At 34.9% G+C, this 89332-nt stretch carries 71 protein-coding genes, 16 tRNA genes, 1 rRNA gene and 5 pseudogenes (1 of these 93 cut by a window edge); 13 read left to right on the forward strand and 80 right to left on the reverse strand.

From position 1 onward, the window contains the following. A protein-coding gene (locus tag ACK4M9_RS01650; RefSeq protein WP_409847162.1) for a DUF4085 family protein crosses the window boundary here: on the forward strand, positions 1 to 1015 show its 3' portion. Its footprint begins 182 nt before the window's first position; only the last 1015 of its 1197 coding nucleotides appear in the window; its start codon lies off the left edge, out of view; the stop codon is at positions 1013 to 1015. A gap of 214 nt (positions 1016 to 1229) precedes the next feature. Here the strand turns inward: ACK4M9_RS01650 and ACK4M9_RS01655 are convergent, their stop codons facing one another. The 16 genes and pseudogenes from ACK4M9_RS01655 to ACK4M9_RS01730 all read right to left on the reverse strand — a co-directional run bounded on the left by ACK4M9_RS01655 (position 1230) and on the right by ACK4M9_RS01730 (position 14951). Then, complete coding sequence (locus tag ACK4M9_RS01655) at positions 1230 to 1361, reverse strand: hypothetical protein (protein ID WP_409847165.1); 132 nt, start codon at positions 1359 to 1361, stop codon at positions 1230 to 1232. A 24-nt stretch (positions 1362 to 1385) separates the two neighbouring features. Further along, on the reverse strand, positions 1386 to 1931 hold the full coding sequence (locus tag ACK4M9_RS01660) for a hypothetical protein (RefSeq protein WP_409847167.1): 546 nt from the start codon (positions 1929 to 1931) through the stop codon (positions 1386 to 1388). Positions 1932 to 2200: 269 nt separating this feature from the next. Next, entirely contained in the window at positions 2201 to 3178 is a 978-nt protein-coding gene (locus ACK4M9_RS01665; RefSeq protein ID WP_409847169.1) for a siderophore ABC transporter substrate-binding protein, read from the reverse strand. Positions 3179 to 3308: 130 nt separating this feature from the next. Beyond that, positions 3309 to 4064 carry an iron ABC transporter ATP-binding protein gene (locus ACK4M9_RS01670; protein WP_409847172.1) on the reverse strand — a complete coding sequence of 252 codons (756 nt, stop codon included), beginning with the start codon at positions 4062 to 4064 and terminating at the stop codon, positions 3309 to 3311. Next, positions 4058 to 5011, reverse strand: coding sequence for an iron chelate uptake ABC transporter family permease subunit (locus ACK4M9_RS01675; protein ID WP_409847175.1), 954 nt, complete (start codon positions 5009 to 5011; stop codon positions 4058 to 4060). Before ACK4M9_RS01675 ends, ACK4M9_RS01670 begins: the two co-directional genes overlap by 7 nt. Continuing rightward, on the reverse strand, positions 5004 to 5954 hold the full coding sequence (locus tag ACK4M9_RS01680) for an ABC transporter permease (RefSeq protein WP_409847177.1): 951 nt from the start codon (positions 5952 to 5954) through the stop codon (positions 5004 to 5006). Before ACK4M9_RS01680 ends, ACK4M9_RS01675 begins: the two co-directional genes overlap by 8 nt. 333 nt (positions 5955 to 6287) lie before the next feature. After that, positions 6288 to 6728: a MarR family winged helix-turn-helix transcriptional regulator gene (locus ACK4M9_RS01685; RefSeq protein ID WP_409847179.1), complete on the reverse strand. Its 441-nt coding sequence runs from the start codon at positions 6726 to 6728 to the stop codon at positions 6288 to 6290. Between the two features lie 261 nt (positions 6729 to 6989). Beyond that, positions 6990 to 8252 (reverse strand): ATP-binding protein, encoded by a 1263-nt coding sequence (locus ACK4M9_RS01690; RefSeq protein WP_409847182.1) that lies wholly within the window; start codon positions 8250 to 8252, stop codon positions 6990 to 6992. A 459-nt stretch (positions 8253 to 8711) separates the two neighbouring features. Continuing rightward, a complete protein-coding gene (locus tag ACK4M9_RS01695; protein WP_409847184.1) occupies positions 8712 to 9641 on the reverse strand; it encodes a Gmad2 immunoglobulin-like domain-containing protein in 930 nt (309 codons plus the stop codon). 60 nt (positions 9642 to 9701) lie between these two features. Continuing rightward, positions 9702 to 9920: an ATP-binding protein gene (locus ACK4M9_RS01700; RefSeq protein ID WP_409847371.1), complete on the reverse strand. Its 219-nt coding sequence runs from the start codon at positions 9918 to 9920 to the stop codon at positions 9702 to 9704. Further along, positions 9850 to 10230: a response regulator transcription factor gene (locus ACK4M9_RS01705; protein WP_409847186.1), complete on the reverse strand. Its 381-nt coding sequence runs from the start codon at positions 10228 to 10230 to the stop codon at positions 9850 to 9852. The genes ACK4M9_RS01700 and ACK4M9_RS01705 overlap by 71 nt, the downstream gene beginning before the upstream one ends. A 107-nt stretch (positions 10231 to 10337) precedes the next feature. Beyond that, positions 10338 to 11504: a sporulation protein YhbH gene (gene yhbH, locus ACK4M9_RS01710; RefSeq protein WP_409847188.1), complete on the reverse strand. Its 1167-nt coding sequence runs from the start codon at positions 11502 to 11504 to the stop codon at positions 10338 to 10340. A gap of 539 nt (positions 11505 to 12043) precedes the next feature. Then, on the reverse strand, positions 12044 to 12631 hold the full coding sequence (gene lepB, locus ACK4M9_RS01715) for a signal peptidase I (RefSeq protein WP_409847191.1): 588 nt from the start codon (positions 12629 to 12631) through the stop codon (positions 12044 to 12046). A gap of 204 nt (positions 12632 to 12835) precedes the next feature. After that, positions 12836 to 13255 carry a universal stress protein gene (locus ACK4M9_RS01720; RefSeq protein ID WP_409847194.1) on the reverse strand — a complete coding sequence of 140 codons (420 nt, stop codon included), beginning with the start codon at positions 13253 to 13255 and terminating at the stop codon, positions 12836 to 12838. 258 nt (positions 13256 to 13513) lie between these two features. Then, positions 13514 to 14557, reverse strand: a pseudogene (locus ACK4M9_RS01725) (protein prkA); the annotation flags it as partial. A 232-nt stretch (positions 14558 to 14789) separates the two neighbouring features. Next, positions 14790 to 14951 (reverse strand): hypothetical protein, encoded by a 162-nt coding sequence (locus ACK4M9_RS01730; protein WP_409847196.1) that lies wholly within the window; start codon positions 14949 to 14951, stop codon positions 14790 to 14792. A gap of 156 nt (positions 14952 to 15107) precedes the next feature. Here ACK4M9_RS01730 and ACK4M9_RS01735 point away from each other — a divergent pair, with 156 nt between their 5' ends. Next, the gene (locus ACK4M9_RS01735; protein WP_409847199.1) at positions 15108 to 16691 is read left to right on the forward strand and encodes a recombinase family protein; all 1584 of its coding nucleotides are present in this window, start codon (positions 15108 to 15110) and stop codon (positions 16689 to 16691) included. Between the two features lie 762 nt (positions 16692 to 17453). On the opposite strand, the gene ACK4M9_RS01740 is transcribed toward ACK4M9_RS01735, so the two are convergent. The 6 genes from ACK4M9_RS01740 to ACK4M9_RS01765 all read right to left on the reverse strand — a co-directional run bounded on the left by ACK4M9_RS01740 (position 17454) and on the right by ACK4M9_RS01765 (position 22667). Beyond that, positions 17454 to 17675 (reverse strand): hypothetical protein, encoded by a 222-nt coding sequence (locus ACK4M9_RS01740; RefSeq protein ID WP_409847201.1) that lies wholly within the window; start codon positions 17673 to 17675, stop codon positions 17454 to 17456. A 130-nt stretch (positions 17676 to 17805) separates the two neighbouring features. Beyond that, positions 17806 to 18999, reverse strand: a complete 1194-nt coding sequence (locus ACK4M9_RS01745; RefSeq protein ID WP_409847374.1) for an ABC transporter permease — start codon at positions 18997 to 18999, stop codon at positions 17806 to 17808. Continuing rightward, positions 18986 to 19690, reverse strand: a complete 705-nt coding sequence (locus ACK4M9_RS01750; protein WP_409847203.1) for an ABC transporter ATP-binding protein — start codon at positions 19688 to 19690, stop codon at positions 18986 to 18988. The genes ACK4M9_RS01745 and ACK4M9_RS01750 overlap by 14 nt, the downstream gene beginning before the upstream one ends. Further along, entirely contained in the window at positions 19683 to 20879 is a 1197-nt protein-coding gene (locus tag ACK4M9_RS01755; RefSeq protein ID WP_409847205.1) for an efflux RND transporter periplasmic adaptor subunit, read from the reverse strand. Before ACK4M9_RS01755 ends, ACK4M9_RS01750 begins: the two co-directional genes overlap by 8 nt. Before the next feature lie 165 nt (positions 20880 to 21044). Further along, positions 21045 to 21713, reverse strand: a complete 669-nt coding sequence (yknW, locus tag ACK4M9_RS01760) for a YknW family membrane protein (RefSeq protein ID WP_409847207.1) — start codon at positions 21711 to 21713, stop codon at positions 21045 to 21047. Positions 21714 to 21965: 252 nt separating this feature from the next. Further along, complete coding sequence (locus ACK4M9_RS01765) at positions 21966 to 22667, reverse strand: hypothetical protein (protein WP_409847209.1); 702 nt, start codon at positions 22665 to 22667, stop codon at positions 21966 to 21968. Between the two features lie 485 nt (positions 22668 to 23152). On the opposite strand from ACK4M9_RS01765, the pseudogene ACK4M9_RS01770 reads away from it, so the two are divergent. Beyond that, positions 23153 to 23512: pseudogene (locus ACK4M9_RS01770) on the forward strand (IS66 family transposase); the annotation flags it as partial. Between the two features lie 67 nt (positions 23513 to 23579). On the opposite strand, the gene ACK4M9_RS01775 reads toward ACK4M9_RS01770, so the two are convergent. The 9 genes and pseudogenes from ACK4M9_RS01775 to ACK4M9_RS01815 form a co-directional block, all read right to left on the reverse strand. Next, positions 23580 to 24461, reverse strand: a complete 882-nt coding sequence (locus tag ACK4M9_RS01775; RefSeq protein ID WP_409847212.1) for a hypothetical protein — start codon at positions 24459 to 24461, stop codon at positions 23580 to 23582. Positions 24462 to 24599: 138 nt separating this feature from the next. Further along, the gene (locus ACK4M9_RS01780) at positions 24600 to 24971 is read right to left on the reverse strand and encodes a hypothetical protein (RefSeq protein WP_409847215.1); all 372 of its coding nucleotides are present in this window, start codon (positions 24969 to 24971) and stop codon (positions 24600 to 24602) included. Positions 24972 to 25030: 59 nt separating this feature from the next. Continuing rightward, on the reverse strand, positions 25031 to 26554 hold the full coding sequence (locus tag ACK4M9_RS01785) for a beta-barrel domain-containing protein (protein ID WP_409847218.1): 1524 nt from the start codon (positions 26552 to 26554) through the stop codon (positions 25031 to 25033). Next, the gene (locus tag ACK4M9_RS01790) at positions 26551 to 27018 is read right to left on the reverse strand and encodes an AraC family transcriptional regulator (protein WP_409847220.1); all 468 of its coding nucleotides are present in this window, start codon (positions 27016 to 27018) and stop codon (positions 26551 to 26553) included. Before ACK4M9_RS01790 ends, ACK4M9_RS01785 begins: the two co-directional genes overlap by 4 nt. Continuing rightward, entirely contained in the window at positions 27011 to 29260 is a 2250-nt protein-coding gene (locus tag ACK4M9_RS01795; RefSeq protein WP_409847223.1) for a peptidase domain-containing ABC transporter, read from the reverse strand. The genes ACK4M9_RS01790 and ACK4M9_RS01795 overlap by 8 nt, the downstream gene beginning before the upstream one ends. Positions 29261 to 29510: 250 nt before the next feature. Next, positions 29511 to 30155: a response regulator gene (locus ACK4M9_RS01800; protein ID WP_409847226.1), complete on the reverse strand. Its 645-nt coding sequence runs from the start codon at positions 30153 to 30155 to the stop codon at positions 29511 to 29513. 12 nt (positions 30156 to 30167) lie between these two features. Next, complete coding sequence (locus ACK4M9_RS01805; RefSeq protein WP_409847229.1) at positions 30168 to 31646, reverse strand: sensor histidine kinase; 1479 nt, start codon at positions 31644 to 31646, stop codon at positions 30168 to 30170. A gap of 3 nt (positions 31647 to 31649) precedes the next feature. Then, complete coding sequence (locus ACK4M9_RS01810) at positions 31650 to 32642, reverse strand: YqiA/YcfP family alpha/beta fold hydrolase (protein WP_409847232.1); 993 nt, start codon at positions 32640 to 32642, stop codon at positions 31650 to 31652. 512 nt (positions 32643 to 33154) lie between these two features. Next, positions 33155 to 34027 (reverse strand): annotated as a pseudogene (locus ACK4M9_RS01815) (protein prkA); the annotation flags it as partial. Positions 34028 to 34183: 156 nt separating this feature from the next. Here ACK4M9_RS01815 and ACK4M9_RS01820 point away from each other — a divergent pair. Continuing rightward, positions 34184 to 36115 (forward strand): transglycosylase domain-containing protein, encoded by a 1932-nt coding sequence (locus ACK4M9_RS01820; protein ID WP_409847377.1) that lies wholly within the window; start codon positions 34184 to 34186, stop codon positions 36113 to 36115. 69 nt (positions 36116 to 36184) lie between these two features. Here ACK4M9_RS01820 and ACK4M9_RS01825 read toward each other — a convergent pair whose 3' ends face one another. The 15 genes from ACK4M9_RS01825 to ACK4M9_RS01895 form a co-directional block, all read right to left on the reverse strand. Then, a complete protein-coding gene (locus ACK4M9_RS01825; RefSeq protein ID WP_409847235.1) occupies positions 36185 to 36742 on the reverse strand; it encodes a DUF5366 family protein in 558 nt (185 codons plus the stop codon). A 456-nt stretch (positions 36743 to 37198) separates the two neighbouring features. After that, positions 37199 to 37672, reverse strand: a complete 474-nt coding sequence (trmL, locus tag ACK4M9_RS01830; RefSeq protein ID WP_409847237.1) for a tRNA (uridine(34)/cytosine(34)/5-carboxymethylaminomethyluridine(34)-2'-O)-methyltransferase TrmL — start codon at positions 37670 to 37672, stop codon at positions 37199 to 37201. Between the two features lie 74 nt (positions 37673 to 37746). Beyond that, complete coding sequence (locus ACK4M9_RS01835) at positions 37747 to 38637, reverse strand: amidase domain-containing protein (protein ID WP_409847239.1); 891 nt, start codon at positions 38635 to 38637, stop codon at positions 37747 to 37749. A gap of 194 nt (positions 38638 to 38831) precedes the next feature. Further along, complete coding sequence (locus tag ACK4M9_RS01840) at positions 38832 to 40478, reverse strand: AMP-binding protein (RefSeq protein WP_409847380.1); 1647 nt, start codon at positions 40476 to 40478, stop codon at positions 38832 to 38834. A gap of 311 nt (positions 40479 to 40789) precedes the next feature. Beyond that, positions 40790 to 41578 (reverse strand): ABC transporter ATP-binding protein, encoded by a 789-nt coding sequence (locus ACK4M9_RS01845; protein ID WP_409847241.1) that lies wholly within the window; start codon positions 41576 to 41578, stop codon positions 40790 to 40792. A gap of 100 nt (positions 41579 to 41678) precedes the next feature. Then, positions 41679 to 42953, reverse strand: a complete 1275-nt coding sequence (locus ACK4M9_RS01850; protein ID WP_409847243.1) for an ABC transporter substrate-binding protein — start codon at positions 42951 to 42953, stop codon at positions 41679 to 41681. A gap of 72 nt (positions 42954 to 43025) precedes the next feature. Further along, positions 43026 to 44084 carry a branched-chain amino acid ABC transporter permease gene (locus ACK4M9_RS01855; protein WP_409847245.1) on the reverse strand — a complete coding sequence of 353 codons (1059 nt, stop codon included), beginning with the start codon at positions 44082 to 44084 and terminating at the stop codon, positions 43026 to 43028. 4 nt (positions 44085 to 44088) lie between these two features. Then, positions 44089 to 44973: a branched-chain amino acid ABC transporter permease gene (locus ACK4M9_RS01860; RefSeq protein ID WP_409847247.1), complete on the reverse strand. Its 885-nt coding sequence runs from the start codon at positions 44971 to 44973 to the stop codon at positions 44089 to 44091. Positions 44974 to 44977: 4 nt separating this feature from the next. After that, positions 44978 to 46870, reverse strand: a complete 1893-nt coding sequence (locus tag ACK4M9_RS01865; protein WP_409847250.1) for an AMP-binding protein — start codon at positions 46868 to 46870, stop codon at positions 44978 to 44980. A 20-nt stretch (positions 46871 to 46890) separates the two neighbouring features. Then, a complete protein-coding gene (locus ACK4M9_RS01870) occupies positions 46891 to 47661 on the reverse strand; it encodes an ABC transporter ATP-binding protein (protein ID WP_409847253.1) in 771 nt (256 codons plus the stop codon). A gap of 351 nt (positions 47662 to 48012) precedes the next feature. After that, complete coding sequence (locus ACK4M9_RS01875; protein WP_409847256.1) at positions 48013 to 48543, reverse strand: methylated-DNA--[protein]-cysteine S-methyltransferase; 531 nt, start codon at positions 48541 to 48543, stop codon at positions 48013 to 48015. 72 nt (positions 48544 to 48615) lie between these two features. Further along, positions 48616 to 49749, reverse strand: a complete 1134-nt coding sequence (gene queG / locus ACK4M9_RS01880; protein ID WP_409847260.1) for a tRNA epoxyqueuosine(34) reductase QueG — start codon at positions 49747 to 49749, stop codon at positions 48616 to 48618. 393 nt (positions 49750 to 50142) lie between these two features. Further along, positions 50143 to 50862 carry a helix-turn-helix domain-containing protein gene (locus ACK4M9_RS01885; protein WP_409847263.1) on the reverse strand — a complete coding sequence of 240 codons (720 nt, stop codon included), beginning with the start codon at positions 50860 to 50862 and terminating at the stop codon, positions 50143 to 50145. A gap of 45 nt (positions 50863 to 50907) precedes the next feature. After that, positions 50908 to 52119 carry a PocR ligand-binding domain-containing protein gene (locus tag ACK4M9_RS01890; RefSeq protein WP_409847266.1) on the reverse strand — a complete coding sequence of 404 codons (1212 nt, stop codon included), beginning with the start codon at positions 52117 to 52119 and terminating at the stop codon, positions 50908 to 50910. A gap of 246 nt (positions 52120 to 52365) precedes the next feature. Continuing rightward, the gene (locus tag ACK4M9_RS01895) at positions 52366 to 52983 is read right to left on the reverse strand and encodes a TetR/AcrR family transcriptional regulator (RefSeq protein ID WP_409847269.1); all 618 of its coding nucleotides are present in this window, start codon (positions 52981 to 52983) and stop codon (positions 52366 to 52368) included. A gap of 288 nt (positions 52984 to 53271) precedes the next feature. Here ACK4M9_RS01895 and ACK4M9_RS01900 point away from each other — a divergent pair, with 288 nt between their 5' ends. After that, complete coding sequence (locus tag ACK4M9_RS01900; RefSeq protein ID WP_409847272.1) at positions 53272 to 54753, forward strand: methyl-accepting chemotaxis protein; 1482 nt, start codon at positions 53272 to 53274, stop codon at positions 54751 to 54753. A gap of 75 nt (positions 54754 to 54828) precedes the next feature. On the opposite strand, the gene ACK4M9_RS01905 is transcribed toward ACK4M9_RS01900, so the two are convergent. Both ACK4M9_RS01905 and ACK4M9_RS01910 read right to left on the reverse strand, forming a co-directional pair. Further along, positions 54829 to 60069, reverse strand: coding sequence for an alpha-amylase family glycosyl hydrolase (locus ACK4M9_RS01905; RefSeq protein WP_409847275.1), 5241 nt, complete (start codon positions 60067 to 60069; stop codon positions 54829 to 54831). 318 nt (positions 60070 to 60387) lie between these two features. Next, positions 60388 to 60672, reverse strand: a complete 285-nt coding sequence (locus ACK4M9_RS01910) for a late competence development ComFB family protein (protein ID WP_409847277.1) — start codon at positions 60670 to 60672, stop codon at positions 60388 to 60390. Positions 60673 to 61011: 339 nt separating this feature from the next. Between ACK4M9_RS01910 and hprK the strand changes: the two genes are divergently transcribed. Next, positions 61012 to 61947, forward strand: coding sequence for an HPr(Ser) kinase/phosphatase (gene hprK, locus ACK4M9_RS01915; protein ID WP_409847280.1), 936 nt, complete (start codon positions 61012 to 61014; stop codon positions 61945 to 61947). 303 nt (positions 61948 to 62250) lie between these two features. Here the strand turns inward: hprK and ACK4M9_RS01920 are convergent, their stop codons facing one another. The 6 genes from ACK4M9_RS01920 to ACK4M9_RS01945 form a co-directional block, all read right to left on the reverse strand. Next, positions 62251 to 62703, reverse strand: a complete 453-nt coding sequence (locus ACK4M9_RS01920) for a hypothetical protein (RefSeq protein ID WP_409847283.1) — start codon at positions 62701 to 62703, stop codon at positions 62251 to 62253. 357 nt (positions 62704 to 63060) lie between these two features. Continuing rightward, a complete protein-coding gene (locus ACK4M9_RS01925; RefSeq protein ID WP_409847286.1) occupies positions 63061 to 64044 on the reverse strand; it encodes a MerR family transcriptional regulator in 984 nt (327 codons plus the stop codon). 159 nt (positions 64045 to 64203) lie between these two features. Next, the gene (locus tag ACK4M9_RS01930; protein WP_409847288.1) at positions 64204 to 65049 is read right to left on the reverse strand and encodes a DUF6544 family protein; all 846 of its coding nucleotides are present in this window, start codon (positions 65047 to 65049) and stop codon (positions 64204 to 64206) included. 20 nt (positions 65050 to 65069) lie between these two features. Next, complete coding sequence (locus tag ACK4M9_RS01935; protein WP_409847291.1) at positions 65070 to 65768, reverse strand: SAM-dependent methyltransferase; 699 nt, start codon at positions 65766 to 65768, stop codon at positions 65070 to 65072. A gap of 56 nt (positions 65769 to 65824) precedes the next feature. After that, positions 65825 to 65959, reverse strand: coding sequence for a hypothetical protein (locus ACK4M9_RS01940; protein ID WP_409847295.1), 135 nt, complete (start codon positions 65957 to 65959; stop codon positions 65825 to 65827). Between the two features lie 326 nt (positions 65960 to 66285). After that, positions 66286 to 66678 carry a globin domain-containing protein gene (locus tag ACK4M9_RS01945; protein WP_409847297.1) on the reverse strand — a complete coding sequence of 131 codons (393 nt, stop codon included), beginning with the start codon at positions 66676 to 66678 and terminating at the stop codon, positions 66286 to 66288. Between the two features lie 274 nt (positions 66679 to 66952). On the opposite strand from ACK4M9_RS01945, the gene ACK4M9_RS01950 reads away from it, so the two are divergent. Next, the gene (locus ACK4M9_RS01950; protein WP_409847300.1) at positions 66953 to 67657 is read left to right on the forward strand and encodes a DUF421 domain-containing protein; all 705 of its coding nucleotides are present in this window, start codon (positions 66953 to 66955) and stop codon (positions 67655 to 67657) included. A gap of 238 nt (positions 67658 to 67895) precedes the next feature. Here the strand turns inward: ACK4M9_RS01950 and ACK4M9_RS22735 are convergent, their stop codons facing one another. Then, the gene (locus ACK4M9_RS22735) at positions 67896 to 68063 is read right to left on the reverse strand and encodes a hypothetical protein (RefSeq protein WP_486303940.1); all 168 of its coding nucleotides are present in this window, start codon (positions 68061 to 68063) and stop codon (positions 67896 to 67898) included. A 42-nt stretch (positions 68064 to 68105) separates the two neighbouring features. On the opposite strand from ACK4M9_RS22735, the pseudogene ACK4M9_RS01955 reads away from it, so the two are divergent. Continuing rightward, positions 68106 to 68384 (forward strand): annotated as a pseudogene (locus ACK4M9_RS01955) (ATP-binding protein); the annotation flags it as partial. Between the two features lie 376 nt (positions 68385 to 68760). Here the strand turns inward: ACK4M9_RS01955 and ACK4M9_RS01960 are convergent. The 7 genes from ACK4M9_RS01960 to ACK4M9_RS01990 form a co-directional block, all read right to left on the reverse strand. Then, positions 68761 to 72570, reverse strand: a complete 3810-nt coding sequence (locus tag ACK4M9_RS01960) for a hypothetical protein (protein WP_409847302.1) — start codon at positions 72568 to 72570, stop codon at positions 68761 to 68763. A 92-nt stretch (positions 72571 to 72662) separates the two neighbouring features. Beyond that, positions 72663 to 72986, reverse strand: coding sequence for a hypothetical protein (locus ACK4M9_RS01965; protein ID WP_409847305.1), 324 nt, complete (start codon positions 72984 to 72986; stop codon positions 72663 to 72665). Between the two features lie 312 nt (positions 72987 to 73298). Next, on the reverse strand, positions 73299 to 75716 hold the full coding sequence (locus ACK4M9_RS01970; protein WP_409847307.1) for a pPIWI_RE module domain-containing protein: 2418 nt from the start codon (positions 75714 to 75716) through the stop codon (positions 73299 to 73301). Next, positions 75713 to 78778, reverse strand: a complete 3066-nt coding sequence (locus ACK4M9_RS01975) for a pPIWI_RE_Z domain-containing protein (RefSeq protein ID WP_409847310.1) — start codon at positions 78776 to 78778, stop codon at positions 75713 to 75715. The genes ACK4M9_RS01970 and ACK4M9_RS01975 overlap by 4 nt, the downstream gene beginning before the upstream one ends. Then, complete coding sequence (locus ACK4M9_RS01980) at positions 78775 to 79848, reverse strand: restriction endonuclease-related protein (RefSeq protein WP_409847312.1); 1074 nt, start codon at positions 79846 to 79848, stop codon at positions 78775 to 78777. The genes ACK4M9_RS01975 and ACK4M9_RS01980 overlap by 4 nt, the downstream gene beginning before the upstream one ends. A 77-nt stretch (positions 79849 to 79925) precedes the next feature. Then, entirely contained in the window at positions 79926 to 80927 is a 1002-nt protein-coding gene (locus ACK4M9_RS01985; RefSeq protein ID WP_409847315.1) for a helix-turn-helix transcriptional regulator, read from the reverse strand. Positions 80928 to 81120: 193 nt separating this feature from the next. Then, a complete protein-coding gene (locus ACK4M9_RS01990; RefSeq protein ID WP_409847318.1) occupies positions 81121 to 81390 on the reverse strand; it encodes a UvrD-helicase domain-containing protein in 270 nt (89 codons plus the stop codon). A 41-nt stretch (positions 81391 to 81431) separates the two neighbouring features. Between ACK4M9_RS01990 and ACK4M9_RS01995 the strand changes: the two genes are divergently transcribed. Then, positions 81432 to 81605 (forward strand): hypothetical protein, encoded by a 174-nt coding sequence (locus tag ACK4M9_RS01995; RefSeq protein ID WP_409847321.1) that lies wholly within the window; start codon positions 81432 to 81434, stop codon positions 81603 to 81605. Positions 81606 to 82251: 646 nt separating this feature from the next. Here the strand turns inward: ACK4M9_RS01995 and ACK4M9_RS02000 are convergent. Continuing rightward, positions 82252 to 85149 carry a DEAD/DEAH box helicase gene (locus ACK4M9_RS02000; RefSeq protein WP_409847324.1) on the reverse strand — a complete coding sequence of 966 codons (2898 nt, stop codon included), beginning with the start codon at positions 85147 to 85149 and terminating at the stop codon, positions 82252 to 82254. A gap of 393 nt (positions 85150 to 85542) precedes the next feature. Here ACK4M9_RS02000 and ACK4M9_RS02005 point away from each other — a divergent pair, with 393 nt between their 5' ends. The 4 genes and pseudogenes from ACK4M9_RS02005 to ACK4M9_RS02020 all read left to right on the forward strand — a co-directional run bounded on the left by ACK4M9_RS02005 (position 85543) and on the right by ACK4M9_RS02020 (position 87284). Continuing rightward, positions 85543 to 85707, forward strand: coding sequence for a DNA-binding protein (locus ACK4M9_RS02005; RefSeq protein ID WP_409847327.1), 165 nt, complete (start codon positions 85543 to 85545; stop codon positions 85705 to 85707). A 101-nt stretch (positions 85708 to 85808) separates the two neighbouring features. Next, positions 85809 to 86101 (forward strand): annotated as a pseudogene (locus tag ACK4M9_RS02010) (DUF771 domain-containing protein). 74 nt (positions 86102 to 86175) lie between these two features. Next, a complete protein-coding gene (locus ACK4M9_RS02015) occupies positions 86176 to 86601 on the forward strand; it encodes an Arm DNA-binding domain-containing protein (RefSeq protein WP_409847328.1) in 426 nt (141 codons plus the stop codon). 188 nt (positions 86602 to 86789) lie between these two features. Further along, the gene (locus ACK4M9_RS02020; protein ID WP_409847383.1) at positions 86790 to 87284 is read left to right on the forward strand and encodes a site-specific integrase; all 495 of its coding nucleotides are present in this window, start codon (positions 86790 to 86792) and stop codon (positions 87282 to 87284) included. Positions 87285 to 87429: 145 nt separating this feature from the next. Here the strand turns inward: ACK4M9_RS02020 and ACK4M9_RS02025 are convergent. The 17 genes from ACK4M9_RS02025 to rrf all read right to left on the reverse strand — a co-directional run bounded on the left by ACK4M9_RS02025 (position 87430) and on the right by rrf (position 89327). After that, positions 87430 to 87513: transfer RNA gene (locus ACK4M9_RS02025), tRNA-Leu, on the reverse strand. Between the two features lie 136 nt (positions 87514 to 87649). Further along, a tRNA-Leu gene (locus tag ACK4M9_RS02030) sits at positions 87650 to 87738 on the reverse strand. 27 nt (positions 87739 to 87765) lie between these two features. After that, positions 87766 to 87840: transfer RNA gene (locus ACK4M9_RS02035), tRNA-Cys, on the reverse strand. Between the two features lie 12 nt (positions 87841 to 87852). Next, a tRNA-Gly gene (locus ACK4M9_RS02040) sits at positions 87853 to 87927 on the reverse strand. An 8-nt stretch (positions 87928 to 87935) separates the two neighbouring features. Further along, positions 87936 to 88010 (reverse strand) — tRNA-Gln (locus tag ACK4M9_RS02045). 20 nt (positions 88011 to 88030) lie between these two features. Then, positions 88031 to 88106 (reverse strand) — tRNA-His (locus ACK4M9_RS02050). Positions 88107 to 88119: 13 nt separating this feature from the next. After that, positions 88120 to 88193, reverse strand: a tRNA-Trp gene (locus ACK4M9_RS02055). An 11-nt stretch (positions 88194 to 88204) separates the two neighbouring features. Next, positions 88205 to 88288, reverse strand: a tRNA-Tyr gene (locus tag ACK4M9_RS02060). 98 nt (positions 88289 to 88386) lie between these two features. Further along, a tRNA-Thr gene (locus ACK4M9_RS02065) sits at positions 88387 to 88462 on the reverse strand. 5 nt (positions 88463 to 88467) lie between these two features. Further along, positions 88468 to 88543, reverse strand: a tRNA-Phe gene (locus tag ACK4M9_RS02070). A gap of 18 nt (positions 88544 to 88561) precedes the next feature. After that, positions 88562 to 88637 (reverse strand) — tRNA-Asp (locus ACK4M9_RS02075). A 118-nt stretch (positions 88638 to 88755) separates the two neighbouring features. Next, positions 88756 to 88832 (reverse strand) — tRNA-Met (locus ACK4M9_RS02080). A gap of 9 nt (positions 88833 to 88841) precedes the next feature. Further along, positions 88842 to 88917: transfer RNA gene (locus tag ACK4M9_RS02085), tRNA-Val, on the reverse strand. A gap of 20 nt (positions 88918 to 88937) precedes the next feature. Then, a tRNA-Glu gene (locus ACK4M9_RS02090) sits at positions 88938 to 89012 on the reverse strand. A gap of 14 nt (positions 89013 to 89026) precedes the next feature. Then, positions 89027 to 89120, reverse strand: a tRNA-Ser gene (locus ACK4M9_RS02095). A 4-nt stretch (positions 89121 to 89124) separates the two neighbouring features. Then, positions 89125 to 89199: transfer RNA gene (locus ACK4M9_RS02100), tRNA-Asn, on the reverse strand. A 12-nt stretch (positions 89200 to 89211) separates the two neighbouring features. Continuing rightward, a 5S ribosomal RNA gene (gene rrf, locus ACK4M9_RS02105) occupies positions 89212 to 89327 on the reverse strand. Positions 89328 to 89332: the final 5 nt, after the last annotated feature.

The following is an 89332-nucleotide window of genomic DNA, read 5'->3' on the forward strand; positions in this document are numbered from 1 at the left end:
ATGTCGTTTCATTCCATATCTTGAAAACGGCACTTTAAATCAACCGACACTTCCGAAAACAGTAAGAGAAGATTATTTACGATGGATGCGGGAAGCAGACAAGGAATTTGAACAAATCTTGGATGCAGCCTATGAATGTAAAAAACAAGCTGTTCCTTTTTTATCAACTGCAGCTCAAAATATTTTTGCCGAAAGTTTGCATGATTCAACGATTCAGCGAATTGAACGTGAGGGTGACACGCTTCTACTCTACATTAATACAGTTGGTGGCTTTTCCTCAATATCACTGATTCATTTCATTTTTAAAGGTGTTACATCTGAAGAAACGGATGTGCCATTACAAGTTGGACAATGGTTTATTTATGATGAGTTACAAAAAAACGATGATGGCTTTGCATATCGTGTATTATATGAATGTCCAGAAAGCCAGTGGACAATTACCATGAGGGAGTTAGATGCCCAATATTACTATCGCCCAAAGGAATATACGAGATTAAGAGATAAAGATAAGCTTGGAGCTATGTCGATTACTGAATACATTGCAGAGCTAAATTCAGAAAACCGATATTGGTTCATTACACCACATGTAGAGAGTCCCATACAATCATTAGCAGATGGTTTCGTCATAGAAAACGGGTCGATTGAATTTGGACAAAATGAAATGATTGTTACTTTAGGGCATGAGCGTTTTTCGTATGATTTAAGTGAATGCAATCCAATTGAGTTTATCTACACAAACGTTTATGAAGATCCGTATGCACATCTTAATCAACCTATACCAGCAGAAAATATCGAAGCCGCCGCCTTGAGTCAAGATTTAGAAGTACAAGTACGAGCATGGAACACAATGTATGCGAATCCTAGTGAGCTGGCGGAGATAATTAATCGCGTATTATGGAAAATAGAAATTACGGATGCAAACGAAATGATGTTAAACGTTTATGCCAATCATTTTTATAAAAAAGAGATTTTGACAGACATAGTAAAAGAAAAGTATCAGTCGTTGATCGATTAACTGTACTTTTCTTACTAGAAAACGGTGAAGTTGAAGAAAATTTTTTATAATAGGTCATCGATGAAGCAAATAGTCAAATTTACGATCATAACGGTACGAAAAGTGCTTCTTTTTAGCGATACAAGAGCAGCTAAGGCTTGAAAACCTAACGCAGCTCTTGTATTTATAAAGGTTAAACCTTAACCAAATATATTAATAAGCTTTTTCTTTCACTTCATTTTTTAAGAACCCAAACTACGACTATACCAATTCCAAATAAAACAACAGCAATATGTAAATACCAGTAATCAATAAACAACTCCCATTGGAGTTGTTGTATTTCTTTAAGTCTTTTAAAATAATCCATCGCGTAACTCCTTTATATTCTTCCTTAAAATGATCCATCAACATTTTTTTCGATTTTTTTAATTGTATCTCCAAAATATTTGTACTTTACTTTATCTTCAAAAACTAATCGCCCTTCAACATACACTTTACAACATAAGCTATAGAAGCCCCCAAGTTTTACTTTAAGTGGGTAATACTGTCCGTTCAGATTTATATCAGATTTGAGTATATGGTACGGTTTAAGCCATGAATACCAGCTTGATCGTTTATTATGATCGACGAGTGTATCATTAAGAAATAACTTTTCCTCATTGTAGTTATTGACGATCTTCATTTCTCCACCTTTATACTTAATATTCCACGTATGTTCAAACTCTTGTAATACCGAATCTACTTCGCTATTATTCCCATGATTTTTCCCCATAAATTTATTAACTAAATATTGGAGAGCAAAAATAATCACAAAGATGGTAATTAAAAAAATTAAAGGATTTTCAAAAATCGTCCCTTCAGTTAAATGACCAAAATTATATCCGATGGTAAAAAAAACACCAAAAATGAAGAGAAATTTTAATATACTTTTTGACATCACAATTCTCCTTTATAATGAACGTTAGTTTACATTAATAGTTTATCACTGATATTCTTATCATTTTCGACACCTCGTTTCTTAATAATCATTTAATCGTTAAGCTATACCACTCATATTTAAATTATCTTTACCTTAATACGGTTTTGGTTAGATTTAAGTTTCATTGTTAACAATAAAAACGGGGACAAGGGAAACAGTAATCTGTCCCCCTTGTCCCTATATAACTTTTTCATATACTATATTTTTTCACCTTATTTAGAAGGTACTCATTGTATCGCTTCTTCAATAGCCTTAATCATTTCTGGAATAGAAATTAGTCCTGCACCAGAAATATACCAAAACTCAGGATCAAGATAAACAATGTTTCCATTCTGAAAAGCTTTTGTTTTTTGTACCAATTCATTTTCGATCGTTTCTTTTGCCGCAGCCTCACCGCCTACTACTGCATTACGATCTACAACAAATAAATAGTCTGGATCTGTTTCAAGAATGTACTCAAATGAAACATTCATACCATGTGTAGAAACTTCAATGTTTTCATCTGCAGCAGCAAAACCAAATGTTTCGTGTAAAACACCAAAGCGCGAACCCGGTCCGTATGCACTTATGTTTCCTTCATTTGCTAATACAACTAATGCATTCCCCGCAGCCGAAGTCTTCTCTTGTAATGCAGCAATTGCATCATTAATCGTAACTAATTCAGAGGCTACTAAGTCTTCCTTAGAAAAAATTTGTCCAAGAACTTCTAAGTTACTAGAAAAAGATTTCATAAAATCGGCATTATCTACAGCCATAAATAACGTAGGTCCTAATTTTGCAAACTCCTCATATAAATCCATTTGTCTTCCTGAAATAATAATTAAGTCTGGATTGATTTCAGCAATTTTCTCAAAATCTGGTTCTTTTAAACTACCTACATTTTCATACTTTTCATCTTCATATTTTGAAAGATACTGAGGAATAGTTCCTTTTGGTAAAGCAGTAATTTCAACACCTAATTTATCTAGAGAATCCAATACACCAAAGTCAAAAACAATAACTTTTTCAGGATTAATAGAAACGGTTACTTCACCTAAACGATGCTCAAAAGTTAGTTCACCAGGTTGTTCAATAACTACCTCATCAGCAGTTTCTGGCTCTTTAACTGGTTCGACTGACTCATTTCCACTCGTTTGTTGTCCTCCGCAAGCGGCTAAAACAAAAGTTACTAGTAATGCTAAGAGTAATAATAAGCTATTTTTCATTGACGATTTCTCCTTGTTATAGAAATTAATATATTGTAAAAGTTATTTTTGAGCGCTTCAATAAATAGGTGATCAGACTATTTATATAACAATCAAAAATGACGAGTTACCTAGTAGTTACTATAAAACCTTAGAAATAAACACAAATGCGATTTTGATTGATGTTTTCGATATGTATATCCATATCATAAATTTCTTTTAACACTTGTTGATTGATAATCTCAGGTGTCGTTCCCTTTTTCACAATCTTTCCATCTTTTAGGGCTATGATGTGATCCGAATAACATGAAGCAAAGTTAATATCATGGATAACGATAATGACTGTTTTTCCAAGTTCATCTACTAATCTACGGAGCACCTGCATGATTTGAACCGAATGCTTCATATCTAAATTATTTAGTGGTTCATCTAGTAGGACATATTCAGTGTCTTGAGCAATAACCATCGCAATAAAGGCTCGTTGACGTTGGCCACCACTTAGTTGATCTAGAAATTTATTCTGCATGTCACCAAGTTCCATATAATTAATCGCTTGGTTGACATGCTCCCAATCTTCTTTCGTCAAATTCCCCTTAGAGTATGGGAATCGACCGAAGGATACTAAATCTTTTACAGTTAATCGTATATTCAAATGGTTGGACTGCTTAAGTATGGAGATTTTCTTTGCTAAATCTTCACTTTTACATTCACTTAATTCTTTATCATCAATGTTAATCAGACCACAGTCTTTAGCAATTAAACGACTAATCATTGACAGCAGTGTACTTTTCCCCGCTCCATTTGGTCCAATAAACGAAGTAATTGTTCCTTTTTCAATTTTTACAGAAACATCCTCTACGACATTTTTATTTCCGTATTTTTTTGAAACGCCTTTTACAACTACCATGATTTATTCCCCCTTAATAGTAAGTAGATAAAGTACACACCACCAATAAAGTTAATTATTACGCTAATAGGTACTGAAAATAAAAAAACTCTTTCTACTAAAAACTGACCACTAACTAAAGCTAAAACACTGATAAGCACCGCACCCGTAATAATGTATGAATGCTTGTGAGTTTTAATGAATTCGTAGGCTACATTGGCTACTAATAACCCTAGAAATAAAATTGGGCCAACAAGAGCTGTTGAAATTGAGACCAAAATTGCTACGACGATTAAAAGTCTTTTCACTACATGATCATAAGCGACTCCTAAATTAACCGCGTGATCTCTTCCGAGCGAAAGCACATCTAAGTACTTCAAATACTTCCAAAAATAAATCGTTACAAGTATAAATAAAATGATGGCAACAGTTAAAATGTCCGTGTTCACATTATTAAAACTCGCAAACATTCGGTCTTGTACGATAAGAAATTCGTTCGGATCAATTAGTACTTGCATAAATGTAGAAATACTTGAAAACAATGTGCCGAGTACAATCCCGACAAGAAGCAAGAAATAAATATTTCTACCTTGGCTAAATAATAGTTTATAAAATAGCCCTGCAAAAACGATCATAATACCTGAAGATAATAAAAAATTTACCTCTTTATTGATAACTAATAAACTTGTAGAACCAAAAACAAAAATTAAAAACGTTTGAATTAAAAGATACAGAGAATCAAAACCAATAATACTAGGTGTTAAGATTCTATTATTCGTTATTGTTTGAAAAACAACCGTCGCAAATGCGATCGCCGCACCTGTAATGACAATAGCTAGAATTTTTGAAGCCCTTCTAGGTAATATATATCCTAAATTACTGTTGAAATTGAGATTATAAAAAATAAATAATGTTGTGAAAACAAGTGACAAAACTAATAGTATAGTTAATTTCGCTTTATTACTCATAGGCTTTTCTCCTCATCAATAAGTAAAGGAAAATTGCACTTCCGATTACCCCAACGGTTGTTCCAATTGGGATTTCGTAAGGATAAATAATTATCCTCCCTAAAATATCGCAAATGAGGACAAATACTGCACCAATTAACGCCGTGTGTGGCAAGTTCCTCTTTAAATTATCTCCATTGTAAATACTAACAATATTAGGAATAATCAACCCTAAAAATGGGATCATTCCAATTGTAAGTAGCACAACTGAGGTAACTGCTGCAACAATAATTAATCCTATATTTACGACCCTTTTATAATTAAGTCCGAGATTTACTGAGAACTCTTCACCCATCCCAGCAACTGTGAAACGATTTGCGTATAAATAGGCAATAATCATAAGCGGAATACTTATGTATAAAAGCTCGTAACGTCCTTTAATAATTAAAGAAAAGTTTCCTTGTAACCAAGAGGACATATTTTGAATTAAGTCATTTCTATAAGCAAAAAATGTAGTAATTGAACCTATAATACTACCAAACATTAGTCCTACTAAAGGGATAAAAATGACATCCTTATGCTTGATATTTTCTAAGATCTTCATAAAAATTAATGTACCTAATAAAGCAAATATAAAAGCTACTAGCATCTTCACAAATGGACTAGCAGTAGCAAAAAGCATTAGAGAAACCAAAACCCCAAGTCTAGCAGAATCAAGTGTTCCAGCTGTTGTTGGTGAAACGAACTTGTTTCTAGTTAACTGCTGCATAATCAACCCGCTAATACTCATTCCCACTCCAGCAAGGATAATACTAACTAATCGTGGTAACCGACTCACCCACATGATTTGTTTCTGTTCTTCCGTTAAATTAAAAATATCTAGCGGACTTATTCCTTTTACCCCAATAAATAACGAGGTTATAGACAATAAAATTAAAGCCAGAAATAACCATCTTATTTTCATTTATCTTCCCTGCCCTCTGTGTTGCCTATTTAAAATGAAAATCATTATCAATTATATGTAAAAAAAAAGAAAAACCTAGGGGGGATTTCAACTTTTAATCCTCTAACTGATAATGATTATCTTTTACACTTTTATAGTATATTACCTAGTGAGAATTATTGTCAATAAGTTTTAAGAAAAAATACTTGTTTAAACAAGTATTTTTTCTTCGTTAAATTCTTTGATTTTTCTTATTTTTATTTTTGTAACTGTATTTTTACTAGTTATAACAAGTATTTTCGAAACGAATAAACACCTAGCTTCGCAGTGTTTAGCTAGGTGCTTCCTTTATAGTCAACTTAAATTTTTGTTTATTTTATCTAATACTCGTAAAAACACTTTCATATCTTCAGGCTCAATCCCTTCGGATATATCATTAATTGTTTTTATTGCCTGTTCAATCAAGCCTATCTGCATTTTTTTTCCTTTTGCTGATAAAAAAATTAAATTTGTTCTTTTATCAACAGGGTGGGGAACTCTTGTTACTAATTCATTTTTTAATAAGTTATTAATAAGCCTTGAGACACTTGCTTCATCTCTTCCAGTTAAAGTAGCAAGTTTATTTTGTGTCAGACCATCCTCTTCCCACAATCGAATCATAATTGAGTATTGTTCATTGGTAACAGGGAAATTCTTCTCCTTAAAGTTTAAATTCAAGCGATTGCTGACTAACCTTGCCGTATCCGTTATCTGATACCCTATGGAATTTGATAAAATATAGTTATTATAGTCCATATAATGCCTCGATCCTCAATAATTTATAATCTAATTATACATGATTTAAAAGGAACTATTGTAGAAATTGTAAATAATCTCATGTAGTAAAAGACTTAATTTTTTCTTCAAAATAAAAGTATTATCAGTCCCATTTAGCCAGGGGAACGAAAAGTACCAAGGCAAAAAATATAGAGATGAAAGTGATTGGTATCGTGAAAAGCTTACACAATTTCTTGATGAGAATTTATTCAAAAAAATATTAAGGCAACAACGGTTTTCTTAGTCCGTTGTTGCCTTGTTTACGCTCTCTGGGATTGAAATAGTAAATATAGTTCTTTCATTAATTTTACTTTCTACCTTTATTTTTCCCTTCATTGCTTTCACAATACTGAAAGCGACCATTGTTCCTAAACCAGTACCCTTTTCTTTATTCGTAAAAAATGGCACTCCTAAACTGGCAATTTGCTCAGGGGTCATTCCAATACCAGTATCAATTAATTCAATATGGATTTTGTTATTATCTTTGTATAATTTAAACTCTAATGATCCCCCATTTGGCATGGCTTCTATTGCATTTTTTGACAAGTTAATTAAGCATTGATGGAGCTGTCTTTTGTTTCCTAAAATATAGACCTCATTTAGTAATATTTTCTTTTTAATCGTTACATTTTGCATTAATGCATAAGGCTGCATCACATTGGCGACATAACTAACCTCATCATTGACATTTAATTGTTTGAGTTCAACATTCTCATGAGGTTTTGCAAAGGTAAGGTAATCTGTAATAATTGATGCAGCACGGTCTAACTCCTGAAGGGACAAGTCTATATAGTTATTCTTCTTCTCTTCATCAATACTAGGGCTTCTAAGCAGTTGGATAAACCCCCGCGTTACAGTTAACGGATTGCGAACTTCATGAGAGATACTTGCAGCCATTTCACTAAGGCTTTTTAATTTTTCGTTTTGGTATAATTGCTTTTTCATTGTGTTCATCGTAATTAAGAACTCTAGAAAATAAACCGTTACCCCCATTGTTAATGCCTGTGCGATAACAAAGTAAGATAATAAGACAATTGGTCCGTGAAGAATAAACCCAAAAATTGTATGGCAAATGACTAAACTAACAATCGCAACTAGTCCAAGCAAAGTCATAGTACTAATAATCTTTGATTTGAGAGAATACAGTTGGTATTTGGGGACTAGTAAAAATACTAGAATGATCAATAGCAAAGAACTATCGACGAAGGCAATATAAAAACCTGCGCCACCTATATAAAAACGGTAAGCCAATATTACTAAATAAAGCGAAATTGCAATTTTCCTCCCACCATAAAGGGCTCCTAAAACAAATGGGATATATCTTAAGTCAAATATGTGCCCTTCATAATTTGTAATAGGAAAGTTCATACACATATAGATTGAAATACTAAAAACGGTTGCTAGAATAATGTTTTTGTGCTTATTACTAGCATCAATGTAAAATATTTGGAAGAGTAAGATCGGTAATAGAACGAAAAGTATATTAATAAGGAGGTTTTCCATGATTAGCACCTGATTTCCTTGTAACTACTCCAACTATATCACATAATCTCTATATGACATGAATATCTATTAGTAGTGTAAGATTTTGAATAAAAAAAATCCTTACTGCTAGTATTCTACTGTCAGTAAGGATTTTCCTTTTTTAAAACTAATGTTCCCTCTTCCTTCTTAAAGAAACTCTTCAACGCTCGGTACACGTCGCTTTTTTCTTTTAAAATATAATGGCGGAAACGTTCGTCGCTGATGTTTTTGTAGGCGTTCATGAGTGTACTGTGGCGGTTGTATTGGTATAGTTAGCCCGGATGTACCTGTGTGAATTTCATAACAAATATTTAATGATATCCATTCATTTTTGTCTTATTGTTCAAATTCATCTACCTCACCATACTAATTTATCAACTACTGTCTGCATCATTTTATGTCATTTAAATCCTAGGAAAACATGAGCTTTCGGTAGATTTAATTGATAACATTTACAGGAATTTTTAATTCATTAATTCTAGAACCGTCTTTGGCACTTTCTTCAAAGAGGATCACTCTACCTGAATAATTAGCAAATTCATCAAGTTCAATGATTATCTCAAATTCTCCCCATCCAGGAGCACCTTCAGTAGCTGTTGTGAACCCTTCATCCAAAATAAAGTGTCCATCTTCAAATTCATATAATAAAGTCCCTTCATAAACTCGGGCTAATCCTCTCACAACTATTTGGTCTTTCACTTCAGAATTTGGATATGGTTCAAAAATTCGGAAAGCAACATTTTGCAAAACAATTTCACGCGAATCTTTTTCTTCAACCCATAGATAACTTTCCGGGTCGTTTGCTATGATTGGTTCACCGGTATAAAGATGTCCAAGCAATGTTTCACCAACTCTCCCTTCCACTAAAATTTGAGTTCTATCAAATCCGAATTGCTGTAGTATCATGGCAATCTGTTCAGCAAACATTAATTCACCGCTTGAACCAAGGTTAATTCCTTGAATCTCCTTCGAAAAACTTACATTGGCAATTCCATCAAGTTCTTCAACATATTCGACAATTACATTTGTATTAACTAATCCTGTTAATTCTTCATGTTCAGGTCCGTCGATCCAAGCTTCTAAAGCAGCTTTGGCTAGATGATCTTTATTTCTTACGAATACATCTTTATTAATACGATAAGTAGCTGTTAAGTCATTGTCAGAGAAGTAAAGTACAACTGTATGTGTTTCATTCATTTCCTCTGGTGTGGGAGATAAATTAGTTTCATCAGCAGGTTGAACATCTTGTTCAATATCACCTTCTTGATCATCCACTGGTTGATTGGTTGTATCATCTTGAGCACAAGCGGTAAAAATCACAAAACTAGCTATCATGATCACCATAAGAATAAATACTTTTTTTATCATTGTATCCTCCTTGTAAATTTTATTTTTTTAGTTATAGCTTAATACTGTTATTGTCGCTTACTATAGATTACTTTTAATATACTCATCTTCAGGTGAAATTCCGATTCCTTTGTCACAAACACTAACCTTGGTTTGCTCTTTTTCGCTCTTTATATTAATTTTCACGGATTGTTCTTTGGAAGAATAGCGAATCGCATTGGATACTAGGTTATCCAGTCCATGCAAACATAAGTCTTGCCAATAATTCTCGTTGACCGAACGGTTTAACAATATAATCATCTGCACCAAGTTCTAAGCCAATTATCTTATCTAAGGTTTCACCTTTGGCAGTAATCATAATTATGGGAACATTTAATTCTTTACGTATTTGTTTGCAAAGTTCTAAACCATCTTTTTTTGGTAATGTCCAATCTAATAAAATCAGATCATATCCATTTGATGTATAAGATATCCAGCCCGCTTCTCCATCATATGCTACATCTACATGATACCCCTCTCGTTCTAAGAAGAAAGCGATATTCTTAGCAAAATCTGTTCGTCCTCGACAAGTAAAAAATTCTTCATTCTCTATTCCACCTCTTGTTTCCATTATGCCTAATGGATTGATTAGGTTTAAACATCGTAAATTAGGGCATAAATTTGGTAAAAAAAATCCTCGCCACAATTCATTGAACTGATAACGAGGATTTCTCTTTATTATACCAACGTCCCTTCCTCCTTCTTAAAGAAGCTCTTCAACGCTCGATACACGTCGCTTTTTTCTTTTAAGATATAGTGGCGGAAACGTTCGTCGCTGATGTTTTTGTAGGCGTTCATGAGTGTACTGTGGCGGTTGTATTGGTTCACCTCACCATACCCAAACATGCTGGACACTTCCATTAGCTCGTTAACGAGCTTTAGGCAGCGGGCGTTATCGGAGGTTAGGTTGTCGCCATCGGAAAAGTGGAATGGGTAGATGTTGTAACGGGATGGTTCATATTTTGCATTGATTAGCTCTAGTGCTTTTCGGTAGGCGCTTGAACATATCGTTCCGCCGCTTTCGCCTTTTGAGAAGAAATCTTCTTCGCTAACGACTTTTGCTTCTGTGTGGTGGGCAATAAATTCAATGTCGACAGTCTCGTATTTTGTTCGAAGGAAGCGGGCCATCCAGAAGAAGAATGATCGAGCCATATACTTTTCCCATTTACCCATCGATCCTGAAGTGTCCATCATTGCTAATACGACTGCTTTTGACTCTGGTTTGACGATTTCGCTCCATGTTTTAAAGCGTAAGTCATCGTTATGAATTGGTGCGATTTGCGGCTTCCCTACCATCGCATTTCGTTTTAAGGCTGTCAGGATCGTGCGCTTTTTATCAACATTTCCCATAAGTCCTTTTTTTCGAATATCGTTAAACTCAATATCCTCAACGATGATATTATCTTGTTCTTTTTGCTTAAGGTTAGGAAGCTCTAATTCTCCAAAAAGCATGTTTTCAAGTTCAAGGATTGATACTTCAGCTTCGTAATAGTCTTCCCCTGCCTTATCACCTGCGCCTTGACCTTTCCCAGGTCCTTGTTGATCGGCATTTCCATCTCGTGCGACTACATCACCAACCTCACTATCGCCGTTCCCTTGACCAACGTGCTTGTTTTTATCGTAATTGTATTTAATTTTATATTCATCTAGAGACCTGATCGGGATTTTTATAACGTCACGGCCGTTGGACATAATAATATTTTCTTCACTGACAAGGTCTGGCAAATTGCTTTTAATTGCATCTTGGACTTTTTCTTGATGTCTCTGTTGATCCTGATAGCCCTTACGGTGGAGGGTCCAATTTTCTTGAGAGACAACATAATTTTTGTCGTTACTGCCTTTCATCCGTAATCCCCTCCTCTTATTGTTTTATTCGTTTTCCACAAAAACAGTTACAAGAAGAAATTTCCAGTAATAGTTAATAAACATTGTTTTTTGAGTGAATTTCATAATTACCTTTATCGAGCTATATCATTCTAAATGTAGTTGCCAATGGTTTCTACGAAATTACATTTAGAACTTAATAGCGAAAATAATGAGTTATGAAATTCAATAAAAAATATTTTTAATTTTAATCACTTTTTTGAATTTACTCGCATATAAATAATTCGACGAATATGTGATGTGAGATCTTCTACCCTAACTGAAGAGAAAAATATTTTATTTACTCTATCCTATGCATAGAGTAGTTAGAGTTGACAAAAAATTCTTACATTTTAGCAATTTCGTTTTTGGACATGCTTCTTACAAAGAGAAAAATAAAGATAGCAAAAAAACGGAAAATTTGGACTGACCTTTAATCAAAAAAAAACTAAGGCTTCCGCTAGTCTAGCAGAAGCCTTAGTTTTTTTATAAGTAGTAAAGACCACACAATAACAGTCAACTCATTTGAGTTTACGAAAAGCTCTAATCGGCCAATAAGCAATGTCTGCTTTACCAACAATCTTCTCCAAGGGGATAAAGCCAATTTGGCGACTATCAATACTGTTAGGACGATTATCACCTAAAACAAAAATATGACCTTCAGGTACATGCGTTTCACCTGTTAACCATTCTAAAGTAAAATCATCCGTATATGGGCGTCGTTTATATTTTGCTTTAATGTCATTTAAATAAGTTTCTTCAATTAACTCTCCATTAATATAAAGATTGTCTTCTTTAAACTCAATTGTATCTCCTGGAAGACCAATAATTCTTTTTATATAATCTGTTGTCTCAGTTGCGTGAAAAACAATCATGTCAAACCGCTGTGGTAAACCGACGTCATAACCTATTTTATTAATAATGACTCTTTCACGATCGGCAATGGTAGGCATCATTGAAGACCCATAAACAATGTAATTCGTAAACAGAAATGCTCGGATAGCTACGACTAAAACTAGCACTACCACTAGGGTTTTCACCCAACTTATCACTTCTTTTTTAATTCGTTGCTTTCTTTCATTATTATCAATCTGTGTGTTAACTTCCAATTGGGTCACCCCCCACTTTGTAATTATTCTAATTTAAATTTAGCATCATATTTTTAAGCAAACAAACAATATGCTCATTTTTTCCACTTTTTATTATTTTAAACGATATTTCTGGAAAATATTCAAAAAGTTTTCACAATTTCAAAAAAAAAAAAAAGGTGCCAACACCACAGTTTCATCTGTGGTGCCTGGCACCTTTTTTTCTTATTTTACAATCATAACTGGTGACTGAACTCGTTTTGCAACTTTATGACTCACACTACCTAACACCATTTCCTGTAACGTGTTTAGTCCGCGACTACCAATGACGACTAAATCAAACTTACCCTCATTTGCATACTTGACGATCGCCGGTCCAGGCTCGCCGTGGATTAACTGAAATTGATGGGTAATGTCTTCTTTTATTAGCATATCTTCAATTGGCTTAAGCTTTTCTTTCCTTTTTTGTCTAATCGCTTCTGACCCGTTATTACTTAAGACATCAGCTTTAGAGGTTGAACCATCAATAACGTAAACGATATGGATCTCACTGTTAGGATTTGTTTTAGCTATTGCTACTGCTCTTTCACCTGCTCTTAATGCATGTTGTGAACCGTCTGCAGCTAATAATATTTTATTGAACATTATATATCCCCTCCCCTTTACTTCTTCCATTATAGCCTATTTATACCATTAATGATGGCTTTGAAAAAACATTGTTTATGATTATTCAAAGAACCAACCAACTCACCCGATAACATACACCCTTAAAACAAAAAAAGTGTCCCGAACGAAGTAACAGTCACCTCAGGACATAACATATAGTGTTCCACTTAAAAATAAACACTATATGTCGTACCTTACCAAGGTGAGATATCACTTACGGAACACTCTCTTTGTAATTTATCTATTTAACAAACTACCTACATAACGAAGCAATTCATTTGCTGAAACTGAATTATAACCATGCTCATCAATTAGTCTTGCAATGACTTCGTTCACCTTCTTAAGCTGATTTTCGTCTGGTGTCTTTGCTGATGTCGTAATCTTCACAATGTCTTTCAGATCAGAGAATAGTTTCTTTTGGATCGCTTCTCTGAGACGTTCATGTGAATTGTAATCAAATCGCTTCCCTTTACGCGCATAAGCTGAAATTCTGATTAATATTTCCTCTCGGAACGCCTTTTTCGCATTTTCAGAAATACCAATTTGTTCTTCAATTGAACGCATTAATTTTTCATCTGGACTCATTTCTTCACCAGTTAATGGATCACGAAGCTTATTTTTGTTGCAATAGGCTTCGACGTTATCTAAATAATTATCCATAAGTGTTTTCGCTGACTCTTCATACGAGTAAACAAATGCTTTTTGAACTTCTTTTTTCGCAATTTCATCATACTCTTTCCTTGCGACTGAGATGAAATTAATATAACGTTCGCGATCCTCTTTCGAAATCGAGGCATGTTGGTCAAGCCCTTCTTTTATCGAACGTAGCACGTCTAACGCATTAATTGACGTTAATTCTTTGCGAATTATTGCCGAGGAAATACGATTTATGACATAACGAGGGTCGATTCCTGTCATGCCTTCGTCCTGAAATTCTTTCTTCATTTCCTCTACATCTTGAGAATTATAGCCCTCAACGGTTTGACCATCATAAAGCTTCATCTTTTTGAGGATATCAATTCCTTGCTTCTTTGATTCTTTTAATCTCGTTAAAATCGTAAAGATCGCTGCTACCTTTAAGGCATGTGGGGCAATATGAACATCGGCAATGTCACTGTCTTTAATCATTTTGCGGTAGATTTTTTCCTCCTCAGAAACACGAAGGTTATACGGAATTGGCATAACGATAATTCTTGAATGAAGTGCTTCATTTTTCTTATTTGAAATAAACGACTTATACTCAGCTTCATTTGTATGAGCGACAATCATCTCATCTGCAGAAAATGATACAAGCAAAAAAATCGCATAGTTATAAGAACTTTTTCCACTAAGTTAAATATATATTAACAAAAGCACTCACTAGGTAAAAATATAACTAGGGAGTGCTTACATTATTTCCAGCAAAGACAAACATCCAAAAGCCACCACATTTGTCTCATTTCTATTTCATTTTACTACAGACCATTTTTTTAACATACTCTAAAAATGAGACCCTCTCTCTAAAAAGGTGGCCTCATTTTTTTAGTTGCATTTTTTTATCTTCAATCAAAAGCTTAGCTAAAAATTTATAAAACGTTGGATCATACATACATATAACCTCATATTGTGGCTGAATAATTTCAAGAGAACCGTTTTTCACTTCAATTGTTTTTGAAATGTCATTAACCTTCTTCAAGAACATCCCTCCTAATTCTCTTTTAAAAAATGTATTAAAGAAAATAAGGGTTTATGAGCAATTTATTTAAGTCGTAGTCCAAGCTGTATTTTCATAATGATATAAGACTAGTAGTTAATCATACTCATTACTTAGTTAGGAAATGGAGATCTTTTTATGGAGCTACCTAGAAAGGTAAATCATGCTATTTGCTATCTTAGACGTTCCAGGCAAGATGAAGAACGAGAAAAAAAACTGGGTATTGATACCCTCCATGAACAAAGGCAGCTTATGATTAAAGAGTTGGCTAAGTATGATTTTTTTTATGAGGTTCGTGAAGAAATAGGAAGTGGAGATACTATTTCTTCTAGAGAAATTTTCAAAAGTATTATATTTGACATTGAAAACAATAAAGTGGATGCGATTTGTGTAAAAGACTTTAGCCGAATGGGACGTGGTGACTTTGAGGATGCTGGTCGTATCTATAAAATGATCCAGAAGTTCAATATTCTCATCATTACTCCAAATAAAATTTATAATCCATTAAACTCATCCGACTTACAACAAATGCGTTTTGAAATGTTTTTATACAGAGAAGAATTCGAATTGATTAAAAAACGTCTCACGAATGCTAGACATAACTATGCTCGTGAAGGGAAATGGATGACTGGTGGAGCTGGGATTCCGTATGGCTATAAATATAATGACAGAACTCAAAAATTAGAACCTGAGCCTAATCAAGCCAGTGTTGTTCACACAATCTTTCATTGGTACACGGAAGAAGATATCGGTCTGCAAGCAATCTGTTCTAGATTAAAAAAGAAAGGAATCCTAACAGCTACTGGTAAACAGGATTGGAAGCAAATTGTGATCAGGCGTCTTCTTTCAAATGAAGTTTATATTGGTACTGTTCGTTTTCGAACAACAAAAAGAATAGACGGAAAAGTTGTCGATCTTCCTGCAGAAGAACATATCATCGTTCCTAATGCTCATAAACCAATTATTGATATATCTATCTTTGAAAAAGCTCATGAAAAATTAAAGAACCAAAAGAAAATGCATCCTGTAAGGACTGATTTTTCTCCTGGTATTCTTGCAGGGATTATTACATGCCCACATTGCAAGAGAAAATTGCTAAAAAATACTTCTAATGCAAAATACAAAAAACAAGACGGGTCAACTAGTTACTACAAGCGAGAGTTCATTTCATGCATCCCATGTAGTGTGTATGTTAAATATGATGATGTAGTAAATGCCATTTTGGAATATTTAAAGCAATTATCGACTATCAATGAGCACGAGCTAAGAAAGGAAATTGACAATCAGGTCATGAGGGAAAACCAGAAAAACAATACCTTCAGCGAACACGAATACATTAATTTAGAGAAACAAAAGGAACTTATTCGAAAGAAACGCTCTTTCTTGTTAGATAAATACTTAGAAGGAAATATCGAAGACAATATATATCAGCAAAAAGACCATGAATTTAAAGACCAATTAAATGGGATTTCACACCTCATTGATGAATTGCTAAAAGAAAAGGCAGCGACTAGTGACGATTCACTTAATCTAAATGACTTTAAAATAAAAATTGTAACTATTATTGATGTTTACAACCACCTACACACTAATGAGAAGAAAAACGAACTGTTAAGAGAATTAATTGAATATGCTGAGCTGCATGTGATTGAAAAGGGACGTGGGCGTAAGCCTGCCAAGTTTAAGCTTATAATACGTCCAAGTGTTAACTGTTTACAATAATTGCCACTAAATAACACATTTTGAGCGTAAGAATGTTAGCGTAACAGTGAATTCTTACGCTCAAATTGCTTTCAACCTCTTTTTAGCGCTTGAGTTAACAAGCCGCCTTCTTTCTTTTTATTTGAAATTAGATACTTTTGAGTCTATTTCCTTTTTTACTTTTTTTATATTCGCTTCCTCTAAATCAATAAAGAACGTACTATAAAAAAAGATTGTCATAAAAGGAAACGTAACTATCTCAGGAAAGCTATTAATATATCCCTTGAATACGTAATAATAAAGAATCAGAAGACTAGCAGCTAATAGTTCTAATAAATTATTTCTCGTAAATTTTCGATAGAAAAACTCAATAAAATAAAAGGGATGAATACGTAATCCTTTTACCACCCTGATATAGGTAAGAATCATTATGATCCCAAATAAAAAATAATCCTGCATGCCTATAATGTGAGCACACACAATGTATAGTAATGTATAAAAAATTGTTAACATTACAATTCAATAACTCCTAACATATAAATTAATCCAGCAAAATAAATAATACATATCAATTTTTGATAAAACTTTAACCGTTCAAATTTGTCATACATATAAATACACCTTTCTTTCATAACCACCTTATCGTTTATTACTATTCTCATGTATTTTCCGTTACTTTGATAAACACAGGACAAATCCTAGTTTTCATAGAAAAAAGAATTTTGAATATAGGTTTTGTTGGGCTTGTTTTAGTTAAATTCGATTCAGCCTTTTTATAGTAGATTAATAAGGTCTTAAGAAAATCGCGATGATACCTAAAATAGCTCCTACACCCAATAGTAAGATAAACGTATTTATTCTTTTACTTCCTTCAGCTGCAAATTCAGTTGAAAGCGGGTCTCCAATTTTAAGTTTTTTAAATCGTTTCATTAACTGATAAATCTGGAGTGCTGCAAACACTTTAAAAACTGCTGCTAATATTGATAATATTATATGTATTTCCAAAAATACCCTCTCCCTTTATAATAGACGGAAGCCGAAAACGTTAAAGCCTTCTGTTTGCGGAAGGCTCTTAACGTAATGTTTCTATTAATTTAATTTAATTTGATATAGGAATAAGTTTTGGCTAGCATCTTTATTCATACCTTAAAGCATCAATCGGATTAAGCTTAGAAGCTTTATTTGCAGGGATAAAACCAAAAATGATCCCGATTAACATTGAAAATATTACTCCACCGATAATGACTGGTAATGAGATTAATGATGGCCAGCCTGCGATTAATGATACTAATGAGGCAATTCCTGCCCCTAGAAAAATTCCGACGACTCCACCAATTAATGTTAAGATAATTGATTCAATTATAAACTGTAATAGTATTTGTCTACGTGTAGCCCCTAGCGCCTTTCGAATTCCGATCTCTCTCGTTCTCTCTGTTACTGAAACTAGCATAATATTCATTACACCAATTCCTCCGACAAAAAGAGAAATACCAGCAATCCCACCAATAATCATTGTCATGATTCGCGTTATCTGACCAATCGCCTCAGCTATTTCTTCCATATTTAATACTTGATATGAATCTTCCTTATTATTTAAACTATTTAATAGGTTAACAGCTTTCTCACCTGCAATTTGAAGTTCTTCTAAGCTATTCGCTTGGAGTGAAACTTGACTAATATCATTTCTCATGTAAATGTTTCTCCAAGTCATCCAAGGGATAAATACATCCATTGACCCGAATGCAAAAAGTCCAGTTGGTCTCTCCAACACACCGATAATTTCAACAGGTTGATGACCAATTCGGATAATTTCACCGATCGCATTTTTTTCTTCAAAAAGCTCCTCTTTTAAAGCATGAGAAATTAATGCAGTTCTGCGCCCACCTAAAAAATCTGAAGTAGTAAAAGATAATCCTTCTGCAAGTGATAACTGATGAATATGCAAATACGCATCATTTATCCCGATGATCGCAGCTTCTGCACTATCAGTTTGGTATCTTACCGTACCATATTCCGAACTAGTCGCAACGACACGTTTTACCTCTGGAATGTCTTCTAGTGCGCGGATATCTGAATATGAAAATGCCGATTGAAAATTAAAGTTCGGGTTTGCTCGCATTTCTTCATCCGAAGGAATATAGTAAACTTCTAGCGTATTGCCCGCGCCAGTTAGTTCTGATTTTAGCATTTGTTCTCCGCCTTGCCCAATGGCAACAACAATGATCACTGCCGCTACCCCAATAATGACTCCTAACATCGTTAAAATCGATCGCAACTTATGGGCACGGATTGATTGCAAGGCCATCAGTATATTTTCAGCTATACTCATACTCAAGATGTTCCTTTCCTTCAATTCTTTCTTTTACAATCTCGCCATCACGAACAATAATCGTTTTACGAGTAAACTGAGCTACTTCTGGCTCATGTGTAACAATAAGAATGGTTGTACCTTCTTTGTTTAATTGAGTTAACAATTCCATAATCGCTGAACTCGTTTTCGTATCAAGTGCTCCTGTTGGTTCATCTGCTAAGATCATCCTAGGGTTATTGACTAATGCTCTAGCAATTGCTACACGTTGCTTTTGACCACCTGATAACTCATTTGGAAGATGTTCAACTCTATCTGCTAATCCAACTTTTTTTAAAGCATGTAAAGCCATTTCTTTTCTTTCCTTCTTACTAATTCCTGCATAAATCATTGGTAGCTCTACATTTTTTAATGCTGTTAATCTAGGAAGTAACTGAAACTGTTGAAAAACAAAGCCAATATATTTATTTCTAATGTTTGATAATTCAATGTCGTTATAGGCTGTAATATCATTTCCTTCGAATTGATATGTTCCCGTTGTTGGTTGGTCTAAACAACCGATAATATTCATTAACGTTGATTTCCCAGAGCCAGAAGGCCCCATAATTGCCAGAAATTCACCTTGATTAACTTGAAGTGAAATATTTTTTAACACATCGATATTTTCTGCACCTAATCGATACGATTTTGACACTGATTGTAGATTAATCAACAACAGTCACTTCCATTCCATCGGCGAGCTGTGGTAATGGTTCTTTAATTATGGCCTCGTCTTTCAATAGACCTTTGATCACTTCTATATCATCCCCGGTCGTAATCCCAAGCTCAACCTCTTTCTTTCTCGCAACATTATCCTCCACTACAAAAACATAGTTGGTGCCGCCCTGTTGAATAACTGCTGACAGCGGGATTGCCATTGCACTTTTTTCTTCAGTCGTAATTTGTAAAATCATTTGTAATCCTGGTCTAAGCTTTTCAATATTTTTTGAATAAATTTGAACAGTAATCGGATACTGCACGGAAAATTCATCTTTTAGAGGTGAAAATGCGACATATTGTACAGTTCCTATCCACTCTTCATCATAAAGTGCATCAGATTGAATCTTTACTTGTTGTCCTTCTTTCACCACTAACGAGTCATATTCAGATAAATTTGCTCTTACAATAAAGTTTTCTTTATTTACGATATGTAAAATCAGTCGAGTGCCATCAAAAGATGAGGTTTCCGCAGTTTTATTTACAATGATGACTTCACCTTCTATATTACTTAAAATCGTTAAGTGGTCTTCGTTTGAATTTAGGACTCTTTTTTGCAATTGATGCTGCTTCAGCTCTAAGTCTACTAATTTTCTTTCATACGCTAATTGCTGTTCTTGCATTGCAATTTGTCGTTGTTCTGCTTCAATTTGTTGGTTTTCTACTTCCGTCATTGCTTTTGCTTCTTCTTTTCCGATTTCTTTACTTAACTCTGATTCTCTTTTCTTTAAGTCTTCTTTCTTTTTGTTAAGTTCAGCTTTTTGCTTTTTTACGTCGTCTTCCTGTCTTTTTATTTCAGACAACCGTAAATCAATTGCCTCTTTCGATAACGCATATTGCTCCTTTTCAATTTCTAAATGTTGACTATTATATTTAATAAGTGGTGTACCCTTCTCTACTAAATCTCCTTCTTCAACTAACAGCTCATATCCTTGTCCTATTTCAGGAGAGTAATATACGAACTGTTCATTTTTAACATAAAGAGTTCCTGGCAACATCACTTCTGATGCTAGAGTTGTCTGCTCTGGACTAACAATTTCTACCACATAAAGCGTTTCTTCTAAAGAACGGGCAACTCCTACCGTTGTCATAACCCCAATTAAAAATATTACACCTACGATGATCCATTTTTTCTTCTTTTCCATAAGAGCTCCTTTTCTATGGTAAGTCTTTTTACTAATTCCTTTAATCTTCAAACCTTAGTTTTTCTAAATCTATCTAAATCTATTATCACTATAATTTTATAGCTTCTAATAGTAATAAAAGGCTTAACGCAACGTCACTTGCGCAAGCCCTATTCCACTTATCTCTTAGCCGATTAGCAACGCTAAAAAGATACTAAAGAAATAAAATACAATTGTTACAATCCATGCTAACGCAGCACTGAAATTAGCTACTTTTCTTAATCCGATCACCGTAACAATTAGTTGCCAAATCGAGAATACTTCAATACTAAGGAATAATGAATTTACATTTTCTGTATCAAATAAAATTGCTAAACTAGTAAATGGGATATCCGGATTCGTTCCTAGTAATGTCGTCATGATCGCATTAAATAAAACACCTACTCCACCAATCACAGATACAAATACTGCTAACGAAAATAACTGCTTAAAAGTAACAACACTCTTACTAATTTTTGCAATGATAATGTAAATAACAGCAAAAATGAGGGCACCAAATACTGGCATGAATAACCCGGTTATTAGCATCGTAATCCGCATGAACATTTCCAATTCAGCAAAAATCTCAACTTCCTCTGGACCAAGTTGAGCGAGTAACCACGTACTATCCATTCCAAAAGCGGTAATTCCCATTGCAATTGTGTATAGCACTGTTACTAACAATAACGGTACTAACACTAGCGGATTAGCTTTCAGTTTATCAAACTGCTCACTCGGATTTAGGAGCACTCCAAATACCGAAGGCTTTCCTGGTTTTACGCTAATTTCTTCACTTTTCTCATGTAACTCTGACATTTACTCCACCCTCTCAAACATATGATTATAATAAAATAAGTTCATAAAGCTATCATTAATCATACGATAAAATCTCCATTTTCGAACCGACATTTTTTGGCGGTTTAACGCCGAATTTGGCGGTTGTAAATCTGAAAAATCTTTAGTAATGCCAGCAGTCAAATTTATACGCGGCTTTACTAAAGTTTTAAACTTGCTTATGTAAACTAAAGTTATTCCCCTCTGTTAGGAAAGATGTCGCACAGACCCTCTTTAATACTTCGGCTTAAACTCGTTAGTCTTTATAATTCTTTTTTTGAAAAAGTAGATTAGCGTTAAAAGGATAATAAGCAGAGGATCTCTTATAAACTCCGACCAGTTAAGTAAAGTCAGAGACCATACTAAAATAACGCCTAAAATTTGAATAGAAGCCAGTTTTCCCTTTTCTTTTTGTTTGCCAAGGACGAAAAAATAATAAAGTAGGCTAAAAGCAAGAATAGCTGAAAAATTATTCTCTGTGAACTGAATATATGAAGCAAACAGAATAACCACTGAACCCATAAGTGTCCAGCTTTGTTTAAATTGTTGGGAGACCTCATTCATTTCAAAATCCGTTAGCTTAACATTTTTTAGGTCAATTTTATTTTTTAGTTTCATAATATGAAAGTCTATGAAAAACACTGCTATAACGGATAAAACAAAAATTGCATGACTTCTTATATACTCCATGAGTAGAGGTTGAATAAGAAAAAGGAATGATTTTATGAGAAAAAGAAAAACGTACCATTTGTGATTATTATAGTCTTTAAACATAGCATATAAAATTACTTGGGCAATAAAAAACAGTGGCCACACAGCAAGGACTAAAAAGATAGCCATCCCACCCTCTAAGTCGTCGGCTTGTCCTATTAAATATCCGTAAACCAATGTCCAAATACAACTAACCCATATTAATCTTGATCTTTTATTTTCCATTGACATTCCTCCGATTATCCTAACCTCATTGATAAAAGCCATAGATAAAGGTTAATAACATACTTTAATAGTATAACCATGAACCCTATCTACAGCTCTTATTAGTATATAAAAGAAATATTACGGTTTTAACTTAATAAAACTATCGAACAGTACCTGTTATTTCGGAAATAAATGCCAAACACACTCCAACGCTCTACTTAACTCCTTTACTATTTGGGCGAATTAAAGTTATATTTAATTAAAATACTTACCAGTATAGCAACGGTAAAAGCAATAAAAAAATTATGAACTGCAGTAATATTTTTAAAAATACTACTGATAATTAAGCTGAACAAAACTGCAACGAAAACAATTATTATTCTTTTTTTCCCCATCCCTTTCACCCCTTCAGTCATAAGGCTAATGTATTATATTATTAAGCTCAATTAATCTATTTATATAAATATGCTTATCAAATAAGTATTTCAACATCATTTCATTATAAAAAATTAGAATACTTTTTAAGTAATGAATGGGGTGTCACAGTGAAGTATACTTTTGAAATTGATAATAATCCAGCTAAAAACGCAATTCGCCCCAATGTTCTAGGGAGAAAAAACTGGCTCTTTTCAGTCAGTGAGCCTGGTGCCAAAGCAAACGCCATCTGTTTAAGTATCGCAGAAACCGCCAAAAGTAACGGTGTTGACTTCTATGAATACATAAAGAAACTTCTGATGGATCTACCGAATATGAGTATCCATCAAAACCCTGAAATTTTAAATCAGTACATTCCCTGGTCCAAAATGATCCAAGAAGCATGTGTGAATAATAAATATGCCGTATATTCGATAAAAAAATTGTGATATACGGCTATTCGTCATGCGTACCGGAGAGGTGCGCTATTTTTTGTAATTCGGGCATACGTAGAAACTATTGTTTAATATACTTCTTGTTGACTTCATGAAAATTATCTCTAATCAATTGATTTGTTTTTATAGTTGGAAGGAAGAATATGATAGCAAGGAAGATACCTAAGAAATTAAATGTTCCTGTCCCAATATGAATATACCCCTGTAATATATAAATAATGGATAATCCAATGATAAATGTAAGGTTATCTCTTAAATTAATTTTTTTCCCTTTACCACTGCCTTTATAAAAGTAATCCAGTTTTCGAATTGTTATGTAAAAGTAAACACCTAATATTAGAAAAGCTATCATTAATACGATGATTCTATTTTGCTCCCCAAAAAACTCAAATGCAAAGGTTCCCCCTGCTACGAGTAAAAAAATCATTGCATAGGAGTATCCAACTAATATAGTTGATTGATAAGCAATTTGAATTTCTTCTTTTTCTATAGGAGATTTATCTTTTAAGATAGATTTGGTATTAGAGTAATCTTCTACCAGATCTTTTATTTCTTTCTTTGTTAGCAAATCTTCTTTTAATTTTTCATGCTGGTCTAATTGTTTATAGATTATCCATTCTAAGGAAATATTAAATGCAAAAAAAATGATTCCAATTCCAATTAAAAAAGTAAACGAAAGTTCGATCATCCCGCTAATAGCAATAAAATTAACTAATAATGCGATCACTCTTAAACCAAAGTCCAAAAAGGAAAGTTTTTTTACGAAACCTGAGATAGAACTTTCTATGATAGAGGTAGTAAACAAGATTAAAATAACAGGTGTAAAAAACCATAATGCTGCAATATCCTTTAGTCCATAGTAGTTTGCAAGAAATATTACAAGAAAGTTATTAATGTAAAAAAGCAAGTTAAAGAACATTAAATTTTTTAGTTTTTTATCCATGAGTGTAATTTTCCCTTTCCTAATTTAAATATCGAACTACCATATTATTTTAAGGTCAATTAAAAACTATAGAAAACAAATAAGTTCTCGAAGGCAACTCAAAGGAAATAATCCCTTAGAGTCGCCCTCCGTTTATCATTATCTTACATTAAGACTTACACTGTATGGTATGCCCCAGCTTGTATAGTTAAGATCAACTCCTATACCTTTACCTTGTATTAGTGCATGTGCGACAGTGGTAGCCGCCCATCCAGATACAGCAAATCCTAATATTGCACCAAAAGCTGCACCTTTAGGTCCACCAACTAAACCCATTCTTGCACCTATTGCAGTTCCACCTTTTTTAATTGCTGATGCTAATACTGCAGCTGAAACAGCACCCATAGGATTAATACCAGCTGCTAGTACAATACTCTTTAATGCACTATTACTTACATAAAACCCCCCATCCAAATAGACCATCTCTTCTTGCTCAATTGCAACATGATTTCTCGGTAATACCATTTCCATTTGTTATTCCTCCTAATATAATTTGATATTTATATCAAAACTGCTTGGCAGCCTTAATATCACTTAGCTTTTAAATTGAGTAAGTTCATTACCCAATCTAAATATGTTTCTTCTTCATACACAACTCTCGCCTCAACTGGCATAGAGCGTATTAATTCAATCACTTCACCTGATTTACTTTTTAGTGAAGTCTCTTCTAAGCGAACCCTTGCCCGGTAATATACCATTGCTCCGTCAGAAGATTCATTTTGCAGTGTTCCAGGTTCAATAAAATCTACTACTCCTGAGAGGCTTCCAAATCTGTAATTATTAACACCAATGATGGATACTTTAACATTCTTCCCTACTTCAACCCTACTTCTATCTGAAGCTTGTATATAAGCATCAATATAAATGTCTTCACCATTACTTGCTATCTCACCAAGAATTTGATTTTGTTGAACGGACATCCCTGTAGCTAGTGGTAGTACATAATGTAGCTCTCCAGATTGTGTTGCATTAACAAAGTGAATAGCATCTTGTCCTTCAGAAGCTCCTAAATTTGCTTGTAGTTCTGTTATTTTAGAAGTTAATTGATTTCTACTTTGACCTAATTCACTTAATAGTTGATATAATGTTTGTGTTGCCTGAGAGTACGGTGTTTCTAACAGTTGCTCTAATTGCTTGATTTCTTCTTCAAGTCCCTTTTTCTCGGATTGTTTTAATTCTAAATTGCTTTCTATTTCAGCTTTCTTAGAAATGTACTCCTCGTTATTAAAAAATATATTATTTAACTTCGCTTCTACTTTAACAATTTTTTCATCAAGCTTATCCAATTCTTTCTTTTTTTCATTTAACTCTATTTGTAAACTACTATTTATGGACTCTTCATTTTCAGCACCTACTAACGATGATAACCTTTGTTCGAGTAGTTCAATTTCTATTAATAATCTTTCTTTCTCCGATTGTTTCATCTCTAACTCATTCTCAAATTCAGTTTTTTCGGAATGATCACTATCATCTTTCGACTTCAGTTGATTAAGCTCAGATTGCAGTTTATCTATTTCTTCACCTAGTTCAGAAAGCCCATTCTTTTTTTCATTTATTTCAATATTTGACTTATTTCCTTCAAATTTTTCTTGCTTTACTGTATCAAGATAGTATTTAACTTTCCCATAATATTCAAGCTCTTTTCCAGTCTGGCTCAATGTATTTTTCTGATCGATTAACGACTTTACATATTTATCCATTACATTTAATGTATCTGTTAAATCATCGATCTGTTCTTTTACTAATGTAGCTTGAATACCTTCATTTCCAGAAGATATAACTAGAAGTAAGTCACCTTCTCGAACATAATCACCCGGGTTTGCATGCATCTCTGTAATTACCCCATATCCTTTCGAGGCAATATAGGTAGCCCCCTCAACAGCCACAATCCCTTGTGCTTTAACAACATATGGCTTTTTCACACTATGAGCAATAAATATTGCTCCAACTAAAAAGATTAATAGAAAGATAATGAATACACTCATAAATCGTGGTGGTGATTTATCGAAAAAGATTCGAGCGTCTTTCAGTTCTTCTTTTGTGTAAAGTTTCATAGTTCCAACACCGGTTTAAAGATATCAACAACAATTCTATCCGTTGATTCGGAAACATGAACATTAATTGTTGATCCATCTGAAGCAAGCTCATTTTCAAAAAAGTAAAGATCTAGTTTTGAAGTTGCATAATGAATATTCTCAGGAGCCCCCTCGTATCTAAGGTAAACACAATTTGAGCATTCGAACCTTTCGCTTGTATGAAAAGTCTTTTTATACTGTTTGTAGTCATGGGCTTGGACCATCAACTCGTAATCCATTGTTATTTTACCGTCTTCATGAAAGTTCGTTCCCGAAGTCTTAGTTATTAACGGACCAAATGTTTGAACCTTTAACAGTTGCATTTGATTCGTAAACTTAGTTACTTCCTCGTCTATTTGATCTAACTGTATATTTTTAAGTTGCTTTATTAACACTTGCTTCAAAACAAGCTTCTTATTCTCTTTCACTTCCATCTTAGTCATATAAAATCACCTCATCATCATCGTCATTATCTTTTTCCACTTCATTTTCTTCACAGTCGATACTTCCCATTAAACGAATGTCTGCTTGTGCTCTTACAAGTTCGTAGTACTTCCCTTTCATTGCCATTAGTTCTTCGTGAGTTCCGGTTTCTACAACTTTTCCTTGCTCCACAAAGAAAATTCTGTCACATTTCAGTATGGTAGAGAGCCGATGTGCGATTATGATTGTTGTTTTGTTTTGAATTTTTTCAAAAATAACTTCTTGAATTTTTCTCTCACTAAAAGAATCTAAGTTTGAAGTCGCTTCATCAAAAATGTAAAAGTCACTCTTTGCTATTAATGCTCTAGCAATCGCTAATCGTTGCTTTTCACCTCCAGAAAGATTACCTCCACCTTCTTCTATGTATGAATGATATCTATTTTGCATTTTTTCAATAAACTCAGAGGCTCCAGATAGCTTACAGGCACTTATGATCTCTTCATATTTGGCATCAGGGTTTCCTATCTTTAAGTTGTCAATAATCGTTCCAGTAAACAATTCAATATTTTGAGGGATATAGGCAATCTTTCTTCTCAAATACTGAAGATCAATATCTGAAATGCTATATTCTCCTATTTTAATTTCACCCTTCTCGATCTTCATGAAATGCAAAAGTAATTTCGCCATTGTGCTTTTACCTGCACCACTTTCTCCGACAAGTGCTATTTTTTCTCCTTGTGGGATATGTAAACTAAAGTCACGTAACACTGGTGGTCTAGATCCATAGGCAAAGGTAATATCGTTTATATGAATATCCTTTTTCAAGTCTACATCTGTCAATTTATTTCCACTTTCCATATCTTCACGATCTAATGACATCAATTCACTTAAACGATTCATAGCTACTTGTGCTTCTTGAAAAGTGATTTGTAGTCCAACTAAATTTTGAACTGGTTGAATAAAAAATTGACTTAATGTTTGAAATACTAATAGATCTCCAATACTCATTTCTCCATCAATAATAAATATAGCTCCAACACCAATCATTAAAATATTTCCAATTGAATCTATAAATGATGCAACAAATCCTTGTGTGTTTTGAAGGACTCCTTCTTTATAGCCAATCTTTAAAGAGTGAACAAATCTCTTTTCCAATTTATCCAACTGTTCCTTTTCATCGCCTTGTGCTTTGACCGTATCAATGTTTCTTATGGAATCGATCAACTGGGCATTAAGCATTGCTCCGGCTTCCATTTGTTCATAATTGATTTTTCGGTATGGTTTCTTAAAAATATAAATAAGTATAATATTAATGAAAACCATAACCATTAAAATCATAAATAGCCTTGGGTTTAAATTCCACAGCAATAAACTGCTTAAAAGTGCTAATGCAATGTCTAGACCGAGCGAAATTGACACTGTTGTAAAGATATCCTTTATCGTCATTGCATCTTGAAATCTTGTAATGATATCTCCAATTTTTCTCGACCTAAAAAAATTGTGAGGTAAACGAATAATATGATTGTAATAACCCATTAAAATCGGAATATCTACTTTTCTTGATAAAAACAACAAAATATGTTGCCTAAAATAAGAAACCAAGTTTTGCATGAGACTGACAACAAAAAAGACTATAAGAAAAACATATAAACTATTTTTAAGCTCGTAGGGAATGATTTCATCCATCACAATTTTTGAGAAGAAACTCGAAAAAATCCCCAAAGCAGTTAATAGTACAGAAGCCAGAATAATAACTGCTAATAGTTTTTTTTGCGGTAGTATCAACTTAAGGAACAAATCAAACATTCCTTTGTCTTTAATACGCATCATTTCAAACTGGCTAGTAGGAATCATAAACACAAGTACTCCAGTAAACATCTTGTCAAACTCTTCTCTTTCATACTTGTCTACACCTTTAGCTGGGTCTGCAATAATAAATTGTTCTGACTTTGTTACTTTATGAATAACGACAAAGTGGTTTAGTCCTTCTTTTGTTCTTATTTGGGCAATGGCTGGAAATGTCAAATCTCTAGTAATCTCTTCAGTTGTTGTACGTAAAGCTTTTACATTAAAGTGTAACTTTTCAAGTCCTTCTACAATCCCCTTTACAGTTGTTCCATATGCATCAGTGCCAATAATTTCTCTTATTTTCATGATCGTTGTTTCTTGTTTGTATGTAAGTAAAACAGTTGATACTACCGCTGCAGCACAATCAGATGCATCGTGCTGTTTTACGCAAGGGTACTTTTTATAAAATAGCATGTGATTTCCTTTCCTAAAATACTATGTTTTGACCTCAAAAATTAAATTAGTAGAATACAGTTTCCAAACTCTTTCCAATTATTCTACTATATAAGGATAAAAAAATAACCGCCAAAATGCGGCGGGATACCGCCTAGTTTTGGCGGTTACTAGTTTTATTTTCATTAGACAAATGAGAATGCTAGTAATATCAAACTATGATCTTATTAATAGTAAAAAGATGCCCTCAAATTGAGAGCATCCTCTTTTATCAAATCAACACATCTGGTATCAAGCCTAAATTTCGTCCTTTAGCAATAACTTCAGCTCGTGAACTGACATGTAGCTTCTTAAAAATATTCGTTAAATGTCTTTCGACACTTCTTTTGCTTGAAAACAATTCTTCGGCAATTTGTTCATTTGTCCCCCCTTCGGCTACCTTCAATAAAATCGCCTCTTCTTTTTGAGTTAATTTTATTTCATTTCCACCCTCAAAACATATTTTGTTTTCTGTTCTTCGCAACTGCTGTAATAACTCTAATGGAATAACAGCTTGGTTATCGATAACGCCTCTTATTGTTCGAATGAGTTGCTGTTTTGAGCTTGTTTTACTTAGGACTCCTGAAACTCCACTTTGGATCAAGTAATTAAAATAACAAAAAATATCATGGCCTGTAAATATAAGAACTTTCGCATCTCGGTGAACATTTAATATCTCTTTCGTTAATGCGATACCGCTTATTTCTGGCATATGTAAATCTAGTAAATAAACATCGTAGTTTTTGGCTTTTATTAACTCAATAGTTTCTAAACTAGATCCAAAAAAATCTACACGAAAATCCGTTTCACTCTCTAATAATCTTTTTGTCCCTTCTCCAACAATTGAGTGATCGTCTACAACAAGAATATTAATCAAACTTTTCACCTTCTAACATAAGTTACTTACTTTCAATGGGATATCTATTTCGACGTTCATGCCTTCATTTGGTTTAGAATTAAAGTTCATTTGTCCTCCTACACTATGAACTCGACCTGCCATCCCTATTAAACCTATTCTCTTTTGATCTGTATTTAGTAAACTAAGATCAGTGCCTACTCCATTATCTTGGTAGGATAATTTCAGCTCAGTTTCACTTATTTGAATGAAGATAGTTACTTCTGCAGCTTCTGAGTGTTTTATTGCGTTATTTAATAATTCTTGAACAATGCGGTAAACGACTAGTTTATATTCACTGTTTAACAACTGTTTTGGACTATCAACAACCGTAATAGTAAGAATACTATTACAACGCAATTTAAATTTCTCTTCTAACTCTTTTAACGAATTTTCAAGACTAGTTTCTTCTAAATGTGGTGGTGCTAATTCTTGGCATGTCTCTCTCATACTAAACACGATATCTAAAATCTCTTCTTCTAATTCTGTTACTTTATTTTCTAAATTAGGATGTTCCTTCAAAGTTACCAGCTTTACTTCTTCAATTTTTCTTTTTACGATAATAATATCTTGAAGAAAAGAGTCATGAATATCACTAGCTAACTTCTTTCGTTCTCTTTCTGCCCAATTAAAAATTAATTGGCTAAGGTAATTGCAATTCGTACAGTTTAGATCTTTTGATTTTAGGTTTTCTAATTCTTTTATCAAATCTTCTATTTCAATCATAGCTTTAATATCATTTTTTATTACGTAATTTAATAAAGCCGTTCCTGAATTGACTTCGGGTACTAAATATTCCTGGCGTTGTACTTGAAGTTTTAATCCCATAAAACCATAACCTATTAGACCTATGATAAAAACAATAGTCGCAAAGAAAACGATCCAATAATTATAGCGCCAAAGGTCTTCTATATTGAGACTTCTTAAAATATAATTTGTCATTAAACCGAATGTTATAGTCGGAATAAAAGCTAAGTTAACTAATAAGTGTTGACGTTTTTTTGAGCGATGTTGTTCTTGAATAAACGCATATACGAGCAAAGCAATCCCGCATAAAATATATGGTGTTACCCACAAGCTAGCAATGGCATATGGAACAGTTAGTTGAGGGTAAATCGGGAAAAAAATCGCCATAATGAGAATAGGAGTAAGTAAGATTATCTTTATATGTTTTTTCCATGTACCAATTAAACGGTTTGAATAGACAATTGAAAAAACAAGAAAGCTATATGGCGTGACGTAATGTGAAATAAATGATAATAGATGCTCGGTAAACAACCAAGTAGACTCCCGATTTATAAAACTAGTAGTAGCTCCAACACTTAATCTTATATTGTCTTCGATAACGACAGAAAGACCTCCAGCACTACCAGCAAAAGCCGTCATACTCGCCCATCGATTTGTTTCTTTTTTTGCATCAAATACAATGACTATTAAACCTAGTGCAAACAAAAGAATAAATAAAAACAACATGCTTTATTCACTTCCATTAGTAGTAAGATTCTCTATAAAGTTTATCGTATCTCTAGCAATTTGTTTTTGACTAAAGACAATTCCTGCATGTCCGCAATTGTAGAGAAGACGCTTTGGTTTCCCCCATGCTAACCAAAGGTTTTTTGTATCTTGGTCCATGACATATTGATCATATTTCCCACTAATTAGTAATATTTTTTCTGTTGAAATTAATGATTGTGTCTCATCTGCTTGAAGGATTGACCAATATTGCTGTAATTGTTCATATGTAATGTTATGTTTCTGTAAATCTTGTTTAATGTATTTTCCAATCGGTGTATTCCAAATTTCATAAGAAAGATTATTCGCGTACATTACGGAAATCAGACTATCAATCTCTTTTTCATAAACGCTAACTAAATTTGAAATATAGCCTCCTAAACTGACACCAATTAGAACAACTTTTCCACGCTTTGTTTGTTTTATCCACTGAATTAGTCCTCTAATTTCTAAAACAGCTTGTCTAATTGCAGTTATCGTTCTCTCCACATTGGCACTGATCATGTATTCTCCGCTATATTGGCTTCCTGATGCTCGCTCAAAATGATAAGGTAATGTTGGAAAATAGACGTTATAGCCTTTTTTTTGCATCTGCTTTAAAAATATCGATTTAAACTTATTTAAACTATCTGATCGCCATCCATGCACAATTATGACATGGACACTTTGATCGTGATTTTCATTTAAATAGCAAATTCCCTGTGCAATATCATTTGTTTTATCTCCAGTTTGAATGGGACTATCATATTGATACGAATATGGGGAAAGTTGTTTTGAGTCCTTCTGTTCAAACAACAGGTGAGGAACTTCATTTAATTGATAAAAAGCATCTCGGTTTTGATTGTGCAAGATTGAATGCAAATCGTTATCATTTTGAAATTGGGTATAGATACTTCGATTACGATGTAAAAAATAAAGTCCAGCCTTATCAATAAGCACACTTAACCATCTATTCATGTATTTACTCCTAGTAGTCATTAGTCGATCACTTTAAAACTAAATTTCTTTAATTGATACTTACTCAATTGTGTGAATTTCTCAATTACCTTAATCGAGCTATATCAATCTAAAATGTAGTTGCGAATGGTTTCTACGCAACTACATTTAGAACTTAATAGCGAAAATAGTGAATTATGAAGTTCATTATAACTTAATATACATTTTAACTTACGAAAATGTTAATTTCTACAAATTTATACAAAGTTTTTATTTTCATTGCATAAAGGGTTGAATTTCATAATTACCTAAATCGATCTATAAAACTAAATGTAGTTGCGAATAGTTTCTACGCAACTACATTTAGAACTTAGTAGAGAAAATAACGAATGATGACATTCATTAAAAGTATAAACTTTTTGTCTCAAAACAAATTAAATAGGACCCTTTTTTATAGCGCCCTTTCTCATACTAAAATATTTAATTCATCTTTCAAATTGATTATTTAATGTTACTATTTAGTCTTATCCTTACACTGCACACTCATCTGCAGAAATAAGTGCAAATCTACCTGCCTTAAAGTTACCTTCTTGAGTTAATGATAATAAATGCCAGAGAAATTTCTCGTCGCACTTTAACATTTCTTGAAATTCCATTAAGCCACGGTTGGCTTTATTTAGTTCCCCATCAAAGCGATAAGCTCGCGGATCCGATTCTGAACCATATTCAGCGATCGTCGAGAAATCGATACTTCCTGTTAAATCGGCAATATCTTGAGATTTCGGATCTGAAGGGCTAAATGTTCCAATCCCAACACGTTTATCCTCGGATAATAAAATCCGTTCGATAACAACATCTTCAATACAACCATCGTACTCCTTATCTAACCGCATCACATTTAAAGGCGAGAGATTTCCTTCAATCTTAATCCCATACTCTTGATAGAAGTCCTCACGTAAGTGATGAGGAATTAAATGAAGAGGGTCCTCATGCATCGGACACCCTTTAATCGCATAGATTGCGCCAGAATCGGTGCGTGAATATTTCTCGAGGCCTCGCTTTAGCATCGAAACAATTGTTGACTTACCACCACTAACAGGTCCCATTAGTAATAAAATACGCTTTCTAACATCCAATCTTCTTGCTGCTGAGTGAAAATATTCTTCCACTAACCTTTCGACTGACTCTTCTAGTCCATATATTTGATCACTAAAAAATTTATAACGTTTCTTTCCATCTACCTCTTCAACACCTGCGTCTTTTACCATATTATAAATTCGAGAATGTGCAGTTTGAGCTACTTCTGGTCTATTTTTTAAGATTTCTAGATATTCCCCAAAAGTCCCCTCCCATAACAAGCGTTTCTCTTCTTCGCGAAACTCTTTAAGTCTATCTAAGATACTCATCTTATCCTCCTCCCAATTCTAGGTGCTATAATGACATTCTTAATTCATACTATGCCAGGATTAAAATGTTCATTCGCTTTACAATAGTTTCCCAATAAAAAAATGACCATCTTCACCATTTTAGGTGCTACAATAAAGGAGATTAATAGCTTGTTTGTGCCTTACTACCAAGACGTTTCTAAGCAAATGCCTAGTAGTGAGATAGTATATGATGAAAGAGTGAGTTTGTTGCGAATTAGCACAGGATTTTTTCTAGTCTTCTTGTTTATTACATTGTTTTCCTTTTCCTTTATTGGACTCGCTAAAGAATTAAGTCAATTCCAAACAATTGATGATGTCTTAAAAAATAGCATTAGTAAGGAAGACTTTTCTCTTCACTCAAACAGCTATATGTATGATGCGAATGGTGAACTCATATCAGAAATTTATAGCAGTGAAAATCGGATCTACCTCCCATACTATCAAATTCCAGAAGCATTTTTACTAGCCGTTCTAGCTTCGGAAGATCGCCACTTTTTTTCCCATAAAGGTTTTGATTTGAACGGGATCACCCGCGCCCTGTTTGTTAATGCTGCAAAGGATGGGATTGCCCAAGGCGGAAGCACCATTACCCAACAGCTCGTAAAAAATGTTTATTTAAGTAATGAACGCACATACCATCGAAAGCTAACAGAAGTTCTTTACGCTTACCAGCTAGAGAAGATGTTTACGAAAGAAAAAATATTAGAATTGTACTTAAACACGATTTATTTTCAAAATGGTGTTTACGGCATTGAAGCGGCTAGTCAGTATTACTTCTCAACTTCAGCAAATGAATTGACGGTCGCACAAGTCGCTTTTTTAACAGCAATTCCAAACAACCCAACACTTTATAATCCTTTAATCCACCCTGAGAATACTCATAAGCGAAAAGAATGGATTTTAGAAAAAATGGTGGAGATGGATTATCTTACTGAAGATCAAGCTAAAAAAGCTGAAGTTGAAAAAATTCAGGTTTTACCTGCAAGTAAAATCGACATCTTCCCAGATTATGTTACTTACATTCATTATGAACTTGAACAACTGATTGGTGAAAAAGAAGGTTTCCATAAAAAAATAGCAAAAGCTACTTCCGCAGACGAAAAAACGTTGTTACTTCAACAGCGAAGGCAACGGGTCGATGAAGTGTTAGCTAGCGGCGTTGAAATACACACTTCCCTTCAACCGAAAAAGCAACAAAGACTAAATGAGACAATTCCAAGACATCTTCCTGAAGGTCATATTCAAGCGGCAGCAGTGATGATCGACCATAAAGCGAAGCAAATTATTGCGATTAGTGGTGGAAAAAACTATAAAAAATTTGATTTTCACCGCAGCTATCAAGCATTTCGTCAACCTGGTTCAGCCATAAAGCCATTGCTAGTGTATGCACCTTACTTTGCCGAAACAAATGTACCACTATGGAAAACGGTCAATGCCGGTTCTTTTTGTAAAAATGGTTATTGTCCACAAAATTATGGTGGCGCCGTTTATGGAAATGTCACGATCGAAACTGCGCTTAAACATTCGTATAATACACCAGCTGTTCGATTGCTTGATGAAATTACAGTGAAAACAGGCTTTTCTTACTTTGAGCAGTTTGAATTCTCAAAACTTGTTGCTGATGATTATCGTCTACCATCTTCATTAGGTGGGCTTACAAACGGAGTCAGTCCACTTGAAATGACGATGGCCTATACAGTTTTTGCAAATGACGGTATGTTTCAGAAGGCGAGAGGAATTGAGAAGGTTGTTGCAAACGATGGCTCAATCTTATATAAGTGGCAAGAGAAACCAAAGCAAGTGTGGGACGAAAATGTAAATGCAAAGATGAGGACACTATTAAATAAAGTCGTAACTGAGGGTACGGGAAGAAAAGCGAATTTTTCTAGTTCGTATCTTGGTGGAAAAACAGGGACAACAAATGGCTTTCATGATCTTTGGTTCATTGGACTCAACCAAAACTACACGACAGGTGTTTGGGTAGGCGAGGACAAACCGAACAGTTTGGCATCGATTAATTCTAGAGCCCCACATTTACTCATTTGGCGTGATTTAATGAGAGACTGATATAACTAAAAAATGTAGAGTTAGTTGAGGCTTTCCCCTTTTGGGAACCAAAACTAACTCTACATTTTTTTAAACGGGCAAGCTCGTGATAAAGCTATTATATAATTTGATCATCGCAAAAAAGACAGAAAGTCCAAAGGCAAACCAGAAGAAAATGTGAAAAAAAATCATTCCAATCAATCCTATTGGCGATAAAGATGAACTGACTTTATATACAAAGAAGATAAAATAACCAAAAGTAGCTATAGCTAAAATTAACAATATAAAAAAGGCCTGATTAAACAACAACAAAGAAATTATACTCCCTAACAAATAAAGCCAAGAGCCCGAGCGAAATTTTGTTAATTCCTTCCCTTCTTGATCCTTGGAGAAAAATAACAGTGAAAGCTCAATCATTGTATCAGCAATCAACTTTAATGCTGCAAAAACCATAAAGAAAAAAAGTAATAATAAAAATAAAAGCGTTAATTTAATTCCACTTTCAGAAAATACATCAGTCATCCCTGAGTAGACACCCAAATTTACAAGCTTTTGAATGATAATTGCTTCTACATGTAAAGAAAGTGCAGTACTAAAAAGTAAAATTGAAATTAGTGGGAAATGGCTAGTCAAATACGTATTTTTCAAAAATATCCTTCCTTTACTTAAATCATCTTACTTATCATACTACTTTTTTCGTGCCGAGTGTAGGGACGCTTAAGTATTTAAAGCTAATCGCTTTTTTGATTTTTAAAACCGGAACTGTTAGATATTGTATACAACCCTAAAACCGTGAAAATAGTTTAAACATTTTCATTCACATTGTTTGTTTTATCCCTTATAATGAAAGAATAATAATAGGACATCACTTCTTTTAAGGGAGGCTTCAATAATGGCAACATTTCTTATTTTAGGGGTTGTTGTGGCATTTTTAGCCGCTATGTTTACTGCTGGATATAATGAGAAACCAAAACGTAACTAAAGATTACATACAAAGAGGGTATCCCTGACAAACATGGGACACCCTCTTTGTTTTCTAATATAACGAATTTGAGCAAAGTTTTGTTTTTTGTTCCTCAGCTAACTTAAAAATCCATTCCTTACTTACGTTAAATCAGGGAAGTTCTGTTGACGAAGCGCTTCATAAACAAGGATTGCCGCTGTATTGGAAAGGTTTAGCGATCTTATTTTATCCGTTTGTGGAATACGCAAACACCTGTCAAGATTTTGTTCTAATAAATCATTAGGTAAGCCTGTCGTTTCACGTCCAAATACAAAAAAGTGATCTTCTTCTTGGCTACTATAATCAAAGTCGGTATAGTTTTTCGTACCTACTGTTTCAATATAAAAAAAGTTACCTTTAGGAAATTTCTCAAATAACTCGTCCATTGAATCATAGTAATTAATTTTTACATTTGGCCAGTAATCGCAACCAGCTCTTTTCAACATTTTATCATCGGTAGAAAATCCTAACGGCCGAATTAAATGTAGTGAAGCATTCGTACCAGCACACGTCCGTGCGATATTCCCTGTATTTGCAGGAATTTCTGGTTGGTATAAAACAATATGTAACCCCATTTTTTCACCTCTATCTTTTAGCTATGCTATATTATAGCATTACCAAATAGCATGAAAAAAGAGGGGGATTTTATTTATCGATCGATAATATGAAAAAATTTATACTTTATGTTTGGTGTATAGGCAGTTGAATCTTCATAAGCCCAATATCTCATCCGACTATTGGAAGTTTGGGCGTTAACTAATGGCATGTTATTTCCATCCTTTGCGACAACAATTGTTGTATGTTGCCATCTACCATCACCATCAAAGTCATAGCAAATCACATCGCCCTTCATTAATTCCTCAGGCTTTGAAACCTCTTTTGCCCGTAAGCCCGCTTTGGCACCACTTAAATACCAACGCATTGAATGGGCCACTGCCCAACTAAGACTCCAGTTATTATTTTGAAACCACCAACCTTTATTTCTACTTGGATAGCCTGTCATCGGCGCGCCACCAGCATGTAAGCATTGCGAAATAAAATTGGTACAATTATCTTCAAATTTTTTATATTTAGGGTTATAGTCATTCCACCATCGCTCAGCATAACGAACCGCTTCTAATCTTGAATATTGGAACCTACTTAAATCAGCCTCTGTAGTATCTCGATCAAGCGGTACGGGATCCTCCAACGCCTCTTCTTTTTCTGTTCTTATACAATAATCATCAAGCAATTCCGATCCAGAAAAAATCGCCCGTCTTTCTTCGATTCTTTCTTCAATATGAAATTTTTTATGTTGTTTAATGAGATGCTGAAAGTGAACCGCATAATCTACTTGGCGAAGCCCATCTAAGGCTTGTGTTCGTAAAATGGTCCCATCGACAATTGACTTGACTAATTTCCCCCCACGTTCGCTTAACCCTGCCTTCTTTCTAACCAAACATTGTTGTTCTTCATCACGAATAAAGCAGCTGCGATCACTACAAACAAAGGAATCATTCATGCTTTTAATATGGTCCTTTAAACCATTTATCCACCCCATCGTGTATCCCTCCTTTTATTGTTGCTCTTAAAATGTATGTAAAAGAGAGGGAATTAATGATTTGAACCGTTCTTATCAGCCCAGAAGGCAGCGATTTTTAACTTTTTAAACGTAAGGAAGGAGCTGACTTTAGGAAACAGTGTAAGCCATATCCTAGTTAACTACCGATATAGGTCAGCTCCTACAAGATCGTATTAATTAGCTTCGGCTTCTTTTGACAGTTGAGATTGATTTATAGCAAGTTCTTTTAGTTTAAACTTTTGAATTTTACCTGATGCAGTCATTGGATATTCTTGCACAAAATGAATGTAACGCGGTACCTTATATCGGGCAATTTTCCCTTTACAGTAGTCACGTATTTCTTCTTCCGTACTTACTTCGCCCTCTTTAAGAATGATCCAAGCAGAAACCTCTTCACCAAATTTCGGATCTGGTACACCTACAATTTGGACATCTAACACCTTTGGATGTTGATATAAAAATTCTTCAACTTCACGTGGATAAATATTTTCACCACCGCGAATAATCATATCTTTCAGACGTCCTGTAATTCGGCAATAGCCATCTTCATCCATGACGGCTAAGTCCCCTGTATGTAACCAGCCATCATCGGTAATTGCAGCAGCCGTTGCCTCTGGATTTTTATAATAACCTTTCATCACATGATATCCCCTGGTACATAGCTCCCCTTGGACGCCACGTGGAACTTCGATATCTGTACCAGGTTCAACAATTTTCACTTCGACATTAGGAAGCGCCCTACCAACTGTTTCAACTCTACGCTCAATCGAATCATTGACACGTGTTTGAGTAATAACAGGTGATGACTCTGTTTGTCCATAAGCAATAGTGATCTCATTTGCGCCCATCTTTTCAATGACAGCTTTCATAACTTCAATTGGGCAATTGGAACCTGCCATAATTCCTGTTCTTAGTGAAGAAAGGTCATATTTATCAAATTCTTTGTCATTTAATTCGGCGATAAACATAGTTGGTACCCCATGAAGCGCTGTACACCGTTCTTCTTGAACAGCCTTTAACACTAGCCTTGGATCAAACTCCTGAACTGGAACCATTGTTGCTCCAACCGTTACACAAGCAAGTGTTCCAAGTACACATCCAAAGCAATGGAAAAATGGCACAGGAATACACATCCGGTCTTTACTCGTCAAATTCATACAAGCTGCAATATTAAGGGCGTTATTAGTCAAGTTATTGTGTGTTAACATTACACCTTTTGGGAAACCGGTAGTCCCGGAAGTGTATTGCATATTAATAACATCATCAGGATGAAGGCAAGCCATACGTTGATCCAATTGCTCATCCTCTACATCGTTTGCCATCGCCAAAATATCAGACCATAAAAACATTCCCGGCTTTCTTTCATCGCCTATTAAAATAACATTTTTTAAGTATGGTAGTTTTTCAGATTTTAACTTTCCAGGCTCACTACTCGCTAATTCTGGCACGATTTCATACAACATATCTGTATATGAACTGCCTCGAAAGCTCTCCATTAAAATAAGCGTAGTCGAATCGGATTGCTTGAGTAAATATTCTAGTTCAGCAGTTCGGTAGCTAGTATTGACGGTTACTAGAACTGCACCCATTTTTCCTGTTGAAAATTGTGAAGTTAACCACTCTGGACGATTCGTAGACCAAATGGCAATATGCTCACCACTCTTAATGCCAAGCTTCATAAACCCTTTGGCTACTTTACGACATAAGTCATCAAATTGTTTGTACGAATATCGCAAACCACGATCAGGGTAGACAACAGCATCGACGTCCGGTTGTCGTTTTGCGACATCTTCCAATAGTTTTCCTACAGTTTCCTGCATTAGTTCAGCCACCCAAATTCCCCCATTCCTTCTATTTTAGTGAATTCTATAATTCATTATTTTCGCTATTAAGTTCTAAATGTAGTTGCTTAGAAATCATTCGCAGCTACATTATTTAGATTGATATAGCTCGATTAAGGTAATTATGAAATTCACTCATTTATAAAATAATTATTCCTTTTACGTTGTTTTAGACCACTGGTCTGTTTACTGTCTGTCTGTTATTACAAATGTTAGCTCTTTACTAGGTGATGACTCGTTTTAGCGACTTTAGCACATAGGCAATACTGTCCGTACCATCGAGTCTTCACTTATACAAATCGCTTAATTTTTTTATAAGACTTCACTTCGCGCAAGTTCTTCTTGCCTTCTTTACTTAACCCTAAGTAAGCTTCTCGGACAGCCTCATTGGACATTAAACTTTCTACTGGCCCTTCAAGGACAATTCTTCCGTTTTCGACAATGTAGCCAAAGTCAGCAATCGAAAGGGCAACATTTGCATTTTGCTCTACAACTAAAATTGAGGTTCCTTCTTCTCGATTAATTTGTTTAATATTTTCAAAGATCTCTTTCACTAAAAGAGGAGCAATCCCAAGTGAAGGCTCATCTAGTAATAAAATTTTGGGCTTAGCCATAATTCCACGACCAATCGCCAACATTTGCTGTTCCCCACCAGAAAGTAATCCGGATGCTCGATGTCTCAACGTTTTTAATTTAGGAAAATAATGATAGACGCGCTCTAAATCAGCATCAATATTTTTTCGATCTTTTCTCGTAAAAGCACCAGCCATTAAGTTTTCTTCAACCGTTAAATGTTTAAATACTCTTCTTCCTTCGATACACTGAAACAAGCCCTTTTGGACAATCTTATCTGGGTCAATACCACTTATTTTTTCACCATTAAACTCAATGTAGCCACTTGTTACTTGGCCACCCTCACTTTTTAACAAGCCGGAGATTGCCTTCAGTGTTGTTGACTTACCAGCTCCGTTACTCCCTAATAAAGCAATAATTTTCCCCTTCGGAACTTCTAGCGACATTCCCTTAATCGCTAATATCGTTTTGTTATAGACAACCTCAATATTGTTAAGGCGGAGCATTTCGATAACCCCCTAATTTATGAATTGGAAAAGGGGCACAAGCGGTTAGTGCCCCTCTTTTTATTAAAATTGCTCTCTACGTCATCATGAAAAGTGAAGCTTATCTTTTGTCGCTGACACCAAAATAGTCTGTAATCATGACCCATTCACCATTTTTAAGTTGACCTAAGCGAATTTGATCAGTACCAGCATGATTGTCTGAGGAGAAAGAAAGATTTGCCCCAAGACCACCAAGGTCAAGGTCATTAATCGATTCGATCGCAACTCTAATATCTGGACCTGTTACATTACCATCTGTATTGGCAATTGCAATTCTTATCGCTTCTGCCATTACACTTGCTGTCGTCCAACCTTGGACAAACTTTTGATTAATATCTTCCACTTTCATATCTTTACTTTCTAAATATTCATGAATAGCTGCCATTCCTGGAAGATCTTCATTAGGGAACGCATGAGTAATAACGCCAACAAATCCGTCTAACCATTCCACCCACTGTTGATTGTCTGATCCAACAGGAATTAACCCTTCGCCCGCTGTCCAGTTTAACCCTGTAAACTGAGTGTCCCAACCTAACTGTCTAGCATCACGGATAACATTACGGGTTTGGTTCCAAGTGTAATTAATAATCGCATAGTCTGGAACACTATTATTCCTAGCCCATGATTGTAAAGTTGTTTGTGGGCTTGTATCTCCTAATTCAATTTCGATGTCTGGAACAATGTTTATGACACCACTAAAGTGCTCGTCAGCGTAATCTTTAATATCCTTAATTGGTGACTCACTGAAAGGGTGGCCTTTATGGTAGATTAATGCCACATCTACAGGGAAGCTTCCTTGATGAGTTTCAGCAATCCATTCTAACATCGCTCTTCCTTGATCAGAGTAACTAGCAGCTACTAGGAAGTTAAAACCACTTTCGCTTCCAGTATCTTTTAAGTTCTCTGAGTACGAGGCTGAGAAGAATGGGATTTTATCGTTAATAATTTGTTGTCGTAATGCCTCTGTATCGGCTGTCCCCCAACCAAGCACTGCAACAACATCATGACGGTCTCTTAATGACTGGTATACTTGCTGAGCACGACTTGTGTCATAAGCATAATCTTGACCTGTGAATTCAACTTGGTAGCCATCCACTCCACCGTTAGCATTTAAGTATTCAAAAAACGCACGCTCCCCAACAGCATAAGGCTCCCCTACATCGGCAGTCGCCCCTGACTCATCGAAAATACCACCAATCTTGATTACTTTATCACCTTTACCACCACCTGCTGGCGCAGAAGAACCACCATCTCCTGAGCATGCTGCAAGTAAACCTAAAGCAAGTAAAGAAGTTGCAAGAAGACTTGTTACTTTTTTCAAACTAAACCTTTTCATTTAATTACCCCCTTTTTATCTTTGTAAAAATATAGGAATGAACCCTGTTAAAAGGTTGCATAGTCCTCATCATTAATAGGAGAACGGCCACAATCTAAAGTAATTACGAATGTTAGTCCATATATGGACCAGTCCACCAGGTTCGAAAATTAAAAACAAGAGAATGACTAATCCAAATACAAATTCTCTAAATGACGAAAGTAAGTGATAGGCATTCGGCATAAAAACAGTCAGAAATTCAACCATATATTGCAAAAATACTGGTAATAGCGTAATAAATATCGCTCCCAAAATAGCTCCAAAGACACTACCTAAGCCCCCAACTAAAATCATTGCTAAATACTGAATTGACACTTGAATGCTGTATAATTCAACCGTTACAACCATTGTGTAATGAGCAAGTAACGCTCCACAAATTCCGACGATGAAAGAGCTGATCGCAAATGCCATAACTTTATAGCTAAATAGGTTAATTCCCATAATTTGAGCGGCAACGTCACGGTGATGAACAGCTAAAAACGCTCTTCCTGTTCGAGATCTAAACAAATTTAGTGTATAAATGACTACCAAAATAGCAATGACTAGGCACAAATAGTAATAACTAGAATGACTAGAAAATGTATAGCCTCCAATCGCCGGACGTTGTAAGATCATCCCTGCGCCGCCACCAGTAATCGATAAACGACCAATGATATAGAGTATGACTACTTGCGCTGCCAAAGTTGCAATGGCCAAATATAATCCTTTCAATCTCAGAGATGGTACTCCGAACAGACCTCCAATTACTGCCGTAATTAAACCTGCTAGTGGTAACGAAATCCAAAAACTCCAGCCTAATGTTGTAGTTATAATTGCCGACGTATATCCTCCAACCGCTAGAAAAGCTCCTACCCCAACTGAGATTTGCCCCGTAAATCCGGTTAAGATATTAAGCCCTATTGCACCAATAGCAGCAATTGTACAGAGAGTCGCTAAGCCAATGACATAGTTTGAAGCGAACAACGGAAATAAAAATAGGAGAATTACGATTACTAACATCCTCAATTTCACACGGGGAATCCGAAATAGATCCATATCACGGTTATAACTCGTTTTGTAATTTCCACATTCCATTACAAATGGATTTCTCATTTTTTCACACCCTTTCAATTCCACCTTTTCCAAACAGTCCATGTGGTTTAATCATGAGGATAATTGTTATGATAATAAATGGAATGACTTCTTTAATCCCTCCACCTAAGATCGGCTGTAAGTAACCAGCAGCTAAGTTTTGAACAATCCCGATAATGAAACCACCAACAATTGCTCCTGGAATACTGTCAAGTCCGCCTAAAATAACAACAGGTAGCACCGTTAAACCAATTGTGACCATCGAGGAGTTTACGCCATTAATGTTTCCTAGTAAAACACCACCTACTGCTGCTACTAATGCTGCAATTCCCCATGTAATTGCATAAACTTTCTTAATACTTATCCCCATTGATAAGGCAGCCATTTGATCATCAGCTACAGCACGCATCGCGAGACCCATCTTCGAGAACTTAAAGAATAAGGTAAACGCAACTAGTAACACCATAACGATTACAAATGACCATAAATAAACTGGTGAAATAATGATTTCACCAAGACGGATTGGCGTTGATGGAAAGATCGGTGGGAATGATTTTGTTTGATAACCCCAAATCATATGAACAAGACCGCCTAGTAAACTAGCAAGTCCGATTGTTGCCATGATGACTGAAATAACTGGCGCATTAATTAAAGGTCTTAGGACAATGCGCTCGACAGTCATCCCCAATAGAGCATTAAAGACTAGCGTAATTAAAAACGCCAATAAAAATGGAATTTGATAAACTGAAACTAATGTTAGGCAAATGTAGGAACCAATTAGAACAAATTCTCCGTTTGCTAAGTTTAATGCATCACTAGCTTTATAGATTAATACAAACCCAAGAGCTACTAATGCATAAATACTTCCTACAACGATTCCTGTTATAACCATTTGTAAGAAAAAGCTCATTTGTTTACGCTGCCTCCTTTGTACCTTCTAATTCGATAATCTGTAAGTTTGTTTCTACGTCAATTTCAGTTCCGGTTTTGTACTTTAATTGAGAATTAGAGGAGTACAACCCTTCAAAAACCATTTTGTACTTTTCTTCGATAAAACCTCTGCGAATTCTTTGGGTTCTAGTTAACTCATGATCATCGGCATCAAGCTCTTTATTAAGGATGACAATCTTCTTCACGCGCATCGTTTCTGGTAATTTTTTCATGATGGCCACGACTTCTTTTTCGATAAGCTCAATCACTTCCTGTTTCATTGAAAGGTCAGAGTAAGTTGTATAGACAATTTGATTTTTTTCTGCCCACCTACCGACATTGGCCATATCAATGTTAATCATTGAAACTAAGTATGGCTTACTCTTTCCATAAACGACGGCCTCATTAATAAACCGGCTATTTTTGAGCTTACCTTCAATTTGCGATGGAGCGATCCTCTGACCATTTTCAAGTTGTGATACACTTTCTATTTGTTCGGTTATATAAAGATGCCCATTTTCATCAAGTTTACCGATATCACCTGCTGCTACCCATCCATCCTTTTCATGGCCGTCATCGTTATAATTGTAGTATCCGGCAAAACCACTTTGACTTTTAATAAATACTTCTTCATTTTCTGTGATCTTCACATCAACATTTGGTAATGCGACCCCAACACTATGAATGTTCAAATCATCATCACGATGTACAAAAGCGAATCCACAAGTTTGCGTTGCACCATAACATTGCTTTAGGTTTACTCCAATGGAATGAAAAAAGTACAGTGCATCTTCACTCAATATAGAACCACTTGTGTAAGCTCTTTTGATTCGCGACAACCCAAGATGGTCTCTAATTGCACTCATGACGAGAAAGTCTCCAAAGAAATTCATCATTTTCGTTAAGCCAGATATTTTTTTGTTTGTAAGCTTTGCCTCAGCGACTTTAAGACCATATTTACTTGCCCAATTGTAAACCTTTTTCTTCAACCAGCTCGCACCTTCTATTCTTAGTTGAAAACGCGAAATCATATTTTCATATGTTCTAGGTGGAGCAATCATTGTATGTGGGCCTATTTCTCTCATGTCAGTTAAAACCGTTGTTGGTTTTTCAGGGAAGTTAATTGTCAACCCACTGCAAAGCGATGCAACTATACTCATCACTAGCTCACTAGTCCAAGCTAAAGGCAAAAAAGACAGATAATCATCACTTTCATTAATGGGATCGATCTCATTTAAGTTACTAAAGGCTGAAATGAGATTATTATGCGTTAACATAACCCCTTTGGGATTTTCAGTAGATCCAGTTGTATAGGAAATCGTTGCTACGTCATTACTGACTAAGCGCTCAGAATTCAGGCTAAAAAATTCCGGGTTTTGCTCTCCGTATTTTTTCCCTGCTTCCTGTAAATCTTTCATATACATTAATTTCTCGTGCGTATAACGCCTCATTCCTTTGTCATTATAGTAAATAATTTTTTCAATCTTAGGGATATCGTTGATAATTTCTAGCAATTTATCGACTTGTTCTTGATCTTCAGCTACTACAATCCGTGCATCACAATTATTTAAATAATAGATTAGCTGATCTCCAAATGACTCTTGATAAATCCCAACAGAAATGCCACCTAAACATTGCGTCGCTAGTTGGCTATAAAGCCAATGTGGGCGATTATCACCAATAATGGCCACTTTCTCTTCCTTTTTAAAATCAAATACGCTCGCTAGACCTAAACTAATTGTTCGAACATTTTCTAAATACTCTGCCCAAGTAATTTCATTCCAAATCCCGTACTTTTTCTGTCTAAGAGCAACACTGTTTGGAGAATTCTTTGCTCGTTCAATTAATAGTTTTGGTAAAGTTTGTTCAAAACTCATGCTCTTTTAATCTCCTTTCATTAACTAACTTCTTCACCAATGTAGGCTTTAATAACGTCAGGATTATTTTGAATTTCTGTAGGAGTTCCAAAACCAATTTGCTTACCAAAATCAAGAACTGCAATATTATCTGATAAGTTCATAACAACCCCTAAATCATGTTCAATTAAGACAACTGTTATGTTCATCAATTCATGCATATCAAGAATAAATCTCGACATTTCTTCTTTTTCAGATGAATTCATCCCCGCCATTGGTTCATCAAGTAAAATTAATTCCGGCTCTAGTGCTAGTGCTCTGCCCACTTCTACGCGTTTTTGTAAACCATAAGGTAGTTTATCTACTGGAGTATGTCTAATTTCCTGAAGTTGTAGGAAATCAATAACCTCTTCTACCGCTTGCCGGTGTTCGACTTCCTCTTTTTCAGCAGCCCCCCAATAAAGTCCGCCTTTAAGTAGTCCTGACTTCATCAACGTATGTCTACCTAGCTTTAAATTATCAAGTACAGACATGTGAGCAAATAAAGCGATATTTTGAAAAGCTCGAGCAATCCCTAATGTCGTTCTTTTATACGGTTTTATTGTAAGGATCTCTTGCCCTTTAAAACGTATAGTTCCGTTTGATGGTGAATAAAGTCCACTAATGCAATTGAGCATACTTGTTTTCCCCGCACCATTTGGTCCTATTAATGAAAAGATTTCGCCTTCATTTATGTGAAAAGATACGTTATCTAAAGCTTTAACGCCTCCAAATTGGAGCGAGACATTCTCAATCTCCAACATTTTATTCATTAATATCCCCTCCTTTTACTGAATTTTCTGAATTGTAAGCGTAACCATATTCTCGATTCTATGATTTAAACACACCTATGTCAATAAAAAGGGTTCGACTTTTTAGAATTTTTAAACAATTGTTTTCCGATATAATTCGTTGCTATTAGACAATAAAAGTAAACTTTAGCGTAATGAAACGTTTGTATCTAAATCGAAAGACACAGAGTATCTTAAATAGCAATATTAATCATAGGTATATATAACTAGTTGCTTTTTCTTAACGAGAAAAATATCTAGCAGGAAAGGTGTAATTGTGACATATTCTTACAATTGCTAAAAAAAAATAACTACGCATGATTGCGTAGTCACTTACGATATCTTTTTAATTGCCCCTTCTATTTCCAAAAGGATTACCTTCTTATCGACTCCGCCACCATAGCCTACTAGCGCGCCATTGCTACCAATTACGCGATGACAAGGAATGATAATTGGAATCGGATTTTTATTATTGGCCCCACCAATCGCACGAACAGCTTTTGGTGCACCTATTTCTTTAGCGATTTCCTTATAACTTTTTGTTTCGCCATAGTTAATCTTCTTCAATGTCTCCCAAACTAAACATTGAAATCTAGTACCGATTAGATCTATTTGAAGATCGAATTCTAGTCTTTCACCTTCAAAATATTGAGTTAGTTGATTGATAATTGGTTGAACCTTTTCTTCACTAAACATTAATTGACCCTTAATGAAGTGTTTTTTCATCCAAACTTTAATAGTTGTTAGCGTTTGGTCAATCGAACCAAATTCGATTAAGCATACACCTAATTCACTACAAACTATCGTTAACGGACCAAGTGGGCTATCCATTTCATTATAGAAAACGGTCGATCTTTTTTCCATACTATCCCCTCTTTTCAATCCTCTTGTCTTAATAGTACTTGACTCAATTATCGTTTACCACAGCCAAATACTCTAATTTTTAAGCATATTTAGTCCTTTGTCAATCTCAGCTACCACATCTACGTCTTTTTCTCTTTCTTTCGCCGCTTTTAGTATCAACATCGACTGATCTGTTGCTAGCTTTCCAATTGCCCATGCTGCCGTTCCTCGGATTACAGGTCTTGGATCATCTTTAAGTAGTTTTTCTAAATCATCAATAGCTGTAATATCTTTATAATGAGCAATCCCAATAATCGCGTTTCTTTGTAAAGGTTTTTTGCCCCGCCACGCTCCAGAAAGTGAACCGAATTTTTCCTTAAACTCTCGATTACTAATGAATAAGAGCTCTTTTAATAAAGGTTTTACCACTTCAGGGTCTGGCTCCATTTCTTCGTGCAAGTGGAAGTCCCTCCCCTTATTTTCGGGACAAACTTGCTGACATGTATCACAGCCATATATGCGATTCCCTAGTTTTTCTCGGAATTCATCCGCTAAGAAAGTTTTCGTTTGCGTTAGAAAGGCGATACACTTATTTGAATTTAGTTGCCCTCCTTGAACAATAGCTTCTGTTGGGCATGCATCAATGCATTTGGTGCAAGTTCCGCACTGCTCAGTAATGGGGGTATCTGGTGAAAATGGAATTGTCGTAATCATTTCTCCTAAATAGACGTATGACCCGAATTCCTCCGTAATAATCGAACAATTTTTCCCACTCCAACCAATCCCTGCTCTCTCGGCTACTGCTCGATCACTAAGTTCTCCTGTATCTACCATAGAAACAACTTTAGCGGATGGTTCCCTTTCTAAAATATACGCTTCTAATAGCTTTAACTTATTTTTTAGTATTGTATGATAGTCTTCTCCCCAAGATGCACGACAAAACAAACCTCTTCGCTCTAACTTCGTACTTAATGGGGCATTTTTCATTTTTGCCGGATATGCAAGTGCAATCGCAATTATTGACTTTGCTTCAGAAAGTAACAATTCTGGTTGAACTCGTTTTTCAATATCAGCCTCTTCAAACCCTGACTGATAGCCTAAGCTTTGTTGTGTGACGAGTCTTTCTCTAAGTTCTAGGAAGGGATCAGTTGATGCAAAGCCAATTTTATCAATTCCAATACTTCTACTATATGCAATAATGTCTGCTTTCAATTGGGCAAATGTCACTGAAATCCCTCCTTTTTTATTTTCTTAAGTAACAGAGTGAATTTCATAATTGCCTTTATTCGAGCTACATCAATTTAAATGTAGTTGCGAATGGTTTTTACGCAAGTACATTTAAATTGATGTAGTAAAAATAGTGAATTATGAAATTCATTAAGCCGTAAATAATTATTTTAATACAAATGTACCTTATTCTTCAACAAAAATACAGTTGAAACCAAAGGTAATATCTTCAAAGCAACGATCGTAGATTGAGCTTTCCTGAATTGCTCAAAAAATCGGCTGATAAGAAAAGAGGATAGTATGCTCAATACTGAGCATACTATCCTCTCATTAGTTTAGTCTATTTAACAAACTTGGACTCTTTACTTTTCTGTATACACCTTATTGTGGAATTCAATTCCACCTCGTATGTTGATTGCGATATTGAGTAGGTGTCATATTCTCAACCTTTTTAAATACTTTTGTGAAGTAACTTGGTTCTGGAAACCCCATCTCAAATGCAATATTGACAATAGGAATTTCAATATCTTTTAATAGAGCTTTTGCTTTTTCCATTTTCCGTTCCGTTACATATTTAACGAAATTAACTCCTAATTCTTTTTTAAAAACTTTACTTAAATAATATGAGCTAAGATCCATCTGTTCAGCAACATACGTCAAAGTCAAATCTTCGTTTAAATGACTATCGATAAACTCAATGATTTCCTCAATCTTCTTATTTCCTTTTTTCTTAGGCATATCAGAGTTGGTTGCTAAAACTTTACTGATCTCATCTATGAAAATATGTGGTCTTAATGGCTTAATTAAAATTTGCGTAACACCAATTGATCGATATGCTTCTCGCATTGCCTCTGTATCTAGCATGGTAAAGACGATGCACTTTTGCCAAGACTTTATATCTTTTATTTTTTTAACACAAGCTAGCCCATCTAGACCAATTAAACGATTTTCTAAAATGAGTAAATCTATATGCTTCGTTCGTACCAAGTCAACGACGTCTTGACCATTATCTGTTTCTAGTATAATGACTTGTCTTTGAAATCTTTGCTGTAAAAGTAATTTTATCGCTTCTCTTTGAATTGGTTCCAAATCAGCAATAATGACTTTGAACATTTCTCAACTCTCCCTTCTTTTACAATAGCACTATATTTTCGTCCATTAAAAAAGAGGCAAAGCAATCGTAACAACTGTTCCGATATTCTCTTTACTAGTAATCTGTAACTTAGCTTTATTTGAATACCTCTCCATTAAGCGCGTCTTTAACACATTCAAATTCATGACCATGCTAGTTTCCTGGTTTTTCGGTTGCGAAATCTTTGCTAATACTTGTTCACTCATTCCCACACCGTTATCCTCGACGATTATTTCAATAAAATCACCGTTTAATTGAATATGGACTCTAATTAAGCATTCTCCTGATTTCGTTTCAAGTCCGTGAAGTATAGCATTTTCAACGATCGGTTGGATCATCATTGATGGGATCATGAATTGTTTTGTATTTTCAGCTACGACAATTTCATAGGAGAACCTTTCTCCTAAACGAATTTTTTGGAGGGTTAAGTAATTGTTTATATACTTAAGTTCCTCTTCAATCGTTACCTCTTTGCCGATATTGGAAATTAAAAACTTCACAACGTCAATAAATACGAAGGTAGCTTCTTCAGTTTTAGGTGCGTTTTCTATAAAGGAGAGATTACCTACGATATTCAATGCTTGAATTAAAAATTGCCGGTTAATCTGAGATTGGAGTGTCTTTAATTCTGCCGCTTTTAAAGCCGTCTCTAAATTGGCTTCAGAAGTTCTAGACTGTATTAATTGTAGTGATTGCTCATGTAATTCTTTCTGAATGACATTAACATAGCCTTTTTGGGCGATCTTATTTGCGATGTTAAACATTAAATGCGCAGCCGCCTCTATTTTCTTAAAGGGAACAATTGGTATTTGGGTATACGCTTCAATAAGTTCAACATCATCTTCGATATCAATTGTTTCGTCAACAATGTAGTCAATATTCGAAGTATTATCAGCGCTGACCACCTGCCCGCCCATAATTGAACCTAAGTACTGACCATTAACAATAATAGGCGCCGCAAAATCTATAAAACCAGAATGACACATATATATATAAGGTGCGCCTGTCCGTGCTGCTTCTAAGCCAGCCCGTGAATCACATTTTTCACACAAGTCTTTCGTTTCACTTCGATAACGAATAATCGAACAGTATTTGGAACAGCCACTATGTTTTGTATAAGGCTTTCCACGGTAGTCCACAGTAATCGCAGCAAATCCTGTTGCTTCAGAAAAAGCATCTTGAATTTTTTGTAACGTTTCAACTTCAACTACATTATCAAGCTGTAATATTCTTCTCATAATTTTTGCCTCTCATTTTAAGGAGTCATTTCTTTTAACACTACAACGTTTATATTGCTAAGTAAACCTAGATTCTCCCATAAATTCCGACTATTTTATGAAGTTAAAAGAAAAACACAAAAAAGTGAAAGACCTGAATAACTCAAAGCAATGGAAAAAAGGATGTTCTGTGATTATGCAGCTGATATGTGATAGCTCCCAAAAAATAGAATGTGTTTTCTATCGTTTATTTATGATTGCAGCTCATTAAGCTCTCTTTGCATGTTGATTGATCAAGCCGATAAAGTGTGGCAGACCTTCATGGACCAAAATTTCCAAAACCTTAAACATTCCATTTAAATCTTCTTCTCCATTATCTAACAAACTTTGCAAAACGACACCGTCCACACTCGCAATAATCCAAGTCGCTAGTGGCCGACTCAATTCATGAGAATTTAAACCGTAGACGTTTTTTAGAATTTCTTCAATACGAGTAATCCACTCATTATATTTCTCTTGAAATTTCTCTTTAAGCTCACCATTTCCAGTGACAATCTCATTCATCAAATGAAACTGTAACCTACTTTCAGTTTTTTTATAAAAGCGTTCTAGCGTAGCATGGTAAATGTCTTGAATTAATTCTTTATTATCTTCGTTCTCGTTTTGTGACTTTTCAGCTATTGTTGTTGTCACCCTTAAGCTTTGATCTAACAGATCATATAAGATTTCTTCTTTTGATTTGTAATAATGATAAATCGCCCCCGTACTAAGCTCTGCTTCTTTAGCAATTTCACGAACGGTCGCTTTATTTACTCCGTGTTTACTTACAACAATTTTGGCTGCCTCTATTATTTTATCTTTACCTGCGATATCTATATTTTTCATTGATATTCCTCCGTGATCATACCTTCTTCCCTCTACATTATCACTCTTTCCACTGAAAATAAAACGTTATAATCAAACATTGACTGGTAAAATAAGGTGCGGTATGATTTACATAACGAACGTTCGTTTTTTATACTTAGTAAATCGCAGTGATACATGTTTTCCTATCGTCTAAACATGTGAACATTTTCACTTATTTAGATGAAAGTCAAAAACCTTTCTACGACGTTCGAATAATCGATAATAAACCTGAAAAAATTTAGCTACAGAAGAAATGGGGTAAAGATTTTGGACAAAAGCTTATATTTTCAAGGGAGAAACAAAATTGTTACTATTTTATTATGGTTTGCTTATTTATTAGGTCTCGCAAGTAGTATACTCAGTAATTCAGAATCAGTTGCAATAATTACTTACGGATTAGCCGGGCTGTTTATTGTAATTCCTATGACAATCTTCACCTATATGCGTTTGTTCACGGTTCACTTACATTATTATGTGGCGATTGGTTTTTCACTATTAATTTTAATCACTGTCATTGGTTCACCAAAACTATCGAACTTTTTCTTAATTTATTTTAGTTTAGCTATAGTCATGCTATACCACCAAATTGTCTCTATTGCAATATCTGGCTTTTTAGGGATACTGTTATCAATCTTTTTCTTCATAAGATTTAACGAGACTATGTTTTATGGTGCCGATATAAAAATATTAATTATGTTTACGGCTATCAATCTAGCAACAGTCATTATTTTTGTTACGCAAGCCTATTTAGGTGGCAAGACCATGAAGAAAATGGAACAAGATAGCACTGAAATTGAACACAGAAGAAAACATGTCGAGAAGTTGCTTTCCAAAGTAAACGACTCAGTTGCTGTTCTCACTTCGTTTAATTCAACATTTAAATCAAAGATAGAGAAAACAAATCATATTTCCGATGAGTTAGCCATTGCTTTTTCCGAAGTATCAAAGGTCATCGAAGCTCAAGCCAGTAGTGTTACTGATATGAATGAATCGATGCATGATTCTGGTGTTATTGTTAATAATGTCGTTCAAAATTCCAAGACCCTCTCGCTAATTTCTAGAAAGACAGAACAAACATCCAACAAAGGACAACAAATGATAGAAAAATTGTCAAACAACATTCATCAAGTGAATGCTTCGATACTTAGTGCAAGTGGATTAATGCAGGAATTAAACAATGAAACGCAGAAGATTGGGACGATCTTAGGTAAAATATCTGAAGTTACAGAACAGACAAATTTACTAGCATTAAATGCTGCAATTGAAGCAGCCCGCGCTGGTGAAGCAGGGAAGGGATTTGCTGTTGTAGCTGGCGAAGTTAGAAAGCTAGCAGAGAGTTCAAAAAACTCAACCACTGAAATCGCTACAATCCTTAACGAGATTTCGATAAAGACTGGTCAAGTTGCAAAGCAAGTCCATGAAGGTGAGCAAGCAGTTACTACTAGTTTAGACATGACCGAACAAACAAAGTCTAGCTTCATTGAAATGCTCGAACATTCAAATGAAGTCCTTGGACAAGCCCAGTTAGTCGATCAACAATTACAGGCGATGGAGCATAATTTTTCAGCTATTATTGATGAAATTTCTGCCCTCTCTAGTGGTTCAGAGGAGTCTAGTGCATCCATCGAAGAAATCCTGGCAAGCGTAGAAGAACAGCACACACAAATTAATCAATTAGTAGATTCCTTTAAAGAGTTAGAGTTACTTTCAAATCAGTTACAACATTTGGTTAAAGTTAATAAAGATTAATAGGATATCCTTTTAATCTCAAAAAAAAACGCAAAAGTAGGGCAGTGCATGCACCACCCTACTTTTTTTGAGATATTAGTTAGTTTTTGCTAGCTTTTTTCTTTGGTAAAAGAAGATACTGCTACCAGCCGCTATTAATAGCATTCCAATTAATAAATAGTTGTATAATGCTGTAGCTGTGTCTGGAAGTTTAACTCCTACATGAACCATTGGAGCATCTCCTGCTAGTTCTTCAACTGTATCTTCTACTTCAAACACTGTAAAAATACTGAAGTGGTAAGTTTCTGCAGTGATATAGCCATTTTTATAGGTACCACCGATATTTTCCCACTTACCAGTTTCTTCATTATAGTAGAAAACTTTTACATTGTTAGGGTTTTTCACCTTAAATGCATCTACTTTAAATGTTAACTTTACTGGTTGCTCAAAGTTCGAAATGATTGTTTCTCCCTGCTTCACTGTAAAGTCATAAACAGCAGACAATGCCCCTTTATAATCTTGATACTGTTCGATCATAAACTCAACTGGTTCATTACCTAGTAAATTGGCCATAGGGAACGAAACTGAAACGTTATTTTTCATTAGCTCAACTGTTGCATTTTTGCTACGGAGCTCTGTTACTTGCTCTTTAGTTAATTGGACTTTAGCAACTGTATTCCCTTCTGTTGCTTTTAAATCGATGATTAACAATCCGTTTGTTGCTACTTTCATTACTGATTTTGTATCAATTGTAACAACATTCGTTTTCTTATCTAGGTTTCCATTTACTTTTTGCTCAGCTTTTGGCGCTTCTGCAACAGGCTTAGTAGTGCCAGGTTTTTCTGTTGCAGGTTTTTCTGGTTGCGGAGTAATCGGTTGCTCTTTACCAGGTTCTGTTGATTTTTCTTGCTCTTCTGTAACAGGTACTTCTGGTTCTGTCGATGTTCCTGGTTCTTCTGTAACAGGTGCTTCTGGTTCTGTCGATGTTCCTGGTTCTCCTGTAACAGGTACTTCTGGTTCTGTTGGTTCACTTCCGTCAATTGGATCTAAAACAACACCAGCTACTAAAATGAACGTTGCACCTTCAGCTCGTCCAGGAAGTGTAAGATTTACTTCACCATTTTCACCAACAGTGTACGTATGACCATTATAAACATCTGTCACAGTGCTGTTTGCTGCAAATGGAACTTGTACAGATACATTAGCTGCTGCGTCTTTTGTGTTAATACCAACAACAACGGATTCACCGTTGTATTTTCGTTCAAAAATCATATAACCAGTAGCATTATTTCCTTTTAGAAGTGTATGCGTTCCTTTTGAAAATACTTGTGAATAATCTTTACGTGCGTGCAGTAGCTTCTGATAATGTGCAAGTACATCATTTCCTTCGACTTTGTGCCAAGGGAATACAGGACGGTTGTCATAGTACGGCCAGTTATCAACACCTGATAATCCAAGCTCTTCCCCGTAATAAATAACCGGTTGTCCTTTTGATGTGATTTGTAATGCAGCTGCAACCTTTAATAGCGCTAAGTTTACAGTTCCATCTGCTCCTCTAAATTGCTCAAGGAATCCATCTTCGTCGTGACTTCCTAAAAACTGCCCTAAAGTTGCTGTGTTGTTAATGCTCTCATTTCTAGCAGAAATTCGATTATTAACTGACGTAATTTGTCCATTTACTAAATCACGAGCAATATACTTAAAGTCAAAGTCTACTAGTGAGTCCATTGTTCCAGAATTTAAAAACCCTGAATCATTGTTAGGTCCTGCGCCCCATACTTCACCAATCATCTTGAAATCTGGTTTTTCTAACGTCAAACCATTTTTAAGTGCCATCCAAGTTGGAGAGTCTACATGTTTTACTGTATCCACTCGGAAGTAATCAATCGTATTTCCTTTTTCAGTTCTCGCTTTATCTAACCATGCTACTTGCCAATCCACTAATTGTTGACGAACTTCTGGAACCTCAGTCTTTAAATCTGGTAAACCAGCAAGCTCACCAAACACATCATGTCCAGGAATTCCTCCATCATGGCGTAACATATGAGCAAAACGTGCTCGGTCTTCATCAGTTGTGTAGCCAACTGGAGGATTTGTCGTATTTCCATCTCCAGCTTTTAAACCATAACCAGTATGATTGACCACGATATCAACCATAATCTTCATGCCACGATCACTCGCTGCATCAATTAGTTCATGGAAGTCATCAAGTGTTCCTAAATGTGGGTTTAATTCCTCAAAATTTAATGCCCAATACCCATGGTAAGCATAGTAAGGAATTTGGTCACTATTGTAAGCTACATCATAGTAGATGTTTTCAACAATTGGTGTAATCCAAATTGTATTAATCCCTAAATCATAAAGATAATCTAAGTTTTGCGTTACCCCTTTGAAATCTCCACCTTGATAGTGGCCCGGGCTTGAAGGATCATATCCAGGTGCAAAGTTGTTAGACGCGTCACCATCAGCAAAACGGTCAGTTAGCATGAAGTAAATACGCGCTTCATCCCAATCAAAGTCTTTTTCACTAGTTACTACTCGAGGTTTTACACTTATTGTTGCTTCTGTATTATGCGTATAACCAAATTTGTCAACCAATGTAATCGGTAATGTTTTCACACCCGTTGCTACATTGTCTCGAACAGCGATCGTAACGGAGTTTAATTCAGGTGAAATTTTCACTTTATTTTTTCCACCTAAGGCTGTTAAGTCAACATAAAATTCACGAATGTCAGATTCATTGTCAATTCCTGTAACATCAACCGACAATACTGCATTTTCATTGTAGTCAATAGTTTCTGGGTAAACTGTAGCGTTTAAGTTAAGCTTTAGCTCGCGATATTCAATATATGACTTACGATCGACACTTAAATTGTAAGGATCTGAGACTTCAGAAGTCACACCATTAATCGTAACTAAAAACGTATACTCATACGTACCTTCTTGTAAATCAGCAACTGTAATAATGAAACGTTGATCATTTTCAATATAGTTCATTTCATGAACTTGTCCATTTATTTTAACAGCTACTTTTTCAATTTGATCCATTGCATCTTCTTTATACAAGTTTGCGTCACGGTAATAAAACGTTGCATTACCTGCATCTAATAAAGGTCCTCTTGCAAACGGCAAAGTACGGAATTCTTGTTGACCGCTTTTTACAAATACTTTTGTAATGCTTTCTGTTGGGCTTACTGAGATGAGACGGTCTACGTCAACATCAATATTATTCCAGCCAGTACCTCTACGTACTTTAAAGCCCATACGCTCAATCTTTGCACCAACCTCGATGTTTGCAATTGCTACATCATTAACAACGCGGTCGAAGTCGATCTGGCCATCTTTAGCACCAGTGTTCCACGTCCAAATATTCCAGCCCTCATAATTTTTATCAGCTCGCTCATAATGGAAGCGAACAGCAGGAGGATCTGCTAGTAGTACATCATTTTTACTATAGAATACGTCGTTTGTTCCTTGCACGATCCATACTTCAACCTTTTTTTGACCAGCTGGCACTGTGATCGTTCTTTCCGACTCCTCTGCTTGCCAATCACCTAACCGAGTTTTAAACGTAATGCTATTATTAGCGAAACGGTAAGTTCCTGTAGCAAACTCATCATTTTTACCGGCAAAATCAAATTGACTACCAGGCATTCCATTGCCCCAAATCCATAAGTTCCAGTCACTTTGATTACCATCAAAACGATAGTAATTTATTGTATACTCAAACATTGTTGCAACTACTGTAATCATTTTTTCATTTGTAAAACCTTGATGTTCAGCACGTACTTTGAACTCTCGATTTAACGGTACTGAGCTAGCGACTGTTAATTTATTCCCATCCAAGTTAACACCAGCAACTGGTTCTACTAATGACCAGTTCGCATCAACATCAACTGTATTTCCTTGATCATTTAAAAATCTTGCTTTTAAAGTAATTTCATCATTTCGTTCTGCATTTGAAGGTACCTCTGGAAGCAGTACACCAGGTACATGTACAACCGAGTTACCACCTGAGACTTTTGGGTTAAGTGGATCTACGAAGTCACCGCCAGTCCATGAACGTTGCGGAATAAACTTGTATTGATACGTTCCTGGAGCTAAAGGTAATGTTTTCGTAAATCTTCCATCTTGCTTGTCCATTGCAATGGCGTTAGCAATATTCCAGTCGTTTAAGCTCCCAACCATGTATAACTCATCACCGTTAAAAGCGGCATTAAATGTTACTGTGCCATTTGTATGAATAACAGGACTATCAAACGCTCTCGTACTAAACGAGAATTGAAGTTCATCATTGATTGCTCCCGATTCTTTAGCTGATACCGCTCCAGCTAGGACTTTCACTGTATACGTTTTTGAATTTAGTAACTTGTTCGCTGGTACAACCGTTAAACGATTGTCTGTTACGGTTGCAGTGAAAGCAACTGAATTTGCCTCATGATCTACCACTTCAATTTTAGAAGCATTAACTAGATTAATATTATCTGCAAAATTCACACGAATATCTGTACCAATTGAAACATTTGTTGCACCATCTGCAGGCGTACTACCAGTAAACAACAAACCTTGTGGCGCTTCATATACATCACTATAAACAGATAATACATTTGGGGATGCTTGGTGGTTCCAAGATGTAGCAACCGTGTTTCCTTCTACTTTTGGAATTACATCAAACGCACCATGCTGCCAATCGTGATTTCCTGATAACACAGCTATTGCGCGAATGTCATCAGAAGCATTAAAGTTTAATTCACTTAAAGGAATTTTACCTTGGAAGCTTTTTGTTCGGTCCACTTTAAATTGGGCGCCTTTTAAACCGTGAACTGTAGATAATACTGGAGCGTTTAGATTAGTTGCGTTATAAACAGCTCCGTAATATACTTCGTTGTCGTTTTTGACTTGCAATTGAATGTTATACTGAGGCTTTTTAAATGACTCAGCATCACTATATTTAAATGCATGTTTCAGATTAGAAGTTTGTCCTATTGATGCTACTTGATACGAAGGAATGGCGGACACATTTGAATTAACATCATTTACATTTAAGCCTAAGTTAAGGGTTAAACCTCGTTCCCCCCAGTTAGCCACGTTTTTTGCTTCAACATAAAAGTAAAAGTAATTCTCATCCATCTTTACTTTTAAGTTATCAATATTAAAACCTTGCCAACCAGCTGTTTGTGATCTCGCTAATGTCGGAACTTTTTCCCAATCTACCTCGATACTAGAATTGCTAGTTCCTTCCGCTGTAACAACAGGAGCATATCCTGTAAACACAGAAAAGATCATTAACAATGACATATAAAGCGATAGGAGCCTTTTGTGTTGCTTTTTTATCATGGTGTTTGTTACCCCTTTCTCAGATAAACTACATTTTGCGGTAATCCCTCTCAAAAGTAGTTTGTGTTATTAGTAGACTAATAAATTTGTGCAAACGTTTTCTCAAGGTTAATACTATAGTACTACTACATAACAACTTATGCAAACGTTTTCTCGAGGTAAGAATATAATACTATGATGCTAGTATTAACTCTATTTATTATTAATGGGATTACTGGTTATTTCACCCAAAAATTTGTTTTTTTCAAAAAAAACCTTGAAAGGACTCTATCCAATCAAGGGCTACTTCATTATGGTATTAATTTCAAGTTAATTAAGTTAACCTTTATGTTGCGGGTATTTATTGACGATATGCAACGAGCTTATAATCCTTTTATTTACCCATTTCCTCATACTCGGTTGATTGTAACTTTCATAGACTCTTTGTCTGTTTTCTTGTGTAGTAGCGTATTGAGGAGGTAAGCTATTTAGTGAAAGTGCAATGACATCATTCCTACACTTCTTACATTTACAAAAAGTTTGATACTCTGGCCCTGCAAGAAGAGTGACTACTAATACCTCAACTATTTCCTCCATGATGTTTTTGTATCCCCTAGTTTCCATGACAACCCTTTCCTTAAATATGATCTCATTAGTATACCAATTGTTGTTTTCCAAGGAAACGTCTAATTTTCATTGACCTCTTGCGAACAACTAAAGTCGCGGGTGCTCCTTCACTTCCTGTAGACTTATTATTTTCGAAACGAACTGTAGATATGCTTTAAATGAAATAAAAACAACGCAACCTTTCCAAATTCACTAATTTCACATTAATGCTATTGCAATTTTGTGGTATGTTATAAGTATATATCTTTTATATTGTAGGCGATTTAAAATACCCACATTAAACTTTGAATAGCCCTATATAATTGTGGCTTTTAATCAGGTTAGGATGGTGAATAGATGCAAAGAGTAACTGTGGAAAGTTTAGTTGAAAGATTTTCATTAAAAGTATTAGTTGGCGGAAAGCATTTAAAAAGATCGATTACCAAATCACGAGTCCACCGTCCAGGGCTTGAGTTTGTTGGTTTTTTTGATTTTTTCCCTACCGAGCGAATTCAAGTTTTAGGAACAAAGGAAGTTACTTACTTACATAAGCTTAGCAAAGAAGAACGTAAAACCAGAATCGGAAATATCGTTCATTACCACCCACCATGCTTCATTGTCAAAGCAAAGGAAGATGAACTTACATATTTAAAACATCATTGTTTAGAGGAAGAAATACCATTGTTGATTACTAAAAACGTGGAGTCAACTACGGAGTTTATTACAACGTTAGAAGCATATTTGTCAAATGAGTTAGCACCACAAATATCGATCCATGGCGTTTGTTTGAACGTGTCTGGGATTGGTATCTTACTACGAGGCAAGTCTGGAGTCGGAAAAAGTGAAACAGCGCATACGTTAATTGGTCGTGGGCACCGGCTAGTCGCTGATGACATTGTTGTCTTAAAGAAGATTAGTCCACATACACTTTTAGGTACCCATGATGTGAAAACAAAGGAATATTTGGCACTTCGTAGTATAGGGCTGTTGAATGTAGTCCGCTTATACGGGCAAAAGGCCTTTCAAGAGGAAACACGAATTTCTCTTGATATTACCCTGACGAAATGGGAGAAGGATGCCTTGAATAACGAGTTGGATCACGAACTTAAATTTACAGAGTACATGGGCGTAAAAATACCTTCCATTGAAATTCAAGTTCAACCTGGTCGTGACGTTGCAGGCTTGATTGAAGCAGCCGTGCATAACTGGATATTAAAACAGCAGGGATACAGTGCAGCAGAAGAGTTTATTAGCAGGATTGAGGCTGAAATGTCTGGGTCTGCGTTGGAGTAAGATCTCAAAAGGGCAAATATGAGATGAGGTTGGGACAAAACAAAGGTAGATACCAACAGTTGCAATATATCTATGGTGTACGAAAGGTAAAGTCTATATATTGTAAACTTTGTTGGTCTCAGACACCAATGAAAGTTCACTTTCACCAACATGAATGTAAATATAGTCGACACAAAACATCCAATCGAAGAAAGTGAACTTTCCTGTAGATACTATTCACAGGGGAGACAACTTCTGTCCCAGCCTCATTGAATGAAATTTAATTAGTTGTGAGGAGTTTCTTGAATTTTCTTGCGGAGTATTCTAGAAGAGTCTTTTTAAATTTCCAATTTCTCTTTCATTGCGCACAGTCTTTTCCCAAATGAAATCTTTATCTCTTTCAAAGGACTCGAAACGGTCAATGATTTGTTCATGCCGTGTCTCATTATTTTTTTCTATCTCATCTAACCGTGACTTCATGTCCATTTGCTCTTTCTTCATTTCCTGTTGCCCGTTCTTCATTTCCTGCTGCTCTTTCCTCATTTCCTGTTGCCCGTTCTTCATTTCCTGCTGCTCTTTCCTCATTTCCTGTTGCTCTTTCTTCATTTCCTGCTGCTCTTTCCTCATTTCCTGTTGATCTTTCTTCATTTCCTGCTGCTCTTTCCTCATTTCCTGTTGCTCTTTCTTCATTTCCTGCTGCTCTTCACTTAACTTTCCTACCATTCTTATCAATTGAGAGAGCATATCTTCAATTTTATCCAATCTTTGTTCAATCATCAAATTCACCTCCTTTTATGGACAAATTATACTATTATTTTTGGGTGATTTCTACTTTAAAATCGTACCAATTTGGAAAGAAAAAAAAGGCGGCTGGGGTATAACAAAGTGTCAGACACCGCTAGGCATCAAATATAGACATTTGATAAATCTGACTGTCTATATTTAGTTTGTCCCGCGTGGTGGCAGACACTTATGTCCCAGCCTTTCTTTCTCCTCTTAATAACTTTTTTGTATCAAAACTACCCTTCAATCTCCATTAGGACTTCTGCACATTTTATGTCGTCAACAGCACTAGATATGATACCACCAGCATAAACAGTATCTTCACCACAAGGTTTTAACCCATCGATTAAATTACTTAACCTTTACCGGTAATAATAAATCAAGCATTCCATCAATGCCATCATTTGGCCACCCCGTGTGAGAAGCATAAACCCAGTTTAAATGTTCCTCGAGGCACCCACTCATAATTTCTTCACCTAGCTCACTGAAATTTGGAGCATATTTCTCATTGTTTTCTGCCCAATTATATAAGTATTGCCACTCGTGAAAGTCTCCAAATTTAATAGTGTGGGCAGCGTATAAACCTCCTTCAAAATGTTTCTTTTTAAGAGGTACTGGCACTTCCATATCAACAGGTATTGTTACCCAAGTCTCATAGCCATAATGAGGCTTTTCACTTGTTGGGTTAGGATGATTAAATCCAAACATTCTCGCATCTGGTTTCAGCTCATACAGCTTGCTTTCGCGAATAAATTTATCCATCTGAGCGCCTACGGTTTCTTCTGGATTTTCTCCGATATAATGGTATGAAGCTACTGTACAAGGAGGTAATAACACCAAACGTACATTCTTTAGCTTTCCAAGAGCATCGTTAACTTTTTTCATTTCTTCCATTGAATATTCCTCCTTAAAATTAATTCTTGAAAGGTTAAGAGCATCAGCAATTTTAAGAATATCTTCATCCTGTAATAGATCGAGTTTAACAGACTTCTGGACTTTATTATTGAGGCGCAGAATACACATTCGCAATATATCCCTTATTGTACTTAGCGCAACAATCTCGTTATCTAGTTCTTTAATATTCTCCTCGAATATCCTAATAATAGAAGCCTGTCTAGCGTCTTCAAGAATTACAGCAATTTGTTTCAAAGGAATACGCAACTTTCTTAAAATGATTATTTGCTGCAGACGTCTTACAGCAATTTCGTCATATACTCGGTAGGCGTAATCTTCTTTGCGCAGACTCGATAAAAGTCCTATTTGCTCATAATAACGTAACATACGTGTCGTTACATTAAACGTTCTCGATACCTCACTGATAGTCATCATTACCATACTCTCATCTCCTTTCTGAATTAATCTTAAAGTACGACATCGCGTCAAAGTCAACAGGGAAGTGAAAAGTTTTATTAAAATGCTTTAAGACAATAATGGAGACTGGGAGGATAGGAAATCTACGTGCCCAATCACAATTTTTTGTAGAATTTCCACTAGTTAGTTTCCACCAACGTTAGTTTTCACTTCTGAAATTGTCCCTACCCAATACGTATAATCACCTTCAGGTAAATTCCATACAGCTGAAACGGTTACGGGATGTTTGTAGACACCGTTATCTTTGTAATCCTCGACAATAATTGTCCACTTCTCTTTTTTATAGCCACCAGTAGGCAGTTCATAGTTTCGTTCCGCTGTTTCAAAACGAATATACTCACCTTTTTCATTAAAAAAGAAGGTTCCACTAACATCATAGTCACCATAGCGCAGCCTAGCTTTTGCAGTTGTTGAATCAACAGGTTCCCAAGTAATGTATTCGGCTAAAATATAGCCAGAAACTAACGGTACTTCCGATAATATTGTGAGTAATCCGGATTCAATAACTTCATAATCACTCGTATTAAATAGAGGAATTATTCCAGAAATTTTCCCGCGCATATTTCCAGAGCCTGCTTGCAACACTTCCCTTACCTCGACAGGAAGTCCAAACATTCTTCCTTTCATATAAGCAACCCTCATCGGTTCCTGAACTGAGTTAAATTGTAATGTTTGTAAGTCCATCCAATTTTGTTCAGGCTTTAGCTTAATTTTACTATCAGCCCAAATGACCTCAGAGTTGTATTGCAACTCATTGTTTACAAATCCAACATAATTCATATACTTTTGTACCGGTTCAGGTAAATGAGCAATGTCCTCTGCAGTAATCTTCTTTTCACTACCATAGGTTTTGTTTAGTTCTAACGCTTTGTTTTCATTAAATAATTTTAGCATTGAGCCAGTTCCAATAAAGAGGGCTGCTCCTCCTATCAATAGTGAACCGACAATAGCAATCTTTAAAATATTCACTTGGATATCCTCCTAATTCGTCACTTTTTAACAGCTGTCATCATAATTAAAGTTAAATAGTTTTCTGTATCTGCTTCGTGGAGTTCAAAGTCCGCTGTTTTTCGCCAAATTTCTTTTCCGTCTTGTAGCGACTCTGCCAGTGTTACATCCACAATTCCTGTTTTCTCCCAAAGCTGTCGCCACCAGTTAGCGCTATGAAAGGAGTACATTTCCGGATCCCAGTACGGCTTCATTTTTTCAGGTAATTCATTTGGAAACTCCTTCGTTAAACCTGGGCTAATCATTCCGAATTGGCCGCCCCTTTTTACTAACTTTCCATAAATACTAGGAAAATACGTTTCATCCGTGCCAAAATAATGGTAGGCATCAATACTAATCGCTGCATCAAAAAATCCGTCAGCATATGGTAATGCATGAGCCTCAGCTTTTAATGGGAAAACTTTGTCTGCCACTCCCATTTCAACAAAGCGTTGGTAATTGTCAGTGGGACTAATCCAAAGATCGTTGGCAAATACAGTAACACCAAATTCTTTTGCTAAAAAAATTGAGGTTAAGCCCATGCCACAACCCATATCTAACACCCGCATCCCAGGTTGTAAATCCATTTTTTCAGAAAGAATTTCAATTAGCCACATAGCATTAGGGCCTAGCATTGTATTTTTCTCAATAAAGTTTTTATAGGTTTTATAATAGTTTTCCGTTCGTTTGAACTGTCTCATATGGAATACTCCTTTTCGTTAATTTTTTAGTGAAATTAGGATTGAAATCGCCGACGCTACGATAAGAAATTCCCAAATAAAATAAGAAAATTCTCACCTTCAACTACCAGCGATATTTGTGAGATCGATCCACATAAAAGAATGATATTGTGATGCAGTTGGTCACCGCGAACTTGGAGCTTATATGTCAAAGAAACCTCCAAAAATAAAACTCTCGTCATCTATATTGTTCATTTATAGTAACCTCCTTTCAATTATGTAATATATTACACATTTAGGTTGTTGTCACTAATTTCCAAGTGACGGTTTTGTGAATTATAAGTGAGGGTTGATGTTGGAATAGGATGGTGAGTGGCCAGGACTGAATTTCGATTTCAGGTAATTCTGGACATCCTATTGAAAGAACTGTAAAACTAAAAAATTTCCTTGCGATTTGCAAGGAAATTAAAGTATTTTTGATCAGGTAATTATTAAGTCACCTTAATTAAATATTCATTGGAGCAAGCATTCAAAAGTTCTATTCTTTATCCGGACAATTGACCATTATTTGTGCTACCTGAGTTAAACGAGCGTAGAATGCCGTTCCAGCTGGAGTGTTAAACAGACCAACTTCTTTAAAAGCTTCTTTCATACATTTCAACCAGCACTGTGCTCTTTTCGGTGTTACTTCAAAAGGCAAATGACGCTCCCTCATAGCAGGTGGCCCAAACTCCTGACTGTAGAGCGCAGGACCTCCTAAAAATTGCGGTAAAAACATCCGCTGCTTTCTCTTTATCTCATCGATGTCTCCCTCAAATAGTGGCCTTAACTCCTCATCAGCATAAACACGTGGATAGAAAGCATCTACAAGCTTATCAATTGTTTCTTGACCACCGATTTCGGTATATAGCGATTTTAAATTATTCTCCATATTTTCACCCACTCTTTTTTTTCCTATATTATACAGAAAATAAAAGCAGCGCCTTGTGACCAATGTCACCAGAATTCCAAAATTCTAACTTTTTCACTATAGTCACTTAAGATTGTTTTATAGTGGAGTTAAGTGCACAAGTGAATATATTACATAGTAAAGTGACGGATGCTCACAGGTATTTGAACATTAACTCTTTAGCGAACTATTAAATAAATTAGAAATAAATGGAGAAACTATTGCTGTTGTACATTAAACATTGGAGATGGTTGTTGTGACAATATTTGAAATGATTATCCGTACTACGACTGGATTTATTGTACTGTACATCCTTTGTCGTTTATTAAATAAGAAACTAATTTCTCAAATGACCTTTTTCGATTATGTAGCTGGGATTACGATTGGGTCGGTAGTAGCAAGTTCCATGCTTATGAAAGACGTACCTGTTTTGGTTGGTATGGTAGGGTTAATTCTATTTTGTTTTTATACGTTTCTTAGTAGTTTAACTGCAATAAAAAGTTTTTGGGGCAGAAAAATGTTAGAGGATGAACCTACCTACTTAATTAAGAATGGGCAAGTACTCGAGGACGGGCTAAAAAAAGTCCGCCTGACGATGGACAGTTTGTTATGCGGTCTTAGGAAAAAAGGGTTCTTCTACGTTGATCAAGTGGACACTGCTATATTGGAAACAGACGGAACAATTACTGTACTTGCTAAACCACCACATCTAACCGCAACACAAAAAGATATTTTTAACATTCAGGCTAATCGTGGGGTACCTCAAGCCTTTATTATCGATGGGCAAGTGTTGCCAAATAGTCTGAAGATGTTAGGTAAAGATATGGAGTGGGTAAAACAAGTTTTAAAGGAGAATAATATCCCATCCATTAAAGAAGTTTTTTTTGCGCAAATTGATCAACTAGGTACGATTTATATTGACAAGAGAATGGATAAAAATACTCAATTAAAGTTTGAATAAAAAGATTATAATCTAATTATTAAAGGTCAGCGTGTTGTGCTGACCTTTTAGTGTCTAGATAATATTATTAATTTTATTAAGAAAAGCTTTTGCTTAAGGAGAAATTATAATAAGGTAAAAATTGTGTAAATATCTTAACGAGGGTGACAAAACAGATATTTACACTAAACAATATCAATTTAGGTGCCTAGGGTTACAGACGCCCCATATTGACGAGAATTTGATTAAATTAATTGTCCTAGATTTGCCCATATATTTGTCCAAAAAGAGAAGAAGCGACTAGGCCATACTTCGCTTCCGTTTTATGTCTAATTTTGTAAGTTTCTTCATGATGAAGGTTTAATCTAACACCTTCGGTACCCAAGATTAAGTACCAATCATCTGCTAATTCTATTCTGCAAGGTATGCCTTTGTCTTTTTATGCGAAGGTTAATCCAGTTTCCACAAAATAGTAATTATTGATGATTTAATGTTTATGGCCGTGGACCAAAGAGAAGCAAACTTATTCTTTCATTTAATTAATGATCTTTATAATACTTCCTCAATCATTCTAACCTCAAATAAAGGGCCGAGTGATTGGGGAGAACTTCTCGGTGATCCAGCAATAACAACTGCAATATTGGACAGAATTGTTCATCGAGCGGAGATCATTCAATTTGATGGTAGCAGTTATCGAATGAAGCATCGAACTTCCATTTTTAAGCGAGAAACTGTCAAAATTAATTAGCAAAAAGTGTTCATTTTTACTTGACGGTCACAACAAGGCGTATGAACCTAATATTATTAAATCTAAATATTTTTCCATAATACCTTGGATAAACTATAAAAATCATATGAGGAGAGTGTTAGTTATCGAAGACTAACTAAATAGAAAATTGTAAATTTCAAATCAAAGATAATATACATTTTATATTTTCACATTACCTATATGAACAAGGCTATTTGGGCATTTGAACTTATTGCACTCTAACATGTTAGGATAGGAGGAGAGAGGACGACTCTTGCTTTTTTAGCGAAATAAACGAATGGCAGCCCTTCTCTGTGCTTATAAGTAACACAATAGATAGAGTTTATTAATTGACAAAGTTTTCACTTCTTAAAGACTATTCAAATCGCTCATTTCTTCTTCTTTCCTCGTTTAACTCATTCTCACGCGTTTGTCTGATTGAACCCTCCAATTCTACTTGTTGTTTGATAGCCCAATTAACCACAGATCTATCCTGATGTTCCTTTAACTCATAAATTAAAGGCAAACGTCTTTCCATTACTTCTGCTAAAGACCCGCTCCAGGATCTTGGTAAAAAAGAATACTTAAAAGCATCTAATATTTTAATAGGTTCATTAAAGTTATCAAGAATTTCCAATGCTAAAGGTGTCCATTGTAACTTATTACTCTCTTTACATTTATAATAAGGCATAATTACTCTCGCTAATAATAAGTATCTTGTTTCAGGACTAGATTCGCACCACTCAATAATAACATCCTTATTAATCATAGAAATTGGATTTGACCTGGTTCGTATATCATCAAGAAATAGCGTATCTATTACTCTATTATTTTCATTACTTTCAAGAAATGTCTCAAGAAAAGCTCGCGGTTGGGTGGAAGCCAATGATTCTAATACTCTACTATAATCCCAAGGGTAAATATCATAATTCAAAAAACCCTTTAATAACTTATCACCTAGGATTTTTGCATTCTCTTTAGCAGAATTAGTAATATAACTAGCTTTAATAATCTCTGATAGTTCATAATCACTTCTGTCGTTTTTAGAAGTCTTTCTTTGAAATTGAAACATAGTAAGCAACTCTTGACCTAATCCAGTTATTGTTTTATTATGTTGTTCATTCTTTTTTTGTCCATGAAGTCTCATATGAAGTATTTTAATTGCTACTTCTAAGCCCTTAGGTTGGGAAGATATTAATTTTATCAATTTATAAAAGTCGCCATCATTAATAGTTTCGTGCACTCTTCCATATGCTAAATTACTATATTGCCAGATTGGTGAGGAACCACTTTCAAGAGATTCAATTAACCTTTTCACACCACTTTCATCGATTTCAATACTTGTCTGAAAAAAAGGAAATACTTCCGCTGTAGTTTTGTTCTTCAAAGCATCATCTAAAATTCTGTTACAAATATTGGGGTTATTCTTTGATAGTGTACTTAAAAAACCACGAATTACTTGATAGTTTATAGTTGTTCTTTCTAGAGTAGTTAATTGGCTTATAAATTCCTCCCAGATCAAGTCAGAGCTCAATGATCCCTCTGCCAATCCCTGCCCAAAATTAAACATTACCCAATTTTTACAGCATAATATATCAGGTAATAATTCCTTTAAAATCTCTTGATTGGATCCAACTTTGATACCTAAAGATTTTGCATTATCCTCAATTTTAATATCTTCATCATCACTATTTTTTTCATCTAAAGTATCGACTAAAGCAAAAGAATCTTCAGATAAAACATAAAGTCTTACATGTTCAATTAAACTTGTTGGTTTTAGAATTTGATCTAATTCATCTAAGCGAGATAAAATACCAGTTTCCAAAGCTTCTTTGTTATGTTTCTTAATAGACTTAACAGCTACCCATGCTTCACCCCAAAATCTTTTCTCAGAAATATTTTTTGCACAATGTTCGAGTTCATCATACAAACCTGTTTTAAGCCATAAACAACTATATTTTTCCCCGAGAATACCTTTAACTTTATTAGTAACTGGTCCATTATTCATAATATGTTCTAGAGCAAATTGGATAAAAACCTTATACCATTGCTGTATTTCCTTCATAGTATTAGGTTGAAGTCCATAATCTCTAGAGTGCGCCCCAAACTCAAAATAATGATCGGAAATAAAACTATCAGTTTTAAGTGCAACTTCTAACAATAAAAGACCTAGTTCCCTCTCGTTGTGAATATTTGATACCACTAATTTATTAATTATATTTAGTCTTTGTTCAGCAGTAGCTTTTGTACCAGATAAATATAACTGGAATAGTGTCTTCAACATTTTTCTAATTGAATTATAATTTTCATCTGGCCTTTCAGACAGTGCAAATAGGCAAAGTAAATTTGAAGATCGCTCAAAGTATTTTTGTTCATAAGCAATTGAGCAAAGAAGCCTAGTAAATTCATTGTAATTAGGGTTATCACGAGAAAAGAAGATATTCGCTTCTTCTAAAAGTAGAACCTTTTCAATAGAAGAAAGAACTAATTCTGGATTTACTGGAGCAATGTTTTTGAGAAGACTAATACCAAGCTCATTTAAATTACTAACACTGCCCAAAAGTCCTCCTTCATTCAGCCATCTATTTGAAATTTCTTTTGCTTCCTCAGAATCGTGTAGAAAGCTTAACCTTCTTGAGAAAGATTTTAATAATCTTTCATTTTCTCCGTTTTCAAACATATTACAGATAATATTAATAGGTATATTTTCAAGAGCCCTTTGTGCAAGCTTATTTGCTATTGCATGAGGCAAAACTGCTCTCCATATACTTCTCTTTTGCACAAGATCACGTCGAATAAGTTCACTCACATTTTCATATATCTCGCGTGTTGACATTTCAACTAATGCCCCTAATATATTCAACTCATTATTATCTGTATCGTCTATTGAACTATCAAATGAATAAACCAATGAACAAACTTCAGCGGCTTTTGATAAACGATGATTGGGTTCATTTCTTTGTTCAAACAACCTATTAAAAAGAACATTATCTCTTAATCCTGTTAGATTTTCTCCTCTTTTAACAGTATTGGCTAAAGCTATAGCAATACGTGCATTTCCTCCTGAGAATTCTGCTATAGTCCGAGCATTTACTTCACTTAAATAAGAAAAGCGCAACTTTAAAATATGGCCAATTAACTCTTTAGATGCCGGCTCCAAGCGAAATACTTCAGTTTCCTCAGGTTGGTCCTCCCGAACATCATATTCGACGGTAATTATGCTTAATAAACTATTTGATTCCCCCCCAACTGCTACTAAACGATTATGTAAGTCTGGTGGACAATTATCAGCAATAAGGGTAGCGTGGCTATTTTGATTTACTAAACGTTCAGCAAGAGTACATGGATCAGGATTAGGACCATCACTTATATCTGTATAGAAAACAGTAGAAGGATTTAATGGGCTATTACCAATTCTATCATCAAATAAAGCTTGTACTAATCTAGTTTTTCCAACACCTGATAGGCCAACTAAACGAATATTCGACTTTGGCCTTTCTAATATTGATCTTATTTTATTTAGTCCTTCTAAAGCAGACAATCCGTCAAAGTGGGAATTACCACTACTATATAGACGTATTTGTTCATCTAGGATATATTCTTCTTTAAGACCCCCGGGAGAATGAGCCCAATTCCCAAAAGTCCTCCACCCCTGGATTGGCCTTCCAATTTTCTCTCTTACCCAGATACTTAGAGCAGGAAAGTTTCGAACCCATCCAGCTATTCGTTCACGATCGTAAAAATCAACTTTAAAATTAGACGTATGTGAAAAATTTTCAACCACTTCCTGCATTGCATCTTTTCTATCTTTTAGAGAAGAGTCAGCAGTTGACCCTTGACTACTTACAATAATATAAGCACCATTTAAAGCTATTAAATCCTTAATAACTTGTTTCGGCTCACCATTTACCATCATCTCTTTAAAAATAGCACTACGAGGCATATCTGGCTTTTTAACCTGATAACCTGTATTAGACCGAGGAATAAACCCGTCACTATGAACTGGGGACGTTAATTCAACTCGTACATCAATCCCTCCGTCTTTCGCGTTTTGGTGACCACCCCATGTAACACCTGCTGTTGGTAATTTCATAGAACGAAGATTGGCCTCACAAAGAAGTCCGATAAGCGACCTTAAATCACTGTCACTCAATTCACTAATATCTTTCCCCTCAATTTCAAACATTTATATTTACCCCCTTTTCTAATTTGATTTCATATCTTATTAATTTATTAATGTGCCCTTAACTGACCGCTCTCAATTTCTTAAATTACCTTTTACTTTTGGTAATTTTGTGAATAACCATGATAGATTAACAATCTATCTATTTCTTTAAGTAACTCCTCTAAAACACCTTCAGCAGGTCTAGTAGCCTCAGATATAATGCTACTAGCTATTTTAGTATGATTTTTAATTACTCTTTCTACGATAGGCTCTTTCTTTCTTAACAATTTATCTAAATAAACGTTTAGTGCCATTAACAAACTTGGTTTTGTAAATTGCCCTACTGAATTTGAAAGGAAGCCCATTGATAATAAAACGTGAGTATCAATACTATCATGGATTCTCTTTAACTCCAGATAAGATCGATAAGTTGCCAATGTTCCTCAAAATTAAATACAGAATTATTTATAACTAGCCCTATAGTAGAAATTTTTCTAGAACGATATGAACCGTGCTCTTTTTGAAATCCCAAAAATAATTCCGCTTCTCTCTTCAACATTTTAATATTTTCTCTCGCTGTATTTCTTTATTTTGTTTATCTTTCCTTTCCATTTGCCATTTGGTTATCATAGCCCCAAGTAACACTGCAATCAGGGGAATAATAACTTTAGAGGCATTTATAATAACATTGAGTAAAATAAAACCAACTATGGTACAAGATAATTGCAAACATAGTTGGTTTTACAGTTTTATATTAAAACATCGTCCTCAAACTCTTCCACAAAATCTATTGTAACGTTATCTTCAATATATTTTCGAATTGCCGATGCTTTATGAATTGGATATGGCTGTTCCGTGTGTTTTTCATATGTTAAGTTCATTTTCCTTAGTCGGTAAACCAAGTGTGCTGCTTCATCTCTTTCATTTTCATCAGACAAACCAAGTGGGATAATTTCAACTGCCCTTTGTTGTAAAAGCTGAACATTAGGCTGATCATACTTAGTAAATTGATTTCTTTGTTTCTTCCATGTAGATGGTCGTAACCCTACGCTATAATAAATTCCTTTAGGATCACGGAATAATCCACTTTCTTTATTGACTCCTTGTTCGTCTTCATTTTTGATGATCCTATATTGTGGTATTTCATCGGTAGTGTTTATACGAATTACTTTTATTCGAGCGTCCCTCTTTAAAAGATTATCTAAATAAGGTACAGTATCAATGTTTAAATTAGAGTTGGTTATTTGATTCATCCAACCATGTCGTAGAGTTGCATCTAATAATAGATAAAGCCTTTGATCAGCTCTATTTAAGGTATCCTTAATATTCTCAACAAGAAACCTGCGAAGACGATCTTTATTGATTGTTTCTCCATATTTATCATTAAAGACCCCTTTTGCTTTTTCTGCACTCGTTAATGCTTGACTGGGTGATAACCACTCATCTATACCATATATTTTCAACTCAACATTCTGTTCAATAATTCGCGTTATTACTGGGATATATACCTTTTTATTCTTGATTAGAGACAACGACATTATTGTAGAATTAGACTCAAAAACACTCCAATTATTACGTAGAAATCCAGCATCAGATAGCAAATCAATGAACCCATTAAGAATTCTCTCTTCATCAGCACTTTTTCCTTCTAGCGGATGTATAAATTGTGATATTCTTCCTACTCTAGCTAACCCAATTCTCGTTCCTTGCTTATGGTCATAAGTTTCCCCATTTAATTTATCTATCTCCACCAACCCTAACAATATTTGATTATTAGAATTTTCTTTTTCAATAGTGCTTGATATATTTGAAACATAAGCTTGTAGTGCCTTATCTCCATACTTTTCATTTTCTAGCTCGTGTATAATTCCTTCTGGGTCCTTATGGACAATTTCAATTTCCACACGACTTGTAGCCTGTAATAAGAAGGAATCGCCTTCTCTAAACACAAGGGGTTTGCCATCAATTTCTTTTCTTAGAAGTACACCTATTACTTTTTCGTAGAGTTCAACACTTCCCCAAACTTCTAATACTACTTTTGAAATATTAGCTGGTGAAATAAGAGGCAAGCGCTCATTCTCCCCTTTTTCTTTACTAATTTTCTTAATAAAAATACTTTTGGGCACTCTAATTAGTTCCGGAAATTTTTCTTGTATCAGATTAAACAACGTAGATCTTTCCTCTAATCCCATACCACTTTTTACTTTTGGAGAATATTTATCAGTATAAATTTGATAACTATAAACGATAAAAGCCCTTAGCTCATCCCTTCCTTCAAGATAATGTAATGGGTCCTCAAATATTTGATCAGAATGAATTTCTTTACCAAATAATACATCGGAAAATAACCTTTCCTCACCAGACTCCCACTTTGAAAATTTCCCTTCATTAGGATGTGCATATTTCACTCTTAATTGACTAAATGAAATATCCCCTCTATTAGTAAATGGATTTTTCACCCCGAGTAAGACGGATCCAAATTTTTTATAACTCTGAAACAACTTTCTTTTTTTACTGTATGGTTTTTGAATATATCTGCGAATACCTGTACTCACTGAAAGACGCTGGATACCTTCACCACCCCTTGTTACTAACTTAAAACGTAGAACATAAGAGAAATAGTCATCCTTTTCGGTATGTCGAACGGGTTCAGAAATACATTCACTTACCCCATTAAACGTAATAGGATAAAGGGTTAATGGAATAGTTCTATCCCCCAGAGTCAGATGGTCCACCCTCTCAGCTAAGCCATGTGCTGTAATTGCAGGAATCCATTGAAATGGGTCACCTTTAATCTCTTTTATTTTTCCTTTCTTCCAAATAAAATCTTGTCCAGTTACTTTATCTCTTAACTCATCATAGATTAGCTTAAAATATTCCTTATAAATATACTTTAATTGATCTGATGGTACTTCTTGTTTTGCAATAATCCAGGGTTCCTCATTCTTAATAGCTTCATTTATTTGAAGTGAAATAATTTGAGGGAAAAGTGATTTCACTTTGTTATTTAACGTAGAAAGTCTAAATGGAAATTTAAATTTCTTTTCCTGTTGCTTTTTCTTCACAAACTCTATTAACTGTTTTGGAAAGTACATATAATAAACTTCTTCATCCAACAGAAAATCGTCTGGCATTTCATATATGAATAGTTCTAGTTCTTTGCTCAAAATGACTCCTCCTGAATAGCATCTTGTATACTTTCAATAAATGGTTCGTACAATGCTTTAAATACAGATTGCTCTTTATTTTCTTGCATTAACTTTTGCCAATACTCAAGCAGTGTAAGACCATTTTTAATTTTGTCATGAAACTTAACATCACAATAAAAGATATTAGCATCTTTGCCTCCTCTAAGAAGACGACCGATCATCTGCCATACTGGGACAAAAATGTACCACGATAAAATCTCTTTTTCTTTTTCATTTAAAATGGACCAAAAGTCAGGTTTTTGATACATCAATTCAAATCTGCTCCTACTAAGGTTTCGTAACCTTTTAAGTCCACTAGCATAAGTTAACCCTTCATCCTCAAGTTTAGAGTAGTAATATTGTAAATTAGCATGTAAAGATTGAATAATAAAGGTCATATCATTAGGAATAGGATACGGCCTAACAAGGAAAAACGCTGAGCCAAAGAGAGCCTCTTTCTGTTCATTTAATATATTGTACCCTCGTCCAACAGCTAATAATGGAGCGATCAACACTTCTGCTCCTGTTTCAGTGAATTGTTCGATTAGCGAGCGCGGATACCATATATCATCACCCTTATTATCCTTAGACAATAACCTAAATCTACCTTTCCAATTATGGTCATTTATAAATGCCTCTCCTGCATGTACAACGTCTTCATAAGAGTTAACAACTAGGATGACCCCTCGTTTTTCATTCTTAGATTTCCAATGATTTAACTCCCATTGTATATCTGTTTTTAGATTATTAGCTAATTTTCTAATATTCTCCATACGATTAATCGTTCCTGAAATAGCAATTTCTCTCTCGTTTTGTTCATCATATTTTGTTAGAAATTGTTGTGTTATTTTTGATTTTTTTCTATTAGACTCTATTATCCACTCTGGTTCAATATCTAAGTGATAATGGGATGAGCCTGGTAAGTGGCTTGTCCCCGATAAGAGAACTAAAGCAGGCCCTTTATTACCATAAGCCTTTTCATAGATTTCGTGCCATTCTGTTAGTAAATATCGACCTATTCCAGAGTATTCAATTAGCTTAAATGAACCAATCTCTTCATTCTCTTTTATGTCGTAACGATACCCTAACATAAAACCGGTCATTGCTTCCTTAATAAATGGTTGATATTCTTTTGCAAGAGATGCAAGATGAAAATCATCACTACCGGTACCTAACCTACTTTGTACAGCTGAATAATAGGTCAACATAAATTTGATTCCCATATCTAAACGTGCTAAGTAGAGAAATAACTCAATTTGGTCTTTTAATAAATCTTCGTTGATATTTGAAATCAAAGCTCCATCAACACTTTTAATAAATAGATCAAAAATTTCTTGTTTTTCTTCTATCTTTTCTGCCCTTTGTAACCTATCAGCTAATTCTCCTACTCCATAATTTGTTAATGGATTATTTGCATACTCCCACAATTCATGCTGGATATCACCTTGTTCTCTATTGCCTGATAATTTATGACTAATTTCTATAATAAGCGTTCTTGTCCAAATAATTTGATTCTTTAAATATGAACGTAAATGTTTGGAATTGTTAATTTTGTCATACAGTCTCCATATAACTGTATCTAGTTGGCGAAGATTCGTTTGCCATCGATTTATTAGTTTATCTGATGCATATTTTCTATATTGGCCTGTTGTCTTTTGCATAAACTTACTTATTTCTATTTCAAATAAATTATTTCCGTTTCCGAATGCAGGAAACTCAGTAATGAAGACCTCGTCGAACTGTTTTTGGACATGATCTGCTTCATCAACAAAAATAACATCAAGAAGGTCATACATAGCTTCATATACAGTTCGTTCAAATGGATCAACAACTGCTGGGAGCTTTGATTTAAGAATACTTGCAGAAGTAGCTACCCATACTTCAGCTTGAATTAAATTTGAAACTTCCTTGTAAACACCACATGTATGCGCTAATGGACATTTAAGTTTATTTCCACCAACTTTTAAATTGTTACAAGGAAAATAGTTGTTACGATCAAAATCATTAGCCAGTGCTTTAATCGTACAACGATCAGAAACTAATGAAAGTAATTCAAATTCATTTTTATCGAGATCTGTTATTTCATTTATTTTTTTAGCTTTACTCATTAGAGCATTTTTCTCGTGAGTGTTTCTACTACTTTTTCCAATAATGGGGGCAGCTTGAATACCAAGATTTCTTAACTCTTTTACTCTCTCAAGGACTTGTGCCACACTCCCCTCGATAAAACCTACTCTTCCTCCATGTTGTTTAACTATCCTATACGTCTCTATTATCATCATAGTTGACTTTCCTGCTGATAAACCGCCACCGACATGCTGATTACCTTTGTAACGAAAACTCTTTTGTTTTGAGGCTGAAACTGACTTCATATTAAGCGATTCAGCCCTTGTACGATAACCTTTTTCATTGCCTGTTTTCTTGTCCATATCCGGGATTATAGTTTCCCAGTCTTTCTCTATATTGAGGCTAAGTTCAATTTTCTTTTTATATAATGGAAGTATATTTGCTCTTTTATTTAATAAAGTTTTGTGAATCCATCCATTGAATTCTTTTTCAATTCCCTCTACCATTCTTGTATAACGAAACGATTCATTTCCAACAAAAGATCGTTCATCCTCAGTTCTAATCAAAGGCTTTATTAATACCTCATAATAGTATTTTTCCCTTTCAGGCATAAGCTGCGGTTTTATTTGAGTAATACTACCTTCTTCGTTTCTATCGAACAACCTAAACCTTTTATCATAATTTAAATAATTCGTTAATTCATCAGTCCAATAATTCTCAAAACGGTATTCAGATAGTAATACACGAAGGCGATCTACAATGGGTAACTCTGTATACTTCTTAAGAATAGGATAATTATGACCTGCTAAAATTGACCATAGACCCTCTATTTTTATCGTACGATCAATTAACAAGCTCCCATATATCATAAGTTCTACCGAAATGATGGAATCAGCATCAGCTTGCTCGATTGCTTCGTATCTAGATAAACGCTCCCTCACTGACTCCAATAGCCGCTGCCAAGTCGGTTTCATTTCAATTCCTCCTTTAATAACTTGATTACTTGATTTTCTGATAAAATTCGTACATGTCTTTTTACACTCTCGTCTAACCTGCTATTAACTATTTTTATATAAGCTGGAGAAAACTTTATTCTGTAAGATGGAATGACAATGAAGGAATTAGAGTGATATTTTTCTAACTGACTAACTGGTAACTGATTAAAGTAATCTGCCAGTATTGAGGTTGATTTGTAATCTTTCATATCTAAATCAATGATTTTCTCTGGTAGGTTAATTCTTATATCATACATGTCTATATCAGGGTATGTAGTTACTTGATATCCCTTTTTGTCTAACAGATTTGAAAATCGGATTTCTTGTAAACCAGGAAGTAGGATATATCTTTGGATTCCTGATGTCAGCCTGTAAACTTTATCAGTTTCATTAAAACTAAACATCGGTGTATGTTCAAAACTTTCGATTTTATGACATACATTTTCTTTATTACAAAACCAGTTCCCGTTTCTATATTGTAATGTCCAACCACAATGAGGGCATTTTCTATAGTTACTTACAGGTTCAGGCAACGCTTCATAACATTCATATACTAACTGTCTCAATGCTTGACTTTCTAAATTTTCAGCCAAAATCTTCGCTAATGAAAAAGAATTAATAACTGCATTTGCACTATTTGATAGAAACGTTCTAATAAATCGATATTCATTATCCAATTCTTGCTCTCTACATATCCCAAAAATGTTTCTCATAACACTCTGATCAGTTTCATCTAGGGACTGATAAGAATGTATAAATTCTTCCGCCTCTGTAGTAATTCCATTGAACGGTTCAATTAATCTCGCTTCCGGTGAAAATATGTCCTCCAATTGAGGTATTCCCCATTCACTTGATGGTTTCTTCAGGAGCTTGATGAGATCGAATAAGTTATTTGGAATATTGGAATTAATCATAGCTTTGTGCTTCATATATAACATGTGACCTTTGTATAATTTGTCCGGAACTTTCGTATAATCTTTTTCCCACTGTTTTATGCCTTCGATTAAGCAGAAGAGCATTTCTCGTAACTCTCTTTTATTAATTTGCATTGTTGCCTCCTTGGAAATAGATTAATTATTGTTTACTTTAAATTATAACGAATAGGGTGTACCAAAAACGGCACACCCTACTTATTATACGCTTCTATCATCTTATGAGTTTCTGCTTTTATATCATTAACAAGTGAAACTGGTGATAAAACCTTTACTTGGCTTCCCCATCCCATGATCCAACCTTTTAATCCCTTACTAAGTTTTGCTTTTACCTTTAGGATAAATGTTTCACTTTCACCTTTTCTAATATCTGCGTCGATTCCAAATTTATCGATCACACCGTTTAGGACATCTTGTTTTAAACTGAATTTAAGTGTAATCCACTCGTCTTGTCCTCCAAACATATGAATTGAATTTTGTACGTGAGAACTAAGATCGAGTTGTTTTCTTGTAAAGCTTTTATCTGTAATCGTAACATTTCTCATACGGTCTAACCGGTAATTTCTTGGATTTTTTTCATCACTGTACTTTATATCTTCACCAATTAAGTAATAAAAGTTCGACTCCCAGATAAGAGCATAAGGCTTAATATGGTATATTTCGCCTTCATGTCGCAACTTAAAATCTTTACTTATATCAACATCCCCATACTGGAAAGTAATCATTTTTCTATCATAAATAGCATGGTGGATTTCATCAATATGATTTTTAATTCGTTGGTAATCATGATTAATAGATTGTTGATAAACTATCGGATCGGGTAGAGTTTTTGCTGTATTCTCACTCGTCAGCTTTTTTACATTATTAATGATATTCTTTTTCTCTTCCGTTGTAATAAACCTCGCTGATAAGATTGGATCTACTAATAACCTCAATTGATAAGTCTCAAACAGACGTACTTGGTGGCTATAATACTTTTTACCATATTTATCTCGGTTTTCGATAATATCAAAACCAGAGTCTCGTAGTGTATTAATGTATCTTTTAACTGCTTTACTATCTGCTGTGCACCCTGGTATTGCAATTTGTAATTTTTCAACAAGTTCTTTAATAGAGAGTTCACTGTTTTCTCCAGTGTCCCTAAGAAAAATATCTTTTAAAGCTAGTAATCGTAGTCCCGCTTTTACATCGCTCACTTTATCACACCTTTACTTTCTTTTACATGAGTAATACTAGTATTGACGATAAGGTTAGCTCTTAACAAATTAGGATGCCTGTTCTCTAGTAAACAGGCATCCTTTTCATACTACCCTCGCACGGAAAATTTCAAGTCTTTATCGGAAAAGTAGATCATCGCCCCAACGATTGGCATATGGATCCACGCTTCAATTACCGGGCGTTCTCTAGCAGATGGCTTGTTTCACATCCCCCACCTTGGTAGCTTGATGGCAATATTCTCGTAATTGCATATTCAGTGCAATTTGCAAGTTGACTGGAATCCTGAAATTCATCCACAAACACTTCCGTTATTCGATCTTTTAACCTCTTTTGGTACGTTTCATTCTGTAATAATTGCAACGCTAGTGATTCTTGATCTGTAAAATCAATTAAGCCCTGTTTACTTTTTTCCTCTGCTGCACAGTGGAATAAGGTGAACATCGTTTTTTAAAAGTTCATGGAGCCGTGGATGCCGGTCTTGGATGGAGGTGCCAGCATGGATCGGAGAAACTACTTACCGGCTTTTGGCTCCTGGCTTCCGTTTCATCATTTTTGCCCAAAGTTGCCATGACAACGTGCCAGAAACGGAAATCATGACTGGCGTAGAAAACCAAGCAGAGAGGTCTAAAATGCTTCATTTAACAATACTTTTGTAATCGCTATGAAGAAAAGCGATAAAAGAGGCTAATAGGGTTTTAGAAACCATTGATTTATTAAAGCAAGAAGAAACGAGCTTAAATCGATTTTTAAGCATTACAGAAAAATGCAACATTCTAAATTTCCAAAATACCGAATTGAGAACACTTTTATTATTGCTGTTCAAAAAAAATCTATCGATTTTGAAAAGGGTAACCATGTCTCTATAGAATACAAGTTATCTCCATTTCCTGAAATAGAAAATTACTTAGAGAAAATTGAATAGACTGAGTTTTTTTTAAAATCGCCTAACAATTTGCCAGCTCCATTGTTAAGCGATTTTCTTTTCTCAACCAACCGTATTATTCCTAGGTAGATTACCGAATATTAATAACCTGACTTCGTAAATTACCGAATTACAATTTAATTTTTAAAATTTAATTTAACTTTAATTATCAAAAACCCTTTATAACAAGCGTTTTAAATAACTTATTCTCGGTAGCCTAATAATCACAGGATACTGTGATATCAAGTTACCGAAATTTTAAACATGAGGGAAGTATTATTTACATAAGTTTCTTTAATATATTTTCTAGCTATCCTATATATCATTAACCAAAATATCTGTTAGATTATCTCTTGTATTTAAATCTAGTTTACTTAAACTTAATTACTTCCCCATATTTCAAGATTTTTTACTCTTCCTGAATTTTTAATATAATATCTTGCAGCTGCAAGTACTTCTTGTATCTTCTCTGGCATATCAGTGTTTTTACTAATAGAAGGTTGTACTATGACAATCTTTCCTTTTATCGTTTTATTTTCATTTTTAATATCTCTTTTAAATGAGTCATATTCCCCTCTTATAAATCTACAGTGATTTGACCTTCTCCTCTCCGAAACCTTTTTAAGTATTGCTGATTTATTCTTTAACCAAATAATCGATTTTACAGCTTGTCCTGCAACTTCATAAATATCACTCATACTACTGTTATATTTTGCCGCACTCATCTTTTTAACATGATAAAAGGTAATTTCATATTCATTTTCATATTCAGATACAGTAATATAATCCGCTATCTCTCCAGTTGAATGGTCATATATAATATACTTAATGTCAGTATTTTCTTTTTCTTCCAATATTTCTCTTAGCGATGTCTGAATTGACTTTACTGTTGATGAAGCTTCATTATACTCTACCATTACATCAGTTTGATATTTCCCTATCCAATCAATCGGAATAATATTTTCATTACTAAATACTATTGCATTTGGATCTCCGGTACTTAACTCTATTCCTTGAATTAACACGTCATTGGTAGTTCGAAAAGTAAGTGGGAAATTATTTAGATAATCTGACAGACCGTCTTTTCTTCGTCCTTCTGAAACACTAAATTTATTTATTGATGATCTATATCTTCCATTAACATCACAAACAACTTCTTCTTCAACTTTATCAAAACAAAATAATAGTTTAATATATTCTTTTTTTATATCTACTATTTTTATTGTTAAATCCAGCAATATTCCAACTGGCTCATCTTTACCATCCACATAAATTGTAGGGGGATTTGAATAGGTTCTTCCAGAGAAATCTGAAAGAAAAATATTTTCTGGATATTCCTTTAATTCTTGAGGTATAGGCAAGTAGTCGAAATTGGTATTGGTTTTAACCTGTATTTTACTATTTACTATTTTAAATCCATTTGAGTCACACCATCTAATATAATCTCTTAAATTTAGGTATGCTGAACTCCAAAATTTTGAACCGCTGCTATAACCTATAGTTATATTCATTTCATTTGAAGATGCTTTACAGAAAACATGTCCAGCAGAGTATAATTTTCCCGTACTTGGTTCTATAGCATTACTTACATCTGCACCTGCAGAAATTCTGTATGATTCACCCGATTCATTAAACCTATTTTGCATACCTGAATTAAATATCTCAAAGTCTTGCAAATTTCCCAGCACACGGTTCATTGCATACTTCGGTATCTTTTCAAATGAGCTACAAAATGATTTAGCTATTTCTTCATATATCGATTCACTTTTTATTTGCGAGTATATAAATAATAAATTCGTTTCCGACTGATAATGAACCAAATAAAGGATATTTTCTAAATCTACTAGCTTTTCCCCAATAGCCCACCTTGGAGATAACCTCTCTCTTCCAATTGCAGCTATTGTATTATCATTCTCATTTATATACGGTCCTAATTCAACTTTACATTGCTTTGGGAAATCTCCATTTATATTAAAATCTGGTACTTTATATATTTTCGCGTGACAATTTGGCCTTATACCATGTAGAGAGAAGTCATCCATAGCAGTTGTATTCACATTATTTCTCAAGTGATATTCGGAAATATATTCTTTTTCAGATTCCTCATGATTTATCTTCGATTCACTCATATCAATGATTATTTCTTGCCATACTGCATCACTTGAATAAAGGGAATTATTTTCAATTAACAACTCTTTATTATTCATTGCAATGAACTTTGCAGTTCCTATATTTTCAGCATTTGTTCTAGCAAACCTACCGATGAACTGTAACGTATTAGACAAAGATTTGTGAGGATCATGTATTGCAGCTATTTTTAGATTAGGAAAGTCAAATCCTTCTCCTAGCATATCTACACAAATAATCCCGTCTAGCTTTCTATCTTTTAATTCTTTAATAACTTTCTTAATTGTAGAGTTAGCCATAGAGCTATCTACTCTTTTTAACTTCAAACTTGTTATTTGTCTGTACAATATTTCAAGCTCTTTAGCTTTCTTTTTACTACTAGTTCTAACCATTAAATAATGTTCAAGTTTTTTCTCTCTATCAGTTAAAAAAACTGTTTCTGCCATTTCTGCTATTAACCTGTCCTTATTAAAAGGATCTTCTTCTATAGGAACGTATTGAATTTCACCAAAAATACCATCCTTATACGCTAATGATAAGGGATAATTATAAATCATATCTCCTCTTATTTCTTTCTTATCTATTCTAAACGGTGTAGCAGTAAACAATAATTGTTTAGCATGTTTCATATTTATTAAAATTTGTTCCCAAGTTTTCGCTGGCACATGGTGAGCTTCATCTATCATAACAATATCTATCGATTTTCTTAATTCAAGATTACTTGACAATGATAGAGCACAAGCTGGAGTTGCAACTATTATGTGAGAATGAATAATCGAGTCTTTTAATTCTTCATTATACAAATTTTGCATTTCGTATATTATTGGTTTAGCTATACTATTATTCAGTACTCTTGCATTACAAAGTGTTTTCAAATTACTATAGTCTTCTACAATCTGTCCTCTAACCATCCTACTTGGGGTAACAACTAACACTTTTTTTGCCATTAAAACATATGGAGCCATCATCAAAATTGCTGTTTTTCCTGAGCCAGTAGGCATTACAATAATTGCGGCGTTTGATTTATGTAACGTAAAAAATGAAGATATTGCATGAATAGCTCCTATTTGAGCATTTCGTAGTCCTGATATTTTTTCAGAACTTTTAGGGTACTTAATATTCTCATAATTTTTCTTAAAATAAGATAACATTACTTCACCTCAATTAGTATAAAATCAGAAATTTTACAGCAGGTTCTTTTAAAGCTATTAATTTAGTATATATACAATTATTTTAACATTGATGGGTTAATTTGTAACAAATTGTTTAATTTTGGATTCATAAAGATATGTAGATAAAACTCTTCTTATACTCTTCATAAAAGCTGCAAATTCCTTTATTAGATTTTACTTCAAAATTAAAAAGGTTAAATTCTATTTTTCTCTGATCAGAAAACATATGTAGAAAGAAATTACTTTTATCAATGCTAATAAAGTTTGCGACGATTTCACCCCGTTTTTACGACAATACACTTCTTCCCCATATCTTAAAATTTAAAATATAGATATTTAATTTATTTCATCTTATTTTAGGAGGGGAAACAAATGAAAACAACTGAACAGTATCCTATGATTTTAACTGAAAAAGAAATTAGCGACATACTGAAAGTATCAAAACCAACTGCATATGAGGTATTGGAAAATAGAGACTTTTCATTAAAAAGAATAGGTAGATGTGAAAGAGTAATGCGTAATCCTTTTAATGATTAGATACTAGATCTATTGGCTAATATTTTTTACTAAGTAGCTCTATTAAGTCTTTTATTTTATTGGAGGAGAAAATAATGCAAAAATTATAAGTAAAATTAACTATTCCTATTCCTTCTGATTCGGTAATTATTTCAAAAGCAGAGCTAGAAGATTTACGGAGGTTGGAACTAAGAGGCTATATTGGTCAATGCAACAACTTGAAAATAGAATTAATCGCAAGAACGAATGGATAAAAGAAAATATCCTTTACCCAGCAAAATTCCGAAAAATTCTAGACGCTGAAAATGGTGGATTTGTTTTCTATCCAAGATCTCGAGGACAAAGTTGGTCATTTCATGCCTCGAAAATGGCAAAATTTTTAAATGATCACTTCACCCAAAATTTTTTGGAATAAACCAAGGATTACCAATGCATATTAATGGTGACCCAAAGATCACCGTTGTCAAATAATTGATAGAGTTGATAAACATGGCAAGTATTCAAAAAAGGGGAAATACTTATCAATATACAGTAAGTCGTTTAGTTGACGGGAAATCTAAGCCTATAAGAAAAGGAGGATTTCGTACTAAGAAAGAGGCACAAGTTGCTGCTGCTGAAATCGAAGCTCAATTAAATAAAGGTATCGTTCCACACCTTAAATCTATTCCGTTCGATGGTTATTTTGAAAAATGGATGAAGCTATACAAATCAAATTTAGGTGTCACAACACAACAGCACTACCATTACACGTTGAGAGCAATTAAGACACACTACGGTAGTAAGCCAATTCAGGAAATAAAGAGACATGATTATCAACAGTTTCTAAATGAAATTGGATCAAACAAGGCAAAAGAGACAGTTGAAAAGTTAAATGCTCATATTCGTGCTTGTGTAAAAGATGCGATTGAAGAATAAATTATCTTCCATGACTTCACAAGAAAAGCTGTCTTGTATTGGACAACACCTGAAAAAAAAGGAATCGAAAAACATTTACATTTTCACGAAAGCGAAATCTTGTTGAAGGAACTTAGGAATAGACTGAATGATGGATTAAGTTATTCCTTACTATTACTAGGATTAACCTCAGGTAGCGATTTGCAGAAATCGTTGGTTTAACATGGAAAGACTTTGATTTTGTAAATAGTACGAACACAATAAATAAAACGTGGGGTTATATGAAACGTAATCAAGAAGGGTTCGGATCGACGAAAAATGAACAGTCTAATCGCACTATAAAAATGGATATGCATACGATGAAACATTTTAGACAATTGTTTGAGGCTAATCCAAAAAATATTCATAATTTAGTCTTTTATAGCCCAAGCTCCAAATACAAAGTTATAAGTAACACTGTAGCAAATAAAATCTTAAAAAAGGTATTAGCGGAGCTAAAAATCGATCCTATTTCTATCCATGGATTACGACATACGCATGCTAGTGTTCTTTTGTATAAAAAAGTGTCAATTTATTATGTAAGTGAGCGATTAGGTCATAGTGACATTGAAACAACATTAAAGGAATATACCCACTTAACAAAGGAACTTCGAGCTGAAGATGAGCGAGGAACGACGAGCACATTTGAGCAAATGGCTGTGTAAATCTTATGTAAAAAATGTGTAAAATGAGATCAAAACCTAACGTTTTCTATCGCATTCTCTAAAAACAAAAAATGCTTACAAACATTGTTATACCAACGTTTGTAAGCATTTCAATACTTATTAAAATGAACGTAAAAAGTACTAATGGTACCGGTGGTCGGGGTCGAACCGACACTCCAGAGGAACACGATTTTGAGTCGTGCGCGTCTGCCAATTCCGCCACACCGGCATATTGCAATAAATAACACACAGTGAAGCGTGTTAAAGCAATTTAAGACAGTAAGTGCAAATTATTTAGCTGTTTGCTCCTGCGCCGCAAGCTTGCTCGTCGCATTGCTGCAACGAAGCTACTCAGGCAGTAGCAATGGTACCGAGGGCCGGACTTGAACCGGCACGATAGTCACCTACCGCAGGATTTTAAGTCCTGTGTGTCTGCCAATTCCACCACCCCGGCAAAACGAAAAAAGACTTCATGAGAACTTGGAGGCGGCACCCGGATTCGAACCGGGGGATAAGGGTTTTGCAGACCCGTGCCTTACCACTTGGCTATGCCGCCTCAATATAAAGTTGGAGCGGAAGACGAGATTCGAACTCGCGACCCCCACCTTGGCAAGGTGGTGTTCTACCACTGAACTACTTCCGCAATATAATTGGCTGGGCTATCTGGATTCGAACCAGAGAATGACGGAGTCAAAGTCCGTTGCCTTACCGCTTGGCTATAGCCCATTAATACTTTTTAAAAAAAATGGGGCGATCGAAGGGAATCGAACCCTCGAATGCCGGAGCCACAATCCGGTGCGTTCACCACTTCGCCACGACCGCCATAATTTTTTATTGGCAGGGGCAGTAGGAATCGAACCCACACTGGAGGTTTTGGAGACCTCTGTTCTACCGTTAAACTATGCCCCTAAATTTTCAAATGGTGGAGGGGGACGGATTCGAACCGCCGAACCCTAAGGAGCGGATTTACAGTCCGCCGCGTTTAGCCACTTCGCTACCCCTCCATATTAGATAACACTAATATTACATACTATTTTTATATTCGTCAATATATGAAAACAAAAACGTTTTCATAACTAATGATTAATATTAAAAGTAGCACTGGTGCCGGCCAGAGGACTTGAACCCCCAACCTACTGATTACAAGTCAGTTGCTCTACCAATTGAGCTAGGCCGGCAAAAATGGTGGCTCGGGACGGAATCGAACCGCCGACACGAGGATTTTCAGTCCTCTGCTCTACCGACTGAGCTACCGAGCCATAACTATAAAATTATAATGGCGGACCCGACCGGGATCGAACCGGCGATCTCCTGCGTGACAGGCAGGCATGTTAACCGCTACACCACGGGTCCATGTATTTATAAATAGTAAAAAAAACAACTTTATTAAATCATTTGGAATTTGCTCCTGCGGTGCAGTAGCTCCTCGTCGCAAATTCTACAACGATGACCATTTAAGATGTTTACTTATTGGTTGCGGGGGCAGGATTTGAACCTGCGACCTTCGGGTTATGAGCCCGACGAGCTGCCAGACTGCTCCACCCCGCGATAATATTATGGTGGAGGATGACGGGTTCGAACCGCCGACCCCCTGCTTGTAAGGCAGGTGCTCTCCCAGCTGAGCTAATCCTCCAAAGAACTTTTGATTATAAATGGTGACCCGTACGGGATTCGAACCCGTGTTACCGCCGTGAAAGGGCGGTGTCTTAACCGCTTGACCAACGGGCCATAAAAAAGAGCGATGGCGGAGAGCGAGGGATTTGAACCCTCGAGACGGTTTTACGCCGCCTACACGATTTCCAATCGTGCTCCTTCGGCCAGCTCGGACAGCTCTCCAAAATGGCTCCACAGGTAGGACTCGAACCTACGACCGATCGGTTAACAGCCGATAGCTCTACCACTGAGCTACTGTGGAATATAAATAATAGCCTAGCAACGTCCTACTCTCACAGGGGGAAACCCCCAACTACCATCGGCGCTGAAGAGCTTAACGATCGTGTTCGGCATGGGAACGAGTGTGACCTCTTCGCTATCGCCACTAGACTATT

Source organism: Anaerobacillus sp. (genome assembly GCF_046314235.1).
Classification (GTDB): Bacteria; Bacillota; Bacilli; order Bacillales; family Anaerobacillaceae; genus Anaerobacillus.

What these genes read in the sequence shown, in the direction of transcription:
- ACK4M9_RS01655 (WP_409847165.1), bottom strand. Translation starts at nt 1,361, where the DNA reads ATGGATTATTTTAAAAGACTTAAAGAAATACAACAACTCCAATGGGAG.
- ACK4M9_RS01660 (WP_409847167.1), bottom strand. Translation starts at nt 1,931, where the DNA reads ATGTCAAAAAGTATATTAAAATTTCTCTTCATTTTTGGTGTTTTTTTT.
- ACK4M9_RS01665 (WP_409847169.1), bottom strand. Translation starts at nt 3,178, where the DNA reads ATGAAAAATAGCTTATTATTACTCTTAGCATTACTAGTAACTTTTGTT.
- ACK4M9_RS01670 (WP_409847172.1), bottom strand. Translation starts at nt 4,064, where the DNA reads ATGGTAGTTGTAAAAGGCGTTTCAAAAAAATACGGAAATAAAAATGTC.
- ACK4M9_RS01675 (WP_409847175.1), bottom strand. Translation starts at nt 5,011, where the DNA reads ATGAGTAATAAAGCGAAATTAACTATACTATTAGTTTTGTCACTTGTT.
- ACK4M9_RS01680 (WP_409847177.1), bottom strand. Translation starts at nt 5,954, where the DNA reads ATGAAAATAAGATGGTTATTTCTGGCTTTAATTTTATTGTCTATAACC.
- ACK4M9_RS01685 (WP_409847179.1), bottom strand. Translation starts at nt 6,728, where the DNA reads ATGGACTATAATAACTATATTTTATCAAATTCCATAGGGTATCAGATA.
- ACK4M9_RS01690 (WP_409847182.1), bottom strand. Translation starts at nt 8,252, where the DNA reads ATGGAAAACCTCCTTATTAATATACTTTTCGTTCTATTACCGATCTTA.
- ACK4M9_RS01695 (WP_409847184.1), bottom strand. Translation starts at nt 9,641, where the DNA reads ATGATAAAAAAAGTATTTATTCTTATGGTGATCATGATAGCTAGTTTT.
- ACK4M9_RS01700 (WP_409847371.1), bottom strand. Translation starts at nt 9,920, where the DNA reads ATGATTATATTGTTAAACCGTTCGGTCAACGAGAATTATTGGCAAGAC.
- ACK4M9_RS01705 (WP_409847186.1), bottom strand. Translation starts at nt 10,230, where the DNA reads ATGGAAACAAGAGGTGGAATAGAGAATGAAGAATTTTTTACTTGTCGA.
- yhbH (WP_409847188.1), bottom strand. Translation starts at nt 11,504, where the DNA reads ATGAAAGGCAGTAACGACAAAAATTATGTTGTCTCTCAAGAAAATTGG.
- ACK4M9_RS01720 (WP_409847194.1), bottom strand. Translation starts at nt 13,255, where the DNA reads ATGTTCAATAAAATATTATTAGCTGCAGACGGTTCACAACATGCATTA.
- ACK4M9_RS01735 (WP_409847199.1), top strand. Translation starts at nt 15,108, where the DNA reads ATGGAGCTACCTAGAAAGGTAAATCATGCTATTTGCTATCTTAGACGT.
- ACK4M9_RS01745 (WP_409847374.1), bottom strand. Translation starts at nt 18,999, where the DNA reads ATGAGTATAGCTGAAAATATACTGATGGCCTTGCAATCAATCCGTGCC.
- ACK4M9_RS01755 (WP_409847205.1), bottom strand. Translation starts at nt 20,879, where the DNA reads ATGGAAAAGAAGAAAAAATGGATCATCGTAGGTGTAATATTTTTAATT.
- yknW (WP_409847207.1), bottom strand. Translation starts at nt 21,713, where the DNA reads ATGTCAGAGTTACATGAGAAAAGTGAAGAAATTAGCGTAAAACCAGGA.
- ACK4M9_RS01765 (WP_409847209.1), bottom strand. Translation starts at nt 22,667, where the DNA reads ATGGAAAATAAAAGATCAAGATTAATATGGGTTAGTTGTATTTGGACA.
- ACK4M9_RS01775 (WP_409847212.1), bottom strand. Translation starts at nt 24,461, where the DNA reads ATGGATAAAAAACTAAAAAATTTAATGTTCTTTAACTTGCTTTTTTAC.
- ACK4M9_RS01780 (WP_409847215.1), bottom strand. Translation starts at nt 24,971, where the DNA reads ATGGAAATGGTATTACCGAGAAATCATGTTGCAATTGAGCAAGAAGAG.
- ACK4M9_RS01785 (WP_409847218.1), bottom strand. Translation starts at nt 26,554, where the DNA reads ATGAAACTTTACACAAAAGAAGAACTGAAAGACGCTCGAATCTTTTTC.
- ACK4M9_RS01790 (WP_409847220.1), bottom strand. Translation starts at nt 27,018, where the DNA reads ATGACTAAGATGGAAGTGAAAGAGAATAAGAAGCTTGTTTTGAAGCAA.
- ACK4M9_RS01795 (WP_409847223.1), bottom strand. Translation starts at nt 29,260, where the DNA reads ATGCTATTTTATAAAAAGTACCCTTGCGTAAAACAGCACGATGCATCT.
- ACK4M9_RS01805 (WP_409847229.1), bottom strand. Translation starts at nt 31,646, where the DNA reads ATGTTGTTTTTATTTATTCTTTTGTTTGCACTAGGTTTAATAGTCATT.
- ACK4M9_RS01810 (WP_409847232.1), bottom strand. Translation starts at nt 32,642, where the DNA reads ATGAATAGATGGTTAAGTGTGCTTATTGATAAGGCTGGACTTTATTTT.
- trmL (WP_409847237.1), bottom strand. Translation starts at nt 37,672, where the DNA reads ATGGGGTTACATATTGTTTTATACCAACCAGAAATTCCTGCAAATACA.
- ACK4M9_RS01835 (WP_409847239.1), bottom strand. Translation starts at nt 38,637, where the DNA reads ATGGGGTGGATAAATGGTTTAAAGGACCATATTAAAAGCATGAATGAT.
- ACK4M9_RS01840 (WP_409847380.1), bottom strand. Translation starts at nt 40,478, where the DNA reads ATGCAGGAAACTGTAGGAAAACTATTGGAAGATGTCGCAAAACGACAA.
- ACK4M9_RS01845 (WP_409847241.1), bottom strand. Translation starts at nt 41,578, where the DNA reads ATGCTCCGCCTTAACAATATTGAGGTTGTCTATAACAAAACGATATTA.
- ACK4M9_RS01850 (WP_409847243.1), bottom strand. Translation starts at nt 42,953, where the DNA reads ATGAAAAGGTTTAGTTTGAAAAAAGTAACAAGTCTTCTTGCAACTTCT.
- ACK4M9_RS01855 (WP_409847245.1), bottom strand. Translation starts at nt 44,084, where the DNA reads ATGAGAAATCCATTTGTAATGGAATGTGGAAATTACAAAACGAGTTAT.
- ACK4M9_RS01860 (WP_409847247.1), bottom strand. Translation starts at nt 44,973, where the DNA reads ATGAGCTTTTTCTTACAAATGGTTATAACAGGAATCGTTGTAGGAAGT.
- ACK4M9_RS01865 (WP_409847250.1), bottom strand. Translation starts at nt 46,870, where the DNA reads ATGAGTTTTGAACAAACTTTACCAAAACTATTAATTGAACGAGCAAAG.
- ACK4M9_RS01870 (WP_409847253.1), bottom strand. Translation starts at nt 47,661, where the DNA reads ATGAATAAAATGTTGGAGATTGAGAATGTCTCGCTCCAATTTGGAGGC.
- ACK4M9_RS01875 (WP_409847256.1), bottom strand. Translation starts at nt 48,543, where the DNA reads ATGGAAAAAAGATCGACCGTTTTCTATAATGAAATGGATAGCCCACTT.
- ACK4M9_RS01885 (WP_409847263.1), bottom strand. Translation starts at nt 50,862, where the DNA reads ATGTTCAAAGTCATTATTGCTGATTTGGAACCAATTCAAAGAGAAGCG.
- ACK4M9_RS01890 (WP_409847266.1), bottom strand. Translation starts at nt 52,119, where the DNA reads ATGAGAAGAATATTACAGCTTGATAATGTAGTTGAAGTTGAAACGTTA.
- ACK4M9_RS01895 (WP_409847269.1), bottom strand. Translation starts at nt 52,983, where the DNA reads ATGAAAAATATAGATATCGCAGGTAAAGATAAAATAATAGAGGCAGCC.
- ACK4M9_RS01905 (WP_409847275.1), bottom strand. Translation starts at nt 60,069, where the DNA reads ATGATAAAAAAGCAACACAAAAGGCTCCTATCGCTTTATATGTCATTG.
- ACK4M9_RS01910 (WP_409847277.1), bottom strand. Translation starts at nt 60,672, where the DNA reads ATGGAAACTAGGGGATACAAAAACATCATGGAGGAAATAGTTGAGGTA.
- hprK (WP_409847280.1), top strand. Translation starts at nt 61,012, where the DNA reads ATGCAAAGAGTAACTGTGGAAAGTTTAGTTGAAAGATTTTCATTAAAA.
- ACK4M9_RS01920 (WP_409847283.1), bottom strand. Translation starts at nt 62,703, where the DNA reads ATGATTGAACAAAGATTGGATAAAATTGAAGATATGCTCTCTCAATTG.
- ACK4M9_RS01925 (WP_409847286.1), bottom strand. Translation starts at nt 64,044, where the DNA reads ATGGTAATGATGACTATCAGTGAGGTATCGAGAACGTTTAATGTAACG.
- ACK4M9_RS01935 (WP_409847291.1), bottom strand. Translation starts at nt 65,768, where the DNA reads ATGAGACAGTTCAAACGAACGGAAAACTATTATAAAACCTATAAAAAC.
- ACK4M9_RS01945 (WP_409847297.1), bottom strand. Translation starts at nt 66,678, where the DNA reads ATGGAGAATAATTTAAAATCGCTATATACCGAAATCGGTGGTCAAGAA.
- ACK4M9_RS01960 (WP_409847302.1), bottom strand. Translation starts at nt 72,570, where the DNA reads ATGTTTGAAATTGAGGGGAAAGATATTAGTGAATTGAGTGACAGTGAT.
- ACK4M9_RS01975 (WP_409847310.1), bottom strand. Translation starts at nt 78,778, where the DNA reads ATGAAACCGACTTGGCAGCGGCTATTGGAGTCAGTGAGGGAGCGTTTA.
- ACK4M9_RS01980 (WP_409847312.1), bottom strand. Translation starts at nt 79,848, where the DNA reads ATGCAAATTAATAAAAGAGAGTTACGAGAAATGCTCTTCTGCTTAATC.
- ACK4M9_RS01990 (WP_409847318.1), bottom strand. Translation starts at nt 81,390, where the DNA reads ATGTTCACCTTATTCCACTGTGCAGCAGAGGAAAAAAGTAAACAGGGC.
- ACK4M9_RS01995 (WP_409847321.1), top strand. Translation starts at nt 81,432, where the DNA reads ATGGAGGTGCCAGCATGGATCGGAGAAACTACTTACCGGCTTTTGGCT.
- ACK4M9_RS02000 (WP_409847324.1), bottom strand. Translation starts at nt 85,149, where the DNA reads ATGTTATCTTATTTTAAGAAAAATTATGAGAATATTAAGTACCCTAAA.
- ACK4M9_RS02005 (WP_409847327.1), top strand. Translation starts at nt 85,543, where the DNA reads ATGAAAACAACTGAACAGTATCCTATGATTTTAACTGAAAAAGAAATT.
- ACK4M9_RS02015 (WP_409847328.1), top strand. Translation starts at nt 86,176, where the DNA reads ATGGCAAGTATTCAAAAAAGGGGAAATACTTATCAATATACAGTAAGT.